The 115343-nt window shown below is 73.6% G+C and carries 86 protein-coding genes, 1 tRNA gene, 3 rRNA genes, 1 other RNA gene, 1 pseudogene and 1 riboswitch (2 of these 93 only partly in view); of the genes and pseudogenes, 65 read left to right on the top strand and 27 right to left on the bottom strand.

The annotated features are described in order from the left end of the window. A protein-coding gene (locus KSE_RS14560) for an LCP family protein (RefSeq protein ID WP_014136074.1) crosses the window boundary here: on the bottom strand, positions 1–170 show its 5' end (the start). Its footprint begins 1405 nt before the window's first position; the window shows 170 of its 1575 coding nt (coding positions 1–170); it begins with the start codon at positions 168–170; its stop codon lies off the left edge, out of view. A 234-nt stretch (positions 171–404) separates the two neighbouring features. Here KSE_RS14560 and KSE_RS14555 point away from each other — a divergent pair, with 234 nt between their 5' ends. Beyond that, positions 405–1010, top strand: a complete 606-nt coding sequence (locus KSE_RS14555; RefSeq protein ID WP_014136073.1) for an acyltransferase — start codon at positions 405–407, stop codon at positions 1008–1010. A gap of 18 nt (positions 1011–1028) precedes the next feature. On the opposite strand, the gene KSE_RS14550 is transcribed toward KSE_RS14555, so the two are convergent. Both KSE_RS14550 and KSE_RS14545 read right to left on the bottom strand, forming a co-directional pair. Beyond that, entirely contained in the window at positions 1029–2786 is a 1758-nt protein-coding gene (locus KSE_RS14550) for an LCP family protein (RefSeq protein ID WP_014136072.1), read from the bottom strand. Between the two features lie 188 nt (positions 2787–2974). Continuing rightward, the gene (locus KSE_RS14545; RefSeq protein WP_014136071.1) at positions 2975–3763 is read right to left on the bottom strand and encodes a TIGR03089 family protein; all 789 of its coding nucleotides are present in this window, start codon (positions 3761–3763) and stop codon (positions 2975–2977) included. A gap of 130 nt (positions 3764–3893) precedes the next feature. Between KSE_RS14545 and KSE_RS14540 the strand changes: the two genes are divergently transcribed. Then, complete coding sequence (locus tag KSE_RS14540; protein ID WP_014136070.1) at positions 3894–4808, top strand: DNA-3-methyladenine glycosylase family protein; 915 nt, start codon at positions 3894–3896, stop codon at positions 4806–4808. Between the two features lie 222 nt (positions 4809–5030). Here the strand turns inward: KSE_RS14540 and KSE_RS14535 are convergent, their stop codons facing one another. Genes KSE_RS14535 through KSE_RS14520 form a run of 4 tightly spaced genes read right to left on the bottom strand, consistent with a single transcriptional unit; the run spans position 5031 to position 9105 of the window. Beyond that, positions 5031–6272, bottom strand: a complete 1242-nt coding sequence (locus KSE_RS14535; protein ID WP_014133439.1) for an IS4 family transposase — start codon at positions 6270–6272, stop codon at positions 5031–5033. Between the two features lie 45 nt (positions 6273–6317). Further along, positions 6318–7631, bottom strand: a complete 1314-nt coding sequence (locus KSE_RS14530; protein WP_014136069.1) for a coenzyme F420-0:L-glutamate ligase — start codon at positions 7629–7631, stop codon at positions 6318–6320. Then, a complete protein-coding gene (gene cofD, locus KSE_RS14525) occupies positions 7628–8599 on the bottom strand; it encodes a 2-phospho-L-lactate transferase (protein WP_014136068.1) in 972 nt (323 codons plus the stop codon). Before cofD ends, KSE_RS14530 begins: the two co-directional genes overlap by 4 nt. 20 nt (positions 8600–8619) lie before the next feature. Beyond that, complete coding sequence (locus KSE_RS14520) at positions 8620–9105, bottom strand: cysteine dioxygenase (protein WP_033260179.1); 486 nt, start codon at positions 9103–9105, stop codon at positions 8620–8622. 785 nt (positions 9106–9890) lie between these two features. Between KSE_RS14520 and KSE_RS14515 the strand changes: the two genes are divergently transcribed. The 3 genes from KSE_RS14515 to KSE_RS42815 all read left to right on the top strand — a co-directional run bounded on the left by KSE_RS14515 (position 9891) and on the right by KSE_RS42815 (position 15875). After that, a complete protein-coding gene (locus KSE_RS14515) occupies positions 9891–10163 on the top strand; it encodes a WhiB family transcriptional regulator (protein ID WP_014136066.1) in 273 nt (90 codons plus the stop codon). A gap of 204 nt (positions 10164–10367) precedes the next feature. Beyond that, positions 10368–14216 (top strand): glycosyltransferase family 2 protein, encoded by a 3849-nt coding sequence (locus KSE_RS14510; protein ID WP_033260175.1) that lies wholly within the window; start codon positions 10368–10370, stop codon positions 14214–14216. A 6-nt stretch (positions 14217–14222) separates the two neighbouring features. Next, positions 14223–15875, top strand: coding sequence for a DUF5719 family protein (locus KSE_RS42815; protein ID WP_014136064.1), 1653 nt, complete (start codon positions 14223–14225; stop codon positions 15873–15875). A gap of 35 nt (positions 15876–15910) precedes the next feature. Here KSE_RS42815 and KSE_RS14500 read toward each other — a convergent pair whose 3' ends face one another. Next, entirely contained in the window at positions 15911–16357 is a 447-nt protein-coding gene (locus KSE_RS14500) for a metallopeptidase family protein (protein WP_014136063.1), read from the bottom strand. 34 nt (positions 16358–16391) lie between these two features. On the opposite strand from KSE_RS14500, the gene KSE_RS39990 reads away from it, so the two are divergent. From KSE_RS39990 to ahcY, 6 genes are all read left to right on the top strand, one after another. After that, positions 16392–16850, top strand: coding sequence for a DUF3499 domain-containing protein (locus tag KSE_RS39990; protein WP_231873169.1), 459 nt, complete (start codon positions 16392–16394; stop codon positions 16848–16850). Between the two features lie 113 nt (positions 16851–16963). After that, positions 16964–18364 (top strand): phosphomannomutase/phosphoglucomutase, encoded by a 1401-nt coding sequence (locus tag KSE_RS14490; protein ID WP_033260181.1) that lies wholly within the window; start codon positions 16964–16966, stop codon positions 18362–18364. Positions 18365–18490: 126 nt separating this feature from the next. Beyond that, positions 18491–18673: a Trm112 family protein gene (locus tag KSE_RS14485; RefSeq protein WP_014136060.1), complete on the top strand. Its 183-nt coding sequence runs from the start codon at positions 18491–18493 to the stop codon at positions 18671–18673. Positions 18674–18707: 34 nt separating this feature from the next. Then, positions 18708–19868 carry an SIS domain-containing protein gene (locus tag KSE_RS14480; protein WP_014136059.1) on the top strand — a complete coding sequence of 387 codons (1161 nt, stop codon included), beginning with the start codon at positions 18708–18710 and terminating at the stop codon, positions 19866–19868. A 68-nt stretch (positions 19869–19936) separates the two neighbouring features. Continuing rightward, entirely contained in the window at positions 19937–20911 is a 975-nt protein-coding gene (locus KSE_RS14475; protein WP_014136058.1) for a cation diffusion facilitator family transporter, read from the top strand. Between the two features lie 189 nt (positions 20912–21100). Further along, entirely contained in the window at positions 21101–22549 is a 1449-nt protein-coding gene (gene ahcY, locus KSE_RS14470) for an adenosylhomocysteinase (protein ID WP_014136057.1), read from the top strand. A gap of 67 nt (positions 22550–22616) precedes the next feature. On the opposite strand, the gene KSE_RS14465 is transcribed toward ahcY, so the two are convergent. Beyond that, positions 22617–23231, bottom strand: coding sequence for a hypothetical protein (locus KSE_RS14465; RefSeq protein WP_041293892.1), 615 nt, complete (start codon positions 23229–23231; stop codon positions 22617–22619). A 34-nt stretch (positions 23232–23265) separates the two neighbouring features. Here KSE_RS14465 and KSE_RS14460 point away from each other — a divergent pair, with 34 nt between their 5' ends. Then, positions 23266–23751, top strand: a complete 486-nt coding sequence (locus KSE_RS14460; protein WP_041293891.1) for a hypothetical protein — start codon at positions 23266–23268, stop codon at positions 23749–23751. A gap of 7 nt (positions 23752–23758) precedes the next feature. Here KSE_RS14460 and KSE_RS14455 read toward each other — a convergent pair whose 3' ends face one another. After that, complete coding sequence (locus KSE_RS14455; protein ID WP_014136055.1) at positions 23759–24268, bottom strand: SigE family RNA polymerase sigma factor; 510 nt, start codon at positions 24266–24268, stop codon at positions 23759–23761. A 108-nt stretch (positions 24269–24376) separates the two neighbouring features. Between KSE_RS14455 and KSE_RS14450 the strand changes: the two genes are divergently transcribed. Continuing rightward, entirely contained in the window at positions 24377–25003 is a 627-nt protein-coding gene (locus tag KSE_RS14450; RefSeq protein ID WP_014136054.1) for a hypothetical protein, read from the top strand. An 11-nt stretch (positions 25004–25014) separates the two neighbouring features. Here KSE_RS14450 and KSE_RS14445 read toward each other — a convergent pair whose 3' ends face one another. Further along, on the bottom strand, positions 25015–26073 hold the full coding sequence (locus tag KSE_RS14445) for an RDD family protein (protein WP_014136053.1): 1059 nt from the start codon (positions 26071–26073) through the stop codon (positions 25015–25017). Between the two features lie 261 nt (positions 26074–26334). Between KSE_RS14445 and KSE_RS14440 the strand changes: the two genes are divergently transcribed. The 5 genes from KSE_RS14440 (at position 26335) to KSE_RS14420 (ending at position 33505) form a co-directional block, all read left to right on the top strand. After that, on the top strand, positions 26335–27339 hold the full coding sequence (locus KSE_RS14440; protein ID WP_014136052.1) for a stage II sporulation protein M: 1005 nt from the start codon (positions 26335–26337) through the stop codon (positions 27337–27339). A 645-nt stretch (positions 27340–27984) separates the two neighbouring features. Beyond that, positions 27985–29508, top strand: a 16S ribosomal RNA gene (locus tag KSE_RS14435). Between the two features lie 291 nt (positions 29509–29799). After that, positions 29800–32906 (top strand): 23S ribosomal RNA (locus tag KSE_RS14430). A 78-nt stretch (positions 32907–32984) separates the two neighbouring features. Continuing rightward, positions 32985–33101, top strand: a 5S ribosomal RNA gene (rrf, locus tag KSE_RS14425). Together the 16S, 23S and 5S rRNA genes form the textbook arrangement of a ribosomal RNA operon. A gap of 251 nt (positions 33102–33352) precedes the next feature. After that, positions 33353–33505, top strand: coding sequence for an HAD family hydrolase (locus tag KSE_RS14420; protein WP_197540791.1), 153 nt, complete (start codon positions 33353–33355; stop codon positions 33503–33505). 7 nt (positions 33506–33512) lie between these two features. Here the strand turns inward: KSE_RS14420 and KSE_RS14415 are convergent, their stop codons facing one another. From KSE_RS14415 to KSE_RS14395, 5 genes are all read right to left on the bottom strand, one after another. Next, the gene (locus tag KSE_RS14415) at positions 33513–34826 is read right to left on the bottom strand and encodes a DUF58 domain-containing protein (protein WP_014136049.1); all 1314 of its coding nucleotides are present in this window, start codon (positions 34824–34826) and stop codon (positions 33513–33515) included. Between the two features lie 71 nt (positions 34827–34897). Further along, positions 34898–35902, bottom strand: a complete 1005-nt coding sequence (locus KSE_RS14410) for an AAA family ATPase (RefSeq protein ID WP_051055225.1) — start codon at positions 35900–35902, stop codon at positions 34898–34900. Next, positions 35881–37146 carry a DUF4350 domain-containing protein gene (locus KSE_RS45810; RefSeq protein ID WP_014136047.1) on the bottom strand — a complete coding sequence of 422 codons (1266 nt, stop codon included), beginning with the start codon at positions 37144–37146 and terminating at the stop codon, positions 35881–35883. Before KSE_RS45810 ends, KSE_RS14410 begins: the two co-directional genes overlap by 22 nt. Then, on the bottom strand, positions 37143–37820 hold the full coding sequence (locus KSE_RS14400; protein WP_014136046.1) for a DUF4129 domain-containing protein: 678 nt from the start codon (positions 37818–37820) through the stop codon (positions 37143–37145). The genes KSE_RS45810 and KSE_RS14400 overlap by 4 nt, the downstream gene beginning before the upstream one ends. Before the next feature lie 5 nt (positions 37821–37825). Beyond that, positions 37826–38887: a glycerophosphoryl diester phosphodiesterase membrane domain-containing protein gene (locus KSE_RS14395; protein WP_014136045.1), complete on the bottom strand. Its 1062-nt coding sequence runs from the start codon at positions 38885–38887 to the stop codon at positions 37826–37828. A 227-nt stretch (positions 38888–39114) separates the two neighbouring features. On the opposite strand from KSE_RS14395, the gene mtrA reads away from it, so the two are divergent. Genes mtrA through KSE_RS14380 form a run of 3 tightly spaced genes read left to right on the top strand, consistent with a single transcriptional unit; the run spans position 39115 to position 43728 of the window. Beyond that, positions 39115–39792 carry an MtrAB system response regulator MtrA gene (gene mtrA / locus KSE_RS14390; protein WP_014136044.1) on the top strand — a complete coding sequence of 226 codons (678 nt, stop codon included), beginning with the start codon at positions 39115–39117 and terminating at the stop codon, positions 39790–39792. 2 nt (positions 39793–39794) lie between these two features. Continuing rightward, the gene (mtrB, locus tag KSE_RS14385) at positions 39795–41897 is read left to right on the top strand and encodes an MtrAB system histidine kinase MtrB (RefSeq protein ID WP_014136043.1); all 2103 of its coding nucleotides are present in this window, start codon (positions 39795–39797) and stop codon (positions 41895–41897) included. Beyond that, entirely contained in the window at positions 41872–43728 is a 1857-nt protein-coding gene (locus KSE_RS14380) for an LpqB family beta-propeller domain-containing protein (RefSeq protein WP_014136042.1), read from the top strand. Before mtrB ends, KSE_RS14380 begins: the two co-directional genes overlap by 26 nt. Before the next feature lie 45 nt (positions 43729–43773). Here the strand turns inward: KSE_RS14380 and KSE_RS14375 are convergent, their stop codons facing one another. Next, entirely contained in the window at positions 43774–44553 is a 780-nt protein-coding gene (locus KSE_RS14375; protein WP_014136041.1) for a ComF family protein, read from the bottom strand. Between the two features lie 370 nt (positions 44554–44923). Here KSE_RS14375 and hpf point away from each other — a divergent pair, with 370 nt between their 5' ends. Together hpf and KSE_RS14365 are read left to right on the top strand one after the other, a co-directional pair. Beyond that, positions 44924–45616, top strand: a complete 693-nt coding sequence (gene hpf / locus KSE_RS14370) for a ribosome hibernation-promoting factor, HPF/YfiA family (protein WP_014136040.1) — start codon at positions 44924–44926, stop codon at positions 45614–45616. A 179-nt stretch (positions 45617–45795) separates the two neighbouring features. After that, a complete protein-coding gene (locus KSE_RS14365) occupies positions 45796–46521 on the top strand; it encodes a response regulator (RefSeq protein ID WP_014136039.1) in 726 nt (241 codons plus the stop codon). A 43-nt stretch (positions 46522–46564) separates the two neighbouring features. Here KSE_RS14365 and KSE_RS14360 read toward each other — a convergent pair whose 3' ends face one another. Then, entirely contained in the window at positions 46565–47821 is a 1257-nt protein-coding gene (locus tag KSE_RS14360) for a winged helix-turn-helix domain-containing protein (protein ID WP_014136038.1), read from the bottom strand. A gap of 219 nt (positions 47822–48040) precedes the next feature. Here KSE_RS14360 and secA point away from each other — a divergent pair, with 219 nt between their 5' ends. Beyond that, positions 48041–50818 (top strand): preprotein translocase subunit SecA, encoded by a 2778-nt coding sequence (secA, locus tag KSE_RS14355; protein ID WP_014136037.1) that lies wholly within the window; start codon positions 48041–48043, stop codon positions 50816–50818. A gap of 74 nt (positions 50819–50892) precedes the next feature. On the opposite strand, the gene KSE_RS38410 is transcribed toward secA, so the two are convergent. Further along, entirely contained in the window at positions 50893–51450 is a 558-nt protein-coding gene (locus KSE_RS38410; RefSeq protein WP_014136036.1) for an Rv3235 family protein, read from the bottom strand. 370 nt (positions 51451–51820) lie between these two features. Between KSE_RS38410 and KSE_RS14345 the strand changes: the two genes are divergently transcribed. After that, entirely contained in the window at positions 51821–52330 is a 510-nt protein-coding gene (locus KSE_RS14345) for a DUF6912 family protein (protein WP_014136035.1), read from the top strand. Positions 52331–52419: 89 nt separating this feature from the next. Here KSE_RS14345 and KSE_RS42130 read toward each other — a convergent pair whose 3' ends face one another. Continuing rightward, complete coding sequence (locus KSE_RS42130; RefSeq protein ID WP_231873168.1) at positions 52420–53358, bottom strand: helix-turn-helix transcriptional regulator; 939 nt, start codon at positions 53356–53358, stop codon at positions 52420–52422. 421 nt (positions 53359–53779) lie between these two features. Between KSE_RS42130 and KSE_RS14335 the strand changes: the two genes are divergently transcribed. The 16 genes from KSE_RS14335 (at position 53780) to KSE_RS14265 (ending at position 76921) form a co-directional block, all read left to right on the top strand. Further along, complete coding sequence (locus KSE_RS14335) at positions 53780–54532, top strand: SDR family oxidoreductase (protein WP_014136033.1); 753 nt, start codon at positions 53780–53782, stop codon at positions 54530–54532. Positions 54533–54768: 236 nt separating this feature from the next. Beyond that, a complete protein-coding gene (locus KSE_RS14330) occupies positions 54769–56931 on the top strand; it encodes an iron-containing redox enzyme family protein (protein WP_014136032.1) in 2163 nt (720 codons plus the stop codon). A 33-nt stretch (positions 56932–56964) separates the two neighbouring features. Next, a complete protein-coding gene (locus KSE_RS14325; RefSeq protein ID WP_014136031.1) occupies positions 56965–58806 on the top strand; it encodes a carbamoyltransferase family protein in 1842 nt (613 codons plus the stop codon). Positions 58807–58844: 38 nt separating this feature from the next. Further along, positions 58845–58988 carry a hypothetical protein gene (locus tag KSE_RS42810; RefSeq protein WP_014136030.1) on the top strand — a complete coding sequence of 48 codons (144 nt, stop codon included), beginning with the start codon at positions 58845–58847 and terminating at the stop codon, positions 58986–58988. A 38-nt stretch (positions 58989–59026) separates the two neighbouring features. After that, a complete protein-coding gene (locus KSE_RS14320) occupies positions 59027–60049 on the top strand; it encodes a TauD/TfdA family dioxygenase (RefSeq protein ID WP_014136029.1) in 1023 nt (340 codons plus the stop codon). Positions 60050–60098: 49 nt separating this feature from the next. Next, positions 60099–61346 (top strand): ATP-grasp domain-containing protein, encoded by a 1248-nt coding sequence (locus KSE_RS14315; protein ID WP_014136028.1) that lies wholly within the window; start codon positions 60099–60101, stop codon positions 61344–61346. Between the two features lie 118 nt (positions 61347–61464). Further along, a complete protein-coding gene (locus tag KSE_RS14310) occupies positions 61465–62748 on the top strand; it encodes an ATP-grasp domain-containing protein (RefSeq protein ID WP_014136027.1) in 1284 nt (427 codons plus the stop codon). Between the two features lie 23 nt (positions 62749–62771). After that, a complete protein-coding gene (locus tag KSE_RS14305) occupies positions 62772–63395 on the top strand; it encodes a LysE family translocator (protein ID WP_014136026.1) in 624 nt (207 codons plus the stop codon). 71 nt (positions 63396–63466) lie between these two features. Continuing rightward, positions 63467–64504, top strand: a complete 1038-nt coding sequence (locus KSE_RS14300; protein WP_014136025.1) for an SGNH/GDSL hydrolase family protein — start codon at positions 63467–63469, stop codon at positions 64502–64504. A gap of 43 nt (positions 64505–64547) precedes the next feature. Next, positions 64548–65804 (top strand): ATP-grasp domain-containing protein, encoded by a 1257-nt coding sequence (locus KSE_RS14295; RefSeq protein ID WP_033258743.1) that lies wholly within the window; start codon positions 64548–64550, stop codon positions 65802–65804. A gap of 30 nt (positions 65805–65834) precedes the next feature. Next, positions 65835–67094, top strand: a complete 1260-nt coding sequence (locus KSE_RS14290) for an MFS transporter (protein ID WP_014136023.1) — start codon at positions 65835–65837, stop codon at positions 67092–67094. 142 nt (positions 67095–67236) lie between these two features. Continuing rightward, positions 67237–68415, top strand: a complete 1179-nt coding sequence (locus tag KSE_RS14285; protein WP_014136022.1) for an MFS transporter — start codon at positions 67237–67239, stop codon at positions 68413–68415. 33 nt (positions 68416–68448) lie between these two features. Continuing rightward, positions 68449–69276 (top strand): aldo/keto reductase, encoded by an 828-nt coding sequence (locus KSE_RS14280; RefSeq protein WP_014136021.1) that lies wholly within the window; start codon positions 68449–68451, stop codon positions 69274–69276. A 58-nt stretch (positions 69277–69334) separates the two neighbouring features. Beyond that, the gene (locus KSE_RS14275) at positions 69335–69991 is read left to right on the top strand and encodes an HAD family hydrolase (RefSeq protein ID WP_014136020.1); all 657 of its coding nucleotides are present in this window, start codon (positions 69335–69337) and stop codon (positions 69989–69991) included. 83 nt (positions 69992–70074) lie between these two features. Then, complete coding sequence (locus KSE_RS14270) at positions 70075–71691, top strand: aldehyde dehydrogenase family protein (protein ID WP_014136019.1); 1617 nt, start codon at positions 70075–70077, stop codon at positions 71689–71691. A 292-nt stretch (positions 71692–71983) separates the two neighbouring features. Then, positions 71984–76921 carry an NAD-glutamate dehydrogenase gene (locus tag KSE_RS14265; RefSeq protein ID WP_014136018.1) on the top strand — a complete coding sequence of 1646 codons (4938 nt, stop codon included), beginning with the start codon at positions 71984–71986 and terminating at the stop codon, positions 76919–76921. 91 nt (positions 76922–77012) lie between these two features. Here KSE_RS14265 and KSE_RS14260 read toward each other — a convergent pair whose 3' ends face one another. Beyond that, positions 77013–79742 (bottom strand): FtsK/SpoIIIE domain-containing protein, encoded by a 2730-nt coding sequence (locus tag KSE_RS14260; protein WP_014136017.1) that lies wholly within the window; start codon positions 79740–79742, stop codon positions 77013–77015. 353 nt (positions 79743–80095) lie between these two features. Between KSE_RS14260 and KSE_RS14255 the strand changes: the two genes are divergently transcribed. The 3 genes from KSE_RS14255 (at position 80096) to prfB (ending at position 84517) form a co-directional block, all read left to right on the top strand. Next, on the top strand, positions 80096–81976 hold the full coding sequence (locus KSE_RS14255) for a serine/threonine-protein kinase (RefSeq protein ID WP_014136016.1): 1881 nt from the start codon (positions 80096–80098) through the stop codon (positions 81974–81976). A 152-nt stretch (positions 81977–82128) separates the two neighbouring features. Next, on the top strand, positions 82129–83379 hold the full coding sequence (locus tag KSE_RS14250) for a serine/threonine-protein kinase (RefSeq protein WP_014136015.1): 1251 nt from the start codon (positions 82129–82131) through the stop codon (positions 83377–83379). 34 nt (positions 83380–83413) lie between these two features. Continuing rightward, positions 83414–84517: a peptide chain release factor 2 gene (gene prfB, locus KSE_RS14245; RefSeq protein ID WP_033258744.1), complete on the top strand. Its 1104-nt coding sequence runs from the start codon at positions 83414–83416 to the stop codon at positions 84515–84517. Positions 84518–84683: 166 nt separating this feature from the next. Here prfB and KSE_RS14240 read toward each other — a convergent pair whose 3' ends face one another. After that, positions 84684–84872 carry a hypothetical protein gene (locus tag KSE_RS14240; protein ID WP_014136013.1) on the bottom strand — a complete coding sequence of 63 codons (189 nt, stop codon included), beginning with the start codon at positions 84870–84872 and terminating at the stop codon, positions 84684–84686. 260 nt (positions 84873–85132) lie between these two features. Here KSE_RS14240 and ftsE point away from each other — a divergent pair, with 260 nt between their 5' ends. The 10 genes from ftsE (at position 85133) to KSE_RS14195 (ending at position 96780) form a co-directional block, all read left to right on the top strand. Then, entirely contained in the window at positions 85133–85822 is a 690-nt protein-coding gene (gene ftsE, locus KSE_RS14235; protein ID WP_014136012.1) for a cell division ATP-binding protein FtsE, read from the top strand. Positions 85823–85833: 11 nt separating this feature from the next. Continuing rightward, a complete protein-coding gene (gene ftsX / locus KSE_RS14230; protein ID WP_014136011.1) occupies positions 85834–86739 on the top strand; it encodes a permease-like cell division protein FtsX in 906 nt (301 codons plus the stop codon). Positions 86740–86790: 51 nt separating this feature from the next. Then, complete coding sequence (locus tag KSE_RS14225; RefSeq protein ID WP_051055220.1) at positions 86791–87936, top strand: S41 family peptidase; 1146 nt, start codon at positions 86791–86793, stop codon at positions 87934–87936. Positions 87937–87980: 44 nt separating this feature from the next. Next, entirely contained in the window at positions 87981–88463 is a 483-nt protein-coding gene (gene smpB / locus KSE_RS14220; RefSeq protein WP_014136009.1) for an SsrA-binding protein SmpB, read from the top strand. Positions 88464–88585: 122 nt separating this feature from the next. Beyond that, positions 88586–88964, top strand: a transfer-messenger RNA (tmRNA) gene (gene ssrA / locus KSE_RS39240). Between the two features lie 193 nt (positions 88965–89157). Then, on the top strand, positions 89158–90528 hold the full coding sequence (locus KSE_RS14215) for a nitrate/nitrite transporter (RefSeq protein ID WP_014136008.1): 1371 nt from the start codon (positions 89158–89160) through the stop codon (positions 90526–90528). Between the two features lie 174 nt (positions 90529–90702). Next, entirely contained in the window at positions 90703–91863 is a 1161-nt protein-coding gene (locus tag KSE_RS14210) for a uroporphyrinogen-III synthase (RefSeq protein WP_014136007.1), read from the top strand. Between the two features lie 103 nt (positions 91864–91966). After that, entirely contained in the window at positions 91967–94267 is a 2301-nt protein-coding gene (locus tag KSE_RS14205; protein WP_014136006.1) for a HelD family protein, read from the top strand. A 326-nt stretch (positions 94268–94593) separates the two neighbouring features. Beyond that, the gene (locus KSE_RS14200) at positions 94594–96069 is read left to right on the top strand and encodes an NAD-dependent malic enzyme (RefSeq protein WP_014136005.1); all 1476 of its coding nucleotides are present in this window, start codon (positions 94594–94596) and stop codon (positions 96067–96069) included. A 429-nt stretch (positions 96070–96498) separates the two neighbouring features. Then, a complete protein-coding gene (locus tag KSE_RS14195) occupies positions 96499–96780 on the top strand; it encodes an HU family DNA-binding protein (protein ID WP_014136004.1) in 282 nt (93 codons plus the stop codon). A 79-nt stretch (positions 96781–96859) separates the two neighbouring features. On the opposite strand, the gene murA is transcribed toward KSE_RS14195, so the two are convergent. After that, positions 96860–98215: a UDP-N-acetylglucosamine 1-carboxyvinyltransferase gene (murA, locus tag KSE_RS14190; protein ID WP_014136003.1), complete on the bottom strand. Its 1356-nt coding sequence runs from the start codon at positions 98213–98215 to the stop codon at positions 96860–96862. Positions 98216–98439: 224 nt separating this feature from the next. On the opposite strand from murA, the gene KSE_RS14185 reads away from it, so the two are divergent. From KSE_RS14185 to KSE_RS14160, 6 genes and pseudogenes are all read left to right on the top strand, one after another. Further along, positions 98440–99009 carry a YqgE/AlgH family protein gene (locus tag KSE_RS14185; protein ID WP_014136002.1) on the top strand — a complete coding sequence of 190 codons (570 nt, stop codon included), beginning with the start codon at positions 98440–98442 and terminating at the stop codon, positions 99007–99009. A gap of 69 nt (positions 99010–99078) precedes the next feature. Further along, positions 99079–99354, top strand: a complete 276-nt coding sequence (locus KSE_RS14180) for a DUF3039 domain-containing protein (protein ID WP_014136001.1) — start codon at positions 99079–99081, stop codon at positions 99352–99354. 74 nt (positions 99355–99428) lie between these two features. Beyond that, positions 99429–101066 (top strand): beta-N-acetylhexosaminidase, encoded by a 1638-nt coding sequence (locus KSE_RS14175; RefSeq protein ID WP_014136000.1) that lies wholly within the window; start codon positions 99429–99431, stop codon positions 101064–101066. Between the two features lie 243 nt (positions 101067–101309). Continuing rightward, entirely contained in the window at positions 101310–102206 is an 897-nt protein-coding gene (locus KSE_RS14170) for an FAD binding domain-containing protein (protein WP_014135999.1), read from the top strand. Further along, a pseudogene (locus KSE_RS46340) lies at positions 102137–102763 on the top strand ((2Fe-2S)-binding protein); the annotation flags it as partial. The gene KSE_RS14170 and the pseudogene KSE_RS46340, both read left to right, overlap by 70 nt. Positions 102764–103146: 383 nt before the next feature. After that, on the top strand, positions 103147–105468 hold the full coding sequence (locus tag KSE_RS14160; protein WP_014135997.1) for a xanthine dehydrogenase family protein molybdopterin-binding subunit: 2322 nt from the start codon (positions 103147–103149) through the stop codon (positions 105466–105468). A 49-nt stretch (positions 105469–105517) separates the two neighbouring features. Here KSE_RS14160 and KSE_RS38405 read toward each other — a convergent pair whose 3' ends face one another. After that, complete coding sequence (locus tag KSE_RS38405) at positions 105518–107170, bottom strand: proline-rich domain-containing protein (protein ID WP_014135996.1); 1653 nt, start codon at positions 107168–107170, stop codon at positions 105518–105520. Between the two features lie 96 nt (positions 107171–107266). Further along, complete coding sequence (locus tag KSE_RS38400; RefSeq protein ID WP_014135995.1) at positions 107267–108817, bottom strand: hypothetical protein; 1551 nt, start codon at positions 108815–108817, stop codon at positions 107267–107269. Between the two features lie 277 nt (positions 108818–109094). Here KSE_RS38400 and KSE_RS14140 point away from each other — a divergent pair, with 277 nt between their 5' ends. The 3 genes from KSE_RS14140 (at position 109095) to KSE_RS45805 (ending at position 112495) form a co-directional block, all read left to right on the top strand. Next, positions 109095–110513 (top strand): S8 family serine peptidase, encoded by a 1419-nt coding sequence (locus KSE_RS14140; protein ID WP_014135994.1) that lies wholly within the window; start codon positions 109095–109097, stop codon positions 110511–110513. 172 nt (positions 110514–110685) lie between these two features. Then, positions 110686–110967, top strand: a complete 282-nt coding sequence (locus tag KSE_RS14135; RefSeq protein WP_148283097.1) for a hypothetical protein — start codon at positions 110686–110688, stop codon at positions 110965–110967. 1 nt (position 110968) lies between these two features. Then, a complete protein-coding gene (locus KSE_RS45805) occupies positions 110969–112495 on the top strand; it encodes a PPE domain-containing protein (protein WP_014135992.1) in 1527 nt (508 codons plus the stop codon). A gap of 181 nt (positions 112496–112676) precedes the next feature. Here the strand turns inward: KSE_RS45805 and KSE_RS14125 are convergent. Next, positions 112677–112751: transfer RNA gene (locus tag KSE_RS14125), tRNA-Cys, on the bottom strand. Between the two features lie 363 nt (positions 112752–113114). Then, a riboswitch (guanidine-III (ykkC-III) riboswitch) is annotated at positions 113115–113180 on the top strand. A gap of 34 nt (positions 113181–113214) precedes the next feature. On the opposite strand from KSE_RS14125, the gene sugE reads away from it, so the two are divergent. Together sugE and KSE_RS14115 are read left to right on the top strand one after the other, a co-directional pair. After that, complete coding sequence (gene sugE, locus KSE_RS14120) at positions 113215–113529, top strand: quaternary ammonium compound efflux SMR transporter SugE (protein ID WP_014135991.1); 315 nt, start codon at positions 113215–113217, stop codon at positions 113527–113529. A gap of 97 nt (positions 113530–113626) precedes the next feature. Then, positions 113627–115072 carry an MFS transporter gene (locus tag KSE_RS14115; RefSeq protein ID WP_014135990.1) on the top strand — a complete coding sequence of 482 codons (1446 nt, stop codon included), beginning with the start codon at positions 113627–113629 and terminating at the stop codon, positions 115070–115072. A gap of 148 nt (positions 115073–115220) precedes the next feature. Here KSE_RS14115 and KSE_RS14110 read toward each other — a convergent pair whose 3' ends face one another. Next, positions 115221–115343, bottom strand: partial view of a polysaccharide deacetylase family protein gene (locus KSE_RS14110; protein ID WP_014135989.1) — the end only. 1173 nt of this gene lie beyond the right edge of the window; 123 of the gene's 1296 nt are visible here — the last part of the coding sequence; the start codon falls outside the window, past its right edge — the gene reads right to left on this strand; its stop codon occupies positions 115221–115223.

The raw sequence follows: 115343 nt of genomic DNA, 5'->3' as shown, positions 1-115343 counted from the left end.
ACCCGGCCGATCGAGGAGCCGATCCCGTCCAGCAGCGCCCACCCGCCGCAGGAGGTCGCCAGCACCGCGAAGGACAGCGTCCCCGCCGCCCAGCGGCCCCACCGCCGGCGGCCCGGCCGACGCGGCCTCGACGGTGCGGACGGGCGTGCGGACGGGCGCTGGCGGTGCATCCTCCGCATGGTAGGCGGGCCGGTCGGGCCCGCTCCGACGGCGCGCCGGACGCGCCCGCACCCCGCCCGCCGGCCCCGGAGCGCGCCGCCGCGCCCGGGCCCGGTGAACACCGGGGCCGCCGTGCACCGGCCGGCCCGCTCGGCCCGGCCGGCGCCCCCGCGGCCTGACGGACCGCCAGCGGCGGTCCTTCGAACGGCCGGACGGGGGCCGCCCGCCCGCGCTAGGGTCGCGCCATGACGAGCAGCGCCCCCAGGATCGAGGCCACCGCCGACGTCGATCCGCGTGCCGTGATCGGCCCCGGCAGTACCGTCTGGCACCTCGCCCAGGTCCGCGAGGACGCCGAGATCGGCGCCGAGTGCATCATCGGCCGCGGCGCCTACGTCGGCCCCGGCGTGAAGCTCGGCGACCGGGTCAAACTCCAGAACCACGCCCTGGTGTACGAGCCGGCCGTGCTGGAGGACGGCGTCTTCGTCGGCCCGGCCGCGGTCCTCACCAACGACCTCTACCCGCGCTCGGTCGACCCGGACGGCAAGCTCAAGCGCGGCGACGACTGGCACGCCCGCGGCGTCACCCTCCGCGAGGGCTGCTCGGTCGGCGGCCGCGCCGTCCTGGTGGCGGGCGTCACCGTCGGCCGCTGGGCGCTGATCGCGGCCGGCGCCGTCGTCCACCGCGACGTCCCCGACTACGCGCTGGTGGCCGGCGTCCCCGCCCGCCGGATCAAGTGGGTCGGCCGGGCCGGCGAACCCCTCGCCCCCACCGCCCCGGGCCGCTGGCGCTGCCCCCGCACCGGCGAGACCTACACCGAGACCGGCCCCGACACCCTCGTCCCGGACGCCTAGGCCCGACCGCCGACGGGGCTACTTCGCCTTCGACGCGCAGACGTTGGTGTCGTCCGCCTGCACCCGCTGGATGTCCTTCGGGGCTTCGGTCGGCGCCGCCGACGGCGTGCTGCCCGCGGTGGTGAAGTCCTTGCCGAGCACCACCACGACGCCGTCCTTCGCGCCGAGCCGGCTGCTCGCCTCGGCCGCCGTCTCGGGCAGGCCGAGGGCCGCGGCCACCGCCTTCGCCTCGTCCGCGTGCCCGGCCGGGTAGGTGACCGCACTGGTGGCGGCCGGGTCCGCGTTGTTGCCCGCGACGGCCAGCGCGAAGCCCTTCGCCTGCAGTGCGTCGGCGGCCTTGCCGGCCAGCTTGGCGGTCCCGCTGCCGTTGCGCACGGTGACCTTCACCCCGGCCGCGTCGACCTTGGGCGCGGCGGGCGCGGCCGGAGCCGCCGCCGCGGTGGTGGCGGGCGCGGCGGAGGGCGCGGCGCTCGGCTCGGGGACGTCGGTCAGCGAGCGGTCCGCGGCGATCATCGCGAACAGCTGCTGGGCGTCGTTCGGCTTGAGCACCAGCCGGTTGCTGTCCTTGGGGTCGTCGATCACCGGCACCGTGGTGAAGGTGATGTTCTTGGTGTCGACCCGGGAGATGTCGAGCGCCAGGTCCTTCAGCTTGCTGACGCTGCCGATCCCGTCGTCGACGGTCAGCGCCTTGGTCGCCGCGTCCGCCAGGTCCCACAGCTTGGTGGGGCTGGTCAGGGTGTCGCTGCTCTTCATCTTGCGGATCATCGAGGAGATGAACTGCTGCTGCAGCGGGATCCGGGTCAGGTCGCCGCCCAGGCCCACCGCGTGCCGGGTGCGGACGAAGGCCAGCGCCTCCTCGCCCTGCACCACGTGCCGTCCCGCGGTCATCTTCAGGTGCGAGTACGGGTCGTTGATGTTGGTCGCCGCGCACACCTCGACGCCGCCGACCGCGGTCGACAGGGTCTTCACGGCCTCGAAGTTGACCATCATGAAGTGGTTGATCCGGACGCCGGTCAGCTTCTCGACGGTCTTCCAGGTGCAGCCGGGGTCGCGCCCGTCCTGCCCGAGGCTGGTGTTGAACATCGTCCGGGCCTCGCCGGGGATGCTCTTGCCGTTGGTCTTGCACTCCGGGATCGACACCATCAGGTCGCGCGGGATCGACAGCACCGTCGCGTTCGAACGGTCCTTGGAGATGTGGAACAGCAGCGTGGTGTCCGCGTGCCCGGCCGAGCCCTCGTCGCCGTACTCCCGGCCGAGGCCGACCCGGCTGTCGGTGCCGATCACCAGGATGTTCAGCGCGTCGGTCGCCTGCGGGCGCTCGGACTCGTCGCCGACCTCGACCTTCACCGACGAGATGTTGCTGTTGAAGTGCTGGTAGACGTAGTACGCGCCGCCGCAGCCGGCGACCAGCACCAGGCCCAGCGTGCCCGCGGTCCACTTCAGCGCCCGCCGGCCGCGGGTGGAGCGGCCCCGGCGCCGCGCGGCCCGGCCCCCGGGCACCGCGCTCGCCCCGCGTCCGCGCCCGCGCCCGCCGTCGGCCTTCCCGGCCTCCGCCGAGGCCGAGGACGAGCCCGAGGCCGGAGCCGGGGCCCGGCGGCGCGCGGCCTGCGGGCGCGCCGGGGCCGCGCCGGGCCGCTCGGCGGAGTCGTGCCGGCCCGCGTCCAGATCGAGCCGGAACTCGCCGGTCGCCGGGTCGAGGACCCACTGGTCGGCGGGGTCGACGCCCGGCGGGGTCGAGTCCGCCGAGTCGCCCCGGTGCCGGTGTCCGCTGTTCATCCCGGACACCCTAGACGAGCCTGACGGCCAAACCCGCCACGATGTGATACCCGTCACCCGGCCGGGAGGCCGGAGCGGGCGGGAAACGGCGACGGCGCGCCCCGCCCGGACGGTTCCGCCGGGCGGGGCGCGCCGTCGCGCTCCACTGCCATCAGCCCAGGACTACCCGCCCGGGAGGGGTCGGGCCGTCAACCCAGGCGCAGAGTCACCCGTTCGGAGTCGATCCGGCTCTGCCACTGGTCCTCCGTCAACTGCCCGGAGTTCCGGCACAGCACGACCGAGGCGCCGGCCGCCAGCGGTGCCAGCAGGCCCGCCTCCAGGCCCGCCCAGTCGTCGAAGGACAGCGTGGACAGCACCCGGCTGCCGCTGTCCAGGCCCAGCCGGGCCGCGCCCTCCCGGGCCAGCGCGACCGTCTGCTCGCCGGTCAGCTTCAGCGGCAGTCCGTCGACCAGCGTCTCCAGTGCCACGGCCTGCGGGTCCACCGGCGAGTACGGGGCGAACCGGTCGCCCTGCCCGGGGACCTCCGCCGCGTAGTCCAGGAACCCGTCCGGCCGCTGCGGGAACCGGCCGCCCAGCGGGCGCAGCGCCAGCGCCACCCGCTCGCCCGGGCACTCCTGCGCGGACGCCAGGCCGTCCGGCCCGGAGACCACCAGGTCGGCGTCCTTCGGCTCGCCCCCGGGGACGGCGGCCACGCCCACCGACCAGCAGGCCAGCAGCCACACCGCGCTCTGCCAGTGGGCCGGCAGCAGCAGCGCCGCCCGGTCGTCGGGCGAGGCGTTCAACTCGTCCTGCAGCAGGTTGGCCGTCTTCGCCACCCAGTTGTCGAAGGTCTTCGCCGACAGCTCCACCCGTTCCCCGGTCGAGTCGTCGTAGAAGGTCACCAACGGGCGGGACGGGTCGGCGGCGGACCCCGGGCGCAGGAAGGCCTGCAGCAGCTCGGCGGGGGTGTGGGCGTCGGCAGCGAAAGGCGCAGTCATGGTGCGTCCCAGCCTACGTCCTGCCCCCCGTCGGACGGGAGGGTGCCCGCCCGGTCCGGTCGCCGTGCCGCGTTACGCTCGGCGCTGCCCCCGCACCCCACTTCCAGACCTCCAGCCCGAGGAGCGGCCGATGCCCGCCCAGACCCGGCAGTGGCGGCCCGGCCACCCCCTGGACCTCGGCCGCACGCTCTTCCCGCTCCAGCGCGGCGCCGGCGACCCGGCCTTCCGGCGCACCCCGGACGGGGCCGTCTGGCGCGCCTCCCGCACCCCCGACGGCCCGGGCACGCTGCGGATCCTCCAGCGCGCCGACGGGATCGATGCCACCGGCTGGGGCCCGGGCGGCGGCTGGCTGCTCGAACAGCTCCCCGCGCTGCTCGGCGCGGACGACGACCCGGCCGGCCTGGTGCTGCCGCCCGGGCCGCTGCGCGAGGCCCAACGCTCGTTCCCGGGGCTGCGGTTGACCCGGACCGGTCTGGTGATGGAGTCCCTCGTCCCGGCCGTCCTGGAGCAGAAGGTCACCACCATGGAGGCGTACCGGGCCTGGCGCGCCCTGCTCCGCGACCACGGCACCCCCGCCCCCGGCCCGGCCGCCGACCTGGGCATGCGGGTCGCGCCCTCCGCCCGGGAGTGGACGCTCGTCCCCAGCTGGGCCTGGCACCGGGCCGGGGTCGACCCCAAGCGCTCCGCCACCGTCCTGCGCGCCGTCCGGCTCGCCGCCCGCCTCGAACAGGCGGCCGCGCTGCCCCCGGCCGAGGCGTTCGCCCGCCTCACCGCCGTCCCCGGCATCGGCCCCTGGACCGCCGCCGAGACCCTGCAGCGCAGCAACGGCGACCCGGACGCCGTCTCGGTCGGCGACTTCCACCTCCCGAACACCGTCGGCTGGGCCCTGGCCGGCCGCCCCCGCAGCGACGACGCCCAGATGCTCGCCCTGCTGGAGCCCTACCGCCCGCACCGGCACCGGCTCTGCCGCCTGCTGCCGCTGGCCGGCGCCCGCGCCCCGAAGTACGGCCCCCGCCTGGCGCCCGCCGACCACCGCGGGCGGTAGGCGGCTTCCGCCGGAGGCGGCCTAGCGCCAATACCGGTGATTTAGGTTGATTTCCGGCGGGTTGGGCTGGTCTTGGTCGGCCCGACAAGCCGGACGGTGGGGGCCGCGGGTGGGGGTGGGCTGTAGTGCTCGGCTCGTTTGAGTGCCCAGTTCGACATCTTGCGTTTGACGACGCGGGGATTGGAACGTGACCGCCTTGCGGGCAGCAGCCGTTCGGTGATCTCACGCAGGCTCTGAGTGAGTGCCCGGGCCAGTCGGGAGGGGGGAAAGGGCCGCCTGCCCGGTGACGTGGCGGCGGACGACTCGAAGGGTGCGGGCGAAGGAGATCCGGTCGGGATCGTGCCCGCCTCGCATGGCGGCCTGGTGCATCAGGTCGCGCAGGGCGTGGTGGACGAGCAGGAACGCGAAGATCTCCTGCTCGACTCCGCGCGGGTGCTGGGAACGCAGCACGAGCCCGGGTGCGCCCTGGTGGTTCTTGAGCTCGTCGAGGGTGTTCTCGATCTCCCACCTCTGGGCGTAGAGGGCGGCGAGCTCGCCCGCCGGGGCGTCGGCCGGGTCAAGGATGCTGGTGATCAGCCGGTAGACGGTGCCGTCGCCACCGCGCGAGCCGATCGTGTACTCGATGACCCGCACCCGCTCCGGGTCCTCCCGCCGGTTCCTGTCGCGGGCGGCGACGATCTCGGACAGGTAGGAGCCGTCGTGGAGCGGGGCAATGACCGGCAGCACGGCGACGCTCCTGACCCGCCACAGCAGGTCGGCCCCGCCGGCCCGGGCGGACCGCCACAGGTCCAGGCCGCAAAAGCCCCGGTCGGCGAGCACGAGCATGTCCTCGGCCAGGGCGGGGAACAGCCGCTCGGCCAGGGCGGTCTCGTGGACGGACAGCGAGGCGACTTCCGCTGCGAAGATCGCGTGGGTGCCGCATTCGGCCAGCGCCGCGACTCTCGCTTGCGGATAGGCGCTTCGGCCCTGCCCTCGGCTGGTGCCGGGCCGTCCGAAGAACTCGGCGTTCGCCGCCGTGTCCGGCAGATCGAACGTCGTGCCGTCCACCGCGACCAGCCGCCACCGCCGGTACCAGGCGCCCTGCGTATGCTCGGCCGCCACCGGCCGGCAGACCCGGGCGAACAGGGCCCGTAGCGGCTCCGGGCCCAGCCGCAGGCGGGCCCGTCCGATCGCCGCCGTCGTCGGCACCCGCCAACCGTTCGCCCAGCGGCTCTCCCGCTCCAGCCCCTGGACGAGAAGCCGGGCCACCTCCTCGTATCCCTGGCCGAAGAAGAGGCACATCGCCAGGACGAAGTAGACCACCACCCGAGCGGGCAGCAGTCGACTCCGCTGCTCGGTCCGACCGCACGCGGCAACGACCTCGTCGATCAACTCCGGCGGATAGGCGCGCGTCAGCACCCCCAACGCGATCCGATCCGAGAACCGGTCACCCACCGACGACTTCAGCTGTCCAGGCCTTGGCATACCCAGCCCAACGACCCAACTGGACCAAAGTCACCGGTATTGGGCCTAGCGCACCGTCAGGAAGTCGTCCGCCGGGCGCGGCTGACGGTCTCTCGGTTGTTCGGCCGCCCGCCCCACGGCGACCGCGCCCATCGGGTCCCAGTCGGCCGGCAGCTCCAGCGCCTCCCGCACGGTGTCGCGGCAGAACATCGTCGAGGAGACCCACGCCGACCCGTACCCCTCGCCGCCGAGGGTGACCAGCAGGTTCTGCACGGCGGCGCCGACCGCGACCACGAACATCTCCCGTTCGGCGGCGGCCCGCCGCGGGTCGGGGTAGGCGTGCGAGCCGTCCGCGACCAGGCAGGGGACGACCAGGTAGGGCGCGCCGCGCAGCACCTCGCCGCGGGCGGTGCGCCGGGCGATCCGCTCCTCGCTCCAGCCGTCGAGTTCGCGCAGGTCGCGCTGCCAGGCGGCGAGCATCGCGTCGAGCAGCCGGGTGCGGGCCCCGGCCGTTTCGAGCAGGACGAACCGCCAGGGCGTGGTGTGGTGCGGGGCGGGGGCGGTGATCGCGGCGGCGACGGCCCGGCGCACCGCGTCGCCGTCGACGGGTTCGTCGGTGAAGGCGCGGACCGTCCGCCGGAGGGTGACGGCCTCGCGGACCGCCTCGGAGGTGCCGAGCCGGAACATGTCCTGCCCGGGGGCGCGGACCAGGGCGCGGGCGCCGTCGCCGTCCGCCGGGGTGACCAGGTGGCCGAGGCCGCGGACGACGGCGACCGGGGTGCCGGTGGCCTTGCCCTTCACCAGGTCGGCGGCGGCGGCGAGTTCGTCGGCGGTGGCGGTGACGGTGAGCCGCAGCTCGTTGCCGTGGCTGTCGACCCGGCCGCGGTGGTCCTCCAGCGCGGGCAGTCCGGCGGCGCCGATCGCGACGTCGGTCAGGCCCTCGCGCCAGGGCCGGCCGAAGGTGTCGGTGACCAGCACGGCCAGCCGGCGCCCGGTCAACTCCTGGAGCCGGGCCCGCAGTTCGCGCGCCGACCGGTCGGGGTCGACCGGCAGCAGCAGGACCGTCCCGGGGGCGGTGTTGGACGCGTCGACGCCGGCCGCGGCCATCACCAGGCCGTTGCGGTTCTCGACGATCCGGGCCCGGCCGCGCCGGGCGACCACCCGGACGGTCTCGGCGTCGATCGCGGCCTCCCGGTCGTCCGCCCGGACCAGCCGGCCCTCGGCCTTGGAGACCACCTTGGAGGTGACCACCAGGATGTCGCCGTCCTCGAACGCGCCCGCCCTGGCGATCAGTGCGGCCAGGTCGTCGCCGGCCGCGACCTCGGGCAGCCCGGGGACCGGCAGCACCGAGAGCGCCGACGGCCCGGCGCCCCCGGTCACGCGGAGACCTCGGCGGCCAGCGCCAGCGCGGCCCGGGCCATCTCGGCGGTGGCCTCGACCGAGCTCATCAGCAGCGGGACGGCCCGGCAGGCGATCCCGGCCGCCTCGACCTCGTCGACCGCGGCGGCGTCCGAGGAGTCCACCAGCCAGCCGTCCAGCAGCCCGCCGTCCCGGCGCGAGCCGTAGTGCCGGGCGACGGCCGCCGCGCCGGTCTCCACGCCGACGGCGGCCAGCACCCGGTCGGCCATCCCGCGGACCGGGGCGCCGCCGACGATGGGGGAGAGGCCGACCACCGGGGCGGCCGCGGCGGCGACCGCCGCCCGGATGCCGGGGACGGTCAGGATGGTGCCGATCGAGACCACCGGGTTCGACGGCGGCAGCAGCACCAGGTCGGCCTCGGCGATCGCCTCCAGCACCCCGGGCGCGGGCTTCGCGTCCTCGGCGCCGACCGAGACGATCGCCTCGGCCTCCACGGCCGCGTGCAGCCGCACCCAGTACTCCTGGAAGTGCACCACCCGCGACCCGTCCGCGTCGGTGATCCGGACGTGCGTCTCGACCCGGTCGTCGCTCATCGGCAGCAGCCGGACGCCGGGCTGCCAGCGGTCGCACAGCGCCTCGGTGACGGCGGACAGCGGGTAGCCGGCGGCCAGCATCCGGGTCCGCACGATGTGGGTCGCGAAGTCCCGGTCGCCGAGCCCGAACCAGTCGGGCCCGACGCCGTACGCCTTCAGCTCCTCCTTGATCGACCAGGTCTCGTCGGCCCGGCCCCAGCCCTGCTCCTCGTGGATGCCGCCGCCGAGGGTGTACATCACGGTGTCCAGGTCGGGGCAGACCTTCAGGCCGTGCAGGTGGATGTCGTCCCCGGTGTTCCCGATCACGGTGATCCGGTCCTCGGGCCCGAGGGCCGCCCGCAGCCCGCGCAGGAACCTGGCTCCGCCGATCCCGCCCGCCAACGCAGTGATTCGCATGGCCTCATCCTGCCAGCGCGTCAGCGCACCCGGTGACGCTCCGGGGTGGCGGCGGCGGCCTGCTGCTCGGTCGGGTACTGGTTCATCTCGACCAGGCCCGGCGTGTACAGGTGGATCGAGACGGCGGGCTCCAGCGAGGCGTTGACCATCTCGTGCAGGTAGCCGGTGGAGAACACCCGCAGCCCGCCGGGGGCCAGGGCGCGCGAGCCCTCGCCGCCCGCCGTCAGCGAGCGCTCGCTGAGCTCCCCCTGGACGACGGTCATCACGCCGGAGGACCGGCCGTGGTCGTGGAAGCCGCTGGACTGGCCGGGCAGCCAGCTGAGCAGCCAGACCTCGTAGCCGGGGCCGGTCTCCAGCCGGGCGTACCAGCGGGTCAGCGCGTCGTAGCGGACCAGCGGCTCCCAGCGGGCCCGGTCGGCGGCGATCTCGCGGACCAGCCGGGCGTAGCCGCCGAGCGAGGTCGGGTGCGCGGGCAGGTCGGTGCGGGCCAGGTGCGGGAAGGCCATCGGGTCGCCCGCGATGGACACGTCGCTCAGGCCGTCGGCCCAGCGGGGCGCGGGCGCGGGCGCGATGGCGGTGGCGGTGCTCGTGGTGACGGTGGCGGTGGCTGGCAGGCGCTTGCGGTCGCGGTCGCGCTTGCGGAGGCGGGGCATTCGCACGGTGACGTCCTCGGGATTCGGCTGCGGATGGGATCAGCCGGGGCCGCGAGAACGTTCAGGGGGGACTGTCGCGCGGTCGGCCTCTGTTCCGGGGCGGCGCGCGGTGGGACGCGTGCGCCTAGATACAGCGGAGACAGCGGCGACAACACGAGGAGTTCGCGGCAGCGCCGAGGAGCGCCTGGCGGCGCCGGTCGGCGGAGGTGGCCGGGAACTCTGACATGCGGCCAAGCAGACCGCAACCGACCCTCCAGTGTCAAGGCGGACCGACGGACATTCGGGTCACATCAGCTCCGAACCACCGGATGGGGTGATAAGCACCCATTAAGGTTTCGAATCGGAAGCCCCCGGGAAGGGAGGCCCTGAGATCGCTCCAGTGCGGCCCGGTGGCACCCCGGTCGCGAGTGGCAGGGCGGCCTGATGGCTGGTCAAGGACCCGGCGTGATGTCCTGGTTGTCCGGATATGTACACTATTCGTAGTGGCTTGGTTCCGGGGAGTGAATCCTCGGCCCAATACCAGAGCTCGGCTTGACTGGGCCAGAGTGACGCAACTGTAATTTCTCTCGTGTCGTTCCGCCGCACCGGCAACGGCAACACCACGGGGACGCCAAGAGGGGCAGAGGAGGCGCGCCAGTATGAGCGAGCTCTTTGAGCTGTTGATCGGTGAGGGCATCGAGGAAGACGAAGAGGAACTCGGCTGGCAGGAGCGCGCGTTGTGCGCCCAGACCGACCCCGAGTCCTTCTTCCCCGAGAAGGGCGGCTCCACCCGGGAGGCCAAGAAGGTCTGCCTGGCGTGCGAGGTCCGGGCCGAGTGCCTGGAGTACGCCCTCGCCAACGACGAGCGGTTCGGCATCTGGGGAGGTCTCTCCGAGCGGGAGCGCCGCCGCCTGAAGAAGAGCGCGGTCTGAACCCGCGGTCCGAACCCTCCGCAACGGCGGGCCCGTACCGGCGCCTCACCGAACAGGTGGGGCGCTTTCGCGTTCCCGCCGCCCGCCGGACGCGATACCCGCTGCACCGTCTTTTCACACCCACCGGGGGCGATCGCGCCACCCGGAGCCGTTAGTGTGGTGCGTCATCTGCCGTCAAACCCGAACCGGTGGTCCGCGCACCCGATGACTGTCTACAGCCACCAGAGCGGCTTCTCCGCTGCCAGGCCGCCCGCCTACCCGCGCCACTTGGTCACCGCGGTGATCGTCTCGCACGACGGCGCCCGCTGGCTGCCGCAGGCACTCGCCGGACTGCTCGGCCAGGACCGGCAGGTCCAGCGCATCCTCGCCGTGGACACCGGCTCCACCGACAACTCCCCGCAGCTGCTCGCCGACACCCTCGGCGACTGGCTCCCCGAGAGCGGCCCGCAGATCCTCGGCCGCCGGGTCGGCTTCGGCCGCGCCGTCGGCGAAGCCGTCCTCAACAGCCCCCCGCTGCGCCCCGAGGACCTCTCCTACAGCCTCGACCCGTCCGGCTACGACCCGGTCACCGGCGGCTGGGACGACTTCGGCGACCCGCTCGGCGGCGAGGACGAACTCGGCCGCGGCGGCCCGCGCGAGACCCAGCCGGTCGAGTGGCTCTGGCTGCTGCACGACGACTGCGAACCGCAGACCGACGCCCTGCGCCGGCTGCTCCAGGTCGCCGACTCCACCCCGACCGCCGCCGTGGTCGGCCCCAAGCTCCGCTCCTGGTACGACCGCAGGCAGCTGCTCGAAGTCGGCGTCAGCATCGCCCGCTCCGGCCGCCGCTGGACCGGCCTCGACCGCCGCGAGCAGGACCAGGGCCAGCACGACCAGGTCCGCCCGGTGCTCGCCGTCTCCACCGCCGGCATGCTGGTCCGCCGCGACGTCTTCGAGGAACTCGGCGGCTTCGACAAGGCGTTGCCGCTGATGCGGGACGACACCGACTTCTGCTGGCGGGTCAACGCGGCCGGCCACCGCGTCGTGGTCGCCCCCGACGCCGTGCTCCGGCACGCCGAGGCCGCCAGCCGCGAGCGCCGCGCCATCGACTGCGCCCCCGCCCACCCGCACCGGGTCGACAAGGCCGGCGCCGTCTACACCCTGCTGGCCAACTCCAAGGGCCTGCTCTTCCCGTACGTCCTGCTCCGGCTGGTCCTCGGCACCCTGTTCCGGGTCGTCGTCAACCTGGTCGGCAAGGACCCCCGGCAGGCGTACGACGAGATCGCCGGCCTCGGCCACGAACTGCTCCGGCTGCCACGGCTGATGGCCTCCCGGGCGCGCCGCCGCAAGAGCCGCTCGGTCGACTCGCTGGACGACCGCACGCTCTTCCCGGCCCCCGGCGCCACCGTCCGGCTCGCCGTCGAGAACATGGTCGGCTCGCTCGGGATCGGCGGCAGCGACGACGCCGGCGCCGGCCGGCACGGCTCGGTCGAGTCCGGGCCCGGCGACGACGACACCGACGACCTGGTGGTCGAGCAGTTCGCGCTGCTCAAGAAGCTGGTCCGGCGCCCGGCCCCGGTGCTGTTCGCCGCGCTGCTGCTGTTCGCGCTGATCGCCTGCCGCGACCTGATCGGCTCCGGCTACCTCCAGGGCGGCGCCCTGCTGCCCGCCTCGGACGGCGCGGCCGGCCTGTGGAACATGTACGCCGCGCCCTGGCACGCCGTCGGCACCGGCTCCACCGCCACCGCCCCGCCCTACCTCGCCGTGCTGTCGGTGCTCTCCTGGGCGCTGTTCGACCACGCCGACCTCGCGCTCACCCTGCTCGTGGTGCTCTCGGTGCCGCTCGCCGCGGTCAGCGCCTACCTGGTCTCCCGGCCGCTGATCGCCTCCAAGGCCGTCCGCGCCTGGGCCAGCGCCACCTACGCGATGCTGCCCGCCGCCACCGGCGCGCTCGCCCAGGGCCGGATCGGCACCGCGGTGCTCGCCGTGCTGCTGCCCCCGCTGGCCCGCGCCGCCGCGATCACCGCCGGCCTCGGCATCCGCAAGGAGACCGCCGCCAAGGGCGCCCGCCCCGGCTGGCGCTCCGCCTGGATGACGGTGCTGATGCTCACCGTCATCACCGCCTTCGTCCCGCTGGTCTGGGCGATCGCCGTCCCGCTCTGCCTGGCCGCGCTGGTCCACGCGGTGCTCCGCGGCGGCGCGTTCGGCTCCGGCGCGCAGGCCGTGCGGCTGCTCGGCCTGCGCGTCGCGGTGATCCTCGGGGTGCCCGTCCTGGTGCTCGCCCCCTGGTCGCTGCAGGTGCTGGCGAACCCGTCCCGGCTGCTGCTGGAGGCCGGCGTCCCCGGCTTCAACGGCCCGGCCGCCGACCCGCTCGGCCTGGTCCTGGTCAACCCCGGCGGCGCCGGCACGCCCCCCGTCTGGCTCTCCGCCGGCGTGGTGCTGGCCGCGCTCGCCGCGCTGCTGCGCGCCGACCGGCGCCGCGCCGTGCTGGCCGCCTGGGGCGCCGCCGCGGCCGGCCTGGTGTTCTCCGTTGTGGTGGCCGGCACCGCCGTCACCCCCGCCTCCGGCGGCGCCGAGACCGCCGCCTGGGCCGGCCCGGCCACCCTGCTGGCCGGCGTCGCGCTGCTGGCCGCCGCCGCGATCGGCGCCGACGGCGCCAACACCCGGGTCTCCGGCATCGCCTTCGGCTGGCGCCAGCCGGTCGCCGCGCTGGTGCTCGCCGCCGCCGTGCTGGCCCCCGTCGGCACCGCCGTCTGGTGGGCGGTCAGCGGCGCCGACGGCCCGCTGCGGCGCGGCAGCGACGCCCAGGTCCCGGCGTTCATCGCCGAGTCCGGCAACACCACCGACCGCTCCCGCACCCTGATCGTCACCGGCGACGCCAAGGGCGCCTCGGTCCGGTACGCGCTGGTGCGCGGCGCCGGTCTGACCACCGGCCAGGCCGAGGGCACGGTGGACGCCGCCGCCGACGGCGAGCTGGCCGAGCTCACCGCCAAGCTGCTGGCCGGCTCCGGCGGCGACCTGGCCCGCACCCTGGCCGGGTACGGCATCACCTACGTCCAGGTGAAGGACCCGGTGGTCGCCGAGGTCCGCGACGTGCTCGACACCACGCCCGGCGTCGTCCGGCGCAGCCTCGACAACGGCGTCGGCCTCTGGCAGGTCAACAGCGTCCCCGGCACCCGGGCGCAGATCACCAGCCCCGGCACCGTCCCGGTGGTCGTCCCCGCCGGGCAGCACGACATCTGGACCACGATCCCGGCCGGCCCGGCCGACCGGCGGCTGCGGCTCGCCGAACGGGCCGACGGCGGCTGGCAGGCCACCCTGAACGGCAAGCCGCTCACCCCGGTCACCGTGGACGGCTGGGCCCAGGGCTTCACCCTCCCCGCCGAGGGCGGCCGGCTCGACGTCACCCGCACCGGCGGCCTCGTCCACACCGCCTGGGCCTGGGGCCGGCTCGCGCTCGGCGTGGTCGTCCTGATCCTGGCGCTGCCCGGACGCCGCAACACCAACGACGACGACATCCCCGAGGAGGTCGTCGCCGCCCAGGCGCTGGCCGTCCAGGCCCAGGCCCAGGCGCCCGCCCCCGGCAGCCGCCGGGCCCGCCGCCTCGCCGAACGCGGCGAGGGCGACGACCCGCAGGCCGAACCCGGCGTCTACACCCCCGGCATCCCGGCCCAGCCCGCCGGCGAACCCGAGCCCGCCGCGGCCTACCAGCCCGACCCCGAGCCCTTCGCCGACCCGTACCAGGCCCAGGCCGACCCCTACCAGGCCGACCCGTACCAGCAGCAGGGCTACCAGGGCGACGGCTACGGCTACGACTACGCCCGGCAGCAGCCGGTCGGCGCGCCCCCGCAGGGCGACGGCTACGACCAGTACGGCCAGCAGCAGTACGGCTACGAGGCCCAGCCCGCCCAGGGCTGGACCGACCCGTACGCCGCCGGCTACCCGCAGCAGCACCAGCAGCAGGACGGCCGGCAGCAGCCCTGGCTGCCCGAGCAGCAGCAGCCCACCACCTACTACGACCCCAACGACCCCTACGGCGGCGGCCAACCGCAGCGGCCCGGGACGGGGAGCTGACCCGCGATGAAGAAGCCCACCCTGAAGGCCCCCAAGCTGAAGGCGCCCAAGCTCAAGGCGCCCGACCTGAGCGCCGTGGCCGGCGGCAGCCGCACCGGCCAGTCGCTGCTGGCCGGCGTGGCCGTGCTCGGCCTGGTGTTCGGCGTCGCCGAACTGCGCGCCCCGGCGGGCGCCGCCGGCGCGGGCGGCGCCCGCACCACCGCGCAGGTCGAGCGGACCGCGCTGGTCTGCCCGCCGCCGATGCAGGGCGTCACCGGCTCCACCAGCATCACCCTGTTCAGCCCCGAGGGCGGCACCGGCGCCACCGGCACCGGCCTGCTCGCCGACGCCACCACCGAGAACGTGCTGGCCGCGCAGAACCCCGCGCAGCCCGCCGCCTCCGCCTCCGCGTCGGCCGCCGCCCCGGCCCCGGCCGCCCCCTCCGGCAGCCCGGCGGCCCCCGCCGCCGCCGCCGTGGACGCCCGGATCAACCTGGCCAAGCCCGGCGTCCCGGTCACCGGCCCCGCCGCCAACACCGACACCGCTCCCGGCAGCTTCGCGATGGCCGCCGGCAACCTCGCCCCCGGCTTCACCGCGACCCAGCTCACCAGCTCCGAGCAGGGCGGCGCCAGCCTCTCCGGCGCCGGCTGCCTGCCCTCCGGCACCAGCTTCTGGTTCTCCGGCGCCAGCACCGCCGACGGCCGGGTCGACTACGTCACCCTGGTCAACGCCGACACCCTGCCCGCCGTCGTCGACCTGCGGATGTACGGCGACAAGGGCCCGATCGAGAACGACCTCGCCACCGGCATCGCGATCGCCCCCGGCAAGTTCCAGACCATGGCGCTGCGCAGCCTCACCAAGGGCCCGGTCGACAACCTCGCCCTGCACGTGGTCACCCGCAGCGGCCGGATCGGCGCCGGCGTGCACGCCGTCGACACCGGCAAGGGCACCGACTGGCTCGAACCCTCCGCCGACCCGGCCCCCGCCGTCACCGTCCCCGGCATCCCGGACGACGTCACCACCGCCCACCTGGTGGTCGCCACCGACTCCGCCGACGACGCCGACCTCAAGGTCCAGCTCTCCGGCAAGAACGGCTGGTTCACCCCGGCCGGCAAGGAGACCCTGCACGTCAAGGCCGGCATGACCGCCGTCCTCGACTTCCAGTTCACCGACCAGACCCGGGAGGGCGCGAGCGCGATCCGGCTCACCCCCTCCAGCGACACCCACCCCACCCCGATCGTGGCCGGCCTGCGGGTCGACCGCGAGAACAAGGGCAAGACCGAGGCGGGCTGGCTCTCCGGCGGCGCCCCGATCGGCGCCCGCGCCACCATCGCCGACAACCGGGCCGGCCAGACCAAGCTGATGCTCACCGCCACCGACGGCGACGCCAAGGTCAGGGTCACCAGCTCGGCCGGCGCGAGCGGCGGCACCCCGGCGAGCAAGGAGGTCAGCGTCCCGGCCGGCAGCACCGTCACCGTCGACGGCATCGACCCCGCCCAGGCCAACGGCCCCTACGCCCTCACCCTGCAGACCCTGGCCGGCGGCCCGGTCCTCGCCACCCGGCAGATCAGCGCCGTCACCCGGGACGTCCCCACCTTCACCGTCCAGCGTTTCCGCGACGACCACGCCACCGTCGAGGTCCCGCACGTCGCCGCGGACCCGGGCGTCGTCCTGAAGTAGCCGGCCGCGGCGAGGAGCAGCCCCCGCCCGGCGGGCTACTCCTCGCCGTAGCGCGGGTCGATCGCGTCCGGCGACAGCCCGAGCAGCTCGGCGACCTGCTCGATCAGGATCTCGTGGACCAGCGCGGCGCGGTCCTCCTTGGACTTGGCCCGGATCTCCACCGGCCGCCGGTAGACCAGGATCCGGCTGCGCCGCCCCGCCGCGCCGAGCACCACCCGGCCGAGCGGCACGGTGTCGGGCTCCGGTTCGTTCTTGGCCGGCAGCGGCACCTCGAGGACGGCGAACTCCACGTCCTCCAGCTGCGGCCAGCGCCGGACCAGGCGCTCCATGGACTCGCGGACGTAGTCGTCGAAGAGCTCCGACCGGGTCAGCGAGAGGGGCACCTGCGGCGGTGCCAGCGGCCCGCGCATGCCGCGGCCGTGCCGGTCGCGGTGCTTGCGGCGGCCGGGACCGGGCGGGGACGAGGGTGTCGAGCTGTCCATAGCAGTGTCGAGCGTAGTCCCTGGATGCCCGGAAGTGGACCACTCCAGCACGGCGCGTAACGGCGACGGGACACGCGAGCCGGGGGCGGGTCTTCGCGGGCCGGTCCGACTTGCGGTACCGTCCACCCTCGTGAGTTCTGTACGTCGTTGTTCGCGGACCGCGTGCGGCCGGCCGGCCGTGGCGACGCTGACGTACGTCTACGCGGACTCCACCGCGGTGCTCGGCCCGCTGGCGACCTACGCGGAACCGCACTGCTACGACCTGTGCGCCGAGCACGCCGAGCGGCTGACCGCCCCGCGCGGCTGGGACGTCGTCCGGCTGGCCGGCGACACCGGCCCGCTGCGCCGCAGCAGCGACGACCTGGAGGCGCTGGCGAACGCCGTCCGCGAGGCCGCCCGCCCACAGGAGCGCACGCCGCGTCAGGCCCCGCCCGCCGAGGGCGAGTCGGGCCGCCGCGGCCACCTGCGGGTGCTGCGCTCCCCGGAGAGCTGAGCCCGGCCGACGCCGCCCGCCCGCCGGGGCCCGGTACGCTGCCCCTCTGCGGGCCCGGACCGGCATGCGCCGGTCACGCCCGCAGTACTGCGCAGCACACACACGGGAGCGATCTGGTGCGGGACCTCAAGCAGCTTGTGAAGGCGTACGACGTCCGGGGCGTCGTGCCCGACCAGTGGGACGAGTCGCTGGCGCACGCCTTCGGTGCGGCCTTCGTCGAGGTGGTCGGCGCCGCCGCGGTGGTCGTCGGCCACGACATGCGGCCGTCCTCGCCCGCGCTGTCCCGGGCGTTCGCCGAGGGCGCGGCCTCCCGCGGCGCCGACGTGGTGGAGATCGGGCTGTGCTCCACCGACCAGCTGTACTACGCGAGCGGCAGCCTGGACCTGCCCGGCGCGATGTTCACCGCCTCGCACAACCCGGCCGAGTACAACGGCATCAAGCTGTGCCGCGCGGGCGCCGCCCCGGTCGGCCAGGACACCGGCCTGTCCGAGATCCGCGAGCTGGTCGAGTCCTGGCTCCCCGCCGAGGCCGACGGCACGGTGCGCGTCCCGGCCGCGCCCGCCGGGACCGCCACCGGCGCGCTCTCCGCCAAGGAGACCCTCGGCGGCTACGCCGACCACCTGCGCGGCCTGGTCGACCTGCGGGCGATCCGCCCGCTCAAGGTCGCGGTCGACGCGGGCAACGGCATGGGCGGCCACACCGTCCCCACCGTCTTCGACGGCCTGCCGCTGGACGTCGTCCCGATGTACTTCGAGCTGGACGGCACCTTCCCCAACCACGAGGCCAACCCGCTCGACCCGGCCAACCTGGTCGACCTGCAGGCGAAGGTCCGCGAGGTCGGCGCCGACCTCGGCCTGGCCTTCGACGGCGACGCCGACCGCTGCTTCGTGATCGACGAGAACGGCGACCCGGTCTCCCCGTCCGCGATCACCGCGCTGGTCGCCGAGCGCGAGATCGCCCGCGCCCAGGCGGCCGGCGAGGCCCACCCGACGATCATCCACAACCTGATCACCTCCTGGACCGTCCCCGAGGTGGTCCGCGACCTCGGCGGCGTCCCGGTCCGCACTCGGGTCGGCCACTCCTTCATCAAGCAGGAGATGGCCGAGACCGACGCCGTGTTCGGCGGCGAGCACTCCGCGCACTACTACTTCCGCGACTTCTGGCGCGCCGACACCGGCATGCTGGCCGCGCTGCACGTGCTCGCCGCGCTCGGCGGCCAGGACGGCCCGCTCTCCGCGCTGACCGCGAAGTACGAGCGGTACGCCGCCTCCGGCGAGATCAACTCCACCGTCGCCGACCAGGCCGCCGCCACCGCCGAGGTCCGCGCCGCCTACGCCGACCAGCCGGGCGTCAGCACCGACGAGCTCGACGGCCTGACCGTGGCCGGCCCGGACTGGTGGTTCAACCTGCGCGCCTCCAACACCGAGCCGCTGCTGCGCCTGAACGCCGAGGCCAAGGACCCGGCGAAGATGGCCGAGCTGCGCGACGGCGTGCTGGCGATCGTCCGCGGCTGACCGACCCCGGAGTCAGCCCGCCGCTGACTTTTCGCGTGCCCCGGCCGGTAGGGTTGCCACCGGCCGGGGTACAGCTGTGTCACCGGCCGTCCGTACCGTTGCCCGAGCCCCCGGAGTCCGACCGCCATGAGCCTGCCGTCCTTCCTGCTGGAGATCCTGGTCTGCCCGGAGTGCCGTTCCCCGCTCGACGAGGAGACCGAGGGCGAGGCGCACGAGCTGCGCTGCACCGGCGAGGGCTGCGGCCTGGTGTACCCGGTGCGCGACGGCATCCCGGTCCTGCTGGTGGACGAGGCCCGCCGCCCGTCCTGACCCCCGCCCCGCCCGCCGCTGGAGGCCAGCCGCCATGTTCGACGACTCCCTGCTCGACGACCCGGCCGCCGTGCAGCGCGCCGACCGGCGGCGCGAGCTGCTGGCGCTGGCCGGCGCCGGCGCCCGGATCCGGATCGCGCTGCGCCGGGCCGACGCGGCCGGCGTCAACGCGCTGAACCCGGACGGCCGGCCGCGCGCGGTGCTGGTGGCCGGCCACGGCGGGGCGCTGACCGCCGCCGCCGTGCTGGCCGCGCTCGCCGTGCCCAGCTGCCAGGTCTGGCCGCTGCCGCCGTCCGGCGCCCGCCCCGGCGGCTTCGCCTTCACCGACGGCGGGACGTGGCAACTGCCCGGCTGGGCCGGACCGTTGGACCTGATCGTGCTGGCCAGCGAGAACGGCCGCGAGGGCGGCCTGATCACGCTGGCCGAGCAGGCGTACGGCCGCGGCTGCGCGATCGCGGTGATCGCGCCCGAGGGCTCCGAGCTGTTCGAGGCGGCGTTCCAGGTGCGCGCCCTGCCGCTGCCGTTCGAGCCCAGCGCGGTCGAGCCGGAGGGCTCCGACGCCGAGCCCGACCTCCCGGCCGAGGACCCGACCGCGCTCTGGGCCTTCCTGGCCCCGCTGCTGGCGCTGGCCGACCGGGTCGGCGCCGCCCAGCTCGCCCCCGGCGCGCTGGAGGCCGCCGCCGACCGGCTCGACGAGGTCGCGGTGCGCTGCCGCCCCGACGCGCACGCCTACGACAACCCGGCGAAGTCGCTGGCCGCCCGCCTCGCCGAGACCGTCCCGCTGCTGTGGACCGAGGGCGCCCCGGCCGCCGCCGCGGGGGAGCGGTTCGCCGCCGCGCTGGCCGACCGGGCCGGCCTGCCCGCGCTGGCCGCCCGCCTCCCGGAGGCGCTGACCGCGCACCGCGGCATGTTCACCGGCGGGCTCGGCGGCGACCCGGACGACTTCTTCCGCGACCGGGTCGACGAGCCGGTGCCGCTCCAGCTGCAGGTGCTGCTGCTCCGGCACACCCCCGGCGCCGCCGAGCTCGAACAGCCCGGCTGGCCGGTCGCCCGGGCCCGCCGGCTGGCCACCGCGCACGAGGTGCGGATCACCGAGCAGACCTCCGCGCAGGAGGACCCGGTCCAGGCGCTGGCCGAACTGATCGGCCTGACCGACTTCGCGGCGGTGTACCTGGGCCTGGCCACCCGGGGCTGACACGGTATCGTCCCCTCGATGACAAAGGCCCGGCAAAGTCCCGGGCCCGCGCGGAGGGACGTACGGGCTTGAGCACCGAAGGCGGCACGAAGGCACTGGTCGCGGCACTGTCCGCGAACCTGGGGATCGCGGTCAGCAAGTTCGTGGCGTTCGCGTTCTCCGGTTCGTCGTCGATGCTCGCCGAGGGCGTGCACTCGCTCGCCGACTCCGGCAACCAGATCCTCCTGCTGGTCGGCGGCAAGCGCTCGCAGCGCGCCGCCACCGAGGAGCACCCGTTCGGCTACGGCCGCGAGCGGTACGTGTACGGGTTCCTGGTGTCGATCGTGCTGTTCAGCGTCGGCGGCATGTTCGCGATCTACGAGGGCTACGAGAAGATCGCCCACCCGCACGAGCTGGAGAACTGGTACTGGCCGGTCGGCGTGCTGGTTTTCGCCATCCTGCTGGAGGGCTACTCCTTCTTCACCGCCTACCGGGAGGCGTCGAAGGACAAGGGCGGCAACGGCTGGCCCGCGTACATCCGCCGCGCCAAGGCCCCCGAGCTGCCGGTCGTGCTGCTGGAGGACACCGGCGCGCTGATCGGCCTGGCGCTGGCGCTGGTCGGCGTCGGCCTGAGCGCGGCCACCGGCGACGCGGTGTGGGACGGCGTCGGCACGCTCTCCATCGGCCTGCTGCTGGTGGCGATCGCGCTGGTGCTGGCGCTGGAGACCAAGTCGCTGCTGATCGGCGAGTCCGCCGACGCCGACGTGGTGGCGAAGATCCGGGCGGCGCTGGTCGACCACGACACCGTCACCTCGGTGATCCACATGCGCACCCTGCACGTCGGCCCGGAGGAACTGCTGGTCGCCGCCAAGATCGGCGTCAACGCGGAGGACAGCGCCGCGGTGATCGCCGAGGCGATCGACCACGCCGAGGTCCGGGTCCGCAAGGCCGTGCCGATCGCCCGGGCCATCTACCTGGAGCCCGACATCTACTCCGAGGAGAAGGCCCTCGCCGGCCCCGACGCGGACGCCACTCCGGGCGGACCTGGCCGGAACACCCACTGAGCCGCGCCCGATCGGTGTAGATTCGTCGGTAGTGCCAAACGTCGCTGCTGATGGCGGTCGATCGGAGCGGAGCTCCGGTCGAGGGAGAGAGGTCCTCCGACGGATTGTGCCGCAGCAGAGGGTCGCCCCCGTGCGCCCTCTGCCGCTCAGCACACCCGTTAAGCAGGCTTTTTCTCACGAGGAGTTCGCATGTCGAACCAGCCCACCGGCGACTTCAAGGTCGCCGACCTCTCGCTCGCGCCGTTCGGTCGCAAGGAGATCCAGCTCGCCGAGCACGAGATGCCGGGTCTGATGTCGATCCGCGCCGAGTACGCGGCGTCGCAGCCGCTGGCGGGTGCCCGGATCACCGGCTCGCTGCACATGACGGTGCAGACCGCGGTGCTGATCGAGACGCTGACCGCGCTGGGCGCGGAGGTCCGCTGGTGTTCCTGCAACATCTTCTCGACCCAGGACCACGCGGCCGCCGCGATCGCGGTCGGCCCGAACGGCACCCCCGAGGACCCGCAGGGCGTCCCGGTCTTCGCCTGGAAGGGCGAGACCCTGGAGGAGTACTGGTGGTGCACCGAGCAGGCGCTCAGCTGGCCCGACGGCCAGACCCCGAACATGATCCTGGACGACGGCGGTGACGCCACCCTGCTGATCCACAAGGGCGTCGAGTTCGAGAAGGCCGGCGCCGCGCCGTCCCCCGACACCGCGGACAACGACGAGTACCGGATCATCCTGGAGCTGCTCAACCGCACCCTGGTCGAGAGCCCGCAGAAGTGGACCGAGGTCGCCGCCACCATCAAGGGCGTCACCGAGGAGACCACCACCGGCGTCCACCGCCTGTACGAGATGCACCGCGACGGCAAGCTGCTGTTCCCGGCCATCAACGTCAACGACTCGGTCACCAAGTCGAAGTTCGACAACAAGTACGGCTGCCGCCACTCCCTGATCGACGGCATCAACCGCGCCACCGACGTCCTGATCGGCGGCAAGGTCGCCGTCGTCTGCGGCTACGGCGACGTCGGCAAGGGCTGCGCCGAGTCGCTCCGCGGCCAGGGCGCCCGCGTCATCGTCACCGAGATCGACCCGATCTGCGCCCTCCAGGCCGCCATGGACGGCTACCAGGTCGCCACCCTGGACGACGTCGTCGAGAGCGCCGACATCTTCGTCACCACCACCGGCAACAAGGACATCATCCTGGCCTCGCACATGGCGCGGATGAAGCACCAGGCCATCGTCGGCAACATCGGCCACTTCGACAACGAGATCGACATGGCCGGCCTCGCCAAGCTCCCCGGTGTGGTGAAGACCGAGGTCAAGCCGCAGGTCCACGAGTGGCGCAAGGCCGACGGCAAGACGATCATCGTGCTCTCCGAGGGCCGCCTGCTCAACCTCGGCAACGCGACCGGCCACCCGTCCTTCGTGATGTCGAACTCGTTCGCGAACCAGACCATCGCGCAGATCGAGCTGTTCACCAAGACCGAGCAGTACCCGGTCGGCGTGTACGTGCTGCCCAAGCACCTGGACGAGAAGGTCGCCCGGCTGCACCTCGACGCCCTCGGCGTCCGGCTCACCACGCTGACCCAGGAGCAGGCCGACTACATCGGCGTCCCGGTCGAGGGCCCGTACAAGGCCGAGCAGTACCGCTACTGACACCGCGCCACGCCGGTGCCCGGCACCCCCGCCGCCGCGGGGGTGCCGGGCACCGGCGCGTTCCGGGCTAGGGCAGCAGGCCGGTCGTCCAGGTCTTCTGGTCCATCCCGTGCGGTACCACCCGGGCCATCCAGGCCGCCGGATCGGCGACCTCACTGCCGGGCACCGGCTGCAGCGAGTCCACGCACCACTGCAGCCCCTTCCCGGTCTCGCACTTCTTCTGCTGCACCGGCAACCCGTTGGGGAGCGTCGGGAAGGCCGTGGTCGGCACCGACGCCCGCTCCTGGGGCACCACGTCGATGCCGATGTTGTGCGTGCCCTGCTCCTGGAAGCCCATCATGAGCCCCCAGTCGGAGCCCCCCTTCGCCGGCATCGTCAGCGTCACCGTGGTCACCACCGTCTGCGGCGGCAGCGAGGACATCGACAGCGGCAGCGGCGGCGTGTAGTCGCCCGACACCACCGAGGAGGCCATCTGCTGCAGCCGCTGCCTGCGCTCCGCGAGCCGGTCCCCACCGCTGGTGTCCGACAGGTCCACCCAGCGTCCGTCCGAGCCCCGGAACCGCAGCACCACCATGCCCGCGGACCCCGGATCGTCCGTCGAGAACCAGTAGGCCTCCCGCCCGTTCACCGGCGGCGCCTCCACCCGGGTTCCGGGCACCCCGGTGGGGGGGAAGACTCCCATCGCCGGCTCCACGCCCACCGGGAACGCCTGCAGGATGATGAACGTGTGGTCCGAGGACTGCCGCGAGCTCCGGGCCACCATCGACACCCCGTACGGATCCGAGCGGTACTCCACCGCCGCCACCTCGTCCGGCAGCCAGCCGAACTTCGCCCCCACCGTCAGCACCGACCGCCCGTGCGTCGGGACCGCCCAATCCGTCGGCAACGGGTACACCTGGGACGGGTGCGTGGAGGCGGACCCGGACGTCGGCGAAGCTGTCGGCGAAGACGTCAGCGAGGGCAGCACGGACGGCGTGCCCCCGCCCGACGGCCGCACCGAACCCCCGCCCTGCAGTACCGCGAACGACCCGGACGCCAGCGCCATCGCGGCCACCGCCGCCACCACCGACCAGGTCCGCCGCCGCCGCGCCCGGCCCTGCCGCACCGCCAGCAGCGGATCCACCCGCGAAGGCGGCGCCGAAGCCTCCGCCGTGTTCACCAGATCCGCGATCTGCACCGCGAGTTCCTCCCCTTGCACCTGATCCCCCGTCACGCCTCGGCCCTCCCCGTCGGACGCAGCACCGGAGAGCGCCGCAGCGACTCCAGCGCCCGCGAACTCTGACTCTTCACGTTCCCGTGAGAACACCCCAGCTCGGCCGCGGTCTGCTCGATCGTCAGATCGCAGAAGTAGCGCAGCACCACGGTCGCCCGCTGCCGCGGCGGCAAGGCCGCCAACGCCTCCCGCAGGTCCAGCGACCCGGCCAGGTCCGGCTCTGGCGCCGTCCCGTCCACCGGCCGCGCGGTCGGCCTGGTCCGCCGCCACCACGCCGTCCGCTGCTCCGCCAGGAAGGTGTTCACCAGCACCGTCCGCGCGTAGCCGTCCCGGTTCTCCACCCGGCCGGCCCGGCCCCAGTGGGTGTACAGCTTGGTGATGCTCTCCTGCACCAGGTCGTCGGCCCGGTGCCAGTCCGCGCACAGCAGGTACGCGACCTTCCGCAACCAGACCGCCCTGGAGGCCACGAACGCGGTGAACTCCTCGTCCCGCGTCAGCTCCGTCATGTCGGCGCCCTCCCCTCCCCGTCACCGGCGGCACGGGTCGCACCGCCGCCCCCCTGACGCGATCGGCCCGCGAGAAGGTTGCACCCCGGATTACGTAGGCTTCACCCCATGCCGAACGGCCGCTACTCCCTCCACGACCCGCACGACGGCACCCCGCTCGGCGAGGAGCGCTTCCAGTGCGCCCCCGGCCCGGCCGGCTGGCGCTACGTCGCCAAGCGCTACCGCCCCGACGGCACCGTCCAGGGCACCACCGACCTCACCCTGGACGCCCGGCACCGCCCGATCCGGCTCGAACTCCGCTCCGGCGGCTGGCAGGTCCGCGGCGGCGCGCTCGACGGCGTGCACTGGGTCCGCGCCGACGCCGCCGGCGGTGCGGAAGCCACCGAGGGCGAGGACCGGGCGCACGCCTTCACCGGCGACTCCCCGGCCTTCCTGGTCGCCACCGCCCGCCTGCTCGCCCTCGAACCCGGCGGCAGCGCCCGGATCCGCCTGGTCTCCTTCACCGGCGACGCCCTCGCCCCCCGCACCCTCGACCAGGGCTGGCAACTGCACTCCGTCCAGGACCACCCCACCGACAGCGGCCCGCTCCCCGTCGAGCACTACCGGGTCACCGACCTCGACACCGGCGAGGTCCGCGACCTCCACCTCACCGGGGACGTCCTGCTCGGCGCCCCCGGCATCGAGCTGGAGGAACTCGACTCACCGCCCAACCCGCGCCGCGGGCAGCCGCTCTAGGTCCTGGAGGCTCAGGCGGGCGGCGCGAACCCGCCGCCGCTCTCGGGGGCCGCAGCGGGCGGGGCCGCCGGGGCCTTCGACACGTCAACGGGACGGGCGAACCCGGCCGGGGACGGCAGCGCGGCCTGGGCGGCCTGCTCCGCCGGGGGAGCGGGAGGCGCGGGAGGCGCGGACGGCACGGGTGCGGCCTGCGCCGCCTGCGGGTACCCGAGCTCCCGGACCGGCGGCCCGGGCTGCGGCGGGACCGGCGCCGGCCGGCCCGGCTGCGCCGCGTGCGCTGCCTGGTACGCCTGGTACGCCTGCAGTTGGGCCGCCGACGCCCGCTCCCACTCGCGGCGCTGGCGCTCCATCAGCACCGCCCCCAGGTACACCAGGGACGGCAGCCCCACCGGCACCTGCCACCCCGTCCGCCGCACCATCTCGGCGGCCAGCCGGTCGCCCAGCGCGGCCGCCACCGGCTGGTCCAGCTCTCCCATCCGGCTGAGCACCTGGCGCGCGGAGAGCCACAGGCCGTCCGGCACCGCGGAGAGGTCCAGCGCCACCAGTTCCGCGCCCAGCGCGTGCATCACCTGCGGCGGCACCGGCGGCACCGTCCCCTGGTCCCGGGCGCTCTGCGGCAGCCGCTCGCGGATCACCAGCGTCCCCGCGAAGACGTCGCCCAGCCGGTTGCCGTGCACCGAGCAGAGCGAGGCCACCACCGCCGGCATCGCGAAGACGCCGAAGTCGATGATCCCGACCAGCCCCCGCACCAGCGCGTGCCGGAACCGGATCGGACCGCCGTCCGCCCGCACCACCCGCAGCCCCAGCGCGGTCTTCCCCAGCGACCGCCCGTGCGACAGCGTCTCGATCAGCGTCGGCAGCAGCACCGTGAAGAACACCAGCAGCGTGATCGCGAACGCCATCACGGCGGCCGGCTCCAGGTCGGAGAACCCCGCGAGCAGGGCGATCAGCAGGATCGTGTACCCCACGGTGTACACCAGCCAGTCCAGCAGCCTGGCCAGGGCCCGCGAGGGAAGCCTCGCCGTCCGCAGCCCCAGGACGACCGCCTCACCGGTCACCAGCTCGCTCACGCCACCCACCCGCTCCGCTCCACGGCCCGCCGGCGACCCGCGTCGCACGACCCGACCCCCTCGATCAACAGCGGCAAACATAAGGCCGAGCACCCCCCGCGGGTAACCCCGGGCCACCCCTCCCCGCACCGCCCCGGGCACCGCTTCCGACATCCCCGACACACCGGCCGCCCGCTCTGGCAAGCTATGCCCCGCAACCGCCCGGCCGCACACCAACCAGTGGCGGCCGGCCGCCCCGCCGCGCCCCCGGAGAGAGCCGCCATGGACCTGGACGTCTTCGTCGCCGCCCACCAGGCGGAATGGCACCGTCTGGAGGTCCTCAGCAGCCGCCGCCGGCTCAGCGGCGAAGAGGCCGACGAGCTCATCACCCTCTACCAGCGCGCCACCAGCCACCTCGCCCAGGTCCAGGCCACCGCCCCGCACCCAGGCGTCGAGGGCCGGCTCACCGCCCTGGTCGTCCGCGGCCGCAACGCCGTCGCCGGCGCCCGCGCCTCCTCCTGGCAGGACGCCGCCCGCTACTTCACGGCCGGCTTCCCCGCGATCCTCTACCGCGCCCGCCGCTGGTGGCTCACCGTCGCGGCGGTCTCCTTCGCCCTCAGCGCCGTGATCGCCTGGTGGGTGGGCAGCCATCCCGACATGATCAAGTCCCTGATGTCGCCGGAGCAGTACGAGCAGTACACCAAGCCCGGCGGCGAGTTCGAGAACTACTACACCGAGCACCCCTCGGCGAACTTCGCCGCCCAGGTGTGGACCAACAACGCCTGGGTCGCCGCCCAGTGCCTGGTCTCCGCCGTCCTGCTCGGCATCCCCACCCTCTACATCCTGCTGCAGAACGTCCTCAACCTCGGCAGCGGCGTCGGCATCATGGCCTCCGCCGACCACCTCCAGCTCTTCCTCGGCCTGCTCATCCCGCACGGCCTGCTCGAACTCACCGCCATCTTCGTCGCCGGCGGCCTGAGCCTCCGCCTCGGCTGGACCGTCGTCGACCCCGGCCCCCGCACCCGCGCCGTCGCCCTCGCCGAAGAAGGCCGCACCATCATCGGCGCCGTCATCGGCCTCACCGCCGTCCTCATGGTCGCCGGCTTCATCGAGGGCTTCGTCACCGGCTCCGCCCTCCCCAGCTGGATCCGCATCGGCCTGGGCATCACGGTCGAGGTCCTCTTCCTCGTCTACGCCCTGGTCCTCGGCAAGCGCGCCACCCTCGCCGGCGAGACCGGCGACGTCGAAGCCGCCGACCGCACCGACCACCAGCCGATGGCCGGCTGACCGCACCCGGCACCGCCCTGCACCCGCCCCGCCCCCGCCCCCGGCAGCAGTCCCGCTGCCGGGTTCCGGCTTTCCAGGGCCCCTGATGTCGCCGGTGTCGTCGGCGTGGCGTGGTCACGGACGCCCTCGCAAACCTGGTAGCCTGATGATCAACCCGGCGGGACCATTGACGTGATTCCTATGGGCTAGTAGGTTTGAACGGTTGGGCGTGACTGGACAGACGGTCCGCCGAGGCGTAATGTCTACGACACCGCCGAATCGAGGAAATGCATCCGCGAGGATGTACGCCCGGTTCTGGCAAAACCCCGAAGCCGAGCAGTGCAGAACGTTTGATAAGCTTCTGCAGCGAAGTCGAAGGAATTCCCACTCCAGCGGGAATGGAAATCAGAGCGAAAAACCTCTGGTAAGCTGGAAACACGGAAGAACGAAGCGCCCGGAGATGCGGTCGGAAGGCCGGTCGAAGGAAGCGTCCGTTCCTTGAGAACTCAACAGCGTGCCAAAAGTCAACGCCAGATATGTTGACATCCCCGGCCGACCGACTCGTTCGGTTGGTTGGAGATTCCTTTATGAAGTAACACTAGCGAGGACGCAGTGCGCGGGACCGCCCTATTCCGGCTGGTCGCCGCGCCGCTCTTTGTGAAGACATTCACGGAGAGTTTGATCCTGGCTCAGGACGAACGCTGGCGGCGTGCTTAACACATGCAAGTCGAACGGTGAAGCCCTTCGGGGTGGATCAGTGGCGAACGGGTGAGTAACACGTGGGGAATCTGCCCTGAACTCTGGGACAAGCCTTGGAAACGAGGTCTAATACCGGATACGACCGCTTCCCGCATGGGGGGTGGTGGAAAGCTCCGGCGGTTCAGGATGATCCCGCGGCCTATCAGCTTGTTGGTGGGGTAACGGCCCACCAAGGCGACGACGGGTAGCCGGCCTGAGAGGGCGACCGGCCACACTGGGACTGAGACACGGCCCAGACTCCTACGGGAGGCAGCAGTGGGGAATATTGCACAATGGGCGAAAGCCTGATGCAGCGACGCCGCGTGAGGGATGACGGCCTTCGGGTTGTAAACCTCTTTCAGCAGGGAAGAAGCGCAAGTGACGGTACCTGCAGAAGAAGCACCGGCTAACTACGTGCCAGCAGCCGCGGTAATACGTAGGGTGCGAGCGTTGTCCGGAATTATTGGGCGTAAAGAGCTCGTAGGCGGCCTGTCGCGTCGGATGTGAAAGCCCGGGGCTTAACCCCGGGTCTGCATTCGATACGGGCAGGCTAGAGTGTGGTAGGGGAGATCGGAATTCCTGGTGTAGCGGTGAAATGCGCAGATATCAGGAGGAACACCGGTGGCGAAGGCGGATCTCTGGGCCATTACTGACGCTGAGGAGCGAAAGCGTGGGGAGCGAACAGGATTAGATACCCTGGTAGTCCACGCCGTAAACGTTGGGAACTAGGTGTTGGCGACATTCCACGTCGTCGGTGCCGCAGCTAACGCATTAAGTTCCCCGCCTGGGGAGTACGGCCGCAAGGCTAAAACTCAAAGGAATTGACGGGGGCCCGCACAAGCAGCGGAGCATGTGGCTTAATTCGACGCAACGCGAAGAACCTTACCAAGGCTTGACATACACCGGAAACTGGTAGAGATATCAGCCCCCTTGTGGTCGGTGTACAGGTGGTGCATGGTTGTCGTCAGCTCGTGTCGTGAGATGTTGGGTTAAGTCCCGCAACGAGCGCAACCCTTGTTCTGTGTTGCCAGCATGCCTTTCGGGGTGATGGGGACTCACAGGAGACTGCCGGGGTCAACTCGGAGGAAGGTGGGGACGACGTCAAATCATCATGCCCCTTATGTCTTGGGCTGCACACGTGCTACAATGGCCGGTACAAAGGGCTGCGATGCCGCGAGGCGGAGCGAATCCCAAAAAGCCGGTCTCAGTTCGGATTGGGGTCTGCAACTCGACCCCATGAAGTTGGAGTTGCTAGTAATCGCAGATCAGCATGCTGCGGTGAATACGTTCCCGGGCCTTGTACACACCGCCCGTCACGTCACGAAAGTCGGTAACACCCGAAGCCGGTGGCCTAACCCGTGAGGGGAGGAGCCGTCGAAGGTGGGACCAGCGATTGGGACGAAGTCGTAACAAGGTAGCCGTACCGGAAGGTGCGGCTGGATCACCTCCTTTCTAAGGAGCACATGGCAGCTTCGGGCGAATGTCCCGGAGTGCTAGCTCATGGGTGGAACGTTGACTATTCGGCACACACGGTGATGGAGATCGCGAGTACTGCCCTTCCGGGGCGTGGAAAGCGGTGTTCCGGAGGCGGGTGTGTCGGGCACGTTGTTGGGTCCTGAGGGAACGGCCAGTGGTCGTTGTCTTCAGGTTGCCGGCCTCATGCCGGGCGTCCCTGTCTTGGGGGTGTCGGGTTTGGGTGTCTGGTCGTTGTTTGAGAACTGCACAGTGGACGCGAGCATCTGTGGCCAAGTTTTTAAGGGCGCACGGTGGATGCCTTGGCACCAGGAACCGATGAAGGACGTGGGAGGCCGCGATAGGCCCCGGGGAGCTGTCAACCGAGCTTTGATCCGGGGGTGTCCGAATGGGGAAACCCGGCAGTCGTCATGGGCTGTCACCCATACCTGAACACATAGGGTATGTGGAGGGAACGCGGGGAAGTGAAACATCTCAGTACCCGCAGGAAGAGAAAACAACCGTGATTCCGGGAGTAGTGGCGAGCGAAACCGGATGAGGCCAAACCTTGAGCGTGTGAGACCCGGCAGGGGTTGCGCTCAAGGGGTTGTGGGAAAGTTCTTCAGTCGTCTGCCGGCGGCTGGGCGAGTCAGAAACCGTATGGGTAGTCGAAGGACATGCGAAAGGTCCGGCGTAGAGGGTAAGACCCCCGTAGACGAAATCCGTACGGCTCGCTTGAGCTTCTCCCAAGTAGCACGGGGCCCGAGAAATCCCGTGTGAATCTGGCGGGACCACCCGCTAAGCCTAAATATTCCCTGGTGACCGATAGCGGATAGTACCGTGAGGGAATGGTGAAAAGTACCGCGGGAGCGGAGTGAAATAGTACCTGAAACCGTGTGCCTACAAGCCGTGGGGGCAGCCTTCGGGCTGTGACTGCGTGCCTTTTGAAGAATGAGCCTGCGAGTTTGCGGTGTGTAGCGAGGTTAACCCGTGTGGGGTAGCCGTAGCGAAAGCGAGTCCGAATAGGGCGTTCGAGTTGCATGCCCAAGACCCGAAGCGGAGTGATCTAGCCATGGGCAGGTTGAAGCGCGGGTAAGACCGTGTGGAGGACCGAACCCACCAGGGTTGAAAACCTGGGGGATGACCTGTGGTTAGGGGTGAAAGGCCAATCAAACTCCGTGATAGCTGGTTCTCCCCGAAATGCATTTAGGTGCAGCGTCGCGTGTTTCTTGCCGGAGGTAGAGCACTGGATAGGCGATGGGCCTCACCGGGTTACTGACCTTAGCCAAACTCCGAATGCCGGTAAGTGAGAGCGCGGCAGTGAGACTGTGGGGGATAAGCTCCATGGTCGAGAGGGAAACAGCCCAGAACACCGACTAAGGTCCCTAAGCGTGTGCTAAGTGGGAAAGGATGTGGAGTCGCAGAGACAACCAGGAGGTTGGCTTAGAAGCAGCCACCCTTGAAAGAGTGCGTAATAGCTCACTGGTCAAGTGATTCCGCGCCGACAATGTAGCGGGGCTCAAGCACACCACCGAAGTCGTGTCATTGCAGCAATACTCCCAACGGAGGCTGTGATGGGTAGGGGAGCGTCGTGTGCCGGGTGAAGCAGCCGAGGAATCGAGTTGTGGACGGTTCACGAGTGAGAATGCAGGCATGAGTAGCGATACAAGAGTGGGAAACTCTTGCGCCGATTGACCAAGGGTTCCTGGGTCAAGCTGATCTGCCCAGGGTAAGTCGGGACCTAAGGCGAGGCCGACAGGCGTAGTCGATGGACAACGGGTTGATATTCCCGTACCCGCTTTGAAGCGCCAACGTCGAACCAGGTGATGCTAAGGCCGTGAAGCCGGCCCGGAGTCTTCGGACGATGGGACGTGGTGGAGCCGCCGGTCCAAGCCTGTAGTAGGTGAGCGATGGGGTGACGCAGGAAGGTAGTCCAGCCCGGGCGGTGGTAGTCCCGGGGTAAGGGTGTAGGACGTTGCGTAGGCAAATCCGCGCAACACGTAGTCTGAGACCTGATGCCGAGCCGATTGTGGTGAAGTGGATGATCCTATGCTGTCGAGAAAAGCCTCTAGCGAGTTTCATGGCGGCCCGTACCCCAAACCGACTCAGGTGGTCAGGTAGAGAATACCGAGGCGTTCGGGTGAACTGTGGTTAAGGAACTCGGCAAAATGCCCCCGTAACTTCGGGAGAAGGGGGGCCATTGCTGGTGACGGGACTTAGCTCCCTGAGCTGGTGGTGGCCGCAGAGACCAGCGAGAAGCGACTGTTTACTAAAAACACAGGTCCGTGCGAAGCCGTAAGGCGATGTATACGGACTGACGCCTGCCCGGTGCTGGAACGTTAAGGGGACCGGTTAGTCACGATTCGTCGTGGCGAAGCTGAGAACTTAAGCGCCAGTAAACGGCGGTGGTAACTATAACCATCCTAAGGTAGCGAAATTCCTTGTCGGGTAAGTTCCGACCTGCACGAATGGCGTAACGACTTCTCGACTGTCTCAACCACAGGCCCGGTGAAATTGCATTACGAGTAAAGATGCTCGTTTCGCGCAGCAGGACGGAAAGACCCCGGGACCTTTACTATAGCTTGATATTGGTGTTCGGTTCGGCTTGTGTAGGATAGGTGGGAGGCTTTGAAGCCGTGACGCCAGTCATGGTGGAGCCATCGTTGAAATACCACTCTGGTCGTGCTGGATGTCTAACCTGGGTCCGTGATCCGGATCAGGGACAGTGTCTGGTGGGTAGTTTAACTGGGGCGGTTGCCTCCTAAAGGGTAACGGAGGCGCCCAAAGGTTCCCTCAGCCTGGTTGGCAATCAGGTGTTGAGTGTAAGTGCACAAGGGAGCTTGACTGTGAGACTGACGGGTCGAGCAGGTACGAAAGTAGGGACTAGTGATCCGGCGGTGGCTTGTGGAAGCGCCGTCGCTCAACGGATAAAAGGTACCCCGGGGATAACAGGCTGATCTTCCCCAAGAGTCCATATCGACGGGATGGTTTGGCACCTCGATGTCGGCTCGTCGCATCCTGGGGCTGGAGTAGGTCCCAAGGGTTGGGCTGTTCGCCCATTAAAGCGGTACGCGAGCTGGGTTTAGAACGTCGTGAGACAGTTCGGTCCCTATCCGCTGTGCGCGTAGGAGTGTTGAGAAGGGCTGTCCCTAGTACGAGAGGACCGGGACGGACGAACCTCTGGTGTGCCAGTTGTCCTGCCAAGGGCATGGCTGGTTGGCTACGTTCGGGAGGGATAACCGCTGAAAGCATCTAAGCGGGAAGCCTGCTTCGAGATGAGCACTCCCACCTCCTTGAGAGGGTAAGGCTCCCAGTAGACGACTGGGTTGATAGGCCGGATATGGAAGCCCTGTGAGGGGTGGAGTTGACCGGTACTAATAGGCCGAGGGCTTGTCCTCAGTTGCTCGCGTCCACTGTGTTGTTCTGAAACAACGACCCCCACCGACACGGGTGGGTGGTGCACAGTTTCATAGTGTTTCGGTGGTCATAGCGTGAGGGAAACGCCCGGTTACATTCCGAACCCGGAAGCTAAGCCTCACAGCGCCGATGGTACTGCAGGGGGGACCCTGTGGGAGAGTAGGACGCCGCCGAACAATCATTGAGAGAAAGCCCCCCGACGGGATGTCGGGGGGCTTTCTCGCGTTTCCGGGACGAACGCCGGGCGCAATGTGCACCAGGTGGCGGCGGAGCGGTTCGGTGGGGTGTTGTCGGAGGACTTCACGGCGCGGTGTCACGAGCGGGTGTTCGCGGCGTTCCGGGAGGGGGTGGCGGCGGTGCCGGGGGCGGTGGAGGTGTTGGGGGAGCTGCGGCGGCGGTGTGCGGGGTGGTGCCGGGGGACTGCCTGGTGGTGGAGGACAGTCCGAACGGGGTGCTGGCGGCGCGGGCCGCGGGGATGGACGTGCTGGGGTACACGGCGCTGACGCCGCCCGGGCGGTTGCTGGCGGCGGGGGCGACGGCGCTGGTGGGGAGCCTGCGGGAGGTGGTGCAGTGGGTCTGAGGGGGCCTCAGAGGCGGCCGGCGGCCTTCAGGGCGAGGTAGGTGTCGGCGAGCGCGGGCGCGATGGATTCCGGTGGGGCGTCGAGGACGGTGACGCCGCGGCGGGTGAGGAGGTTCGCGGTGCGGCGGCGGTCGGCGCGGGTCTGTTCGGCGGCCGCGGCGGCGTAGACGTCGCGGACGGTGGTGCGGGGGGCGTCGACGAGTTCGTCGAGGCGGGGGTCGGAGACCGCGGCGAGGACGATTTCGTGGCGCTTGGTCAGGAGGGGGAGCTGGGGGAGCAGCCCGTCCTGGACCTGGTGCGCGTCGAGGCCGGTGAGCAGGACGATCAGGGAGCGCTGGGGGGCCATCCGCAGGGCGGTGGAGGTGAGGGTGCGCAGGTCGGTCTCGATCAGGGCGGGTTCGAGCAGGGCCATCGCGTCGGTGAAGGCGGGCAGCACCTCGGCGGGGGAGCGGCCGGCGACGGCGGCGCGGCGGGTGCGGTCGTGGGCGAGCAGGTCGACCCGGTCGCCGGCCTTGGTGGCGAGGGCGGTGAGCAGCAGGGCGGCGTCGAGCGCGGAGTCCAGCCGGGGGGCGTCGCCGACGCGGCCGGCGGAGGTGCGTCCGGTGTCGAGGACGATCAGGACGTGGCGGTCGCGTTCGGGGCGCCAGGTGCGGACGGCGACGGTGCTGCGGCGGGCGCTGGCGCGCCAGTCGATGGAGCGGACGTCGTCGCCGGGGAGGTACTCGCGCAGGGAGTCGAACTCGGTGCCCTGGCCGCGGGTCAGGACGGAGGTGCGGCCGTCGAGTTCGCGCAGCCGGGCCAGCCGGGAGGGGAGGTGCTTGCGGCTGGTGAAGGGGGGCAGGGCGCGGATCCGCCAGGGGGCGTCCAGGTTGGCCTGGCGGCCGGCCAGGCCGAGCGGGCCGAGCGAGCGGACGGTGACCTGGCCGGCGTGGTGGTCGCCGCGGCGGGTGGGGGCCAGCGGGGTGGTGAGGCGGCGGCGCTCGCCGGCCGGGACGGTGACCCGGTGCCGGGAGGCGGTCGTCGCGGTGCCGGGGGCCCAGGCGGAGGGGTACCAGGCGTCGCGGATCCGGGCGCGCAGCGGGCGGCCGGAGGGGTTGCTGACGAGCAGGTCGACGCCGGTGGCCTCGCCGAGGCGGACGGTCGGGTCGCCGGAGCGTTCCAGCACCAGGCGGCGGACCGGGGCGGCGAGCAGCAGGTCGACGGCGACGGCGGCGAGCAGCGGCAGCAGGACCGCGCCGATGCCCGTCCAGGAGGGGAGGAGCAGACCGACCAGGAGGGCGCCGAGGGCGGCGATGAGGGCCGTTCGGCCGGTCAGGGCCATGGGGTGGCTGGCTCGCTTTCTGGGGGCGGGGACGGCGGCGGGCCGGGGACAGGGCCCCGGCCCGGGGCGGGCTACCGGGGGGCGGGCGTCTGGGCGAGGACGGCCTGGATGACGCTGTCGGCGGTGGTGCCCTCCATCTCGGCCTCGGCCCTGAGCTGGACGCGGTGCCGGAGGGTGGGCAGGGCGAGCGCCTTGACGTCGTCGGGGGTGACGTAGTCGCGGCCGGCCAGCCAGGCCCAGGCGCGGGAGGTGTTGAGCAGGGCGGTGGCGCCGCGCGGGGAGACGCCCATCGAGAGCGAGGGCGACTGCCGGGTGGCCCGGACCAGGTCGACGATGTACGCCAGGACCTCGGGGGAGACGGTCAGCTTGCCGACCTCGGCGCGGGCGGCGGCCAGGTGCGCGGTGCTGGCGACCGGGCGGACGCCGGCCGCGGCGAGGTCGCGCGGGTCGAAGCCGTTCGCGTGCCGGGACAGGACCTGGAACTCCTGGTCGCGGGTCGGCAGCGGGAGGATCAGCTTCATCAGGAAGCGGTCCAGCTGGGCCTCGGGCAGCGGGTAGGTGCCCTCGTACTCGACCGGGTTCTGGGTGGCGGCGACCAGGAACGGCTCGGGGAGCTTGCGGGGTTCGCCGTCGACGGTGACCTGGCGCTCCTCCATGGCCTCCAGCAGGGACGCCTGGGTCTTCGGCGGGGTGCGGTTGATCTCGTCGGCGAGCAGCAGGTTGGTGAAGACCGGGCCGGGCTGGAAGGAGAACTCGGCGGTGCGGGTGTCGTAGACCAGCGAGCCGGTGACGTCGCCGGGCATCAGGTCGGGGGTGAACTGGATGCGCTTGGTCCCGACGTCGAGCGCGGTGGCCAGGGTGCGGACCAGGAGGGTCTTGGCGACGCCGGGGACGCCCTCCAGCAGGACGTGGCCGCCGCAGAGCAGGGCCACGACGATGCCGGTGACGGCGGCGTCCTGGCCGACCACGGCCTTGGCGATCTCCGCGCGCAGGCCGGTGAGGGCGGCGCGGGCGTCGCCGGACTGCGCCGGGACGGTCTTGAGCAGCTGGTCGGTCACGGCTGTCGTACCTGCCATTCCATGTCGTCGAGGTCGTCGGCGAGCCGCAGCAGCGCGGCGTCGTCGGTGGGGGCCGGGCCGTACAGCAGGTGCTGGAGGTCGGCGGAGGGGCGTCCGAGCCGGGCGGCGGCGGCCGCGGTGAGGGCGGCCGGGTCGGGGTCCCCGGAGGTGTGCGGGAGGCCGAGGGCGGCGGCGGTCCGGCGGCGGGCGGCGCGGCGCAGCGTCTCGGCGGCGTGGTCGCGGGCGCCCGCGCGGTGGTAGAGCCGGGCGCGGCCCTCGGTGGTCTCGGAGGCGCGGACCACGGCGGGCAGCCGCTCGGTGAGCACCGGGCCGAGCCGGCGGGCGCGCCAGGCGACGGCGAACAGGCCGGCCAGGGCGAGCTGGAAGGTGCCCCAGTACCAGCCGTCGGGGACGTAGTCGCCGAGGCTCCTGCGCTCGGTGGCGGCCTGGTGGGAGTCGTGGCCGTCCGGGGTCTGCCAGACCAGCCGGGGGTGGGCGCCGAGCAGGCCGAGGGCGAGGGCGGCGTTGCCCTCCTGGTCGAGGGCCCGGTTGGTGAGCGGGGTGCCGCTGCCGAGCAGCACCACCTGCTGGTCGCCGCGGGTGCGGCTGAGCAGGGTGGCGCGGTAGCACTCGGTGTCGCCGGGGCGGCCCTGGTAGCTCTGGCCGTTGACGGTCGCGGGGCCGGCGTTGACGGCCTCGGGCAGCGGGCAGGACGGGTCGGTCACGGTGCCGCTCCCGCCGCTGTGGCCGGAGAGCGAGACGCCGGTGGCGAACGCGTTCAGCAGCGGCTGCTCGGGGGCGACCAGGACCAGGCGGCTGCGCGCGCCGCGGGGCAGCGCGGTGAGCTCGGCGAGGTCCTGGTAGGCGAGCTCGTCCGGGGCGGTCAGGACGACGGTGGTGTCGTCGGCGCGCAGGGCGGCGGCGAGCTCGGTGGGGCCGGCGGCGGTGCGGCTGGTGATGCCGTGCCGCCGGAGCAGCTGGTCGGCGGCGCGGGTGCCGTTCGGGTCGCCGCTGCGCGGGTCGAACGCGGAGTAGGCGGAGCTGCCGGGGATGCCGGCGACCAGGCCGCCGAGCAGCAGCAGGACCAGGACGGTCAGCAGCCACCAGCGGGAGCGCCGCAGCCAGGCGCGCGGGCCGTGGCCGGCCCGGGCGGGGCCGGACTCCCGGGCGGCGGCCGCGGGTTCGGGCCCGGGCGCGGCGGTGGCGGGCGGCGGGGCGGCGGGCAGGTCGCCGGACAGCTCGGCGGGCGGGGCGGTGGTCATGCGGTTCCTCCGCCGGCCGGGACGGCGACGGGCCTGGTCCGTCCGAGGGTCTGGTCGAGGTCGGCGAGCAGCCGGTAGGCGCGTTCGTCGGCGGGCCGATCGCCGAACGCGATGTCGTCGAACAGCCGTGCCGCGGAGGCGAGTTCGCGGGCGTGGTCGGGCAGGGCGCGGCCGGCCTCGGCGGCCGCTTCGTCGGCGGTGCGGCCGGGACGGGGGGCCAGGACGGTGCGTTCCTCCAGGGCGCGGACCAGGGCGCGCATCTGCTCGCGGACGGCGTCCTCCCAGGCGCCGGCGGCGGCGTGCGCGGCGGCGTCGGCGCGGTGCCCGGCGGCGCTGCGCGGTCCCTCGGGGCCGGTGAACAGCTTTCCGGTGGCGCGGGCGGCGCGGCGGGGCGCGCCGTAGCGCCGCCAGAGCACGAAGCCCAGGACGAGGGCGAGCACGATCAGCAGGGCGAGCGCGGCGTTGCCGCCGCCGCCGAGCGGGGTGGAGACGCCGTCCACGGCCCGGCTGATCTGGTGCTGCACCCAGTCGACGAAGCGCTCGACGACGCCGGGCTCGTGCTGGTGGTAGACCGCCTTGCGGAGTTCCTCGTGGGCGGCGTCGCGGGCCGCGTCGCGCGGTGTCTCGACGGGGGCGCCGTCCGCGAGCAGTGCCCCCTCCCCCCGGAATCCCATCGCGGTCAGGCTCCCTGCGGCACGGCGGGGCCGGCCGGCGGGGCCGGGGCGGCGGCGGTGGCGGGGTCGAACAGGCCGACGGCCCGGGTGAGTTCGAGGTCGAGCGCCTCGCGGCGGATCCGCTGGTCGGTGTAGATCAGGGTCTGCAGGGCGCCGCCGAGCGGGAGGAGCACGGTGCGGGCGACGGCGGCGAAGACGGCGGTGACGCCGATGGCGATCGCGGCGGTCGCGTCGTCGTTGGCGGGGGAGGCGGGGATGGTGCCGATGACCTCGGTGACGAGCTGGGCCGGGATGGTCAGCACGGTGGCGACCATGCCGAGGCACACCTGGAAGAGCAGCACCAGGCCGAAGATCCGCCACCAGGCGCCGCCGGTCAGCCGCCAGGAGCGCTTGAGCGCGCCGGTCACGGGCTGCTTCTCCAGCACCAGCGCGGGCACGGCCAGGTGCAGCTTGATCCACAGCCAGGCGATCGGCAGCGCGGTGAACACGATCAGCAGCAGCAGCGCGGGCTGGTCGGTGACGGCGGCGATCACGAACAGCGGGACGACCAGGACGGCGAGCGAGCCGAGCAGGATCGCGCCGAGCAGCAGGCACAGGCCGAGCAGGGCGCCGAGCCGGGGCCGGGTCTGCTGCCACGCCTCGCGGAGCGTGGTGTCGCGGCCGAGCAGGCTGTTGCCGACCACGGGGGCGACCAGTCCGGCGGTGAGGCTGCCGAGCAGCAGGCTCAGCGGCCACAGCAGGTAGTCGGAGGAGGCGGCCAGGGTGTAGGTGCCGCCGACGTGGATCCACCAGTTGACGCCGGCCTGGAGGAGTTCGAGCGAGACGCCCAGCAGCAGGCTCAGCCCGTACGCGGCCCGCCAGTTGCGGCGGACCAGGGCGAAGGCGCCGTCCATCAGTTCGCCGAAGCCGAGCGGGCGGAGCGGGACCGGGCCGGTGCCGGGGGCGGGCGGGAGCGTGGCGGTCGCGGGGGCCGGGGCGGCGGCCGCGGGGGCCGGGTGGCCGGTTCCGGTGCTGCCGGGCGGTGCTTCGGGAGAACCGGGTGACGTCCAGCCCGGGGTCTCGGTCATCGACGCTCCTCGTCGGGGCACCCTGGCTCGGGTGCTTCGGGGTGCTTATCGTGCCATGGTGCGCACGCGTACCCCAGGGGTATCCCGTTGCTGATCCACAACGGTCCGGACAAGGCCCCCGAACCACAACCTTTGCGATGGTATGACTGGTTCGATACGAGGTCGGGGCAGTGGGACGGCACCGCCGTGCGGCGCAGGTCACATTCGGGTGATGAGAAGATGGAGACATGAAGGGACGTGTCCTCGTCGTCGATGACGACACCGCACTGGCCGAGATGCTCGGCATCGTGCTGCGGGGTGAAGGTTTTGAGCCGTTTTTCGTCGCAGACGGGGACAAGGCGCTGGCCGCCTTCCGGGAGACCAAGCCGGACCTCGTACTGCTCGACCTGATGCTGCCCGGACGGGACGGCATCGACGTGTGCCGGCAGATCCGGGCCGAGTCGGGCATCCCGATCGTCATGCTGACCGCGAAGACCGACACGGTCGACATCGTGGTCGGCCTGGAGTCGGGCGCGGACGACTACGTGACGAAGCCGTTCAAGCCCAAGGAACTGGTCGCCCGGGTGCGGGCCCGGCTGCGCCGGGCCGAGGAGCCGACGCCGGAGCAGCTGACCATCGGGGACCTGGTGATCGACGTCGCCGGGCACTCCGTCAAGCGCGAGGGCCGCGGCATCCCGCTGACCCCGCTGGAGTTCGACCTGCTGGTCGCGCTGGCCCGCAAGCCCTGGCAGGTGTTCACCCGCGAGGTGCTGCTGGAGCAGGTCTGGGGCTACCGGCACGCGGCCGACACCCGGCTGGTCAACGTGCACGTGCAGCGCCTGCGCTCCAAGATCGAGAAGGACCCGGAGCGCCCGGAGATCGTCGTCACCGTGCGCGGTGTCGGGTACAAGGCCGGGCCCGGCTGAGAATGAGCGACACCGAGGCCGACCACTCCCCGCCGGACGAGCAGTCCGGCGGGGAGCACGCTGTGCGCGGCGACGTGCTGAGTTCCACCACCGGCCGGCCGCGCCGGCGCCGGTGGTGGGCGCACCTGCTCGCGCCGGTGGTCCGCCCGTTCCGGCACCCGGTGGGCCGGCTGCTGGCGCTGTACCGCCGCTCCATCCAGCTGCGGGTGGTGGCGATGACGCTGCTGCTCTCCTTCGTGGTGGTGCTGGTGCTCGGCGTGGTGGTGGTCGCGCAGGTGCGCACCGGGCTGCTGGAGACCAAGCAGAAGTCCGCCCACGGGCAGGCCCTGGGCGGCTTCCAGATCGAGCAGGACAAGATCAACGAGGCGATCAACCTGCAGACGAAGGCCGGCCCGACCGCCGACCCGACCCGCGACCAGATCAACGCCTGGCTGACCAAGCAGGTCTCCGACCTGGCCTCCGGCGGCTCCGGCGTCTACTCGGTGATCGCGCTCGCCCCCGGCGGCCAGGAGGCCAGCGCCTCCAGCGCCGGCCTGCGCGGCGCCCGCTACTCCGGCTCGATCCTGCCCGACTCGATCACCCCCGAGCTGCGCGCCAAGGTCGCCGCCGACCCGTCCAACCCGCAGGAGCAGCCGGTCAAGCTGCACCGCGCCCCGGACAGCCAGGCCAAGCCCGACGACGACAAGGGCCTGGCGATCGGCAAGCAGTTCACCGGCCCGGACGGCACCTCGTACCAGCTGTACTACGTGTTCTCCTTCTACCAGGAGACCTCGACCCTCAACCTGGTGATCGGCACCCTGGCCACCGCCGGGCTGTTCCTGGTCATCCTGCTGGGCTGCATCGCCTGGCTGGTGGTCCGGCAGGTCGTCACGCCGGTGCGGATGGCCGCCGGGATCTCCGAGCGGCTCGCCGCCGGGCACTTCGACGAGCGGATGAAGGTCACCGGCACCGACGACATCGCCCGCCTCGGCGAGTCGTTCAACCGGATGGCCAACGGCCTGCAGGCGCAGATCCGCAAGCTGGAGGAGCTCTCCCGGGTGCAGCGCCGGTTCGTCTCGGACGTCTCGCACGAGCTGCGCACCCCGCTGACCACCGTCCGGATGGCCGCCGACCTGATCTACGACAGCCGCGAGGACCTGGACCCGATGGCGGCCCGCTCCGCCGAGCTGCTCCAGGACCAGCTGGACCGCTTCGAGTCGCTGCTCGCCGACCTGCTGGAGATCAGCCGGTTCGACGCGGGCGCGGCGATCCTGGACGCCGAGCCGGTCGACCTGCGGGGCATCGTGACCCGGGTGGTCGAGGCGGCCGACCCGCTGGCCCGGGCCAAGGGCAGCGCGGTGCTGATCCGCGGCGCCGAGAACCCGGTACTCGCGGAGGTCGACGGCCGCCGGATCGAGCGGATCCTGCGCAACCTGGTGGTCAACGCGCTGGAGCACGGCGAGGGCCGGGACGTGGTGATCCGGCTCGGCTCGGCCGAGGGCGCGGTCGCCGTCGGCGTCCGCGACTACGGTATCGGCCTCAAGCCCGGCGAGGCCTCCCGGGTGTTCCACCGGTTCTGGCGGGCCGACCCGTCCCGGGTGCGGACCACCGGCGGCACCGGCCTCGGCCTGTCCATCGCGGTCGAGGACGCCCACCTGCACGGCGGCTGGCTGCAGGCCTGGGGCGAACCCGGCGGCGGCTCGCACTTCCGGCTGACCCTGCCGCGCACCCGCGGCGGCGAGATCTCCCGGGCCCCGTTCCGGCTGGAACCGGAGGACTCCCGCTACAACCGCGGCATGTCCTCGGCCGGCGCCCCGTACCGCCGCACCGCCCGCGGCGCGACCGCGCTGACCGGCGGCGAGTCGACCGCCGTCCCGGAGACCCCGGACACCGAGCGGCACACCTTCGGCTCCGGCCTCGGCGGCGTCCTCAGCATCGGTCCGGGGCTCGGCCGGCCCGCCGCCGCCCCGGTCTCCGACCCCTCGGACGTCACGGGTTACGGTGCCACGGGCGCGCAGATCGTGGTCGACCGCGGCCGCCCGACCCAGTCGGCCCCGCCCGCACCGGACGGCGCCGAGACCGACCAGGAGGGGACCGCCGGTGCGCAGGACCGACAGGACGACTGACCGGCGGGCCCTCGCGGCGGGCTGGACCGTGCTGCTGGCGACCGCCGCCACCGGCTGCGTGTCGATGCCCTCCGGCGGCGCCCCGCAGCGCCTGGAGGTGTCGCAGAACGCCGCCGACGCCCTCCAGGTGCACGTCTACCCGGTCGCCCCGCGCAAGGGCGAGAGCCCCCGCGACCTGCTGAACGGATTCCTGGACTCCTCCAACGCCGACCAGGCCGACTACGACACCGCCAAGCAGTACCTGACCACCGTCGCGGCCAAGACCTGGAAGCCCGACGCCGGCGTGGTGGTGCTGGCCGGCACCCCGGAGATGGACATGTCCCAGCCCACGGACGACGCCGTCACCTTCCAGCTCAGCGTCGAGGGCAAGCAGGTCGCCACCCTCGACGAGCAGCACACCTACCAGGCCGCGGCCGGCCAGGCGTACGGCCGGGTCTTCACCTTCGTGAAGGAGTCCGACGGCCCCGACAAGGGCGAGTGGCGGATCAGCGACCTGCCGAACGGCCTGATCGTCGACCAGACCAACTTCAAGAACACCTACAAGCCGGTCCACCGCTACTTCTTCGCCGCGCCCGACACCTCCGCCACCCGCCCGCAGATCTCCCCGGTGCTGGTGCCCGACCCGATCTACCTGCGGCGCCGAATAGACCCGCTGACCGAGGCCGCCCAGGCCACCGCGGACGGCCCCTCGCGCTGGCTCGGCCCGGTGGTGACCAGCAAGCTGGACGGCGTCCGGGTGCAGGGCGCCAGCATCGGCGACAACCGGGTGGCCACCGTCAAGCTGGAGGGCGGCGACCCGGCCGCCTGCAAGCAGATGGCCCAGCAGCTCTTCCAGACCCTCGCCGACCAGCAGAGCAAGCTGGACCGGCTCGACCTCTCGCTCACCGGCGGCAGCTGCTCGCTCAGCGCCGGCGAGGCCGCGCTGGTAGCCCCCGGCGCGCTGGCCGGCACCGACAACGGCGTCCGGGCGTACATCCAGACCGAGGACGGCCGGCTCAGCACCTACCAGGAGGGCCTGGACCCGGTCCCCGTCCCCGGGCCGCTCGGCCAGGCCCCGCAGGCCGGCGGCTTCCACCCCGGCACCGGCGCCGTCGCCGTCCGCCGGGACGGCAACGCCGCCGCCGCGATCGGCGCCGACGGCCGCGAACTGGTCGAGGTCGAGCTCACCGAGAACGCCAAGTACGGCGAGCGGATCGTCGCCAGCCGCGCCCCCGCGCCCGACCAGGGCCTGGCCTCGCCCAGCTGGGACGGCCGGCAGGACCTCTGGCTGGTCGACCGCGACCCGGCCGCGCCCCGGGTGCTGATGGTGCGCGAGCGCACCGTCGTCCCGGTGCAGGTCGACGGGCTGGACGGGCGGACCGTCCGGTCGCTGCGGATCTCCTCCGACGGCACCCGGATCGCGCTGCTGCTCAGCCGCGGCGACGGCCCGGCCAAGCTGGCGCTCGGCCTGGTGCGGCACGACGGCAGCTCGAAGAACCCGACCGCCCGGATCACCGGGCTGCGCGACGTCGCCCCCCAGCTGACCGAGGTCGCCGCCGTCTCCTGGGGCGACACCGACCAGCTGGTGGTGCTCGGCAAGGAGGTCGACCGGCTGCAGCAGCTGCACTTCCTCGGCACCGACGGCTCGCAGTCCACCGACTCCCCGCTGCAGGGCGGCGAGTCGATGACCGCGCTGTCCGCCACCGAGGCCCGGCTGCCCGCCGACCCGACCGGACCCGCCGGGCCCGCCGTGCTCACCGTCTCCGACCACGGCCTCTACCGGCTCAAGGACAACCAGTGGCACGAGGTGCCCAGCAAGGGCAACCCCGGCGCGTTCAGCTACCCGGGCTGACGGCCGGGCCGCGGCCGACCGGGGCCGGACCGGCCCCGGCGCCGTTCACCGGCCCGGGCTGAGCCCGGCCTCCCCCGGCACCGCCCCGCGCCGCCCCGGGCCCGCCCCGCGCCGGGCGGTGGCCGCGACGGTCGCCGCCGCCCGCGGCGGGCAGCCCGCCGCGCGCAGCGCCCGGGCCGCCTCGGCCAGGCTCGCCCCGGTGGTCACCAGGTCGTCCACCAGCACCAGCCGGTGCCCGGCCAGCGGGCCCGCCAGCCGGGCCGGGACGGCCAGCGCGCCGTCCAGGTTGCGGTGCCGCTCGGCCGCGCCCAGGCCCGCCTGGTCGGCCACCGGGCGGCTGTGCCGCAGCACCGGCGCGACCAGGGTGGCGATCCCGCCGCGGCGCAGCTCGCGGGCGGCCGCCCGGGCCAGCCGCAGCGTCGGGTCGTGGCCGCGGGCCCGGGTCGCGGCCCGCGCCGAGGGCACCGGCACCAGCAGCAGCGGGGCGGCGCCCGCCCCGGTGGCGGAGCGCACGGCGGCGGCCAGCGCGCCGCCCAGCGGGGCGGCCAGCCGGAGCGCGCCGCGCTCCTTGTGGGCGAGCAGCAGGTGGCGCACCGGCCCGGCGTAGGGCGCGGCGGCGTGCACCGGCGGCAGTCCGGGGGGCGGGCGGTGCGGGCCGGCCGGCCCGGCGGCGGTGCCGGCCAGCAGCGCGCGGCAGAGCGGGCAGAGGCCGCCGAGGCCGCTCCCGCAGCCGGCGCAGCGGGCCGGGAGCAGCAGGTCGAGCAGGGCGGCGACGGCCCGGACGGGGCCGGATCCGGGCTGGTGGGCGGTGCTGCGGCTCGTCACGGAACCCCTCCGGAACGCTCGCCGGGCGGCGACATCAGCCATACGGTGGGCGGTGCCGGGCGTGTTGTCCAGCCGTTCACCCTTGTTTCACCCGTAGGTGGGTAAACAGGGGGGAACAGCCGGGCCGCCGGCCGCACGCCGGTACGTTCCGTTCGACTGGGGAGGCGATATCCCCGCGTCGGGTGTTGCATGAGGCTTCCAGGGGTTTCGAACGCTCCTGGTGGGGAGGAAGTGAGGTAAGAGGGCCGGTGGTCCTCGTCGGCTCTCCGGGCGGCGCCCGGCGGGCGGCGGCGGCCGACTGGTCCGGCTGGGTCTCACGCCGGTTCGGGACGCACACCGAACCGGTCAGCACGAGGGATCGGAGTTCTGCGTGGACATCGTCGTCAAGGGCCGCAAGACCGAGGTGCCCAAGAGGTTCCGCGAGCACGTGGCCGAGAAGCTGGAGAAGGTCCAGAAGTTCGACACCAAGGCGATCAGCCTGGATGTCGAGGTGTCCAAGGAGCACAATCCGCGTCAGGCCGACCGTTCCGACCGGGTGGAGATCACCCTCCGCAGCCGGGGCCCGGTGATCCGGGCCGAGGCGTCCGCCAACGACCCGTGGGCGGCGCTGGACCTGGCCTCCGCGAAGCTGGAGGCGCAGCTGCGCAAGTCCGCGGACCGCCGCCGGGTGCACAAGGGCGGGACCAACGGGCGGACGCCGCTCAGCGTCTCCGCGGCGACCGCCGCGCTGGCCGACCTGCCCGCCACCGAGGCCGCCCCGAGCGTCAACGGCGCGGCCCGCAAGACCGTCGCCGGCAACCTGGAGGTCGAGGGCGACGGGCCGCTGGTGGTCCGCGAGAAGACCCACGCCGCGGCGCCGATGTCGCTGGACCAGGCGCTGTACGCGATGGAGCTGGTCGGCCACGACTTCTACCTCTTCCAGGAGAAGGACAGCGGGCTGCCGAGCGTGGTCTACCGCCGGCACGGCTACCACTACGGCGTGATCCACCTGAAGGAGGACCTGGCCGCCGCCGCGGACGCCGCCGGGGCCGGCGGCGCGATCAACGGGCCCGACGAGGACTGACGGCGCCGCCCCGCCCCGGGCGGGGAGCACGGTGACCCCGGCGGCCGGACCGGCCGCCGGGGTCACCCGCGCGCGGAGTCACCCAGCCGGGCGGTTCGGCGCCGCAGGGTGACCGGACCGGCCCCCGGCCGTGGAATGATGGGCGGGTCGGACGTGACCTGAGGGCGGGGGAGAAGCGGATGGGGGAGCTTTCGCGCGCGGGCCGGGAGTCCGAGGACGACGGCTTCCCGCCGGGCCGCGCGGAGCCGATCCGGGTGCTGGTGGTGGACGACCACGCGCTGTTCCGCCGGGGCCTGGAGATCGTGCTGGCCGAGGAGCAGGACATCCGGGTGATCGGCGAGGCGGGCGACGGCGCGGAGGCCGTGCTGAAGGCCGCCGACCTGCTGCCGGACATCATCCTGATGGACGTCCGGATGCCGCGGCGCAGCGGCATCGAGGCGTGCACCGCGATCAAGGACGTGGTGCCCAGCGCCAAGATCATCATGCTGACGATCAGCGACGAGGAGGCCGACCTCTACGAGGCGATCAAGGCGGGGGCCACCGGCTACCTGCTGAAGGAGATCTCCACCGACGAGGTGGCCACCGCGATCCGCGCGGTGGCCGACGGGCAGTCGCAGATCAGCCCCTCGATGGCGGCCAAGCTGCTGACCGAGTTCAAGTCGATGATCCAGCGCCGCTCGGACGACCGGGAGCTGCTGCCCGCGCCCCGGCTGACCGACCGGGAGCTGGAGGTGCTCAAGCTGGTGGCCACCGGGATGAACAACCGGGAGATCGCCAAGGAGCTGTTCATCAGCGAGAACACCGTGAAGAACCACGTGCGCAACATCCTGGAGAAGCTGCAGCTGCACTCCCGGATGGAGGCCGTGGTCTACGCCATGCGGGAGAAGATCCTCGAAATAGGCTGAGCGCGGGCCGGGAGCGGCCGCCGGCCGCTCCCGGGCGGGCCGCTCAGCCCAGCAGCTTCTCCAGCTCCGGCCGGAGCGACTCGTCGTCCAGCCGCTCCACCCGGACGGCGCCGCAGCCCGTCCACCCGGCGGCCTCGCGCAGCGCCTCGGCCAGCGCCGGGACGTGCCGCGGGCCGTCCAGCGAGACCTGGCGGGCCACCAGGGTCGTCCCCTCGCGGGCCGGGTCGACCCGGCCGACCAGCCGGCCGCCGGCCAGCAGCGGCATCGCGAAGTAGCCGTGCACCCGCTTGTGCTTGGGGGTGTACGCCTCCAGCCGGTGGGTCATGCCGAAGATCCGCTCGGTGCGGGCGCGGTCCCAGATCAGCGAGTCGAACGGGGAGAGCAGGGCGGTGCGGTGCCGGCCGCGCGGCTCGGTGGCGAGCGCCGCCGGGTCGGCCCAGGCCGGGGCGTCCCAGCCCTCGACCTCGACCGGGACGAGGCCCGAGCCGGGGAGCGCGGCGTCCAACTGGGCGGCCTTCAGGCGGTGGTAGTCCTGCAGGTCGGAGCGGGTGGCGACGCCCAGCGCGGCGCCGGCCCTGGCCACCAGCGCGGTCAGGCACTCGGCGTCGGACGGCTCGCGCCCGAACAGCCCGGCCGGGACGGCCCGTTCGGCCAGGTCGTAGACCCGCTTCCAGCCGCGTCGCTCGGTCACCACCACGTCGCCGAAGGCGAGCGCCCGCTCCACGGCGGTCTTGGTGTCGGACCAGTCCCACCACTCGGAGGTCCTCTTGGCGCCGCCGAGCCCGGTGGAGGTCAACGGGCCCTCGGCGCGCAGCCGGTCGATCACCTCGGCGTAGGACCCGGGGGAGATCGGGTGGCCCCAGACGCGCCCCTTGTCCCGGTACGCGCGGCGGCGGAAGGCGAACAGCGGCCAGTCCTCCATCGGCAGCACGCAGGCCGCGTGCGACCAGTACTCGAACGCGGTGCCGTGCCCCCAGTACGCCTGCTCGACCGGGCGGCGGCCGACCGCGCCGAGCCGGGCGTACGGCACCAGTTCGTGCGAGCGGGCCAGCACCGAGATGGTGTCCAACTGGACGGCGCCGAGCTGCCGCAGGACGCCCGCGGCGCCGGCCCGGCGGTCGGGGGAGCCGAGCAGGCCCTGGGCGCGCAGCGCGAGCCGGCGGGCGTGGTCGGCGGTGATCCGGGCGACCGGCGCGGGGGCCGCCGGAGCCGCCGGAGCCGTGCGGGGCTTGGCAGCGGCGGGGCTCGCGGCGGCCGCGGCGGGGGTGCCGGCGAGGGGTTCGGCAGGGGGGTTGGCCATGGGGCGAGGCTAGGCGAGGGCACTGACAACGGGCCGTCGGCGAACCGCTTTGACCGTTTGGCCCCGGCATCGGGCGATGTGCTCCCAGGGGTGACACAGGAATAGCGTGCTGACGGACCTCCCGGCCGCTCGGAGTCCTCGCATACGATGGCCCGTACGGTGGGGTGAACTCCCCACCGGCAGTCATCCAGAGCCGAATGAGGCAAGGAGCCCGCTCACGTGTCCGTCTTCGACAAGATCCTGCGCGCAGGCGAGGGCAAGATCCTCCGCAAGCTGCAGCGGATTGCCGCCCAGGTCAACTCGATCGAAGAGGACTTCGTCAACCTCACCGACGAAGAGCTGCGCGCGCTGACCGACGAGTACAAGAACCGCCTGGCCGAGGGCGAGACCCTCGACGACATCCTGCCCGAGGCGTTCGCGACGGTCCGCGAGGCCGCCAAGCGCGTGCTGGGCCAGCGCCACTACGACGTCCAGATCATGGGCGGCGCGGCCCTCCACCACGGCCACGTCGCCGAGATGCGCACCGGCGAGGGCAAGACCCTGGTCGGCACCCTGCCCGCGTACCTGAACGCGCTGACCGGCAAGGGCGTGCACCTGATCACCGTCAACGACTACCTCGCCGAGCGCGACTCGGAGTGGATGGGCCGGGTGCACCGCTTCCTCGGCCTGGAGGTCGGCGTGATCCTGGCGAACATGTCGCCGGCCGAGCGCAAGCGCCAGTACGCGATGGACATCACGTACGGCACCAACAACGAGTTCGGCTTCGACTACCTGCGCGACAACATGGCGTGGTCGCAGGACGAACTGGTGCAGCGCGGCCACAACTTCGCGATCGTCGACGAGGTCGACTCGATCCTGATCGACGAGGCCCGCACCCCGCTGATCATCTCGGGCCCGGCCGACCAGGCCACCAAGTGGTACAACGACTTCGCCAAGCTGGTGCAGCGCCTCAAGATCGACCGCGACTACGAGGTCGACGAGAAGAAGCGCACCGTCGGCATCCTGGAGGAGGGCGTCGGCCGGGTCGAGGACTACCTGGGCATCGACAACCTCTACGAGTCGGTGAACACCCCGCTGGTGGGCTTCCTGAACAACGCCATCAAGGCCAAGGAGCTCTACAAGGCCGACAAGGACTACGTCGTCATCAACGGCGAGGTCATGATCGTCGACGAGCACACCGGCCGCATCCTGGCCGGCCGCCGCTACAACGAGGGCATGCACCAGGCGATCGAGGCCAAGGAAGGCGTCGAGGTCCAGAACGAGAACCAGACGCTGGCCACCATCACCCTGCAGAACTTCTTCCGCCTCTACGGCAAGCTCTCCGGCATGACCGGTACCGGCACCACCGAGGCGGCCGAGTTCCACCAGATCTACAAGCTCGGCGTCGTCCCGATCCCGACCAACAAGACCCCGAAGCGGATCGACCAGCCCGACCTGATCTACAAGTCGGAGCCGGCCAAGTTCGCCGCCGTGGTCGAGGACATCGCCGAGCGGCACGAGAAGGGCCAGCCGGTCCTGGTCGGCACCGTCTCGGTCGAGAAGTCCGAGTACCTGTCGCAGGAGCTGCGCAAGCGCGGCATCCCGCACGAGGTGCTGAACGCCAAGCACCACGAGCGCGAGGCGCAGATCGTCGCGCAGGCCGGCCGCAAGGGCGCCGTCACCGTCGCCACCAACATGGCCGGCCGCGGCACCGACATCATGCTCGGCGGCAACTCCGAGCACCTGGCCGCCGCCGAGCTGGCCCAGCGCGGCATCACCCCCGAGGACACCCCGGAGGAGTACGAGGCCGGCTTCCCGGAGGCGCTGGAGAAGGCCAAGCTCGCGGTCAAGGCGGAGCAGGAGGAGGTGCAGGAGATCGGCGGCCTGTACGTCCTGGGCACCGAGCGGCACGAGTCCCGCCGGATCGACAACCAGCTGCGCGGCCGCTCCGGCCGCCAGGGCGACCCGGGCGAGTCCCGGTTCTACCTCTCGCTGGGCGACGACCTGATGCGCCTGTTCAAGGCCGGCATGGTCGAGCGCGTGCTGTCGATGGCGAACGTCCCCGAGGACGTCCCGATCGAGTCGAAGATGGTCACCCGCGCCATCGCCTCCGCGCAGACCCAGGTCGAGCAGCAGAACTTCGAGATCCGCAAGAACGTCCTCAAGTACGACGAGGTCCTCAACCGCCAGCGCGAGGTCATCTACGGCGAGCGCCGCCGCGTCCTGGAGGGCGAGGACCTGCAGGAGCAGGTCGGCCACTTCATGGACGACACCGTCGCCGCGTACGTCAACGCCGCCACCGGCGAGGGCTTCGAGGACGACTGGGACCTCGACAAGCTGTGGACCGCGCTCAAGCAGCTCTACCCGGTCTCGCTCGACCTGGACGCGCTGGAGGAGGAGGCCGCGGACCAGGGCGGGCTCACCCCCGAGTACCTCACCAAGGCCATCCAGGAGGACGTGGCCGCCGCCTACGGCCGCCGCGAGGACCAGCTCGGCGACCAGATCATGCGCGAGCTGGAGCGCCGGGTCGTCCTGTCGGTGCTGGACCGCCGCTGGCGCGAGCACCTCTACGAGATGGACTACCTCCAGGAGGGCATCGCGCTGCGCGCCTACGCCCAGCGCGACCCGCTGGTCGAGTACCAGCGCGAGGGCTTCGACCTGTTCTCCGCGATGATGGAGGGCATCAAGGAGGAGTCCGTCGGCTACCTGTTCAACCTGGAGGTCCAGGTCGAGCAGCAGGTCGAGGAGGTCCCGGTGCCGGACGACGAGCAGGTGCTGCTCGACAAGCTGGAGAAGGACGCCGTCCCGGCCGCCCGCCCGGAGATCCGCGCCAAGGGCCTGGAGGCCCCCGAGCGCAAGAAGCTGCACTACACCGCCCCGTCCGACGAGATCGGCGGCGGCGTGATCGAGGGCGACTTCGACGAGGACGGGCTGGTCGGCGAGGGCGACGGCCTGACCCGCGCCGAGCGCCGCAAGGCCGCCAAGGCGGCCAAGGGCGGCCGGCGCCGCAAGGGCTGACCCGGACCGGGCTCCGGACGGCGGGGCGCCACTCCTCACGGGGGTGGCGCCCCGCCGCGCTGTTCCCCGGGCGCTCACCCGGTCTCCACGGCGGCGCACTGCCACTGGCCGGTGCGGCCGTGCCGCTCCAGCCGGAACGCCAACAGGTGGTGCCGGACGCCGAGTTCGACCCGCACGCAGACCTCCACCGCGCCCGGGACCGGCACGCAGTCGTGCACCCGGCCCAGCCGGGGCCGCAGCACCCGGCCGCGCGGGCGCAGCGCGCCCGTCCGCACCAGGGTCGCGAGCTGGTGGAAGCCCGGCAGCGTGGTGTGCCGCTGCAACTGGTGCACCGGGCGCTCCCCGCACAGCACCTCGACCAGCCGGTGCGCGAACCGGCCCGCCAGCTCGGCGTGCCCCGTGCTGCCCGGTGCGGCCGTCCGGGGCCGGTGGGCCGCCGGGCGGCCGCCGTCGCAGGCCGCGCGCGGGCTGCGGGCCTGCCGGGCGGCCGGCGGGTGCGGGCCGGCGGGCGGGCCCGACGGGTGCCCGGGCGGCAGCGGGTGCGGATGGCGGACCGGGCGGCGGTCGGCGGGGGCGGGCCGGACCAGCGGGTGGATCCGGGGGCCGGGCGTCCGGGTGAGCGGCTCGGTCATCAGGGCCCTTTCGGCGGGGGAGTCGGGGCGGCGGTCGTCTGTCGGGGCCTTTGCTACCGGGCGGGCCGGGGCCGTTCCAAGGGGGTTTCCCGGGTTCCGGCGGGCCGCGGAAATCCACCCGTACGGGTGGCGGGCCGCTGCCCGCAACGCTGCCGCCGGCGGCGCCGGGCGCGCGAGTTGACGGCCGGTCGGTCCGGGCGGGGCCCGTAGGGGGACGCGGGCGGTGACCTGATCGGCGCACCGGCCCGGCGGGCGGGGAGCGCGGACGGGCGGTGGCGGGGGCGGGGGCGGGGAGCGCGGGTACGGCGGGCCGGGCGGGCTGCGTATTCTTGATTCGTCGCACAGTGAGACCGTCAGAAGGGTGCCCCCGATGCGCGTGTACGTGCCCACCACGTTGAAGGACCTGGCGGTGGCGCACCCGGAGGGCGTGCTGGAGCAGAGCGTCGCCTACGCGGTGACGCCCGCGCTGCGCGAGTGGTACGTCAGCGACGACCTGGAGGAACTGGAGTACGCGGCGCTGAACCGGGCGGCGCTCTCCTCGGTCCGGCTGCTTGCCGCCGACCCGGAGGCGCCGTGCCGCCGGGTGGTGCTGGCCGTCGAGGTCGCCGACTCGGCGGTGAGCCGCTTCCCCGGCGACGAGTACCAGGACCAGGCCTCGCTCGGCCGGGTGGTGCTGGCCGGCTCGATCCGGCTGGCCAAGGCCGCCGCGGTGCACGCGGACGACACCGACCCGGACGTGCTGGCCGACGTGGCCGCCGCGGCCGCCGCGATCGTCGCCGCCGACGAGGGCGACCAGGACGCGCAGTTCACCGTGGACGGCGCGGAGGACCACGACCTGCTGTGGTTCGCGATCCAGGAGATCCCGAGCCTGATCGCCTGAGTGCCCGAGCGCCTGCTCCCGGCCGCTCCCGGCCGTCGTGAGGACCCCGCCCCGGCGGGGTCCTCGGCGTTCCCGGCCCGGGCCCCGGGTCAGCCGTCCGCCGGGTCGGGGGCCGGGTCGACCAGGCCCCGGACGGCGAGCTGGTAGCCGAGTTCGGTGCGGCTGCGGCTGCCGGTGGCGTCGCAGGCGCGCTTCACGTGGTTGGCCACCGAGCGCAGGCTGATGCCGAGCCGGCTCGCGATCGCCTTGTCGGGCACGCCGTGGACCAGCAGGCGCAGCACGGCGTGGTGGATCTTGTCGGACAGCACCTCCGCCCCGGCCTCCTGGAGCATCGTCATCGGCCTGGAGCGCTCCCACTCCAGCTCGAAGGAGCGGACCAGGTAGCGCACGATGCCGGGGTGCCGGATCGCCAGCGCCTCGGTGCTGCGGTCGCGCACGCTGGGGATGAAGGCGATGGCGCGGTCGCACACGATGAGCCGCTCGAACAGCTCGTCGGAGGTGCGGACCTCGGCGCCGGCCGCGCCGACCTGCTCGACGTACGCCAGGGTCGGCCCGTGGGTGCGGACGGAGTGCTGGTAGAGCGTCCGCTGGTGCACGCCGCGGGCGGCCAGCTGCAGGTCGCGCGGGAGGGCCTCGGCGAGCAGGGCGGGGGCGCGGCCCCCGCCGGGCTGCATGGTGAGCAGTTCGCCGGTGCAGGCGCTGACCGCTTGCTCCAGGGCGGTGCTGATGACGTCGGCGCCGATCAGCCGGTGCACCAGCGAGTCCTCCTGGCGGGCCTCCCGGTAGACGCCCTCCAGGTGGGAGATCGACACCCGGATGGCGGCCAGCCGGTGCTGGTGCTCCAGGATCGCGCGCTCGACGGGCTGGGTGAGGCCGAAGACCGCGACCTCCGGCGGGACGGGGACCAGCGCGCCGGTCTCCGGGGAGCGGCTGAGCAGGCCCCACTCCAGGACGCAGGCCGGCGGGTCGTCCGGGGCGGGACGGCCGCGCAGGACCTCGCGGTACGTGTTCAGGCCCCGCTCGCACATCTCCACGTGTCCGTTTGGTCCGGCATTCTCAGTGTTTCCGCACATATGCTCTCCCTGCATTTTCGTGCACTGCAGGTAGATCCTGCCAGCCCCCCCTGTCTGCCGCGCATCCGGACTGGAAAGCTCTTCCTGACGAACTCCGGAGCCCAATTTCCTGAACGGGTGCAGACATGAATGCTCTTCGCGGAAAATCCCTCGCCCGGCGAAAGCCGGCGGCCCGTGCGGCCGGCCTGGGAATCATTCTCCTGGCCGTCCTGCCGGTCATCGGACTCGCCGGAACCGCCGGCCCCGCCGCCGCGGAGGGCGCGCCCGCTCCGGTCCCGACCGGAATCACCGCGAGTCCCCTCGGGGATTCCGCCTGGGGCTGACCCCGGTCGGTCCGGCTCCTCCTCCCATCTCCACTCCCCGAAGGACACACACGATGACCCGCACCGCGGTGGTCACTGGCGCCAGCAGCGGAATCGGAAAGGCCACCGCGCGGCGGCTGGCCGAGGACGGCTACCACGTCGTCCTGGTCGCCCGCCGGGCCGACCGGCTGGCCGAGCTCGCCCGGGAGACCGGCGGCACGGCGGTGGTCTGCGACATCACCGACCCGGAGGCGGTCCGCGCGGCCCTCGGCGGCCTGCCGGCCTGCGACCTGCTGGTCAACGTCGCGGGCGGGGCGCTGGGCGCCGAGCCGGTCGCCGAGGCGACCGGGGCCGACTGGCAGCGGATGTTCGCGGTGAACGTGCTGGGCACCCTGCACGTCACCCGCACCCTGCTGCCGCTGCTGCGCGCCTCGGCCGAGGGCGCCACCATCGTCACCGTCACCTCCACCGCCGCGTTCGTGAACTACGAGGGCGGGGCCGGCTACAGCGTCGCCAAGCACGGCGAGCACGCGCTGGCCGAGACCCTCCGGCTGGAGCTGTGCGGCACCCCGATCCGGGTGGTGGAGATCGCCCCCGGCATGGTGCACACCGAGGAGTTCGCCCTCAACCGCTTCGGCGGCGACGCGGCGAAGGCCGCCGCCGTCTACGCCGGCGTCGACCGGCCGCTGACCGCCGAGGACGTCGCCGCCTGCGTGGCGCTCACCGTGGCGCTGCCCGCGCACGTCAACGTCGACCACCTGGTGGTCCGGCCGGTCGCCCAGGCCGCGCAGCACAAGACCCACCGCGGTCCGATCTTCTCCGCCTGACGGCCCCACTCCCTCCGGCGGCCGCGGAAAATCCCCCACCGACGACCGAATACCGAATACCGGATATCGGATACCGAAGACAGATCCAGCTGGAAAGGCCGGGTGATCCGCCATGTCCCTGTGGCAGAAGTTCGTAGAGAAACTCTTCGGGCGCAAGCGGCGCAAGAAGAACGACGCCTCCATCTACCCGATGTTCTGACCGTTTCCCCCCGGAGCGGCGGAAAGGAATTCCGAAGGTGCCGACCACCTCCCTCACCGCACGCCTCGTGTTCGCCCGGGCGTGCGCCCCCGAGAGCCTCTTGCCCGGCGACTCGCTACGGGACGAACTGCGGGCCGAACTGCGGGCCGGCCTGGGCCGGTCCGCGACACCGGACCGGTCCGGTGAGAGCCTCGACGGACTGCGCGCGGACGCCGCGCGCTGGGCCGACGAGGAGCGCGGGCGCTTCACCGCCCTGCTCGACCGGGCCGCCACCGACACCGACCGGGACGCCCTGGTACGGCGGGCCGCGCTCTCCTGCGCGCCGCTGTCCCTGCTCTCGGGAGCGTGGCTGCAGTGGCTCAGCGCGCCCGGCAACGCCGAGCGGGTGCCCGCCCTGCGGGTGCTCAACCTGTACGCCGCCGACCTCGGCGCCGGACACCCGCACGCCTCGCGCGGCGCGGCGTACCTCGCCCTGCTGCAGCGCCTGGAACTGGCCGAGCACGCCGTCCCCGCGGCGCGGCTCGCCCAGGACCAGCGGATCGACGAGGACGCGTTCGGCGTGCCCGCGCTGCTGCTGGCGCTGGGCCGCCGGCCGGAGGACTTCGGGCCGGAGATCGTCGGCGCCGACCTCTGCCTGCGCGAGATCGGGCTGCCGCCCGCGCTCGCCGCGGTCCGCCGGGCCCACCCGCACCTGACGGACTGGGCGGCGGTCGACCCGGGCGCCGCCCGCCGGGCCGGCGAGCCGGACGGCCGCCGGCTGGCGCTGGACGCCGCCGAGGCGCTCGGCGCCGCGGCGGCGCCGCGGGTGGCCGAGGGCTTCCGCTGGGCGCTGGGCGCGCTGCGGGCCTGGAGCGCCCGGCTGCACCACCTGGTCGAGGACGCCCTCGACCCGGTGCACGCGATGGCCGAACTGATGCGGCAGCGGGCCCGCGAGGGCTCCGTCTACCACCACGAGTTCGCCATGGAGGGCAGGTCGCTCTCGCTCTGGCTCACCGAGTGCCGCACCGACCCGCTGCCGTTCCTGGACGTCCTGGCCCGCAGCCGGATGGTCAAGCCCGGCCGCTCGGAGGCGAGTTCACTGGTCAACGGGCTGGTGGGGGAGCGCGGTCCGATGTTCCGGGTCTTCTCCCCGGAGGACCTGGCGGTGGTCCGCCGCTGGATCGACTCGCTGCCGCCGCGCGCGGAGCGGGACCTCGACCAGGAGGCCGGGCCGGCGGCACCGGCCGCCCGCCCCGCCGCCCCGCCGGCCGCGCCCGCCCCCGCGCTGCCGTCCTTCCCGGCCTCCGCGACCGGCGGCGACCGGGCGCCCGCGGACCTCCGCGAGGCGTACTGGCTGCTGCTGCGCCGGGACACCACCCCGGCCGCGCACGACTGGGCGCACCGCTACGCCAGCGGCTGGCTGGCCCGTTCCGGGCACGGCCTGGACCGCGCGGAGACCCGCCTCCCGGCGGCCTGGCCGGCCGAGGGGATGCGCCCGTGGCTGTCGGCCCAGCACGACCGGCACGGCGCCGAGTTCGAGGAGGGGCGGGAGGTCCCCGTCCCCACCCGGGAGGAACTCGTCGACTCCACCGTGCAGTTGGCCCCGCTGACGCTGATCGACGGCGCCTGGCTGCAGGGGTTCACCGAGTACGAGGACGCCGGCTCCGAGGTCGGCTTCTCGCTCTTCGAGACCTACTGGGACGAACTCGGCAACGGCGAGCCGCGGTTGAACCACCCGCTGATCTACCGCCAGGTGCTGGCGGAGATGGGCCAGCAGGTGCCGCCCACCGACTCCCGGGAGTTCGCCCGGTGGCCGGGGTTCCGGGACGGCTCCTTCGAACTGCCCGTGTACTGGCTGTCCGTCGGCCGCTTCCCGCACACGTTCCGGCCGGAGATCCTCGGCCTGAACCTCGCGATGGAGCTGTCCGGGGTCGGCGGCTCGTACCGCAGGGCCCGGATCGCCCTCAAGACGCACGGGTTCAGCACCCGCTTCGTCGACCTGCACAACACCATCGACAACGTCTCCACCGGGCACTCCGCCTGGGCGGCGGACGCCGTGGACGCCCACATGGCCACCGTGCCGGCCACCCGCCGGGCCGAGGAGTGGGCCCGGGTCCGCACCGGCTACCGGTCGCTGACCCCGCCCTCCGGATTCCGGGCCCGCCAGGCCCAGCGGCGCGCCCAGCACGCCGCGCCGCCGGTCGCCGTACCCGCCCCCTGACAACGCCGTACGCGTGAAGGAGCTTCGACCCCCATGCCCGACCTGGTTCTTGGGCTCTCCGCCTACTACCACGACAGTGCCGCCGCCCTGGTCTCCGGCGGTGTCCCGCTGGCCGCCGCGCAGGAGGAGCGGTTCAGCCGCCGCCGCCACGACCCGGCCTTCCCCGCGCAGGCCGTCGCGTACTGCCTGCGGGAGGCCGGCGCCACCCTCGACGACGTCTCCGCGATCGCCTACTACGAGGACCCCGCGCTGAAGTACCGGCGGGTGCTCTCCACCTTCGCCGCCTCCGCGCCGCGCTCCTACGGCGCCTTCAGCCGCACCCTGCCGGCCTGGCTGGACTGGAAGCGCGACACCCTCGGCGAGGTCCGCCGCGAGCTGGAGGGCCTCGGCCTCGGCCGGGTGCCCGAGGTGCTGGCGCGCCGCCACCACGAGTCGCACGCCGCCTCGGCGTTCTTCCCCAGCCCGTACGAGTCGGCCGCGGTGCTCTGCGTCGACGGCGTCGGCGAGTGGGCCACCACCACGCTCTGGCACGGCCGCGGCGGCAGCCTGGACGCGCTGGCGGAGATCCGCTTCCCGCACTCGCTCGGCCTGCTGTACTCGGCGTTCACGTACTTCTGCGGGTTCAAGGTGGACTCCGGCGAGTACAAGCTGATGGGCCTCGCCCCGTACGGCAAGCCGCGCTACGCGGAGCTGATCCGGGAGCGGCTGATCGACGTCAAGCCGGACGGCTCGTTCCGCCTCGACATGCGGTACTTCGCGTACCTGCGCGGCGAGGTGATGACCGGCAAGGGCTTCGAGCAGCTCTTCGGCGGCCCCCGCCGGATGCCCGAGAGCCCGCTGACCGAGCGGGAGTTCGACCTCGCCGCGTCCGTCCAGCAGGTCACCGAGGAGGTGGTGCTGAAGCTGGCCCGGACGGCCCGCGAGCGCACCGGCGAGTCCCGGCTCTGCCTGGCCGGCGGCGTCGCGCTGAACTGCGTGGCCAACGGGAAGATCATCCAGGACGGGGTCTTCGACGAGGTGTGGATCCAGCCCGCCGCGGGCGACGCCGGCGGCGCGCTCGGCGCCGCGCTGGCCGTCGCCCACGAGCGCGGCGCGGACCGCCCGCACCTGGGCACCGGCCGCGACGCGATGAGCGGCTCGCTGCTCGGCCCGGCCTACGGCGACGACGAGATCGCCGCCTACCTGGAGCGCGAGCGGATCCCGCACGAGCGGCTCACCCCCGAGGCGCTGGCCGGGCGGGTCGCCGAGGTGCTGGCCGAGGAGAAGATCGTCGGCTGGTTCCAGGGGCGGATGGAGTTCGGTCCGCGGGCGCTCGGCGCGCGCTCGATCATCGGCGACGCGCGGTCCCCGCGGATGCAGTCCGAGATGAACCTCAAGATCAAGTTCCGGGAGTCGTTCCGGCCGTTCGCGCCCTCCGTCCTGGAGTCCGACACCAAGGACTACTTCGACCTCCCGCAGGAGAGCCCGTACATGCTGGTGGTCGCGCCGGTGGCGCAGGCCCGGCTGATCCCGGACGCGGACGCCGCGGCGGCCGGCGTCAGCGGCCTGGACCTGCTGAAGGTGCCGCGCTCCACCATCCCCGCGGTCACCCACGTGGACCGCTCCGCCCGGGTGCAGACCGTGGCGGCCCACAACAACGCCCCGTACCACCGGCTGCTGACCGCGTTCAAGGAGGCCACCGGCTGCCCGGTGCTCGTCAACACCTCCTTCAACGTGCGCGGCGAACCGATCGTGAACACCCCGGCCGACGCCTACACCTGCTTCATGCGCACCAACATCGACTACCTCGCGCTGGGCTCCTTCCTGCTCAGCAAGGCCGACCAGCCGCAGTGGCGCGAGGACGTCGACTGGCGCGAGGCCATCCCGCTGGACTGAGCCCCCCACACCCGCGACGCGCCACGAGAGACGGACCCGTGAAGAAACCCCTGCTGTTCCTCGCCTACTTCCTGATCGTCACCCCGGTCGGGCTCGCCCAACGGCTGCTGGGCGACCCGATGACCCGCCGCCTCCGCAAGGACGCGGACTCCTACTGGGCGGTAGCTCCTGTCCGCAGGTGAGCCGTCGTCACCGACTTCGACCCGACCGGAATGACACCATGACTGAATCCCTCCTCGCAGCACCCGGCGCCGAGGTCGCCACGGACGCCGAGGCCGCCGCGGACGCCGCGGACGCCCTGCGGATCACCCACCACCGCCTCGACGACGGGGTCCGCGACGTCATCGCCAAGGAGATCGCGGAACGCACCTCCGCCTCCGTCCTCGACTCGGACGACAACCAGGCGATCCTGTCCGGCATCGGCGCCCACGTGCTCCGCCGCCACCTGCCCGGACAGGTCCTCGACGCCCTCGACGCCTTCCGCCTCGACGGCCGCCACGTCCTCAAACTGAGCAACCTCCCCACCCAGCACTTCCCCCCGACCCCGGTCCACGGCTACGGGGACGAGTCGGCCCTCCCGCTGGTCAACGCCCTGCACTTCGGGCTGGTCAAGCTGCTCGGGATGACCCCGTACGCGGTGGCCTACGAGAACCGCGGCCGGCTCATCCGCAACGTCGTGCCCAACCCGGAGGCGGCCGGCGCGACCAGCTCCTGGGGCGCCGACTCCGAGTTCTTCTGGCACACCGACAACCCGCACCTGCCCTTCGGCGAGCCCGGCACCGACCCGCGCGGCTACGTGCCCCGCTACCTGACCTTCTACACCGTCCGCAACGAGGAGCGGGTGCCCACCGAGGTCGCCGCGGTCGACGAGGTCGTCCGGCACCTCGACCCGGCGCTGCTGCGGGCCCTCGAACGGCCCGGGTTCGTGGTCGGCGCGCCCGACTCGAACGACTTCCCCGACGCGCCCGAACTCCTCGACGGCACCGCCCTGTTCGACCGCGACGAGGCCGGGCGCAACCGGGCCCGCTACGACGCGGGCACCACCCGGGGCACCGACCCGGCCACCGACGAGCAGGTCCGCGCCTTCCACACGGCGCTCGGCCGGGTGCACGGAGCCGCCTTCACGCTGGAGACCGGCGACTTCCTGGTCTTCGACAACTACCGGGTGGTCCACCGCCGGCGCGCCTTCACCCCCGACCCGGCCCCGACCGCCCGCTGGCTGCGCCGCTGCTACGCCAGCTAGCCGACCCTCACCCCCTCGCAGTCCCCAACTTCCTGAAGGAGAAGCAGAGATGTTCCGCATCGCAGTCGTCGGCGGCCGCCCCGCACCCATCGCCGGCGCCAAGGAACTCGGCATCGACGTGGTCCTGGTCCACGAGGAGGGCGCCTACGACCCGGCCATCGGCGTGCACTGCGAGCGCATCGTGCACGCGCCGATCACCGACGGCCCGGCGATCCTCGACGTCCTCAAGCCGCTGCACGACGAGCGCCCGTTCGACCGGGTCATCACCACCACCGAGTTCGCCGGCGAGTCCACCGGCTTCGTGGTCGACGCGCTCGGCCTGCCCGGCGTCACCGAGGCCACCGCCCGCGCCCTGAAGGACAAGGCGCTCACCCGCGAACTGCTCGACAAGCACGACCTCAGCCCGGTCCGCTACCGGACGGTCCGCTCCGCCGAGGAGGCCGCCGCGTTCGCCGCCGAACTCGCCGACCGGATCGTCCTCAAGCCCGCCGACGGCGTCGCCAGCCTGCACATCCACCCGGCCGGCACCCCCGAGGAGGCCGCCGCCGCGTTCGAGCGGCTGGCCGCCGACGGCGTCACCTCGGTGATCGCCGAGGAGTTCCTGGAGGGCCCGGTCGTCTCGGTGGACTCCTTCTCCTTCGAGGGCCGGCACGTCCCGATCGGCTACTCCGAGTACCGGATGAACGACCGGTTCGTCGAGTGGGAGGTCTCCACCCCCAGCCGCTACGCCACCCCGCACCTGACCGAGCTGCGCGAGCTGACCGTCCGGCTGCTCGACGCCGTCGGCCTCACCGAGGGCCCCTCGCACAGCGAGTTCGTGCTCACCCCGAAGGGCCCCCGGGTCCTGGAGTCGCACGCCCGGCTGGCCGGCAGCGGCGCCCCCGAACTGGTCCGCCGCGCCTTCGGCTGCGACCTCAACCGGTGGTTCCTCACCGTGCCGCTCGGCATCGACACCCTGCCCGCGACCTCCCCCGACCCGATCGGCGGCGCGGCCGTCCGCTTCTTCACCCCCGAGCCCGGCACCATCGAGGCGATCGAGGTCGACCCCGCCCTCGACATCGAGCTGCGCCGCCAGCCCGAGGGCGAGACCCCGCAGGTGTTCCTGCCGCACCTGGACGAGTTCGCCCCGCTGGAGGTCGCCGCCTTCATCGCGAAGAACCCCGGCGAGAGCGTCCCGCCGCTGAACACCGTCATGGACTGCGTCTCCGGCTACGTCATCGCCTCCGGCACCGACGCGGACGACGCGGTCGCCAAGTGCGACGCGGTCAACGAGCGGATCCGCTTCCGCACCGTCTGACCCGCGCCCCCCGACCGCGGGTGGCCGGAACCCCCGCCGGCCACCCGCACCCGCACCCGCACCCCGCCCGTGCCGTTCCCCGCCCCTGCCCCTGCGAAGGCCCCGAGATCGGAAAGCCGTGACCGCCCTCCTCCCGCACATCCTCGTCATCCACCGCTGGCGGGACCACCACGCCCGCTACGAGGACTACATCGACCACCGCACCCACCACGTCACCTACGTGACGACCGGCCTCGGGCGCGAGTCGGTCCCGGCGGCCGCCGCCGGCACCGTCACCGTCCGGGCCACCGACGACCCGGCCGAGGTGTCCGCGGCCGCGGACACGCTGGCCGTCCGCTTCGGCGCCCCGGCCCGGGTGGTCGCGCTCAACGAGGGCGACCTGGAGACCGCGGCCGACCTGCGCACCCGGCTGGGCTGCCCGGGCCAGGACCCGGCCGGGCTCGCGCCGTTCCGCGACAAGCTGGTCATGGTGCGGGCCGTCGCCGCCGCCGGGCTGCGCACCCCGGAGTCCGCCGACGCCCCCGACCCGGCCGCGGTCAAGGAGTTCGCCCAGACCCACGGCTGGCCGCTGATCGTCAAGCCCCGGCGCGGCACCGCCAGCCGCGGCGTGCTCCGGCTCGACTCCCCGGACGACCTGCCCGCGCTGGAGGGCCTGGAGCCGGAGGACCGGATCGTCCAGACGTACTGCGGCGACCCGATCTACCACGTGGACGGGCTGTGGACGGGCGAGGCGCTCGGCCCGTGGCGCGCCTCCCGGTACGTCAACACCTGCGCCGGGTTCGGGGCCGGCACGGCGCTCGGCTCGGTCGAGGAGGACGACCCCGAACTGCTCGGTCCGATCGGGGAGTTCACCGCCGCCGCGGCCGAGGCGCTGGGCGGCCGGCAGCCCTGGGTGTTCCACCTGGAGGTGTTCGCCGGCCCGGCGGACGGCGGGGCCGGTGCCGTCCGGGTGACCTTCCTGGAGGCCGGCTGGCGGGTCGGCGGCGCGGAGATCCCGTTCGTCTGGCGGGAGGTGCACGGCGTCGACCTGATGGCCGCGGCCGCCGCCGTCCAGCTCGGCCGCGCCCCCCGGCTGCCGGAGCCCGCGCCGCGGCCGGGCGGCCGGGTCGGCGGCTGGCTGCTGGTCTCCTCGCCGGTCCCGGCGCCGTGCACGGTGACCGCCGTGCACGGCGCCGACCGGGCCGAGGCGCTGGCCTACGCGCAGGTCGTCCCGGAGCCCGGCTACGCGATGCCGCGGATCGGCGGCTACGAGCACGTCGGCGCCCGGTTCCGGTTCCGCGGCGCGAGCACCGCGGAGGTCCGCGACGCGGTCACCGCGACCGCCGCCGCCGTCCGGCTGGAGTGCGTCCCCGACCGGGACGGCGAACCGAGGTCCAGGGCCGCCTGCGGCCTGGACCGCTGACCGCGGCGGAAGGGAACCCACCGATGGTCAGCGCAGGCTCCCTGGCCGGCATCGCCCTGGTGGCGCTCGGCCTGGTCCTCACCCCAGGGCCCAACATGATCTACCTGGTCTCCCGGTCGATCGTGCAGGGCCGCCGGGCCGGGCTGTTCTCGCTGCTCGGCGTCGCGGCCGGCTTCCTCGCCTACCTGCTGGCCGCCGTCACCGGCATCGCGGCGCTCTTCACCCTGGTGCCGGGCGTCTACGCGGCGGTCAAGTACGCGGGCGCGCTCTACCTCGGCTACCTGGCCTTCAACGCCCTGCGGCCGGGCGGGGTGAACGCCTTCGCCCCCAAGCCGCTCCCGCCGGACCCGCCGCTGAAGCTCTTCACGATGGGGCTGGTCACCAACCTGCTCAACCCGAAGATCGCGATCCTCTACCTCTCGGTGCTCCCGCAGTTCACCGACCCCGCGCGCGGCTCGGTCGCCGGGCAGAGCCTCGTCCTCGGGCTGGTCCAGATCTCCATCGCGCTCACCGTCAACGGGCTGATCGCGTTCGGCGCCGGGGCGATCGCCGCCTTCCTGCGGGACCGCCCGCGCTGGCTGCGGATCCAGCGCCTCGTGATGGGCGCCACCCTGGCCGCGATCGCGGTCCGGGTCGCGACCGCCTGAACCCCGCCTCCGCCCCCGTCCCCGCCCCCGCTCCCCTTCCCGTCCCACCACCATCCAAGGACCCGCACCCCATGCCACTGCACCGCGACGAACTCACCCCCCAGCTCCAGGAGTACGCCCGCTTCGACGACCGGGGCGAGGCCCGCTACCTGCCCTACCTGATGTACTACCACCGGGCCGACTACCGCTCCGAGGTGATCAACACCGACCGGGCCGGCTTCCGGATCTCGCACGGCCCGGACGGCGCGACCGCCTCCGCCGCCGGGAACCTGCCCGCGAACGGCCCGGTCCGGATCATCACCGGCAGCTCCACCGTGATGGGCATCGGCGCCACCACCGACGCCGCCACCCTCGCCTCCCGGCTGTGGACCGAGCACGCGCCCTCCGCGCCCTGGCTGAACTTCGGCGGCCGCTGCTACAACTCCACCCAGGAACTGCTGCTCTTCACGCTCTACCGGCACCTGCTCCCGGAGATCGACGAGGTCGTGGTCTTCTCCGGCCTCAACGACCTGACGGTCGGCCGGCTGCCCGAGTGGCAGCAGGGCGACCACGGCGCGTTCTGGTTCTGCGGCGAGTACTACGACAAGATGGAGGAGCTCCGCGCCGAGAACCGCAAGGCCGCCAAGCGCGGCGGGTTCCGCTCCGGCGGCGGCCGCCGCCCCACCATCTCCACCCACGACGACGTCCGCCGCGACGTCCCGAGCGTGATCGAGTCCGCCGCCGAGCTGACGCTGCGCCACCTGGAGAGCTGGAAGCTCCTCGCGCCCACCGCCCGGATCACCTACGTGCTCCAGCCGATGGCCCTGTGGATGCGCGACAAGCACGCCCCCCAGGAGCAGCTGCTCTTCGACGAGATCGACCGGATCTCCAAGCTCGGCACCTGGGAGGCGCTGTACGGGGACATCTCCACCCCGGCCGTCGCCCGCGCCTTCGCCGACCGGCTCGCCGAGGGCTGCGAGCAGCGCGGCATCGGCTTCCTCGACCTGAACCCGGTGGTGGCCGCGGCCGTCACCGAGCGGGACTGGGTCTACGTCGACCGCGCCCACTACACCGACCAGGGCTACGACCTGGTCGCCAGGATCCTGGCCGAGCAGCTCGACCTCTCCTGACCCACCGCCACCACCCCGTACCAGAACGAGAGTTGAGGACACCGTGACCGGAGCATTCCGCGTGGCCTGGGTCGGCGGCCGGCCCGCCCCGATCGCCGGCGCCAAGGAGCTGGGCATCGACGTGGTGCTCGTCCACGAGGAGGGCCTGTACGAGCCGTCCATCGCCGCGCACTGCGAGCGGATCGTGCACGCGCCGATCACCGACGGCGCCGCGATCCTGGAGGTGCTGCGGCCGCTGCACGCGCAGCGGCCCTTCGACCGGGTGCTGACCACCTCCGAGCCGGCCGGCGTCGCGGTCGGCCGGGTGGTGGACGCGCTCGGCCTCACCGGCGTCGGCGAGGACACCGCCCGCACCCTCAAGGACAAGGCGCTGACCCGGCGGGCACTGGACCGGCACGGCCTCAGCCCGGTCCTGCACCGGGTGGTGGACGGCCCGGACGCGGCCCTCGCCTTCCTGGCCGAGGTCGGCGGACCGATCGTGCTCAAGCCGGTCGACGGCGCGGCCAGCCGGCACGTCCACCGCGCCGAGGACGCCGCCGGGGTCGCCGACGCCTGGCGGGCGATGGCCGCCGACGGGCTGACCGTCGCGCTCGCCGAGGAGTACCTGGAGGGCCCGGTCGTCTCGGTCGACTCCTTCTCGCACGCCGGCCGGCACCTGCCGATCGGCTGCTCCGAGTACCAGGTCAACGAGCGGCACGTCGAGTGGGCGGTCTCCACCCCGAGCCGGGTGGCCGCCCCGCACTGGGACGCGCTGCGCGAGCTGACCGTCCGGCTGCTGGACGCCGTCGGCCTGGTCGAGGGCCCCTCGCACAGCGAGTTCGTGCTCACCCCGAAGGGCCCCCGGGTGCTGGAGTCGCACGCCCGGCTCGGCGGCCACGCCCTGCCGGAACTCGTCCGCCGCGCCTACGGCCCGGACCTGGCCCGGATGATGCTGACCGTGCCGCTCGGCCTCGAGGAGCTGCCGGCCGCTCCGCCCGAGCCGGTCGGCGGCGCGGCCATCCGGTTCTTCACCCCCACGCCCGGCGTGATCCGCGAGGTCGCCGTCGACCCCGACAACCCGGCGCTGGTCAAGCGGCTGGCCCCGGGCGAGCTGGAGGGCGTCTACCTCCCGCTGCTGGCCGAACTCGCCGCCCTGGAGATCGGCGCGGTCGTCGCCAAGAACCCCGGCGACACGGTGCCCCCGCTGAACACCCTCGCCGACTGCAGCTCCGGCTACGTGCTGGCCAGCGGGCGGGACGCGGCCGACGCCGAGGCGCTCTGCCTGGAGACCGAGCAGAAGATCCACTTCCGCACCGCCTGACCCCCGCCCACCCACTGAAGGACCCTCGCCATGACCACCACCGCAGCCGGCCCGGAACGGCGGGAGGACGCCCCGGCCGCCTCCGCCTTCGGCGTCCGGGCGTTCCGCCAGGTCTTCGCCGCCTCCGCCGCGAGCACCCTGGGCACCCAGATCAGCTACCTGGCCGTCCCGCTGCTGGCCGTGACGGTGCTCGACGCCTCGCCCGGCCAGGTCAGCGCGCTGGCCGCGCTGGGCACCGCCGCCTTCCTGCTGATCGGCCTGCCCGCCGGGGCCTGGACCGACCGGATGCGCAAGCGGCGGCTGCAGATCACCGCGGACCTGGTCCGGGCGCTGCTGTTCGGCTCGGTGCCGGTGGCCTGGGCACTGGACGCGCTCACCATCGGGCAGCTGTACGCGGTGGTGCTGCTCTCCGGGCTCGCCACGGTCTTCTTCGACGTCGCCAACCAGAGCTTCCTGCCGCACGTCGTCGGCCGCGAACTGCTCGGCGAGGCCAACGCCAAGCTGGTCGGGATGCAGGCGGTCAACCAGGTGGCCGGCCGCAGCGCCGGCGGCTACCTGGTGCAGCTGCTCGGCGCGCCGCTGGCGGTCGCCCTGAACGCGGTCACCTACCTGTGGTCGGCGCTCTGCCTGCTCCGGGTCCGCGCCTCCGAGCCGAAGCCGGAACGCCGCCCCGACACCCACCTGGGCCGGGAGATCCTGGAGGGCACCCGCTTCGTCCTCGGCCACCCGATGCTGCGCCCGCTGGCGCTCGACGGGGCGCTCACCAACATGGCCCTGCAGATGATCGTGACCGTGCTGCCGGTGCTGTTCGTCCGCGAGCTGGGCTTGTCGGAGTTCGCCTTCGGCACCTTCCTGGCGATGGCCGGGCTCGGCGTCTTCCTCGGCTCGCTGGCGGCCCGGCGGCTCGGCCGGCGGCTCGGCGCCGGGCGCAGCATGTGGCTGGTCGGGCTGTGCGTCGCCCCCGCCGGGTTCGTGCTGCCGCTGCTGGACCGCGGGCCGATGCTGTGGGCCGCGGGCGCCGCCTACCTGCTGATGACGTTCAAGGTCGGCACCGACAACGTCGTCAAGGTCACCTTCCGCCAGCAGGCCACGCCCGCCCACCTGCTCGGCCGGATGAACGCCACCTTCCGGTTCCTGCTGACCGGCTCGCTGGCGATCGGCTCGGTGCTCAGCGGCGTGCTGGCCGAGACGGTGGGGATCCGCGCGGTGCTGTGGACGGGCGCGGCCGTGCTCTCGCTGAGCTGGACGGTCGTCTTCTGCTCCCCGCACCGCCGGGCGGGCGCGCCCTGACCGTTTTTGCCGTCCGACCCCCGCTCCGGTTCGTGGAGCGGGGGTCTTTGCGTTCGCAAGTTCATGCGTTTGCAAGTGTCTGCGCGTGCAACTATTGTCGAAGCATGTAAGGCGCAACGGCAATCACCTGGAGGTCCGCGTCATGACCCTCGCGCTTCTCGCCCTGGCCATCGGGGCCTTCGGGATCGGCACCACCGAGTTCGTGATCATGGGCCTGCTGCCCGAGGTCGCGGCCGACTTCGGCGTCGGCATCCCGACCGCGGGCCTGCTCGTCACCGGCTACGCGGTCGGCGTGGTGGTCGGCGCGCCGCTGATGACCGTGCTCGGCACCCGGATCAGCCGCAAGCGGATGCTGATGCTGCTGATGGTGCTGTTCACGGCCGGCAACCTGCTGTCGGCGCTCGCCCCCGGCTTCGGCGCGATGCTCGCCGGACGGATCGTCGCCTCACTGGCGCACGGCGCGTTCTTCGGCATCGGCTCGGTGGTCGCCGCCGAACTCGTCGCGCCCGACAAGAAGGCCGGCGCGATCGCCACCATGTTCACCGGCCTGACCGTGGCCAACATCGTCGGCGTGCCGCTCGGCACCTTCGTCGGCGAGCAGGTCGGCTGGCGGGCCACCTTCGCCGCCGTCGCCGCGCTCGGCGTGGTCGGCCTGCTCGGCATCGCCCGGCTGGTGCCCGAACTGCCCCGGCCCGAGGGCGCGCACCTGCGGCGGGAACTGGCCGCGTTCAAGAACGCCCAGGTCGTGCTGGCGATGGGGATGACCGTGCTGGGCTTCGGCGGCGTGTTCGCCGCGATCACCTACATCAAGCCGATGATGACCGAGGTGGCCGGCTTCTCGGCCGGCGCGGTGACCTGGCTGCTGGTGCTGCTCGGCCTCGGCATGTTCCTCGGCAACCTGCTGGGCGGCCGGTTCGCCGACCGCCGGCTGATGCCGATGCTGTTCACCACCCTGGGCGGACTGACCGCCGTGCTCGCCCTGTTCACCGTCACCGCGCACAACCGGGTCACCGCCGCCGCCACCCTGCTGCTGATCGGGGCACTCGGCTTCGCCACCGTCCCGCCGCTGCAGAAGCGGGTCCTGGACCAGGCGCACGGCGCGCCGACGCTGGCCTCGGCCGTGAACATCGGAGCATTCAACCTGGGCAACGCGCTGGCCGCGTGGCTCGGCGGCGCCGTGATCAGCGCCGGTCTCGGCTACACCGCCCCGAACTGGGTGGGCGCCCTGCTGGCCGGCTCCGCGCTGGTGCTGGCCCTGGTCTCGGCCGCCCTGGAGCGCCGCGCCCCCGCGCTCGCCCGCACCCCCGTGCCCGCGCACTGAGACCGCCCCCAACCCCCCTACCGGAGAAGCGACATGAGCACCACCGTCCCCACCGTCACCCTCAACAACGGCGTCCAGATGCCGCAGCTCGGCTTCGGCGTCTTCCAGGTCCCCGACGAGCAGACCACCGCCGCCGTCACCGCCGCCCTGGAGGCCGGCTACCGGAGCATCGACACCGCCGCGGTCTACGGCAACGAGCGCGGCGTCGGCAAGGCGCTGGCCGCGTCCGGGCTGCCGCGCGAGGAGCTGTTCGTCACCACCAAGCTGTGGAACGCCGACCAGGGCTACGACGCGACGCTGCGCGCCTACGACGCCAGCCTCGACAAGCTCGGCCTGGAGTACGCCGACCTGTACCTGATCCACTGGCCCACCCCGGCCCGCGACCTGTACGCCGAGTCCTGGCGGGCGATCGAGAAGCTGGTCGCCGACGGCCGGCTGCGCGCCGCGGGCGTGTCCAACTTCCAGCCCGCGCACCTGACCCGGCTGATCGAGGCCGGCGGCCTCGTCCCCGCCGTCAACCAGGTCGAGCTGCACCCCGGCCTCCAGCAGGCCGAGGTGCGCGCCTTCGACGCCGCCCACGGCATCGCCACCGAGGCCTGGAGCCCGCTCGCCCAGGGCGCCGTGCTCGACGACCCGGCGATCACCGCGGCCGCCGCCCGCACCGGCAGGTCGCCCGCCCAGGTGGTGCTGCGCTGGCACCTGCAGCTCGGCAACGTGGTGATCCCCAAGTCGGTCACCCCCGCCCGGATCCGGCAGAACCTCGACGTCCTCGACTTCACCCTCACCGACGCCGAGATGGCCGCCATCGCCGCCGGCGACCGCGGCCTGCGCACCGGCCCGGACCCCGACCAGTTCAACTGACCCTCGCGCCGGGTACGCGCCGGACCGCCACGGGCGGTCCGGCGCGTACCCTTGCCGCGTGCGTACACACATAGTCTGGGACTGGAACGGCACCCTGCTGTCGGACATGGCGGCCGTGGTCGGGGCCAGCAACGCCGCGTTCGCGACGGTGGGGCTCGCGCCGATCACGTTGGAGGAGTACCGGGCGCACTACGAGATCCCGATCCCGCGGTTCTACGAGCGGCTGATGGGCCGGGTGCCGACCGCGGGCGAGTGGACGGTGCTGGACGACGCGTTCGACGCCAAGTACAGCGAGCTGTTCCCGGACTGCGGGCTGACGCCGGGCGTCGAGGGGCTGCTCGCCGGGTGGAACGAGGCCGGGCGCAGCCAGTCGGTGCTGTCGATGTACGGGCACGACAAGCTCGTTCCGGCGGTCGACGCGTTCGGGATCACCCGGTACTTCACCCGGGTCGACGGCCGGCGCGGGGAGTCCGGCGGCCGCAAGGCCGGCCACCTGGCGCTGCACCTGGACGCGTTGGGCGCCGGCATCGACCGCGGCCGCACCGTGCTGATCGGGGACGCCGCGGACGACGCCGAGGCGGCGCTCTCGTCCGGCATCAAGTCGGTGCTGTACACCGGGGGTTCGCACACCCGGGAGAAGCTGGTCCACCTCGGCGTGCCGGTGGTCGACTCGCTCGCCGAGGCCGTCGCGGTGGCGGAGGAGCTCACCCGCTAGGCGTGTCACGGCGCGGTGGCGGGGGCGCGCGACCAGGGTGGGGGAGAGTACCGGCCCGTCCGACCCCGTGGAGCACCCCGACCATGCCGACCGAAGACGACCCCGCCGCCGACCCCCAACCCGCCCCCGGGTCCGCCCCCGCCCCCGAACCGGCCCTCGGGTACGCGCCGGGCAGTGCCGAGCGGGCCCGGCTGGCGGCCCGGCTGGCCGAGCGGGCCGGGGCGCCGCCCGTCTCGCTGGCGGCGGTGATCGGCGGCGAGCGCCGGCTCGGCGGCGGCGTCCGGGTGGAGGTGGTCCGGCCGGACCGGCGGGCGAGCGTGCTCGGGGTGCTGGGCGAGGCGACGGCGGACGACGCCCGGGCCGCGGTGGACGCTGCGCTGGCGGCGGCGGACGGCTGGCGGCGGCTGCCGGCGGAGGAGCGGGCGGCGGTGTTCCTGCGGGCCGCGGACCTGCTGGCCGGGCCGTGGCGGGAGACCCTGGTGGCCGCGACCATGCTCGGGCAGTCGAAGAGCGTCCGGCAGGCCGAGACCGACGCGTGCGCGCTGGCCGACGCCTGGCGGCAGGACGCGCACGCCGCCGGCCGGCTGCTCGCCGGGCGGTCCCGCCCGGTGCCCGGCGGCCGGGTCCGGGCCGAGCACCGCCCGCTGGACGGCTTCGTCTGCGCGCTCACCCCGTTCCACTCCACGGCGGCGGCCGGGAGCCTGTCCGGCACGCCCGCGCTGCTCGGCAACACCGTGGTGTGGCGGCCCGCCCCGGCCCAGACCCCGGCCGCGCACCTGACGCTGCTGCTGCTGGAGGAGGCCGGGCTGCCGCCCGGCGTGGTCAACCTGCTGCCCGGCGACGGCCCGGCGGCCACCGGCGCGCTGCTGCGCGACCCGGCGCTGGCCGGGGCGCACTTCGCCGGCCCGGCCGCGGGGCTGCGCCGGCTGTGGCGGGAGGTCGGGGCGAACATCGCCCGCTACCGCGGCCACCCGCGGATCGCCGGCACCGCCGACGCCCCCGGTTTCCTGCTCGCCCACCCGTCGGCGGACCCGGCGGCGGTGCGCACCGCGCTGATCCGCGGCGCCTTCGAGCACCAGGGCCAGGGCCGGTCGGCGCTGTCCCGGGCGTACCTGCCGGAGGGGCTGTGGCGGCGGGTCCGGGACGACCTGCTCGGCGAGGTGGACGAGCTGCCGGTCGGCGACGTCACCGACCCGGGCACCTTCCTGGGCGCCCTGGTCGACGCCCCGGCGTACGCCCGGGCCGTCGGCGCGATCGAGCGGGCGAAGGCCGACCCGGGCGTGGTGGCGGCGGCGGGCGGCCAGTACGACGACGCGATCGGCTGGTTCGTCCGGCCGACCGTGCTGCTCGGCGCGGCCGGGGAGGACGCCGCCGGGCGGGCCGGGCGGTACGCCGACCTCCCGGGCCCGGTGCTGGCCGTGCGGGTGTACGGCGACGGTCACTGGGAGGAGGCGCTGGAGCGGGCCGCCCGGGAGGCCCCCGGCGGCGGCGCGGTGTTCGCCCGGGACCGGCGGGCGATCGCGGTGGCGGTCGCCCGGTCCGGGTTCGGCACGGGCGACCTGCGGGTCAACGGCGACCCGTCCGCGGCCCCGGCGCCGCCCCGGGACCCGGCGCACTGGACCGCCGCCCGGACGGTCCGGGAGACGTTCATCCCGCCGACCGACTACGTCCACCCGCACATGGAGTGGTCACCCGAATGACGGACGGCCCAGGCCGGGGGCATTGGACAAGGTGTCCAGGAAGACCCGGTCTTCCTGCGGGATTGCTCCTCCGTGTCCCCTGACACCTTCGTTTCGTCAGGCTAGGCTGACGGCGTCGCCGGTTATCGGTCAGGCAGGCCAAACGTGCTGTCGTACCCGGGCGGAACGCGACTCATGCGTGCCGTGAGCGCTTTTCACCCCTCGTGTACGGGAGGATTGCCGACGGGGCCCGGCGGTGCACCCACAGTCATCACCGAGTCACGCAACGGCGCGCGACGGGAGCCAAACAGCCATGCAGACCAAGCTGGACGCAGCCAAGGCCGACCTGCTCAGGAAAGCAGCAGCAGCCGCTGAGAACAGCCAGGTGGGGGGAGCGGCGCCGGGGGAGGGCCTGAGCAACGGTGCTCTGGCCGCCTACCTGCACCACTACTACCTCCACACCGCCCCCGAGGACCTGATCAGCCGGGACCCGGTCGACGTCTACGGGGCCGCGGCCTCCCACTACCGGCTGGGCCTCAAGCGCCCGCAGGGCACCGCCGAGGTCCGGGTGTACACCCCGACCGTGGAGGAGAACGGCTGGTCCTGCGGCCACACCGTGGTCGAGGTGGTCACCGACGACATGCCGTTCCTGGTCGACTCGGTCACCAACGAGCTGACCCGCCTGGACCGCGCCATCCACCTGGTCGTGCACCCCCAGCTCGCCGTGCGCCGCGACATCACCGGCAAGCTGCTGGAGATCCTGGACGTCGACGCGTGCAACCGCGCGCAGGCCGCCGGCACCGACTGGCCGGCCGACGCCGTCGTCGAGTCCTGGATGCACATCGAGATCGACCGCGAGACCGACCGCGAGGACCTGCGGATGCTGGAGGCCGGGCTGCGCCGGGTGCTGGGCGACGTCCGCGAGGTGGTCGAGGACTGGTCGAAGATGCGCGACTCCGCGCTCCGACTGGCCGACGAGCTCGCCGAGGAGCCCCCCGCGCACCTGCCCGAGCAGGAGGTCGGCGAAGCCTGGGAGCTGATGCGCTGGCTGGCCGACGACCACTTCACCTTCCTCGGCTACCGCGAGTACGACCTGGTCGAGCACGAGGGCGAGGAGGTGCTCAAGGCCGTCGCCGGCACCGGGCTCGGCGTCCTGCGGGCCGACCCGCTCAGCCACGACACCGACCACCACCCGGTCTCCGAGGCGTTCGGCCGGCTCTCCGCCCCGGTCCGCGCCAAGGCGCACGAGAAGAAGCTGCTGGTCCTCACCAAGGCCAACAGCCGGGCCACCGTGCACCGCACTGCCTACCTCGACTACGTCGGCGTGAAGAAGTTCGACGCGGCCGGCGAGCCGGTCGGCGAGCGCCGCTTCCTCGGCCTGTTCTCCTCCGCCGCCTACACCGAGTCGGTCACCCGGATCCCGGTGGTGCGCCGCAAGGTGCAGGAGGTGATGACCGGCGCGGGCTTCTCCGGCGACAGCCACGACGGGCGCGACCTGCTCCAGATCATGGAGACCTTCCCGCGCGACGAGATGTTCCAGACCGCCGCCGCCGAGCTCCAGTCGATCGCCACCAGCGTCCTGTACCTCCAGGAGCGCCGCCGGCTGCGGCTGTTCCTCCGCCAGGACGAGTACGGCCGCTACTACTCGGCGTACGTCTACCTGCCGCGCGACCGCTACACCACCCGGATCCGGCTCGCCCTCACCGAGATCCTGAAGACCGAGCTGGGCGGCGACACCATCGACTACACGGTGTACGCCACCGAGTCGGTCCTCACCCGCCTGCACTTCGTCATCCGGGTCGCCCCCGGCACCGAGCTGCCGCAGCTCACCGACTCCGACATCGAGCGGATCGAGAACCGGCTCGCCGAGGCCGCCCGGTTCTGGATGGACGGCTTCAACGACCAGCTCGGCACCGAGTTCGGCGAGGAGCGCGCCGCCGAGCTCTCGCACAAGTACGCCACCGCCTTCCCCGACGGCTACCGCGCCGACTTCCCGCCGCGCACCGCCGTCGCCGACCTCAAGCAGATCGAGTCGCTCAGCGGCGAGGGCGACTTCCGGCTGAACCTGTACCAGCCGGTCGGCGCCGGCGACGACGAGCGCCGCTTCAAGATCTACCGGGTCGGCGGCCCGATCTCGCTCACCGAGGTGCTGCCCGTCCTGCAGCGCCTGGGCGTCGAGGTCCTCGACGAGCACCCGTACGCGCTGCGCCGCACCGACGGCTCCACCGCCTGGGTGGTCGACTTCGGCCTCCGGTTGCGCGAGGGCACCGACCTCACCGAGGAGGACCGCGAGCGCTTCCAGGACACCTTCTCCGCCACCTGGCGCGGCGAGGCCGAGAACGACGGCTTCAACGGGCTCGTCCTCACCGCCAAGCTGACCTGGCGGCAGGCCGTCGTGCTCCGCGCGTACGCCAAGTACCTGCGGCAGGCGGGCTCCACGTTCTCCCAGGACTACATGGAGGACGCGCTCCGCAACAACACCCACACCACCCGGCTGCTGGTCAACCTGTTCGAGGCCCGGCTCTCGCCCAGCCACCGGTCCGGCAGCGAGGAGCTCACCGAGGGCATCCTCGAAGAGCTCTCCGGCGCCCTCGACGAGGTCGTCTCGCTGGACGAGGACCGCATCCTGCGCTCCTTCCTGCACCTGATCAAGGCCACCCTGCGGACGAACTTCTTCCAGCACGACGCCGAGGGCCACCGGCACTCGTACGTGTCGATGAAGTTCGACCCCCAGGCCATCCCCGACCTGCCCGCGCCGCGCCCCGCCTTCGAGATCTGGGTGTACTCGCCCAGCGTCGAGGGCGTCCACCTGCGCTTCGGCAAGGTCGCCCGCGGCGGCCTGCGCTGGTCCGACCGGCGCGAGGACTTCCGCACCGAGATCCTCGGCCTGGTCAAGGCCCAGATGGTCAAGAACACCGTCATCGTGCCGGTCGGCGCCAAGGGCGGCTTCGTCGCCAAGCAGCTGCCCGACCCGTCGGTGGACCGCGACGCCTGGCTCGCCGAGGGCATCGCCTCGTACAAGACCTTCATCTCCGCGCTGCTCGACATCACCGACAACCTGGTGGCCGGCGAGGTCGTGCACCCGGTCGACGTGGTGCGCCACGACGAGGACGACACCTACCTGGTGGTCGCCGCCGACAAGGGCACCGCGACCTTCTCCGACATCGCCAACGGCGTCGCCCAGCAGTACGGCTTCTGGCTCGGCGACGCGTTCGCCTCCGGCGGCTCGGCCGGCTACGACCACAAGGGCATGGGCATCACCGCCCGCGGCGCCTGGGAGTCGGTCAAGCGCAACTTCCGCGAACTCGGCGTCGACACCCAGTCCGAGGACTTCACCGTCATCGGCATCGGCGACATGTCCGGCGACGTGTTCGGCAACGGCATGCTGCTCTCCGAGCACATCCGGCTGGTCGCCGCGTTCGACCACCGGCACATCTTCCTCGACCCGAACCCCGACGCGGCGGCCTCCTTCGCCGAGCGCCGCCGGCTGTTCGACCTGCCGCGCAGCTCCTGGGACGACTACGACAAGTCGCTGATCTCGGCCGGCGGCGGCGTCTACCCGCGCTCCGCCAAGTCCATCCAGCTCTCCGCGCAGGTCCGCGAGCGGCTCGGCGTCGACGCCGCCAAGCTCACCCCCGCCGAGCTGATGAAGGCGATCCTGCAGGCCCCCGTCGACCTGTTCTGGAACGGCGGCATCGGCACCTACGTCAAGTCCTCCGCCGAGACCAACGCCGAGGTCGGCGACAAGGCCAACGACGCGATCCGGGTCAACGGCGGCGACGTCCGGGCCCGGGTGATCGGCGAGGGCGGCAACCTCGGCTGCACCCAGCTCGGCCGGATCGAGTTCGCCGCGAGCGGCGGCCCGCAGGGCGCCGGCGGCTGGATCGACACCGACGCCATCGACAACTCGGCCGGCGTCGACACCTCCGACCACGAGGTGAACATCAAGATCCTGCTCAACCAGGTCGTCGCCGACGGCGACCTGACGCTCAAGCAGCGCAACGCCCTGCTCGCCGAGATGACCGACGAGGTCGGCCACCTGGTGCTGCGCAACAACTACGCGCAGAACGTCGTGCTCGCCAACGCGGTCGCCCAGGCCGCCAGCATGGTCGACGTGCACTCCCGCATGATCAACCGGCTGGAGGCGGACGGCCGGCTCGACCGGGCCCTGGAGTACCTGCCCACCGAGAAGCAGATCCGCGACCGCCAGCAGGCCGGCCGCGGCCTCTCCCAGCCCGAGCTGTCGGTGCTGCTCGCCTACACCAAGATCACCCTGGCCGACGAGCTGCTCGCCACCGAACTGCCCGACGACCCGTACTTCCGGGACGTGCTCCACCAGTACTTCCCGAGCGCGCTGCGGGCCCGGTTCGCCGAGCAGATCGACCACCACCCGCTGCGCCGCGAGATCATCACCACCCTGATCGTCAACGACACGATCAACCGCGGCGGCTGCACCTTCGCGTTCCGGCTCCGCGAGGAGACCGGCGCGACCATGGAGGAGGTGGCCCGCACCCACGCCGCCGCCCGCGCGGTCTTCGGCCTGGAACAGATCTGGGACCAGGTCGAGCGCCTGGACAACCGGGTCGCCGCCCGGGTCCAGACCAAGATGCGGCTGCACGCCCGCCGGCTGGTCGAGCGCGCCACCCGCTGGATGCTCAACAACCGGCAGCCGCTCGACATCGCCGACACCATCGCGTTCTTCCACGACCGGGTCCACCAGGTCTGGGACGCGCTGCCCAAGCCGCTCACCGGCGAGGACCTGGCCTGGTTCGAGTCGGTCCACCAGGAGCTGGCCGCGGCCGGCGTCCCCGACGAACTGGCCACCCGGATCGCCGGCCTGTCCTCCGCGTTCCCGACCCTCGACATCGTCGGCGTCGCGGACCGCTCGGACACCGACGTGATGGAGGTCGCCGAGCTGTACTACGACCTCGGCGACCGGCTCCAGATCAGCCACCTGCTCGACCGGGTCATCGACCTGCCGCGCACCGACCGCTGGTCCTCGATGGCCCGCGCCGCGATCCGCGAGGACCTGTTCGCCGCGCACGCCGCCCTCACCGCCGACGTGCTCGCCGCCGGACCGGCCGGCTCCAGCCCCGAGGAGCGCTACTCGGCCTGGGCCGCCCTCAACGGCACCCTGCTCAGCCGGGCCCGCACCACGCTCGACGACATAAGGGGTTCGGACAAGTACGAGCTCTCCAGCCTCTCCGTCGCGATGCGCGTGATCCGCACGCTGCTGCGCAACGGCCGCTGACGAGCGCACCGAAGGGCCCCGGCGGAAAAACCTCCGCCGGGGCCCTTCGGCCGTTCCGAGGCCGTTCCGCGAGCGCGTCGGCGCGCGGCCCTCAGCTCTCGGTGGCGCGGCGCAGGGCGGAGGCGAGCAGGGCGAGGTCGGTGGGGCCGTTGCCGAGCTCGCGGACCGGGCGCGGGGAGGGCGCGGCGCCGTGGTCCTCCAGGCGCTGGGCGACGACGGTGGGCCGGAGCGTCGCGGTGCGGGGGATCCGGCCGCTGACCCGGGCGCCCTGGAAGGCGGTGACCGCGCCGTCCGGCCGGCGGAGGTAGCCGCGGCCCGGGGTGGCGCCGGGGAGGGCGGCGGCGTCCGGCAGGTGGACCAGCAGGTCGGAGTCGCCGGGCAGTTCGGTGCGCAGCGCGATCCGCAGCTGGGCCGCCTCGTCCAGCTCGGTGCCGGCGGTGCCCTCGGGCGAGCCGGTGGTGGCGATCACGTGCACGCCGAGCCGGGCGCCGTGCACCGCGACCGAGGCCAGCGCGCGGGCCAGCGGGCGGCCGCCGGGGGAGGCCGGGCCGAGCAGCGCGTCGTAGTCGTCGACCAGGACGACCAGCCGGGGCGGCGCGGCGTCGGCCGGCGGCGCGTCTGGGGAGCGGCGCGGCTCGACCACCCGGACCCGCCCGGCCGGGTCGGCGGCGGGGCCGCCGACCAGCGCCGGGGTCTTGGCCAGGGCCCGCCCGGTGTGCCACTCGGTGAACGTCAGGCCGTCGAACAGGGCCTCGCGGTGGGCGAGTTCGTCGGTGATCCGCTCGGCGGCGAGCAGCGCGCCGCGCGGGTCCTCGGCGGCGTTGACGTGCGCGGTGACGTGCGGGAGGTCGGCGCAGCCGGCCAGGCCGCCGTCCTCCGCGTGGTCGCCGTCGACGGTGATCAGGGCGAGCCGGTCGGGGCGCTCGGCGACCGCCAGCGAGGCCGCCAGGCTGCGCAGCAGCTCGGACTTGCCGGAGCCGGGGCCGCCGCCGATCAGCAGGTGGTCGCCGTCCTCGGCGAGGTCGACCGCGCAGTCCTCCTCGCCGTCGGCGCCGCGGGCGGTGCCGAGCAGCCCCGCCGCGGCGCCCGCCCCGGCGGGCAGCGACTGCCAGTTCTCGGCGAGCCGGGCGGGGGAGAGCGACTCGGCGCGCAGCAGGTCGAGCAGCCGCAGCGCCTCGGGCAGCGGGCCGCGCGGCGGGGCCCCGGCGGCCGAGGCGGAGTCGGCCTCGGCGAGCGGGGCGAGGGTGCGGGCGAGCCGCTCGGCCCAGGCGGGGGAGACCGCGTCCAGGGCGACGTCGGTGAGGCGCTCGCGGGCGCCGGCGGTGGGCCGGTCGAGGGTGAGCCGGGTGGAGACCTCGCCGGTGACCTGGCCCAGCGCGCCGATGCCGGTGGGGAGTTCCTCGGGGGTCTCGGCCAGGCAGAGGGTGAAGACCCCGGCCGCCGGGCCCTGCCGGAGCAGCAGGCCCAGGGCGTGCCGGCCGGCCTCGGTGCCGGGGTCGCCGTCGACCAGCACGACGGTGGCGGGCGGGCCCGCGGTGGCGGCGGCGAGCTCGGCGAGCCGGGCCTCGGCCTGCTCGGGGCCGAGGCCGAACAGCAGCCGGCAGCCCTGGCCGTGGGCGGGCCGCAGGTGCGGCAGCCACTGGGCCCAGGCCCAGTCCCCGGCGGGCGCGTCGGCGGCGACCACGACCAGCGCCAGGCCGCTGGGCGGGTGCAGGGTGGCGAGCTGGGCGAGGACGGCGCGGGCCAGGCCGGCCAGCCGGTGCCGGGGGCCGGTCAGGCCGAGGCTGCCGGCGGTCTGCAGGTCGACGGTGACCGGGACGGCGGGCAGCAGGCTGCCGGGGGCGGTGCCGGCCCCGCCGGGCAGGTCGGCGGTGCCGAGCCGGAGGGTCAGCGCGTCCGGGTGGTCGGGGCCGCGCTCCCACAGCCGGGGGCCGGTGCCGAGCGCGGTGAGCAGCAGGGCGGCCGGGTCGGGCCAGCGTTCGCGCTGGTGGGCGGCCTGCCGGAGCCGGGCGCCGTCGTGCTGCCGCCCGGGGTCGTCGGCGGGCGGTTCGGCCTTGCCGCGGCGCAGCCAGCGGCCGCCGCGGCCGGCCGCTGGCTGCGGGTCGGGCTCGGGGGCGGCCGGGGGCGCGGCGGGGCGGCCGAGGGCGGCGCGGGCGCCGGTGCGCGGGGCGAGCCGGATCCGGCCCTCGCCGTCGGGCGCGGTGGGGCGGGCCGCTATGCCGGGGTCCGTCGCGGGGGCGAGCTGCAGGGTGGACTCGCCGATCCGCAGCAGGGCGCCGGGGGCGAGGTCCGCGGCGTCCTCGCGCAGCCACTGCTCGTCCAGCCGGGTGCCGTTGGTGGAGCCGAGGTCCCGGACGGTGGCCCGGCCGTCGGCGGCCAGGTGCAGGGCGAGGTGCAGGCGGGAGACGTCGGGGTCGTCGAGCGGCACGTCGGCCTCGGTGGAGCGGCCGATCCGGATCCGCTCGCCGTGCAGCCGGTGCACGCCGCCCGCGTCGGGCCCGCCGACCACGCGCAGCTCGGCGGCGGCCGGCCCGTCGCCGCCCTCGGCGTCCGGGTCGGGTTCGCCCAGGGCGAGCACCGCGCCGTCCACCAGCGGGGGGTGGCCGAGCGGGGTCTGCTCGTCCAGCCGCCGTTCTCCGTCGTAGAGGTGGACGTGGGTGGCGGAGCGGGCGCCGCGGACGCCGACCGCGCCGGCCAGGGCGGTGGCGACGGCGCCGAGCACGGTGCCGGGCGGTGCCGTGACCAGGACGTCGGTGGCGCCGGAGCTTCCGGGGGAGGCCGGGCCGCCGCGCGGTCGAAGGACGGTGAGCCGGATCTGCATCTCGCCCGGGGTCCCTTCTGCACACGTGTGGTGCCTGCCATCCTGCCACTCGGGACGGACAGTCCGCGCACGGTACCGGATTTGACGATCTTGCGATCATCGCCATGGTGAATCCGACGGGCAGTCAGGTCAAGGACGCCTCCGGCGCCCGCCGTCCGCCCCCGCCCGGCCGCGCCCCGATCCGGTCGGGCGACACCTCGGAAACCCGCGCGGGCACCGTTAGAGTTGCCGAAAATACCGGAGCCCGCCCGGCCGGGCGGGCTCCTCCAGGCCCCGGCGCCGTTCACGGGAACGGGGGAGTGCCGGAACGCGGCCCCGGCAGCGGGCGCCGGGTGACCGAACGGAGTGCACAGGTGCGGCCTGTCGGCAGCAAGTACGTGTTGGAGGACAGCCTCGGGCGCGGCGCGACCGGGACGGTCTGGCGCGGCCGGGTCCGCGAGGACGCCGCGGTGCCCGGCCTGGTCCCCGGGCAGGCGGTCGCGGTCAAGGTGCTGCGCGAGGAACTGGCCGCCGACCCGGACGTGGTGATGCGCTTCCTGCGCGAGCGCTCCGTGCTGCTCCGGTTGACCCACCCCAACATCGTCCGCACCCGCGACCTGGTGGTCGAGGGCGAGCTGCTCGCCCTGGTGATGGACCTGGTCGACGGCCCCGACCTGTACCGCTACCTGCGCGAGTCCGGCCCGCTGTCGCCGATCGCCGGCGCGCTGCTGATGGCCCAGATCGCCGACGCGCTGGCCGCCAGCCACGCCGACGGCGTGGTGCACCGCGACCTCAAGCCCGCCAACGTGCTGCTGGCCACCCTCGCGGTCGACGGCGACGAGCGGATGCACCCGATGCTCACCGACTTCGGCATCGCCCGGCTCGCCGACTCCCCGGGCATCACCCGCACCCACGAGTTCGTCGGCACCCCCGTCTACGTCGCCCCCGAGTCCGCCGAGGGCCGCCCGCAGACCGCCGCGGTGGACGTCTACGGCGCCGGCATCATGCTGTACGAACTGGTCACCGGCCGCCCGCCGTTCCAGGGCGACAACCCGCTGGCGGTCCTCCAGGCGCACCTCGCCCAGGAGCCGCAGCGCCCCCGCACCATGCCCGAACCGCTCTGGACGGTGGTCGAGCGCTGCCTGCGCAAGGACCCGGCCCAGCGCCCCACCGCCGTCTCGCTGGCCCGGGCGCTGCGGGTGGTCGCGGCCGGCGTCGGCGTGCACGCCGCCCCCGCCGCGGTGGACGCCGCGCTGGCCGTCGGCGACCTGCTGCTGCCCGACCCGGCGCTGGCCACCGCCGCCGCGGCCGGGCCCGGGGCCGGGCCGCACGAGGCCACCCTGGCCGGCGTCGGCTACGACCCGGCCGCCGCGACCCAGGTGATGGCGCACCAGACCGGCGCCCCCGCTACCCCCGGCGCTCCCGGCGCCGAGGACCGCACCCAGCTGATGAGCCCGCAGCCGCCGGCCGGCCCGCCCGCCGACCGCACCCGGGTGATGCCCTCCGTCCCGCCCGGCGCCCCCGCCCAGCAGCCGCCCGGCCAGCAGCCGCCCGCCCAGCCCGAGGGCCCGCACCCCTGGCAGACCCAGCTGCGGGCCGCCCGGGACCGCAACGCGCAGACCCGGATCGGCTCCTTCGAGCCGGACGAGCTCGGCGAGCCGCAGGTCGCCCCGCGCCCCTACCAGGCCGGCCAGTACCCGCAGCAGGGCCGGCAGGGCCAGTACGGCCAGCAGCAGCCCCGCCCGTACCCGCCGCAGGACGGCCGCTACGCCCCCCAGCAGGGCCCCTACCGCCCGCAGCAGCCGCAGCAGGGCCGGCCGCAGTACCCGCAGCCGGGCCAGGGCCAGTACCCCCAGCAGGGCCAGGGCCAGGGCGGCCGCCCGCCGGTCGCCCCGCCGCCGTACCAGGCCCAGCAGCCGCCGCAGCCCGCCCCGCCGGCCGCCTACAGCGGGCAGCCGCAGGGCTACGGCGCCCCGCAGCGCCGTCCCGAGCCCGCGCCGCAGCACCGGCCGGAGCCGCCGTACCGGGAGCCGGAGCCGGCCCGGGAGGCGCCCCGGGAGCGGGAGCCGCGCCGCCGCAGCCCGAACCGGATGCGGATCCCCGGCCTGGGCTGCCTGAAGGGCTGCCTGCTGGTGCTGGTGGTGCTGGCGCTGGGCTGCCTGGCGCTGTGGAACTTCACGCCGCTGCCGCACTACTGGGACAACGTGGTCGGCTGGTACGACTCGGCCCGGGACTGGGTCACCAGCCACACCTGACCGCCCGGGCGGTGGAATTGACGCTATGTCGACAATCCCGCGAAATTCCACCGGATCGGTACCTCCCCGGGGGCCCTCGGCGGCCCACCGGGGCCCCGCGGGCGCGTAGGTTGTTCGTCGAGCACCGACCTACACGAGCCCACGGAGCAGCATTGGCACGCAAGATCGGCAGCCGGTACACCGTCCACCAGGTGATCGGCCGCGGCTCGGCCGGCACCGTGTGGCTCGGCGAGGGCCCCGACGGCCCGGTCGCGGTGAAGCTGCTGCGCGAGGACCTCGCGGCCGACCAGGTGCTGGTCGGCCGCTTCGTGCAGGAGCGCGCCGCCCTCACCGGCCTCGACCACCCGCACGTGGTCGGCGTCCACGACATGGTGGTCGACGGCAGCGACCTCGCCCTGGTGATGGACCTCGTCCAGGGCAGCGACCTGCGCACCCGGCTGGAGCGCGACGGCGTGCTCAGCCCGCTGCTCGCCGCCTCGGTGATCGCCGACGTCGCCGACGGCCTGGCCGCCGCGCACGCCGCCGGCATCGTGCACCGCGACGTCAAGCCGGAGAACGTCCTGCTCGACCTCGCCGCCCCGCCCGGCCCCGGCGGCGCCCCGCGCGCCAAGCTCACCGACTTCGGCATCGCCCGGCTGGTCGACGCCCCGCGCCGGACCCGCGCCACCCGGATCATCGGCACCCCCGACTACCTCGCCCCCGAGATCATCGAGGGCCTGGAGCCGCGCGCCGCCGTGGACATCTACGCCACCGCCACCGTGCTGTACGAGCTGCTCACCGGCGCCACCCCGTTCGGCGGCGGCCACACCGGCGCGGTGCTGCGCCGGCACGTCACCGAGAACGTCCCCCCGGTCGAGGGGATGCCGGACGGCCTGTGGCGGATCATCTCCGAGTGCCTCGCCAAGGCCCCCGCCTCCCGGCTGCGGGCCGCCGAGCTGGCCGCCCGGCTGCGCGCCCTGCTGCCCGAGCTGGCCGGCCTCGGCCCGCTGGCCGTCCCCGAGCAGCGGACCGCCGCCGAGGAGGTCCCCACCCCCGGCGAGGCCGTCTACGCCGAGGCCGACGCCCCGGCCGGCGGCGCCCACCGCCGCCGCCGCGGCCCCGCCGTCGCGCTGGTGCCGGGCCCGCAGCCCGACTCCACCCGGGACACCCACACCAGCCTGCGCCGCCCCTCCGCCCAGGAGCTCGCCTCCTACGCCGAGGAGTCCCGCGCCCAGCGCGAGCGCCCCGCCGCCGGCCACCGCCGCACCCGGGCCCAGATGATCCGCCGCCGCCGCACCCTGGCCGTGCTGATCGCCGTGGTCCTGCTGCTGGCGGGCGCCGCGGCCGCCTGGACGGCGTTCGCCGCCGAGCCCCCCGGGAAGCCCGCCGAGACCGTCCACGCCCCCTGGCACCCCAGGCTGTAGCCGAGCCCCCCCGCGGAACCATTACCCTTGAGGCGTGGCAGCCGTCGATCCTTCCGAAGAGCTCAAGAACCTCGACTCGACCATGTCGTCGATCGAGGCAGTCCTCGACCTGGACAAGATCCGGGCCGACATCGCGACCCTGGAGGAGGAGGCAGCCGCCCCCACCCTGTGGGACGACGTCGCGAACGCGCAGAAGGTCACCAGCCGGCTCTCCTTCCTCCAGGGCGAGCTGCGCAAGGTCGAGACCCTGCGCGGCCGGGTCGAGGACCTGGGCGTCCTGTTCGAACTCGCCGAGGCCGAGGACGACGCGGACACCCGCACCGAGGCCGAGGCCGAGCTGGTCTCCGTCCAGAAGGCCGTCGAGGAGCTGGAGGTGCGCACGCTGCTCTCCGGCGAGTACGACGCCCGCGAGGCCCTGGTCAACATCCGCGCCGAGGCGGGCGGCGTCGACGCCGCCGACTTCGCCGAGCAGCTGATGCGCATGTACCTGCGCTGGGCCGAGCGGCACGGCTACCCGACCGAGGTCTACGACACCTCGTACGCCGAAGAGGCCGGCATCAAGTCCGCGACCTTCACCGTCAAGAGCCCCTACGCCTACGGCACCCTCTCGGTCGAGCAGGGCACCCACCGCCTGGTGCGGATCTCCCCGTTCGACAACCAGGGCCGCCGGCAGACCTCCTTCGCGGGCGTCGAGGTGCTGCCGGTCGTCGAGACCTCCGACCACGTCGACATCGACGAGGGCGACCTGCGGATCGACGTCTACCGCGCCTCCGGCCCCGGCGGCCAGGGCGTCAACACCACCGACTCCGCCGTCCGGATCACCCACCTGCCGACCGGCATCGTGGTCTCCTGCCAGAACGAGCGCTCCCAGATCCAGAACAAGGCCTCGGCGATGAACGTCCTCCAGGCCAAGCTGCTGGAGCGCCGCCGCCAGGAGGAGCGCGCCGCGATGGACGCCCTCAAGGACGGCGGCTCGTCCTGGGGCAACCAGATGCGCTCCTACGTCCTGCACCCGTACCAGATGGTCAAGGACCTGCGCACCGAGCACGAGGTCGGCAACCCGCAGGGCGTGCTGGACGGCGACATCGACGGTTTCATCGAAGCCGGCATCCGGTGGCGCAAGCAGCGCGAGAGCTGACCGCGCCGCAGGAGGAGGCCGGCTGAGATGAAGATCGAGCACAGCATCGAGGCCGGCATCCGGTGGCGCAAGCAGCGCGAGAGCTGACCACTCCCGTCATCCCCGTCATCACGCACGGTGAAGGGCCCCACCGCCTCGGCGGTGGGGCCCTTCGTGGTCCTCGGGGTCAGCGCAGCAGCAGGGCGAGCGTGAACACCGCGGCGGACAGCAGGGCCAGCAGCACCGCCGGGTTGAGCGTCGCGAACGGCCCGTGCTGCTCCTGCTGGAGCCGGGCCCGGTTGGCGCGGCACACCGGGCAGCGGCCGTCGCTCACGCGGCCGTTGCAGTTGGCACACACCAGTTGGTCGCAGGTCATGCGATCTCCTCCTTGCTGCACAGCCAACGCGCCGGAGGCGGATTCGGTTCCGACTGCTTACCACTCTGCCAGGTTCCGTACCCCGCGGCCCCCGGAGCGGAAGGGTTACCGATCTGTGACGTACCTCGCAATTTCCGGTCCGAACCGGAACAGCACCTGACGAAACCACGGTCAGTAGGCGGATCGCGACTGCGGGTGCGGGAGGGCATCGCGTAAGGTCACTGGCTCCGATCCACCTAGGATGGCCCCGTGATGCAGCCGTGATCAGATTCGACAACGTCTCCAAGACCTATCCCAAGCAGAACCGTCCGGCCCTGGACAACGTCTCGCTGGAGATCGAGAAGGGCGAGTTCGTCTTCCTGGTCGGTTCGTCCGGTTCGGGCAAGTCGACGTTCCTGCGCCTGTGCCTGCGCGAGGAGCGCCCGTCCACCGGCGCGGTGCACGTGCTGGGCAAGGACCTGGGCAAGCTCTCCAACTGGAAGGTGCCGCACATGCGGCGCCAACTGGGTACCGTCTTCCAGGACTTCCGCCTGCTGCCGAACAAGACCGTGGGGCAGAACGTGGCGTTCGCCCTGGAGGTCATCGGCAAGCCGAAGAGCGCCATCAACAAGGTGGTGCCCGAGGTGCTCGACCTGGTCGGCCTCGGCGGCAAGGAGTCGCGGATGCCCGGCGAGCTGTCGGGCGGTGAGCAGCAGCGCGTCGCGATCGCCAGGGCGTTCGTGAACCGGCCGATGCTGCTGATCGCCGACGAGCCCACCGGCAACCTCGACCCGCAGAACTCGGTCGGCATCATGAAGCTGCTCGACCGGATCAACCGCACCGGCACCACCGTGCTGATGGCGACTCACGACCAGGCCATCGTCGACCAGATGCGCAAGCGCGTCATCGAGCTGGACAAGGGCCTGCTGGTCCGTGACCAGGCCCGCGGCGTCTACGGCTACCAGAGCTAGAAGAGAGAAGCATGCGCGCCCAGTTCGTCCTGTCGGAGATCGGCGTCGGTCTCCGCCGCAACCTGACCATGACCATCGCCGTCGTGGTCAGCGTCGCGCTCTCGCTCGCCCTCGCCGGTGCCTCGCTGCTGGTCCGCGACCAGGTCAACTCCATGAAGGACTACTGGTACGACAAGGTCGAGGTCAGCATCTACTTCTGCACCAAGGCGGACCACACCTCGCCGCAGTGCGCGGCGGGCGCGGCCACCGACGACCAGGTCGCCCAGGTGAAGACCGACCTGGCGAAGATGGCGCTGGTGCAGACCTACACCTTCGAGTCCTCCAGCGAGGCGTACCAGCACTTCAAGCAGAGCAACCCGGACAACCCGCTGCTGGCGGCGGTCGGCCCGGAGGCGATGCCGCAGTCCTGGCGGGTGAAGCTCAACGACCCGACCAAGTTCGACGTGGTGCAGAGCGCCTTCGCCGGCAAGCCCGGCGTCAAGTCGGTCGAGGACCAGCGGAAGATCCTGGAGAACCTGTTCGGCCTGCTGCGCGGTCTGCAGACCGCGGCGTTCGTGATCATGGTGCTGATGCTGTTCGTCGCGCTGCTGCTGATCGTCAACACCGTCCGGGTGTCCGCGTTCAGCCGCCGCCGCGAGACCGGCATCATGCGGCTGGTCGGCGCGTCCAACTTCTACGTGCAGATGCCGTTCATCGCGGAGGCGGCGTTCGCCGCGCTGCTCGGTTCGGCGCTGGCCTCCGGCCTGCTGCTGGGCGGGCACTTCTTCGTCCAGCACTGGCTGGCGAAGAAGGTCGCGTTCATCACCTTCATCGGCCTGTCCTCGGTGCTGGCGGTCATCCCGCTGCTGATCGTGGTCGGCATGCTGATGGCGGGCATCGCGGCGTTCTTCACCCTCCGCAAGTACCTGAAGGTCTGACGCGCCGTCGGTGCTACCGGACGGCGCGCCCGCCCGCCTAGACTCGCGGGCATGCCGACAGCACCGCGGGTACGCCAGGGGATGACGCTCGGGCTGGTGTTCGGCGCGGTGCTGTTCGCCGGAGCGGCCTCGGGGGCCTGGGGAGAGCCGGAAGGCTCCCCCCGGGCCCCTTCGTCGTCCGACGCCCACCCGCTCGGCCCCGACCCGGCCGGCGCCGACCTCACCCCGCAGCAGGCCCGGCAGCTGGTCGGCAGCAGCGGCGACCGCTGGGCGGCCTACCTGAGCCCGCAGCAGTACGCGGACCTCACCGGCGGCCGGTACGCGGGCGTCGGGCTGAGCGTGGACCGGGAGGCCGGCGGGCCCACCACGGTCGCCGAGGTGCTGCCCGGCTCGCCCGCCGCCCGGGCCGGCATCGCCCCCGGCGAGCGGCTGGTCAGCGTCGACGGGACGCCCGCCGAGCAGCTGCCGGTCACCGAACTGGTCTCCCGGCTGCGCGGCGGACCGGCCGGCAGCGCGGTCGCCGTGGGCGTCCGGGACGAGGCGGGGCCGGTGCGCCAGCTCACCCTCACCCGGACCGAACTGGCCGCCCGCGAGGTCGAGTCCGACCGCCCGGCTCCCGGGGTCGCCCGGATCGCCGTGCACGCCTTCACCGAGGGCGTCGCCGACCAGGTGCGGGCCGCCGCGGCCGGCGCCCGGGGCGTGGTGCTCGACCTGCGCGGCAACTCCGGCGGCCTGGTCGCCGAGGCCGTCGCCACCGCCTCGGTGTTCCTCGACGGCGGGCCGGTGGCCAGCTACCAGGAGCGCGGCGAGCACCGCCGGCTCGACGCCGCCCCGGGCGGCGACACCGCCGTCCCGCTGGTGGTGCTGGTCGACGGCGGCACGATGAGCGCCGCCGAACTGCTGGCCGGCGCGCTCCAGGACCGCAGCCGGGCCGTCCTGGTCGGCAGCCGCACCTTCGGCAAGGGCACCGTCCAGCAGCCCAGCCGGCTCGCCGACGGCTCGGTGCTGGAACTCACCGTCGGCCGCTACCAGACCCCGGCCGGCCGCTCCCCGGACGGCACCGGCTTCCAGCCCGACGTGCCGGCCGCCGGCGAGGACCCGGGGGCGCTCGCCCTGCGGGTGCTGGAGGGCCTGAGCGCCCCCGCCGCCCCGGCCGCCGCCCCGGCCGCCACCCCGGCCGCGCCCGCCGCGCGGTAAAGGGGCTGCCGCGGCCGCCGCCGAGGTGCGAGAATGGCCGGGCTATGGCAAAGGAAACGGGCAAGAAGCTGGTCGCGCAGAACAAGAAGGCGCGGCACGAGTACACGATCCTCGACACCTACGAGTGCGGGATGGTGCTCACCGGTACCGAGGTCAAGTCGCTCCGCGAGGGCCGGGCCAACCTGGTCGACGGCTACGCGTACGTCCAGGGCGGTGAGGCCTGGATCGACAACGTCTTCATCCCCGAGTACGCCCAGGGCACCTGGACCAACCACTCGGCGCGGCGCAAGCGCAAGCTGCTGCTGCACAAGATGGAGATCCGCAAGATCGAGTCCAAGGTGAAGGAGACCGGCCACACGCTGGTCCCGCTGTCCCTGTACTTCAAGGACGGCCGCGCCAAGCTCGAACTCGCCCTCGCCGTCGGCAAGAAGCTGTACGACAAGCGGCAGACCCTGCGGGAGCGCCAGGACCGCCGCGAGTCGGACCGCGCGGTGGCCGCCGCCCGGCGCCGCTCCGGCCAGGGCTGATCCGGCACCCGGGGGCCGCCGCCGCTTAATGCGCTGGACCCTTGACGCGCGGGTTGAGTACTATGGCAGCGCACCACCCGGAGAGGGGTCGCCCTCGCCGGTGCTGTTTGTCAAATCAACATGGGGATGATCGGTTTCGACAGTGACAGTCGAAACAGGAGAAGCGAGCCGAGGAACGCGGCAATGATCTCGTAAACCACCTGTCGCAAAAAAATAATCGCCAACTCTAAGCGCGATTCCCAGCAGTTCGCTCTCGCTGCCTAGTCTGCGAAAGTGAATGGGTGTCAGCCCGGGGCGTTCCCGACCCGGATCCTGGCATAATCTAGGGAACTCAACCTTCCACCCGGGCCACGGGGGTGGCGGGGAAACCAAACAGTGGCTGGGCCTGTTGGCGGCTTGTCCGCGTGACTGCCAGGGCCGAGAAAATCACAGCGGACTGCGCTCGGAGAAGTCCTGAATCCACTTCACTGGACCCGGGTTCGATTCCCGGCATCTCCACCACCCCATGTGCATCGCAGAGCCGCCCTCCGCTCCGGAGGGCGGCTCTCGTGCGTTCCCGGGCCCTCACACTCCGGCCGTCCGGCGGGTGAGAGGACGGTTCCGCGCCCTTCACACCGCACAACGAACCCGAAATCGTGGACTCCTAGCGTCAGCGGCACAGGGTCTCGGACACCCGCACTCGAAGGAGCGTTCCATGGACGGCACCACCACCAACGGCAGGACCGGCGGTCGCTGGATCCAGCAGTGGGACCCGGAGGACCCCGCCTTCTGGGAGGCCACCGGCCGCCGGGTCGCCCGGCGCAACCTCGCCTTCTCGGTGCTCTCCGAGCACATCGGCTTCTCGATCTGGAGCCTGTGGTCGGTGATGGTGCTCTTCATGGGCAAGGAGTACGGCATCGACCCGGCGGGCAAGTTCTTCCTGGTCGCGATGCCCACCCTGGTCGGCTCCTTCGTCCGGATCCCCTACACCGTCGCGGTGGCCCGGTTCGGCGGCCGGAACTGGACGGTCGTCTCCGCGCTGCTGCTGATCCTCCCGGCGCTCGCCGCCGCGTACGTCATGCGCCCCGGCACCTCGTACACCGCCTTCATGCTGGTCGCGGCGCTCACCGGGCTCGGCGGCGGCAACTTCGCCTCCTCGATGACCAACATCAACGCCTTCTACCCGGCCCGGCACAAGGGCTGGGCGCTGGGCCTGAACGCCGGCGGCGGCAACATCGGGGTGCCGGTGATCCAGCTGGTCGCGCTCGGCGTGATCGCCGGGGCCGGGGCCGGGCACCCCCGGCTGGTGCTGGCCGTCTACCTGCCGCTGATCGTGGTCGCGGCGGCGTGCGCCGCCCTGTTCATGGACAACCTGGCCCCGGTCAGGGCCGACACCGGCTCGCTCGCCGCCGTGGCCCGGGAGAAGCACACCTGGCTGATGTCGGTGCTGTACGTCGGCACCTTCGGCTCCTTCATCGGCTTCTCGTTCGCCTTCGGCCTGGTGCTGCAGAACCAGTTCGGCCGCACCCCGCTGCAGGCCGCCCAGCTGACCTTCCTCGGCCCGCTGCTGGGCTCGGTGGTCCGCCCGCTCGGCGGGAAGCTCGCCGACCGGTTCGGCGGCGCCCGGATCACGCTGTGGAACTTCGCCGCGATGGCCGCCGCCGCGAGCGTGGTCACCTACGCCTCGTCGATCCGCTCGCTGCCGGTCTTCCTGACCGGCTTCGTCGCCCTGTTCGCCCTCGCCGGGCTCGGCAACGGCTCCACCTACAAGATGATTCCCGGCATCTTCGACGCCAAGGCCCAGGACCGGATCGCGGCCGGCGCCACCGCCGAGGAGGCCGCCGCCTGGTCCCGCCGGATGTCCGGCGCCGCGATCGGCGTGATCGGCGCGGTCGGCGCCCTCGGCGGGCTCTTCATCAACCTCGCCTTCCGCGAGTCCTTCCTGGTCGCCAAGTCCGGCACCCCCGCCTTCGTCTCCTTCCTGGCCGCCTACGCCGTCTGCTCCGCCCTCACCTGGGCCGTCTACCTCCGCCGCCCGGCCGGCGCCGCCGACACCGCCGACACCCCCGCCCTCGCGCAGGTCTGAACCACCGTCACACCCCCGGGCGCCCGTGACCAGCGGCGGAAACGCGCCGGTAATCCGGGCGACCCGGGGGTGACACCGCGAGCGGCCAGGATTGACCACCCACCCACCCGACCCACCGCCGCCCCCGTCCCCAGCCAGGACGCCCGGGGGCGGCGCACCTAAGGACGACACCGGATGGCCGACCCGACCCGACGCCCGCAGGACGAACCCGAGCCCGCCGAACCCGAGCCCGCCGAGACCGGCCCGCTCGCCGGCTGGACCATCGGCGTCACCGCCGCCCGCCGCGCCGAGGAGCTCGCCGCCCTGCTGCAGCGCCGCGGCGCCGGCGTGCTGCGCGCGCCCGCGCTGCGGATCGTCCCGCTCGCGGACGACACCGACCTGCACGGCGCCACCCGCGCCCTGATCGCCGACCCGCCCGACCTCGCCGTCGCCACCACCGGCATCGGCTTCCGCGGCTGGCTGGAGGCCGCCGACGGCTGGGACCTCGGCGACGGCCTGCGCGCCGCCCTCGGCCGCGCCTCGGTGCTCGCCCGCGGCCCCAAGGCCAAGGGCGCGATCCGGGCCGCCGGGCTGCGCGAGTCCTACTCCGCCGCGACCGAGTCCTCCGCCGAGGTGCTCTCCCACCTCCTGGAGGAGGGCGTCGACGGCCTGCGGATCGCCGTCCAGCTGCACGGCGCCCCGCTGCCCGGCTTCGTCGAGTCGCTGCGCACCGCCGGCGCCGACGTCGTCGAGGTCCCGGTCTACCGCTGGCTCCCGCCCGCCGACCTCGGCCCGCTCGACCGGCTGCTCGACGCGACCTGCGCCGGCGCGCTCGACGCCGTCACCTTCACCTCCGCGCCCGCCGCGATCAGCCTGCTCGACCGGGCCGCCCGGCGCGGCCGCACCGGGGAGCTGCTGCACGCCCTGCGCCGCGACGTCCTCGCGGTCTGCGTCGGCCCGGTCACCTCCGCCCCGCTCGACGCGCTCGACGTCCCCACCGTCTGGCCCGAGCGGATGCGGCTGGGCGCGATGGTGCAGACCCTCACCGCCGCCCTCCCCGCCCGCGCCCGCCGCCTGCCGGTGGCCGGGCACACCCTCGAACTGCGCGGCCAGGCCGCCCTGGTCGACGGCCGGCTGCGCCCCGTCCCGCCGGCCGGCATGGCGCTGCTGCGCACCCTGGCCCGCCACCCCGGCTGGGTCGTGCCGCGCGCCGACCTGCTCCGCGCGCTGCCGGGCAGCGGCGACGACGAGCACGCCGTCGAGACCGCGATGGCCCGGCTGCGCCAGGCACTGGGCGCACCGCGGCTGATCACCACCGTCGTCAAGCGGGGGTACCGGCTGACGCTCGACCACTGAGGGCGGGCCCGGGCGGCCGGATCCGCTCCCCGGGTTCCGAAGAGGTGTCCGGTTCCCTGTAAGATCTTCCGTCCGCCTTTTTCTCCGCACCTTTGGGGGCTCCTTGGGCGCGCACGGTTCCGCCGAGCACCGATCCGACACTGTCCGCGACCGCGAGATCGCGGGCGAGCAGTGCCACCTCGACACCGTCTACCGGCGGTTGGAGGAGAAACTGGCCGAGGCGGAGTACATCCTGGAGGACGCCGCGAAGCGGGTGCAGGTCGGCACCCCCGGCGCGCTCGCCGAGCGGGACGCGCAGGTCTACCGCGCCGGCGCGCACCTGCAGCGGCTGAACAACGAGTTCGAGGACTTCCTGTTCGGCCGGATCGACCTCCAGCGGGCCGACGCGCCCGAGGAGCACGGGATCCCGTCCCAGACGCCGATGGACCCGGCCGACCCGGTGGTCGCCGAGAGCCTGCACATCGGGCGGCTCGGCGTGCTGGACGCCGAGTTCGGTCCGCTGGTGATCGACTGGCGGGCCCCGGCGGCCGCGCCGTTCTACCGGGCGACGCCGCTGGAGCCCGGCCGGGTGCTCCGGCGCCGGGTGATCCGCTCCAAGGGGCGGAAGGTGATCGGCGTCGAGGACGACCTGCTGCGCCCCGACCTGACCCCGGTGCTCGGCGGCGAGGAGCTGCCGGTGGTCGGCGACGGCGCCCTGATGGCGACGCTCGGCCGGGCCCGCGGCCACTCGATGCGCGACATCGTCTCGTCGATCCAGCGCGAGCAGGACGAGGTGATCCGGGCCGCCGCCGCGGGCGCCACCCTGGTCACCGGCGGGCCGGGCACCGGCAAGACCGCCGTCGCCCTGCACCGGGCCGCGTTCCTGCTCTACCAGGACCGCCGCCGGTACGCCGGGGGCATCCTGGTGGTCAGCCCGACCGCGCTGCTGGTCTCGTACACCGAGGGCGTGCTGCCCGCGCTGGGCGAGGAGGGCCAGGTGGCGATCCGCGCGGTCGGCAGCCTGGTCGACGGGGTCGAGGCGTCCCGCTACGACAGCCCCGAGGTGTCCCGGATCAAGGGCTCGGCGCGGATGGTCCAGCTGCTGCGCCGGGCCGCTCGGGCGGCCCTGGAGCTGGGCGCGCCGACCGAGCTGCGGGTCTTCGCCCGCGGCCGGGCGCTGCGGCTGGACGCGGGCCGGCTGAAGGCCGTCCGCGGCAACGTGGTGGGCGGCGGCGGCACGCCGCTGAACCTGCTGCGCCCGCGGGCCCGCCGGCTGCTGCTGGACGCGCTCTGGTCGGAGGCGGTCCGCGACCTGCCGAAGCCGGGCACGTACGCGGAGCGCGAGCAGCGCCAGGAGGAGCGCGAGTCCTTCGACGAGTACGTGTCCGACGAGGCGCCGTTCCTGGACTTCCTGGACGCCTGGTGGCCCGCCGTCACCCCGCGCCGGGTGCTGGCCACCCTCCGGCAGCACCGGCACACCAACCGGATCGCCCGCCGCGCGGTCACCCCGGAGGAGGCCCGGCTGCTCGCCGCCTCCTGGCGGCACCTGGACGAGCGCGGCGCGGGCGGCCTGTCGGCGCACGACGTGGCGCTGCTCGACGAGCTGCAGGTGCTGCTCGGCGAGCCGGCCCGCTCGAAGGTCCGCGAGGTCGACGCGGTCGACCTGCTGACCGGCCTGGACGAGGTCACCACGTACGGCGAGCGGGCGTACCGGCAGCGCGAGCGCGAGCGGGTCGCGGAGGAGCGGCGCGAGTACGCGCACGTGATCGTCGACGAGGCGCAGGACCTCACCCCGATGCAGTGGCGGATGATCGGCCGCCGCTCCCGGATGGCGACCTGGACGATCGTCGGCGACCCGGCGCAGTCGTCCTGGCCGTTCCCGGCGGAGGCGCAGGCGGCGATGGACGAGGTGCTGGCGGGCAAGCCGCGCCGCCGGCACACGCTGACCGTGAACTACCGCAACCCGGCGGAGATCGCCGAGGTGGCGGCGAAGGTGCTGGAGCTGGCCGCCCCGGGCACCCCGTCGCCGAGCGCGGTCCGCTCGACCGGCGCGCACCCGCGGTTCGCCGCGGTCCGCGAGCCGGACCCGGCGGCGTTCGCCGCGGCCGCCCGGGCCGAGCTGGAGCGGCTGCTGGGCGAGGTGGACGGCACCGTCGCGGTGGTGGTCCCGATGGACCGCCGGGCCGAGGCGGCCGGCTGGACGGCCGGCCTGGGCGAGCGGGTGGTGGCGCTGGGCAGCCTGGAGGCGAAGGGCCTGGAGTACGACGCGACGGTGGTCGCCGACCCGACCGGCATCGCGGGCGAGTCGGAGGCGGGCCTGCGGGTGCTGTACGTGGCGCTGACCCGGGCCACCCAGCGGCTGACCGTGCTCTCCGGCCCGGACGACCTGCCGGACGCGGCGGGCGTCCCCGCGCTGCTGAAGTAGCCGGGCAGACCGAAGGCCCCCCGCCCGTCAGGGTGGGGGGCCTTCGTCACGTAGTACACCGACCCGCCATGCTCGCCTCGCGGCAAGTGGTCCCTCGAAGGGACGAAGGTTGGGCCCGGGGGCTTGGATCGAGCCGGTGCCGTTCCAATGTAACGCATCCTCGCCGACGGGCAAGGAGGTCCGGCTCCGGACCGGCCGGTTTGTGGGGTCCGCACACTCAAAGCACGTTATTTCTGGCAACCCCTTGGTCGGTGCGACCATCGAGGTCTAGCATGCCGAGCGGCATGGAACTTCAACACTTTGTTGATTCAGGAAGAAGGACGTCGATGGCGACGGTGCCCAGTGTCTCGAACTCGATCACGGTCCGGTTGGAGGTCCCGGCCACCGGCAACGCCGTGAGCTCGATCACCACCGCGGTGGAGTCCTCCGGCGGTTCGGTCACCGGTCTCGACGTCACGGCCTCCGGCCTGGAGGCGCTGCGGATCGACGTCACGGTGGCCGCGTCCTCGGTGGCGCACGGCGAGGAGATCGTCGAGAAGCTCCGCACCATCGACGGCGTGAGCATCGGCAAGGTCTCCGACCGCACCTTCCTGATGCACCTCGGCGGCAAGATCGAGATGTCCTCGAAGCTGCCGATCCGCAACCGCGACGACCTGAGCATGATCTACACCCCCGGCGTGGCCCGGGTCTGCATGGCGATCGCCGAGAACCCGGACGACGCCCGCCGGCTGACCATCAAGCGCAACAGCGTCGCGGTGGTCACCGACGGCTCCGCGGTGCTCGGCCTGGGCAACATCGGCCCGAAGGCCGCGCTGCCGGTGATGGAGGGCAAGGCGGCGCTGTTCAAGCGGTTCGCGGGCATCGACGCCTGGCCGCTCTGCCTGGACACCCAGGACGCCGACGAGATCGTGGCGATCGTGAAGGCGATCGCGCCGGGCTTCGCCGGCATCAACCTGGAGGACATCTCCGCTCCGCGCTGCTTCGAGATCGAGGCCCGGCTGCGCGAGGCGCTGGACATCCCGGTGTTCCACGACGACCAGCACGGCACCGCGATCGTGGTGCTGGCCGCGCTGACCAACGCGCTGAAGGTGGTCGGCAAGGAGATCGGCGAGATCCGGGTGGTGATGAGCGGCGCCGGCGCCGCGGGCACCGCGATCCTCAAGCTGCTGATGGCGGCCGGCGTCTCGCACGCCACCGTGGCGGACGTCCGCGGCGTGGTCCACGAGGGCCGCGACGACCTCAACGACAGCCTGCGCTGGATCGCCGAGAACACCAACCGCTCCGGCCGCACCGGCACCCTCAAGGAGGCGGTGGCCGACGCCGACGTGTTCATCGGCGTCTCCGCCCCGAACGTGCTGGACGGCGACGACCTGGCGACCATGGCCAAGGACGCGGTCGTCTTCGCGCTGGCCAACCCCGACCCGGAGGTCGACCCGGCGGTGGCCCGGCAGACCGCCGCGGTGGTCGCCACCGGCCGCAGCGACTTCCCGAACCAGATCAACAACGTGCTGGTCTTCCCCGGCGTCTTCCGCGGCCTGCTGGACGCGCAGAGCGCCAGCGTGGACACCGAGATGATGCTGGCCGCCGCCCGGGCGCTGGCCACCACCGTCACCGACGACGAGCTCAACCCGAACTACATCATCCCCAGCGTCTTCCACCCGAACGTGGCCAAGACCGTCGCGGCCGCCGTCCGGGAGGCCGCCGTGGCGGCCCGCGGCGGCGCCGAGGCGGGCCCGGAGACCCCCACCCGGGGCATCGTCGGCACCCTCGACACCGGCGCTTTCCCGGCCGTTCGGCTCTGAGTCGCGCCGCTCCGGCGCCCCCGCCGCGCGCGGGGGCGCCGGAAGCCTTGCGACACAAGGGCAAGGGGCGTGTTTGGGCTTGTCGGTGCCAGGGCGTACGGTAGCCCTGCGACGGGGAGGCGTGTCCGACAAGTACGGTACGTCCCCCGATCGCGACACGGCGTGCCGTCCCGGCCGCCGCCCGCTCCGGGCTCCCCGGAGCCGACGGAGCGTCACACCTCCGTCCGGCGGGCGCTGTTCGGGTCAACCACGCCGGTGCCCGATTGGCTTTCTCAGTGCCGGTCGGGGCAGGATTCGTACCCAGGCGGGCAGTTTGCGGCGCTTCGCGGTGCGAGCCCGGCCCCTGACCACCCCTCGCCTGAACGAGCACCGTCGCGCGGACCGGCCACGCCTCCGCGCACGGCAGAGCAACAGACCACAGGAGTACACATGAACCGCAGTGAGCTGGTGGCCGCGCTGGCCGAGCGCGCCGAGGTGACCCGCAAGGACGCCGACGCCGTGCTGGCCGCCTTCGCCGAGATCACCGGCGAGGTCGTCGCCAAGGGCGACGAGAAGGTCACCATCCCCGGTTTCCTGACCTTCGAGCGCACCCTGCGCGCCGCCCGCACCGCCCGCAACCCGCAGACCGGCGAGCCGATCCAGATCGCCGAGGGCTTCAGCGTCAAGGTGAGCGCCGGCTCGAAGCTGAAGGAAGCCGCGAAGGGCAAGTGACCCCCCGCCGCTGAACGCGCCGGTGGCCGGCTCCCCCGCGGGGGAGCCGGCCACCGGCTTTTTCGCGTCCCTCGGCCGCTCAGGCGGTCAGCTGGACCTCGGCCACCTCGGCCGCGGCCGGCAGCTCGATGTGCGCGCCCAGGTCGCGCAGCTTGTCCATGAAGTTCTCGTAGCCGCGGTTGATCAGGTCGATGCCGTGCACCGTCGAGGTGCCCTCGGCCGCCAGCGCCGCGATCAGGTACGAGAAGCCGCCGCGCAGGTCGGGGATGACCAGCTCGCCGCCGACCAGCTTGGACGGGCCGGAGACCACCGCGGAGTGCATGAAGTTGCGCGCCCCGAACCGGCACGGGGTGCCGCCCAGGCACTCGCTGTACAGCTGGATGTGCGCGCCCATCTGGTTCAGCGCGCCGGTGAAGCCCAGCCGCGACTCGTACACCGTCTCGTGCACGATGGACAGGCCGGTGGCCTGGGTCAGGGCCACCACCAGCGGCTGCTGCCAGTCGGTCTGGAAGCCCGGGTGCACGTCGGTCTCCAGGGCGATCGCCTTGAGCTCGCCGCCCGGGTGCCAGAACCGGATGCCCTCGTCGTCGATCTCGTAGGCGCCGCCGACCTTCCGGAAGGTGTTCAGGAAGGTCATCATCGGGATCTGCTCGGCGCCCCGGACGTAGATGTCGCCCTTGGTGGCCAGCGCCGCGCACGCCCAGGAGGCCGCCTCCAGGCGGTCCGGCAGCGCCCGGTGGGTGTAGCCGTCGAGCTCGTCCACGCCGGTGACCAGGATGGTGCGGTCGGTGCCCAGCGAGATGATCGCGCCCATCTTCTGCAGCACGCAGATCAGGTCGACGATCTCCGGCTCGATCGCGGCGTTGCGCAGCTCGGTGACGCCCTCGGCGAGCACCGCGGTCAGCAGCACCTGCTCGGTCGCGCCGACCGACGGGTACGGCAGCTCGATCTTGGTGCCGCGCAGCCGCTGGGTGGCGACCAGGTAGGTGCCCTGCGGGTGCTTCTCGATGGTCGCGCCGAACTGGCGCAGCACCTCGAAGTGGAAGTCGACCGGGCGGCCGCCGATGTCGCAGCCGCCCAGGCCCGGGATGAACGCGTGGCCGAGGCGGTGCAGCAGCGGGCCGCAGAACAGGATCGGGATCCGCGAGGAGCCGGCGTGCGCGTCGATGTCGGCGACGTTCGCCGACTCCACGTGCGACGGGTCGAGGATCAGCTCGCCGTCCTCGTCGCCGGTGCGGACGGTGACCCCGTGCAGCTGCAGCAGGCCGCGGACGACCTTGACGTCCCGGATGTCCGGGACGTTGCGCAGTCTGCTGGGGCCCTGGCCGAGCAGCGCGGCGACCATGGCCTTGGGGACCAGGTTCTTGGCGCCGCGGATCTGGATCTCGCCTTCGAGCGGGTTTCCGCCGTGGACCAGCAGGACGTCGTCGGTCATCGTTCTCGCAATCCGGGTGCGCAGGAGGTTTTCGGCTGCAGAGTCGGGGGAAGGGCCCTTCACCACCACTAGATGGTAGGGGGTGGGCGATTGGTTCCGGTGTGCCCTAATGGTGATCATGCTGTAGGGGAGGCGGCACGGCACCGCCACTGGGCCGTCCGGGTGGCGCTCCGGGCGCTCCGGCGGGTGGGCCGGGAGGGGCGGTACGGGGCATGATGGCAGACATGGAAGCGGCCCCCTCGCTCACCGGGCGCCTGCTGGTGGCGACGCCCGTGCTGACGGACCCGAACTTCGCCAGGGCGGTCGTCCTGCTGCTCGACCACGACGCCCAGGGCGCGCTCGGCGTCGTCCTCAACCGGCCCACGCCGGTCGACGTCGCCGCAGTGCTGGACGGCTGGGCGCCGCTGGCCGGCCACCCCGCGGTGCTGTTCCAGGGCGGCCCGGTGGCGCTGGACTCCGCGCTGGCGGTCGCCGTCGTCCCCGGCGAGGACCACCACGCCGCGCCGCTCGGCTGGCGCCGGGTGCACGGCGCGATCGGCCTGGTCGACCTGGAGGCGCCGCCCGAGGTGCTGGCCGGGGTGCTCGGCGGGATGCGGGTGTTCGCCGGCTACTCGGGCTGGTCGCCCGGCCAACTGGAGGACGAGATCGCCGAGGGCGCCTGGCACCTGGTCGACTGCGAGGCAGGCGACCTCTCCTGCGCCCAGCCCGACCGGCTCTGGCGCGAGGTGCTGCGCCGCCAGCGCGGCCCGCTGGCGATGCTCGCCACCTACCCCGACGACCCGCTGCTGAACTGAGCGGGGAGCGCGACGGGACGCCGCCGAGTGGTGGCCCGCTTCCGGGGAGCCGCCATAGACTTGTCACCTATGAGCACTCTTGAGCCCGAGCGCGGCCTCGGCACCGGCACCCTGGTCGAGCCCGTCCCGCAGACTTCGCACGGGGACGGCGACCACGAGCGCTTCGCCCACTACGTCCAGAAGGACAAGATCATGGAGAGCGCGCTCTCCGGGTCCCCCGTGGTGGCGCTGTGCGGCAAGGTCTGGGTGCCCGGGCGCGACCCGAAGAAGTACCCGGTCTGCCCGATGTGCAAGGAGATCTTCGACGGGCTGAACAACCCGGACGGGGACGACAAGAAGGACTGACCGCGAACGACCTGCGGAAACACCCCGACGACTGGTCTATGCCAATCGCGGGGGCCCGGGGCAGGATGGGGCACATGGACCTCATCCCTGCCCCGTCGCACGTCCAGGCCGGCCCCGACGCCCCGCCCTTCGTCCTGCACGCCGGCTCCCGGATCGCCGCCGCCCCCGGCACTGCGGCCGCCGCCCGCCGGCTGCGCGCCGAGCTCTCCGCCGCCACCGGCTTCGACCTCGACCCGGCCCCGGCCGGGCAGGACGGCGACCTGCGGCTCGACCTCGACCCGGCGCTCGGCGCCGAGGAGTACCGGCTGAGCGCCGACGCGGAGTCCGTCCGGCTCACCGCCGGCGGCCCCGCCGGCCTCGGCCACGCCGTGCAGACCCTGCGCCAGCTGCTCGGCCCCGCCGCGTACCGCACCGCCCCGCTGCCCGGCGCGAGCTGGACGGTGCCCGCGGTGGAGATCCGCGACGCGCCCCGGTTCGGCTGGCGCGGCGCCATGCTGGACGTCTCCCGGCACTTCATGCCCAAGGCCGGGGTGCTGCGCTTCGTCGACCAGCTCGCCGCGCACAAGCTCAACGTCCTGCACTTCCACCTGACCGACGACCAGGGCTGGCGGTTCGAGGTCAAGCGCTACCCGAGGCTCACCGAGGTCGGCGGCTGGCGCGAGCGCTCGATGGTCGGCTACCGGGCCGGCAACCGGCGCGACGACCAGCCGCACGGCGGCTACTACACCCAGGACGACCTGCGCGAGATCGTCGCCTACGCGGCCGCCCGGGGCGTCACCGTCGTCCCCGAGATCGACCTGCCCGGCCACAACCAGGCCGCCGTCGCCGCCTACCCCGAGCTCGGCAACACCGACGTGGTCGACACCGCCGCGCTCGGCACCTGGACCGACTGGGGCGTCAGCGAGAACATCCTGAACCCCTCCGAGGCGACCCTGCGCTTCTACGAGCACGTGCTGGAGGAGCTGCTGGAGGTCTTCCCCTCCACCTTCGTGCACCTCGGCGGCGACGAGTGCCCCAAGGACCAGTGGAAGCAGTCCCCGGCCGCCCAGGCCCGGATCGCCGAACTCGGCCTGAAGGACGAGTTCGAGCTGCAGAGCCACGTCATCCGGCACTTCGACGGCTGGCTGGCCGCCCGCGGCCGCCGGCTGATCGGCTGGGACGAGATCCTGGAGGGCGGCCTCGCCCCCGGCGCCGCGGTCTCCTCCTGGCGCGGCTACGACGGCGGGATCGCCGCCGCCAACGCCGGGCACGACGTGGTGATGTGCCCCGAGCAGCACGTCTACCTCGACCACCGGCAGGCCGACGGCGACGACGAGCCGATCCCGGTCGGCTGGGTGCGCACCCTGGAGGACGTCTACCGCTTCGAGCCCGTCCCGCCGCAGCTCGACGAGGCCGCCGCCGCGCACGTCATCGGCACCCAGGCCAACCTGTGGACCGAGTTCATGTACAGCGGCCGGGACGTCGACTACAAGGCGTTCCCGCGGCTCGCCGCGCTCGCCGAGGTCGCCTGGTCCGACCTCCCGCGCGACCCGGCGGCCCGCGACTGGGCCGGCTTCGAGCGCCGGATGGCCACCCACTACCTGCGGCTGGAGGCCCTCGGCGTCGAGTACCGCCACCCGGACGGCCCGCGCCCCTGGCAGCGCAAGCCCGGCATCGTCGGCCGCCCGCTGGCCGGGAAGCCCGGACCGTCCGGCGAGGGCACCGCGCCGTGACCCCCGGGCCGGGACGGCGGTGACGCAGAGTCAGCGCCGAGGAACTCCGGGCCCGCCCCGCACGTCATGACCAGGTGAGGAACCGATCACCTCGGACACGACTCGATCGCGGGGCTGCCCGGAGTTGTCCCGAGTTGTTCGGACCTGTCCGCCGCCCGGGAAATGATCAGCGGTCTTTGTGTGCCAGAGTTGCCCAACCCGCACCGATCGCCCGTACCCTACGGGCGGCAGGCAGCACTGCAAATGGAGCACGGTGGGAACCTGGTGAACCGGACGATCATGTTGCCGGCCTCGGTCGACGAGGCGGTCGAAGCACTGGCCGCCACCTCCGGGGCGGTGCCGGTGGCGGGCGCCACCGACCTGATGGAGGCGGTCAACGCCGGGCGGCTGCGGCCCGCCGCGCTGATCGGACTGGGCCGGATCACCGAACTGCGCGGCTGGCGCTACGAGGACGGCGGCACCGCGGTCCTCGGCGCCGGGCTCACCCATGCCCGGATGGACCGCCCCGACTTCGCCGCCCTCATCCCCGCCCTCGCCGACGCCGCCCGCACCGCCGGACCCCCGCAGGTGCGCAACGTCGGCACCCTCGGCGGCAACATCGCCACCGCCGACCCGGCCGGCGACACCCTGCCGGTGCTCGCCGCCCTGGAGGCCACCGCCACGCTGGCCCGGGCCGGCGCCGTCCGCGACGTCCCGATCAGCCACCTGCTCACCGGCCTCGACCCGCTGCGGCCCGGCGAACTCCTCACCTGGGTGCGGGTCCCGCTGCTGCACGCCCCCCAGGTCTTCCTCAAGTCCACCGGCCGCAGCGGCCCGGCCCGCGCCGCCGCCTCCGTCGCCCTCGTCCTCGACCCCGCCCGGCGCGGCGTGCGCTGCGCCGTCGGCGCCGTCGCCCCCGTCCCGCTCCGGCCGCTGGAGGCCGAGAGCTGGGTGGCCGGCTGCATCGACTGGGACGCCCGCGGCGCCGACGGCGCGGTGCTGATCGACCCCGCCGCGCTCGCCGCCTTCGGCGAGTACGTGGCCGGGGCGTGCGTCCCCGAGGGCGGGGCGCACGGAGAGGGGGCGGGCCCGGTCGCGGTCCGCCTGCGGCGTACCGTGGCCGTGCTGGCCCGCCGGGCACTGGGAAGGGCACTCAAGTGACGGACGAACTGCTGAACCACCCCGGGGCGCCCACCGGCGACGTGCGCCCCACCGCCTCGTACACCCTGCGCGTCAACGGCGTCGAACGGCCCGTCACCGACGCCTGGATCGGCGAGAGCCTGCTCTACGTGCTGCGCGAGCGGCTCGGCCTGGCCGGCGCCAAGGACGGCTGCGAGCAGGGCGAGTGCGGGGCCTGCTCGATCCAGGTCGACGGGCAGCTGGTCAACGGCTGCCTGGTGCCCGCCGCGCTCGCCGCCGACAGCGAGATCGGCACCGTCGAGGGCCTGGCCGGCGCGGGCGGCGCCGGCGGCGTCCAGCAGGCGCTCGCCGACTCCGGCGCCGTCCAGTGCGGCTACTGCGCGCCCGGCCTGGCGATGGCCGTGCACGACCTGCTGCAGCGCAACCACCGGCCCGGCGAGGTCGAGGCCCGGCAGGCGCTCTGCGGCAACCTGTGCCGCTGCACCGGCTACCGCGGCGCGCTCGCCGCCGTCCAGGCCGTCGCCGACGCCCGCGAAGCCGCCCTGGAGGCCGAGCTCGCCGCCGCCGAACAGGCCCCCAAGGCCGCCCCCGCCGCCGAGCCCGCCCCCGCCGAGCAGGCCGCCGAACTCCCGCTGTACGCCGACTCCGAGCTCTGGCACGAGGCCGACCAGCTGATCCCCGCCCAACCGCAGGGCGAGACCCCGCGCACCGGCGGCTACGCCTACCCGCCCACCCCGCCGCACGGCACCCCCGTCCCCCCCGACTGGCAGCGCGAACCCGCCGCCGCCACCGACCCGTTCGGCACCGCCGTCCACCAGGACGCCGGCGCCTACGACGGCACCGTCTACGCCACCGAAGGCCACGGCCCGGACGGCTACGCCGCCGACGGCTACGGCACCCCGTACACCGGCTACGACGCCACCCCCGCCCACGGCATCCGCCTCCCCGAGGACGAGAACGCATGACCTCCGCCACCGAGCTCCCGGCGGCCGCCCCCGCGGGCCCCGAGACCGGCACCACCGGCCTCGGCACCTCCCCGCTGCGCACCGACGCCCTGCCCAAGGCACTGGGCATCTACCCGTACGCCGCCGACCTGTGGGCCGAGGGGCTGCTCTGGGGCGCCGTGCTGCGCTCCCCGCACCCGCACGCCCGGATCCTCTCGGTGGACACCGCCCCCGCGCTCGCCGTCCCCGGCGTGCACGCCGTGGTCACCGCCGCCGACCTCCCCGCCGGACCGGACGGCACCCCCGACGGCGCCCCCGACGGCCCGGTCACCGCCGACCGCCCGGTGCTCGCCGCCGGCGTCGTGCGCCACCACGGCGAACCCGTCGCCGCCGTCGCCGCCGACCACCCCGACACCGCCCGGCTGGCCGCCGCCGCGATCCTGGTCGAGTACGAGGTGCTGGAACCCGTCACCGACCCCGAGGCCGCCTTCCACGCCCCCCCGCTGCACCCCGACGGCAACCTGCTGCGCCACCTGCCGCTGCGCACCGGCGACCCCGACGCGGTCGGCGAGGTCGTCGTCGAGGGCCTCTACCAGGTCGGCCGGCAGGACCCCGCCCCGATCGGCGCCGAGGCCGGACTCGCCGTGCCCCGCCCCGACGGCGGCGTCGAACTGCACCTGTCCTCCACCGACCCGCACGGCGACCGCGACCGCACCGCCGCCTGCCTCGGCCTCGACCCCGACCGGGTCCGGCTCGTCGTCACCGGCGTCCCCGGCGCCACCGGCGACCGCGAGGACCTCTCCTTCCAGGTCACCCTCGCGCTGCTCGCGCTGCGCACCGGCCGCCCGGTCAAGATGGTCCTCACCCGGGCCGAGTCCTTCCAGGCCCACCCCACCCGGCACCCCGCCCTGCTGCGCTACCGGCACCACGCCGACGCCGAGGGCCGGCTGGTCAAGGTCGAGGCGCAGATCCTGCTCGACGGCGGCGCCTACGCCGACGTCTCCGCCGAGGCGCTGGCCGCCGCCGTCGCCTTCTCGGTCGGCCCCTACACCTGCCCCAACGTCTTCGTCGACGCCTGGGCGGTGCGCACCAACAACCCGCCGGCCGGCCGGATGCGCGGCGAGGGCGCCCTGCAGACCTGCTTCGCGTACGAGTCGCAGCTCGACCAGCTCGCCCGGCAGCTCGGCGTCGACCCGGTCGAGATCCGCCGCCGCAACGCGATGAGCACCGGCGACCCGCTGCCCACCGGCCAGCCGGTCACCTGCCCGGCCCCGGTCGGGGCGCTGCTCGACGCGCTCGACACCACCCCGCTGCCCGCCCTCCCGCTCGACGACCCGGAGGCCGACTGGCTGCTGCCCGGCGGCCCCGGCGGCGCGGGCGACCCCGCCGCGGTGCGGCGCGGCATCGGCTACGCCGTCGGCATGGTGCACATGCTCGGCGCCGAGGGCGAGGACGAGGTCGCCACCGCGACCGTCCGGGTCTCCGGCGACCACGCCACCGTGATCTGCGCGGCCGTCGACTCCGGCCAGGGCTTCGCCACGCTGGCCCGGCAGATCGTCCAGTCGGTGCTCGGGGTCAGCGAGGTCTACATCGCGCCCGTCGACTCCGACCAGTCCGCGGCCGGCCCGTCCGCCCGCGGCCGGCACACCTGGGTCTCCGGCGGCGCCGTCGAGCGGGCCGCGCTGATGGTCCGGCACCAGATGCTGCAGCCGATCGCCGCCGACTTCGGGATGTCCGTCGAACTGCTCACCATCACCGACGGCAAGATCACCTCGTACGACGGCGTGCTCGGCATGCCGGTCAGCGAGGCGCTGGAGGGCCGCGAGCTCTGGGCCACCGCGCAGTGCCGGCCGCACCCCACCGAGCCGCTCGACCCCGAGACCGGGCAGGGCGACGCCTTCGTCTCGATCGCGTTCTGCGCGATGCGGGCCGTCGTCGACGTCGACATCGAGCTCGGCGCCGTCCGGGTGGTCGACGTGACCGTCGCCCAGGACGTCGGCCGGGCGCTCAACCCCCGGCAGATCGAGGACCGGATCGAGGGCGCCGTCGCCCAGGGCGTCGGACTCGCCCTGCTGGAGAACCTGCGCACCGAGGACGGCGTCCCCGTCAACGCCTCGCTCACCGGCTACCGGCTGCCCACCGCGCTGGACACCCCCGACGTCCGGATCGCCGCCCTGCTGGAGGAGCGCGACGTGGTCGCCCCGTTCGGCGCCAAGGCCGTCAGCGCCGTCCCCGCCGTGGTCGCCCCCGCCGCCGTCGCCGCCGCCGTCCGCGCCGCCACCGGCCTGCCGGTCGGCCGCCTCCCGATCCTGCCGGAGGACGCCACCGTCCTGGTGTGAAGCCCGGGAGCGGGTGGCGGGGGCCCGCCCCGCCACCCGCTCCCGGCCGTCAGTGCTTCCGGCCGGCCTCCGACCGCACGTGCGCCGCCCAGGCGCTCTGGAAGGCCTCCGGCGACTGGCCGGTCGCCGCGGTGATCTGCTGCTCGTACCCGCTCGGCTTGGCGTAGTGCGCGGCGACGAACCCGAACGCCTTCGCCTCCCCGTACGTCGCCGCCAGGTAGCGGACCGCGTCGCCGCTCAGCACGTAGTTCGCCGCCCGGGACTCGATGGTGTCCGCGTAGAACTCGCCGCCCTCGCCCGGCAGCTTCCCGTCGAAGGCGACCTCCGACAGCGTGCCGTCCAGCTCGTCGCCGGCCAGCGAGTCCTTGCCGCGCAGCGCCATGAACTCGGCGAAGCCCTCGGCCACCCAGTCGTGCGGCTGGCCCTTCCCGCTCGCCGAGGGGTGCTCCGACAGCAGGGTCGCGACCAGCGCGTGCGCCATCTCGTGCCGGCCGATGTCGGTCACGCCGTCCTTCCAGCCGCCGTCGGTGAAGCGGCTGTCGGTGGTGTCCATCACGATCCGGCTGCCGCCGACCAGCAGCCCGGTCGCGCCGTGCCGGTCGACCCCGTCCGCCGCCGGGACCGGCATGTTGACGCCCGCCTCCAGGCTGTCGTCCTGCTTGCCGTCGCCCTGGTACAGCTTGTTGTAGACCTCCCGGTTCCGCTCCAGCACCACGAAGAAGCCCTGCGCGCCGCCGCGGCCGCCGACCGGCGCCGGCGCGAACTGGTGCCAGGCCGCCAGGTCGTCCGCCGCGGCCCGCGCCAGCAGGTCCGCGTCCCGGTCCAGTTCGACCGACTGGCTCTTGTCCGCCATCACCACCAGGTGGTCGAGCGAACGCACCGCCAGCTCGTCGTACAGGTCCCACGGCGCCGGGTAGTAGCCGCCGTCGTCGCTCTTGCCGGTGTGGTCCTTCACCGCGCCGACCTCGGTGACCACCTCGGTGCCCGAGTCCACCGGCCGCACCTGCCAGCCGTACTCCTCGGTCACCGGGAAGTTGTCCACGCCCTTCACCTGGTGCACGAAGTCCACCCGCAACCGGCCCTCGAACGAGGACGTCGACACCTCCCAGCGCGCCGTCTCCCACGGCACCTTCAACAGGTTGCGGAACACCAGCCGCTGCTTCTCCTTGGCCGGCCCCGCCGCGAACGGCCTGACGAACGCCTCCTCGTCCTTCGCCGCCAGCGCGTCCGTCAGCCCCTGCGCGACCTTGCTCCAGGCCCGCTGCTCCGCCACGTACGCGGGCGTCGTCGGCTTCTGCTCCTTGTCCAGCTGCAGGTACACCGTCCCGCCCACCGCGACCAGCAGCACCAGCGCCAGACCCACCAGCGCCAGCACCGCCAGCACCCGCGACGCCAGCCGCCGCGGCGGCGGGGGCGGCGGCGCGCCCCACGGGTACGCGTACGGGTTCGGCGGCGGCGCCGGGTACGCCTGCGCGCCCCACGGCTGCTGCGGCTGCTGCTGCTGCTGCTGCGGGTACGGCTGCTGCGCGGACCGCTGCTCGGGCAGCAGCGGCGGCCCGGACGGCGGTTCGTGCGGTTGCCCGGACGGCGGCTCGTGCGGTTGCTCGGACGGCTGCTGAGCCTGCTCGGGCCGCGCGACCGCCGCGCCGGGCTGCTCCGGCTGCTCGGGTGCGGGCGCGCCGGGCTGCGGCGGATGCGTCAAGGGACCCCCTGGGACGAACGACGCGCCATTAATAGCACAGCGGACGGTCGTTCCCACCAGCCCTTTCCGCCCGCCGGGCCGCACCGCCCGCCGCGGTCAGCGCTTGCCCGGCACCGCCGACCTGACGTGCGCCGCCCAGGCCGCCTGGAACTGCGCCAGCGACTGGCCGGTCGCCGCGGTGATCTGCTGTTCGTACTCCTGCGGCCGGGCGTACTGCGCCGCCACGAACTCGCAGACCTTGGCGTCGCCGTACTTCGACGCCATGAACCGCAGCGCGTCGCCCGCCAGCGTGTAGTTCGCGCTGCGCTGGTCGCCGCTGGCGGAGTAGAACGACCCGTCGTCCCCCGGCAGCCTCCCGTCGAAGGGCACGCCCTTCAGGTACGCCGCCAGCTCGTCCCGGGCCAGCGAGTCCTTGCCGCGCAGCGCCATGTACTCCGCGAAGCCCTCGGCCACCCAGTCGTGCGGGCTGCCCGTCCCGTCGAAGTTCCCGGCCGTCGCCAGCAGCGGGGCGACGATGGCGTGCGCCATCTCGTGCCGGCCGATGTCGGTGACGCCGTCCTGCCACTGGTCGCTGGTGAAGCGGGAGCCGGCGGTGTCCATCACGATCCGGCTGCCGCCGATCAGCAGGTCGCCCGGGTTCGCCTTCGACGAGTCCGCCGCCCAGATCGGCATGTTGACGCCCGCCTCCAGGCTGTCGTTCAGCTTGCCGTCGCCCTTGTACAGCTTGTTGTAGACGTCCCGCTTCCGCTCCAGCACCACGAAGAACCCGCCGGCCCCCCGGCGCTCCCCGGACGGCGGCGGACCGTACTTCTGCCAGGCCGCCAGGTCCTCCTTCGCCGCCCGCGCCAGGATCTCCACGTCCCGGTTCAGCTCGGCCGACTGCCCCTTGTCCGCCATCACCACCAGGTGGTCGCGGACCTGCACCGCCAACTCGTCGTACAGGTCCCACGGGGCCGGGTAGTAGCCGAAGCCGCTGTTCTTGCCCTGGCTGTCCTTGACCCCGCCGACCTCGGTGACCACCTCGGTGCCCGCGTCCGGGGCGAGCACCTTCCACCCGTACTGCTCCGCGATCGGGAAGTTGTCCACCCCCTTCACCTGGTGCACGAAGTCCACCCGCAACTGCCCGTCCAACGGGAGCAGCGCCTCCCAACGCGCCGTCTCCCAAGGGATCTTGACCAGGTTGCGGAACACCAGCCGCTGCTTCTCCTTGGTCGGCCCCGCCGCGAACGGCCTGAGGAACGCCTCCTCGTCCTTCGCCGCCAGCGCGTCCGTCAGCCCCTTGGTGACCTTCTCCCAGCCCTCCAGCCCGCTGGACAACCCCTGCACCGGCGGCCGCTGCCGACTCACGTGCAGCAACACCACCCCGCCCACCGCCAACCCCAGCACCAGGACCAGCACCACCCCCAGACACGCCAGCGTCCGCCCCACCCCGCCCTTCCGCCGCGGCGCGGGCGGCGGCATCCCGTACGGCGGCTGCTGCTGCACCGGGAACGCCGGCGGAAACGGCTGCGGCTGCTGCGGGTACGGCCCCTGCGGGTACGGCGGTCGCGGCTGGTACGGCGGCTGCTGCTGCACCGGGAACGGCTGCTGATAGGGCGGTCCGGCCTGCCCCGGATACGGCGCGCCGGGCTGCGGCGGGTACGTCACAAGATCCCCCTGGATGAATGCAGCGCCATTCATAGCACCACACCACCCCACCCACCCCACCCGCCCCGACCCCGCGCCTTCGGCCGCCCGCCGGACGCCGCGTCAGCCGCCCTCACCAGGGCGGCGGTTGGCAGTGGGCCGGCGGCCCGGTGGGACGGTGGTGCACCTGTCACACGCACCGGTGCCCGGCGAAGTCACGGGCGATACGATCGGACCGTCCCGCGTTCCGGGGGCGTTGCGAGAGCGAACGGGCTGTCGATCGACTGACGGGGTACTGATGACGCTGACCAAAGCCACGCGCCTGCTCGGCGCGACCGCACTGGCCGGGGCCCTGGTCCTCGGCGCCGCCCCGGCGGCGTCGGCGGACCAAGTGCGGGACGCGCAGTGGACGAACGCGTACTTCGGCCTGGACAAGGTGTGGTCGGTCAGCAAGGGCGACGGCGTGACCGTCGCGGTGATCGACTCCGGCGTCGACGCCACCCACCCCGACCTCACCGGTTCGGTGCTGGAGGGCTACGACCCGAGCGGGAGCGGTCAGAACACGCGTCCCACCGATCCGCACGGCACGGGCATGGCCAGCCTCATCGTCGGCCACGGGCACGGAGAAGGGACGGGCGTCCTCGGCCTGGCCCCCGGTGCGAAGGTCCTGCCGGTCTTCAAGGACTCCGCGTCCGGCGGCGACGCCATCCCCGAGGGCATCAAGTGGGCGGTCGACAACGGCGCCAAGGTCATCAGCATCTCGCTGGCGGGCCTCGGCGGACCGGGAAGCGCGTCCGACCTGACCGAGGCGGTCGCCTACGCGGCCAAGCACGACGTGCTGATCGTCGCGGGCGCCGGCAACGACGGCCGGAGCGCGGTCTCCAGCCCGGCGAACGAGCCCGGGGTCCTCGCGGTGGGGGCGACCGACCAGAACGGCACGGTCTGGGCGAAGTCCGCCTACGGGCCGCAGTTGATGCTGACGGCCCCCGGAACGGGCATCGTCTCCGCCGGATCCTGTTCGGCTGAGCGGTACTGCATGGCGGACGGGACGTCGGACTCGACCGCCTTCGTCTCCGCCGCAGCGGCCCTGGTCCGGGCGAAGTTCCCGAACCTGACGGCGGGCCAGGTCGCCAACCGGCTGGTCAAGTCCGCGAAGGTACCGGCTGCCGTGAAGGGCGGCAAGCTGCCCGACCCGCACTACGGCTACGGGATCCTGTCGCCGTACGACGCGCTGACGAAGGACATCCCGACCGGTCCGGCCCAGGGGCCGCTCGCGGCGACCGCCGGGGGCGGTGCGGCTGCCGAACCGAGCGCGATCGCGACCACCGGCGCGGACGACAAGCAGTCCGACGCGCTTCCGGCACCCCGGAGTTCCTCCGCTTCCGGCCTCGGCGTCGGAGTGCTCGCCGGAGTCGGCGCGGGGGTCGTCCTCCTGGTCGTCCTGGTCGTGGTCCTGGTCAGCCGGAGCCGCCGACGCTCCGGCCCGGTGCCGCCGCAGGGGCCGCCGCCGTACGGCGCCCAGCCCGGCTGGCCGCCCGCCCAGCAGCCCTACGGCGGCCAGGCCCCGCCGCCGGGCCACCCGCAGCAGGGCTACCCGCAGCCCGGCTACCCGCCGCAGCAGCCGTACGGCGGCCAGGCCCCGCAGCCCGGCTACCCGCCGCAGCCGGGGTCCCAGCAGAACCCCTACGGCCCTGGTGGGGGCCAGTCGTACCGTTGACGCCGGCAGGGTTGCCAGCGCCGCGTCGGCGATACCATCGAACTCCCAACCGGCTTATCCCTGAAGCCGGTTGGGTCGCTGTACACACGGGGAAACACCCAGGACTCCAGGGGGAGGAGAAGGCCGCGTGGCCGACGGATACCGCGTCAACACGGACGAGCTGGAAGCGGTCGTGAAACGCCTGCAGGTGATCCAGCAGAACATGGCCCAGACCAGTGACAGGAGCGCCTACGGCACCGATGTGGGCGCGGCCGACTTCGGGGCCAACTTCAGCCATGCCGCCAAGGTGCACGAGGCCCACCAGAACATGCAGGGCTGGCTCACCGCCACCATCACCGACCTGAGCGCCCTGATCGACGACTTCGGGAACAAGGCCCAGACCGTCAACAACGCGTACAAGGGACTTGAGGCCGACGGCGTGGCCAACATGACGTACGGGCAGGGGACGGTCTGACATGGAACGCATCCACGAGTTCGAGCAGCAGGCGCTGATTCCGCTCAAGGCCATGCTGAAGAGCTCCCAGCCCGCGAACCTCACCCGGGTCGCCGAGCACTGGGGCAGCGCCAGCAAGGACCTGCAGGCCGCCGCGCGCGACCTCCAGCAGGCGCTCGAACACGCGCAGAGCAACTGGGAGGGCGCCGCCGCGGACGGCTTCGCGGCGCGCGCGACGAAGATCCAGACGATGCTCAACAACACGGCCGACCACGCGGCCAAGACCTCGTCCGCGATGCACCTGGCCGCCGGCGCCCTGCAGGCGGCCAAGGCGCAGATGGACCGGATCTCGGTGCCCAGCCACCTCAACAGCGGCCTCAAGTTCCTCGGCGACATGGGCGACCGCTCCGACGCCCAGTTCAAGGCCGACCTAGCCGCTGGCATGGACCGCTTCGACGCCGTCAACAAGAACTACGACGAGCTCTCGGCGACCGAGATCCAGCACCAGTACGCCATCGGGACGATGGAGTACCTCGGGACCCACTACGACGAGGCCGCGAAGCAGATGCCGCGGCCACCCGGCGGCACCATCCACGACCCCACGCCGTTCCCCCCGCCGCCGGACGACCCCGGCGGCCAGGGCGCCATCCCCCCGGTGGGGCGGCTGCCCGAAATGCTGCCGCCCAAGGAGCCGCCGCAGCAGACGACCCCGCCCGGACAGACCCGGCCCGGGGTCCCCGGTGTGCCGCAGCCCGTGCTGCCCGGGCACCCGGGGACGCCCGGGATTCCGCCGACGACGACGCTGCCCGCGCCCGGGCACCTGCCGTCGCCGCCGTCGCCCGGGACGGGGATCCTCGGGGTCGACCCGTTGCCGCCCGGTGGGACGACCACGGGGCCCGGCTACGGGATGCTGCCCGGCGGGGTCGGGACGCTGCCCGGTGGCGGGGTCGGTGGCGGCGGGTCCGGTGGTGGCGGGATCGGCGGTGGTGGCGGGTACCTGCCGGGGATGGGCGGCGGGTACGTGCCGGGTGGTGGCGGTGTCGGCGGCGGCCGGGTGTCCGGCGGCGGGCTGACGGGTGCCGGCGGGGCCGGTGGCGGTCGGACGTCCGGTGGTACGGGTGCCGGGGGTTCGGCGGGCCGGGGTGCCGGTGGCGGCGCGGGGGCCGCGGGTTCCGGCGGGTCGGGTGCCGCAGGTGCCCGGGGTGCCGCGGGGGCCGGCGGGATGGGCGGCATGCACGGCGGTGGCGCCGGTGGCGGTGCCCGGGGCGGCGCCGGCGGCAAGTCCGGTGGCAGCGGCCTGGTGCGCAAGTCCGGCGGTACGGTCGGCGGCGCGAAGTCGGGCGGTGCCGGTGGCCGGGCGTTCACCGAGGGCGGGTCCGGCATCGGCAAGGGCCGCTCCGGGCAGGCCGGCGCGGCCGGGATGCACGGCGGGGCCGGTAGCGGCGGCGCCGGCGGCAAGAAGAAGGAGAAGGGCCACCGCCCCGACTACCTCGTCGAGGACGAGGACACCTGGCGCGGCGGCGAGGCGAACCCCGGCGTCATCCAGTAGGCGCGGGGGAGTGGTGGTCGGCGGGCGCCGGCCGCGGTCCGGAGGGATCGCGGCCGGCGCCCGCCGCCGTTCGGCAGGGCGGAGTGGAAAGCGGAAAGGGGAAAGGGGAAAGGAATTCCGGAGAACGACAGCAGAATTCACCGAACGCCCGGTGGAGAATGGGCGTCCGGTGAATTCCGGGTGGAGACCATGACGGGAATCGAACCCGTGTAAACCGCTTTGCAGGCGGTTCCCTCAGCCACTCGGGCACATGGTCGTGGGGTGGGGCGTGGTGACGCGAGGATGGCGCGGATGAGCGAACGCGGGCATCAATCAGCCTGCGGAAGGGGGGAGTTCAGCGCTCAGGCGCAACAGCGGCAACGACAGGAACAGGCGCGGCCGGGACAGGGGGCGCAGGTGCGGTGCGCTGCGAGGGCCACCGTCTTCCTGTTCATCGCCGTCTCCTGTCGCTCGGTGTGGGCCGCGCCGGTCCGTTCCTTCGTTCCGGTGAATTGACTATAACAAGGAGGGGCCGGGTCACGTCAATATTCCCCGGTGAATTTCGCGGACCGGCGGGTCGGCCGGCCCGATCGTCGGCGCACCGCCTCGTGCGACCTCGCGTGCTACCTTCGGAAGGGAGCGCGGCGGCCCCTCGCGGCCGCCCCGGACGAGGTGCGTCGTACCCGGCACGACAAGACGACGCGGTAGGTGTTTCGACTACTGCGGAGGAGTCCGTCGTCATGGCCTGGGTGGTTCTGATCGTCGCCGGAGTGCTGGAGACCGTGTGGGCGGTCGCGCTGGAGGCGTCCAAGGGGTTCTCGCGGCTGGTGCCGAGCCTGGTGTTCGCGGTCGCGCTGGCGCTGTCGATGGGCGGGCTGGCGTACGCGATGCGCTCGATCCCGCTGGGCACGGGCTACGCGGTCTGGGTGGGCATCGGTGCGGTGGGCACCGCCGTGTACGGGATGGTGGCGATGGGGGACGCGGTGAGCGTGGCCCGGATCACCTGCCTGGTGCTGATCCTGTCCGGCGTGGTCGGGCTCAAGGTGCTGCACTGAAGGCTGTGCCGAGGGATGGTCCCAGCCCCTGCGGCGGAGGTGCCGTTCCGACCGCAGGTCAGGATCAAAACCACTCAACGGCACTTACCATGTCGAGGTGACCAGCACCTCCCAGGCCGAAACGGCGGCCCCCGCGCCCCTCCCGCTCCCCGACGACGACGGCACCGCCGGGGTGCTCAGCGGCCCCTGGCGGGCGCTGACCCTGGGCATCGTGTCGGTGGTGCTGCTGCTGGCCTTCGAGGCGACGGCGGTGAACACCGCGATGCCGACGGCCGCCCAGCAGCTCGACGGGATCAGCCTCTACGCCTTCGCCTTCTCCGGGTACTTCACCACCACGCTGCTGGCGATGGTGGTCTCCGGCCAGTGGTGCGACCGCCGGGGCCCGCTGGTGCCGCTGTTCAGCGGCATCGCGGTGTTCGCCGCCGGGCTGGTGACGGCCGGCACGGCGGTGAACATGTGGATGTTCGTCGCCGGCCGGGCGGTGCAGGGGCTCGGCGGCGGCCTGGTGATCGTCGCGCTGTACGTGGTGGTCGGCCGGGCGTTCCCGGAGCGGCTGCGGCCGGCCGTGTTCGCGGCGTTCTCGGCGGCCTGGGTGCTGCCCTCGATCCTCGGCCCGGTGATCTCCGGCGCGGTGACCCAGCACCTCGGCTGGCGCTGGGTGTTCCTGGCCGTCCCGGTGCTGGTGCTGCTGCCGCTCGCCGTGATGGGCCCGGCGCTGCGCCGCGCCGAGCGCTCCCAGCCGCCGCTGCAGGCCGGCCCGTACGACTGGCGGCGCACCCGGGACGCGGCGATGGTCGCGGTCGGCGCGGCGCTGCTGCAGTACGCGGGCCAGCGGCTGGACGTATGGGCGCCGCTGCCCGCCGCGGCGGGGCTCGCGCTGCTCGGCCCGGCGGTGCTGCGGCTGCTGCCGACCGGCACGCTGCGGGCGGCGCGCGGGCTGCCGACGGTGATCCTGCTGCGGGCGATCGCGGCGGGCGCGTTCTTCGCCTCCGAGCTGTTCATCCCGCTGATGATGCAGACCCAGCGCGGCCTCTCGGTGACGATGGCGGGCCTGACGCTGGCACCGGGCGGGCTGGCCTGGGCGTTCGGCTCCTGGCTGCAGGGCCGACCGGGCGCGGACCGGCACCGGGCGGCGCTGATCCGGATCGGCTTCCTGTCGACGGCGATCGCGGTCGGCGGCGCGGCGCTGGTGCTGTTCCCGGCGGTGCCGGTCTGGGTGACCGCGGTGTTCTGGGGCGTCGGCGGCGCCGGGATGGGCATGGCGATCGCCAGCATCAGCGTGCTGATGATGAAGCTGTCGAAGCCGGAGGAGACCGGCGAGAACTCGGCCGCCCTGCAGTTGGGCGACGCCCTGGGCAACGTCCTGCTGACCGGCCTGGCCGGCGTCCTGTTCGCCGCGCTGGGCGGCGGCGCGGTCGGCGCGGCGGCCGACGGCGGCCCGCTGCCGGCCGGCGCGTTCGCCGCGGTCTTCCTGACCATGCCGGTGGTCGCCCTGGTCGGCGCGGCCCTCTCCGGCCGGGCGACCGCCAGGGCCGGCGCCTGAGCGGAGCCGGCCCGCGCGGCCACGGCGGCAGCAGCGACGGCTACGGCAGCAGCGACGGAACCGGCTCCGGCCGGGGCGCACCCCGGACGTCCGGGGTGCGCCCCGGCCGGAGCCGTCGCGCGCGGGGGAGGGGGGAGGGGGGAGGGGGCTACTTGCCGCCGGCCACCGGCGGGGCGGACGCGGTGCCGCCCGCCGGGGTGCCGGCGCCGCCGAGGTAGGCGTTCCAGCCGCCGGTGGGGGCCTGGCCGGGCGGCAGGGCCTGCAGCTTCTT

The sequence above is a fragment of the Kitasatospora setae KM-6054 genome (assembly GCF_000269985.1).
Lineage (GTDB): Bacteria > Actinomycetota > Actinomycetes > Streptomycetales > Streptomycetaceae > Kitasatospora > Kitasatospora setae.
Note: the sequence above shows the minus strand (reverse complement) of the source record. Positions and strands in the feature narration are given on the sequence as shown.

Bases quoted from the DNA above. Each gene is read 5' to 3' on its own strand.
- KSE_RS14555 (WP_014136073.1), top strand. From the start codon at position 405: ATGACGAGCAGCGCCCCCAGGATCGAGGCCACCGCCGACGTCGATCCG.
- KSE_RS14550 (WP_014136072.1), bottom strand. From the start codon at position 2,786: ATGAACAGCGGACACCGGCACCGGGGCGACTCGGCGGACTCGACCCCG.
- KSE_RS14545 (WP_014136071.1), bottom strand. From the start codon at position 3,763: ATGACTGCGCCTTTCGCTGCCGACGCCCACACCCCCGCCGAGCTGCTG.
- KSE_RS14540 (WP_014136070.1), top strand. From the start codon at position 3,894: ATGCCCGCCCAGACCCGGCAGTGGCGGCCCGGCCACCCCCTGGACCTC.
- KSE_RS14535 (WP_014133439.1), bottom strand. From the start codon at position 6,272: ATGCCAAGGCCTGGACAGCTGAAGTCGTCGGTGGGTGACCGGTTCTCG.
- cofD (WP_014136068.1), bottom strand. From the start codon at position 8,599: ATGCGAATCACTGCGTTGGCGGGCGGGATCGGCGGAGCCAGGTTCCTG.
- KSE_RS14520 (WP_033260179.1), bottom strand. From the start codon at position 9,105: ATGGCCTTCCCGCACCTGGCCCGCACCGACCTGCCCGCGCACCCGACC.
- KSE_RS14515 (WP_014136066.1), top strand. From the start codon at position 9,891: ATGAGCGAGCTCTTTGAGCTGTTGATCGGTGAGGGCATCGAGGAAGAC.
- KSE_RS14510 (WP_033260175.1), top strand. From the start codon at position 10,368: ATGACTGTCTACAGCCACCAGAGCGGCTTCTCCGCTGCCAGGCCGCCC.
- KSE_RS42815 (WP_014136064.1), top strand. From the start codon at position 14,223: ATGAAGAAGCCCACCCTGAAGGCCCCCAAGCTGAAGGCGCCCAAGCTC.
- KSE_RS14500 (WP_014136063.1), bottom strand. From the start codon at position 16,357: ATGGACAGCTCGACACCCTCGTCCCCGCCCGGTCCCGGCCGCCGCAAG.
- KSE_RS14485 (WP_014136060.1), top strand. From the start codon at position 18,491: ATGAGCCTGCCGTCCTTCCTGCTGGAGATCCTGGTCTGCCCGGAGTGC.
- KSE_RS14480 (WP_014136059.1), top strand. From the start codon at position 18,708: ATGTTCGACGACTCCCTGCTCGACGACCCGGCCGCCGTGCAGCGCGCC.
- ahcY (WP_014136057.1), top strand. From the start codon at position 21,101: ATGTCGAACCAGCCCACCGGCGACTTCAAGGTCGCCGACCTCTCGCTC.
- KSE_RS14465 (WP_041293892.1), bottom strand. From the start codon at position 23,231: ATGGGAGTCTTCCCCCCCACCGGGGTGCCCGGAACCCGGGTGGAGGCG.
- KSE_RS14460 (WP_041293891.1), top strand. From the start codon at position 23,266: ATGATGAACGTGTGGTCCGAGGACTGCCGCGAGCTCCGGGCCACCATC.
- KSE_RS14455 (WP_014136055.1), bottom strand. From the start codon at position 24,268: ATGACGGAGCTGACGCGGGACGAGGAGTTCACCGCGTTCGTGGCCTCC.
- KSE_RS14450 (WP_014136054.1), top strand. From the start codon at position 24,377: ATGCCGAACGGCCGCTACTCCCTCCACGACCCGCACGACGGCACCCCG.
- KSE_RS14440 (WP_014136052.1), top strand. From the start codon at position 26,335: ATGGACCTGGACGTCTTCGTCGCCGCCCACCAGGCGGAATGGCACCGT.
- KSE_RS14415 (WP_014136049.1), bottom strand. From the start codon at position 34,826: ATGGCCCTGACCGGCCGAACGGCCCTCATCGCCGCCCTCGGCGCCCTC.
- KSE_RS14410 (WP_051055225.1), bottom strand. From the start codon at position 35,902: ATGGCAGGTACGACAGCCGTGACCGACCAGCTGCTCAAGACCGTCCCG.
- KSE_RS45810 (WP_014136047.1), bottom strand. From the start codon at position 37,146: ATGACCACCGCCCCGCCCGCCGAGCTGTCCGGCGACCTGCCCGCCGCC.
- KSE_RS14400 (WP_014136046.1), bottom strand. From the start codon at position 37,820: ATGGGATTCCGGGGGGAGGGGGCACTGCTCGCGGACGGCGCCCCCGTC.
- KSE_RS14395 (WP_014136045.1), bottom strand. From the start codon at position 38,887: ATGACCGAGACCCCGGGCTGGACGTCACCCGGTTCTCCCGAAGCACCG.
- mtrA (WP_014136044.1), top strand. From the start codon at position 39,115: ATGAAGGGACGTGTCCTCGTCGTCGATGACGACACCGCACTGGCCGAG.
- mtrB (WP_014136043.1), top strand. From the start codon at position 39,795: ATGAGCGACACCGAGGCCGACCACTCCCCGCCGGACGAGCAGTCCGGC.
- KSE_RS14365 (WP_014136039.1), top strand. From the start codon at position 45,796: ATGGGGGAGCTTTCGCGCGCGGGCCGGGAGTCCGAGGACGACGGCTTC.
- KSE_RS14360 (WP_014136038.1), bottom strand. From the start codon at position 47,821: ATGGCCAACCCCCCTGCCGAACCCCTCGCCGGCACCCCCGCCGCGGCC.
- KSE_RS38410 (WP_014136036.1), bottom strand. From the start codon at position 51,450: ATGACCGAGCCGCTCACCCGGACGCCCGGCCCCCGGATCCACCCGCTG.
- KSE_RS14345 (WP_014136035.1), top strand. From the start codon at position 51,821: ATGCGCGTGTACGTGCCCACCACGTTGAAGGACCTGGCGGTGGCGCAC.
- KSE_RS42130 (WP_231873168.1), bottom strand. From the start codon at position 53,358: ATGTGCGAGCGGGGCCTGAACACGTACCGCGAGGTCCTGCGCGGCCGT.
- KSE_RS14335 (WP_014136033.1), top strand. From the start codon at position 53,780: ATGACCCGCACCGCGGTGGTCACTGGCGCCAGCAGCGGAATCGGAAAG.
- KSE_RS14325 (WP_014136031.1), top strand. From the start codon at position 56,965: ATGCCCGACCTGGTTCTTGGGCTCTCCGCCTACTACCACGACAGTGCC.
- KSE_RS14320 (WP_014136029.1), top strand. From the start codon at position 59,027: ATGACTGAATCCCTCCTCGCAGCACCCGGCGCCGAGGTCGCCACGGAC.
- KSE_RS14315 (WP_014136028.1), top strand. From the start codon at position 60,099: ATGTTCCGCATCGCAGTCGTCGGCGGCCGCCCCGCACCCATCGCCGGC.
- KSE_RS14305 (WP_014136026.1), top strand. From the start codon at position 62,772: ATGGTCAGCGCAGGCTCCCTGGCCGGCATCGCCCTGGTGGCGCTCGGC.
- KSE_RS14300 (WP_014136025.1), top strand. From the start codon at position 63,467: ATGCCACTGCACCGCGACGAACTCACCCCCCAGCTCCAGGAGTACGCC.
- KSE_RS14290 (WP_014136023.1), top strand. From the start codon at position 65,835: ATGACCACCACCGCAGCCGGCCCGGAACGGCGGGAGGACGCCCCGGCC.
- KSE_RS14285 (WP_014136022.1), top strand. From the start codon at position 67,237: ATGACCCTCGCGCTTCTCGCCCTGGCCATCGGGGCCTTCGGGATCGGC.
- KSE_RS14280 (WP_014136021.1), top strand. From the start codon at position 68,449: ATGAGCACCACCGTCCCCACCGTCACCCTCAACAACGGCGTCCAGATG.
- KSE_RS14270 (WP_014136019.1), top strand. From the start codon at position 70,075: ATGCCGACCGAAGACGACCCCGCCGCCGACCCCCAACCCGCCCCCGGG.
- KSE_RS14265 (WP_014136018.1), top strand. From the start codon at position 71,984: ATGCAGACCAAGCTGGACGCAGCCAAGGCCGACCTGCTCAGGAAAGCA.
- KSE_RS14260 (WP_014136017.1), bottom strand. From the start codon at position 79,742: ATGCAGATCCGGCTCACCGTCCTTCGACCGCGCGGCGGCCCGGCCTCC.
- KSE_RS14240 (WP_014136013.1), bottom strand. From the start codon at position 84,872: ATGACCTGCGACCAACTGGTGTGTGCCAACTGCAACGGCCGCGTGAGC.
- ftsX (WP_014136011.1), top strand. From the start codon at position 85,834: ATGCGCGCCCAGTTCGTCCTGTCGGAGATCGGCGTCGGTCTCCGCCGC.
- KSE_RS14225 (WP_051055220.1), top strand. From the start codon at position 86,791: ATGCCGACAGCACCGCGGGTACGCCAGGGGATGACGCTCGGGCTGGTG.
- smpB (WP_014136009.1), top strand. From the start codon at position 87,981: ATGGCAAAGGAAACGGGCAAGAAGCTGGTCGCGCAGAACAAGAAGGCG.
- KSE_RS14215 (WP_014136008.1), top strand. From the start codon at position 89,158: ATGGACGGCACCACCACCAACGGCAGGACCGGCGGTCGCTGGATCCAG.
- KSE_RS14210 (WP_014136007.1), top strand. From the start codon at position 90,703: ATGGCCGACCCGACCCGACGCCCGCAGGACGAACCCGAGCCCGCCGAA.
- KSE_RS14200 (WP_014136005.1), top strand. From the start codon at position 94,594: ATGGCGACGGTGCCCAGTGTCTCGAACTCGATCACGGTCCGGTTGGAG.
- KSE_RS14195 (WP_014136004.1), top strand. From the start codon at position 96,499: ATGAACCGCAGTGAGCTGGTGGCCGCGCTGGCCGAGCGCGCCGAGGTG.
- murA (WP_014136003.1), bottom strand. From the start codon at position 98,215: ATGACCGACGACGTCCTGCTGGTCCACGGCGGAAACCCGCTCGAAGGC.
- KSE_RS14185 (WP_014136002.1), top strand. From the start codon at position 98,440: ATGGAAGCGGCCCCCTCGCTCACCGGGCGCCTGCTGGTGGCGACGCCC.
- KSE_RS14180 (WP_014136001.1), top strand. From the start codon at position 99,079: ATGAGCACTCTTGAGCCCGAGCGCGGCCTCGGCACCGGCACCCTGGTC.
- KSE_RS14175 (WP_014136000.1), top strand. From the start codon at position 99,429: ATGGACCTCATCCCTGCCCCGTCGCACGTCCAGGCCGGCCCCGACGCC.
- KSE_RS14170 (WP_014135999.1), top strand. From the start codon at position 101,310: ATGGAGCACGGTGGGAACCTGGTGAACCGGACGATCATGTTGCCGGCC.
- KSE_RS14160 (WP_014135997.1), top strand. From the start codon at position 103,147: ATGACCTCCGCCACCGAGCTCCCGGCGGCCGCCCCCGCGGGCCCCGAG.
- KSE_RS14140 (WP_014135994.1), top strand. From the start codon at position 109,095: ATGACGCTGACCAAAGCCACGCGCCTGCTCGGCGCGACCGCACTGGCC.
- KSE_RS45805 (WP_014135992.1), top strand. From the start codon at position 110,969: ATGGAACGCATCCACGAGTTCGAGCAGCAGGCGCTGATTCCGCTCAAG.
- sugE (WP_014135991.1), top strand. From the start codon at position 113,215: ATGGCCTGGGTGGTTCTGATCGTCGCCGGAGTGCTGGAGACCGTGTGG.